This is a genomic window from Rossellomorea sp. y25, from assembly GCF_038049935.1.
Lineage (GTDB): Bacteria > Bacillota > Bacilli > Bacillales > Bacillaceae_B > Rossellomorea.
In genome coordinates this window covers 3561909-3677251 of record NZ_CP145886.1, presented here as the reverse complement: position 1 = coordinate 3677251, position 115343 = coordinate 3561909, and the positions used below count along the sequence as shown (strand labels likewise).

The following is a 115343-nucleotide window of genomic DNA, read 5'->3' as shown; positions in this document are numbered from 1 at the left end:
GAGAACAAGAACCACGGACACGGCTAAAATCGCATAAACCGAAACGAACAGAACGAACAGAACGGCTAAGTTTCCCGTCGTGGTAACCGAATCCTCTGTACTCAGGATGCGGTAAATCGTCCAAGGCTGACGGCCGGTACAAGCGAAAATCCATCCGAATTCGATAGCTAAGATCGATAGGGGGCCACCGGCTACAAACGACCACATCAACCACTTAGGGAACCGGTCTTTTTTCAATAATTTGTTCCATACGTAGGCAATGAGGGAAAGTAAAATGAGCAGGGAGCCGATTCCCACCATCGCGTTGAATAACGTATGAACGAAGAGAGGCGGCCAATATTCTTCAGGAAAGTCGTTTAAGCCGATGACCTCCGTATCGAAACTGTTTCCAGCAAGAAAACTAAGGGCCCAGGGGATCTCGATCCCCCATTTTACTTCCCTCTCTACAGGATCCGTGAAGCCTCCAATGGAAAGTGGTGCATGGGTTTGGGTTTCAAACAAGCCTTCAGCTGCAGCCAGTTTCTCAGGCTGATACTCATGAAGCATTTGAGCCGATTCATGTCCATTAATCGCTGTGAAGAAGGAGAAGACGCCCCCTACTAATAAACAAATCATGAGTGATTTTTGATGAAATTTATAAATCCTTGACCCAAATGAAGTTCGGAGCATCTTAAATGCAGAAACTGTAGCAATCGTGAACGATCCCACTACATAAGCAGATAAAGCAACATGCCCCGCCGTAACGAAAAAGCTTGGATTGAAGAAGGCTTTCCAAGGATCCACGTTGGTAATTTCTCCGTTCACCATTTCAAATCCGGCGGGTGTCCCTTCAAACGCATGCACATTCGTGATTAAAACAGCTGAAGCAAGTCCACCGATGGCGACCAGGACAAGACTCACGATTCTCATCCAGGGAGCGATCCGATTCGCCGCATATACATAAATAGACATAAATAACGCCTCAACAAAAAAGGCATAGATTTCGATTTGGAACGGCAGTGCCATCACCCGCCCGATAACCTCCATGAACCCGGGCCATAGGAGTGACAATTGAACACCTGCAATCGTCCCTGTCGGAATCCCTACCCCCAGCAGCACGGCGAAGGCCTTCGTCCAGCGTTTTGCCATCACGGAATAATCGAGATCGTTCGTCCGTTGATACATTATCTCTGCAACAAGAATCATTAACGGAATACCGACTCCAAGTGTGGCAAAAATGATATGAAAGGCCATTGTAGTACCAAACAAGGAACGAGCAATTACTAATTCATCCATTCTCATGTCTCCCTTACTAGTCTTTAACATTTCCTTATTGTCCACTTAATGGAAAATAATATTCATGATTTTTAGTAGGGGGAGAAAGTTTGATTGTTGATCTGGAATGCTGTTGGCGAATGTCGATTTTTTTAAGTTGATAATATAATAGGCAAAGTCGAAAATATATGGGGCAGAGTCGATAATACAGCAGTAAAATTAATCGTATATTGGCATAGAGCTTTACGGGAATCGAAAATATATATGCAAAATGAAGCAGAGGGTTTGATTTGAAAATAAAATTGAAAATTTGAAAAGAAATGGCTCGATTTTGAAAATAAAACTGGAAAATTGAAAATAAATCGACCGAATTTGAAAATAAAATTGATATCGGCCTACTCCCGGAGCTAAAAACCCGTCGATAATTGCTAATATACTTGCTAATTTAACGATTAATCTTGAAAAGTACCTTTTTATAAAGATTTTTAATCGCAAAAACTAAAAAAGAGCAGCTCGCCAGCTGCTCTTTCTCAAAATGTTCTATTGTAATGCCTGTTTTAAAGTCTCGATGTTCTTCTTCATGAGTGAAAAATAGTCTTCATCATTCTTTCTGTCTTCTTCCGTAAGTACAGAAAGGTTATGAAGGGTCAGGGCTTTTGCACCCAATTCGTTTTGTACGACTTCTGTGAGACGGGAAGAGACGTTTTGTTCAAAGAGGATGTATTGAACATTGTCTTCTTTTCCTTTTTCAATGATCTTCTTAAGTTCTTGCTGCGATGGCTCATCAGCCGTATTCAATCCGGCAATGGCTTCCTGGTGCAATCCGTATCGTTCTTCCCAATAGCTGTAAGCAGCATGAGAAACGTAGAAGGTTTTCTTTGGTGCATTTTCAGCCATGTCCTTAAATTCAGCGTCCAGCGCATCTAAATCTTTCGTTAAAGCATCGAGGTTTGCTTGAAAATCTTCCTTATGTTCCGGCATTTCTTCTGAAAGGGTATCTGCAATGGTTTTCGCCATTTCTTTAGAGTAGACCGGGTCTAACCATAGATGAGGATCAACGTCATGGTTGTGCTCATCCCCGTGATTGTCCCCGTGAGAGTCGCCATGTTCTTCGTGCTCTTCATGCTCTTCAGCACTTTCTTCACCATGATCTTCTTCATGTTTCAATTCAACATGTTCACTGGTCGGTACAACGACTACATCTTCGTTTTCCAGAATCGATTTCGATCTTTCAACGAATCCTTCAAGTCCCATTCCGATGTAGAAGAAAACATCTCCATCAGCCATTTTAATCATATCTTTTTGTGAAGGCTCAAACGTATGCTCATCGGCACCTGGAGGGTAAATGCTTTCCACATCCACATGTTCCCCACCGATTTTTTTCGTGAAATCCTCGAGTGGATACACAGTAGTGTAGACTTCCAATTTATCTTTCTTTCCAGCCTCTTCCTGCTCAGAAGTGGCTCCGCAAGCGGACAATACGAAAATCAATAATAAAAATAAACTCATACGAATATAGTTCAAGAGGAATCCTCCTTTAAATGAAATAATTTGATAACTGTAATGATTACGATTTAGCACAAAGGTTATTTTACTACCGTTATGGGGAATAAGCAAGATAAATGGATGAATTTTTATATTTTATCTTTTTAAAAAAAGAAAGACTACCTCCGGATAGGAGCTAGTCGGGATGATTCGGATTTTTAGATGGCCACTTTTCTGGCACGTGATCAATTCCACCAGGATGAAAGGGGTGGCATTTAAAAATCCGCTTTATTGTTAACCAGCCTCCGCGTATTGCACCGAACCGGCTCACTGCCTGCACGCCATAATGGGAACAGGTTGGATAGAACCGGCAAGTGGGAGGCTTGAGAGGAGAGATGACCCGCTGGTACACCTTGAATACAAGTAACAATAACCTTTTCATAACACGTCTCCTGATTGATTTTCTTTTACTATATCAGAACTGTGAAGAGGATAAAAATGTTTTTAACTGCTGTTCTTCCAATGTTCATCACAATCGGTTTTTCTTCCGTATATAAAAAATGTATCATTAAGAATTTCCAATTAGAAAATACAGGTATTTTTTTAATTCGGATTAAGTTGATGAAATAACTATGAATTTACGTTATACTTATAACTAGAAACTAAATGGGAGTGATTTTAATGCCTTCAGTAGAAAGCTTTGAATTAGATCATAATGCAGTGAAAGCACCTTTTGTGAGACATTGCGGTGTCCATAAGGTAGGAAGCGACGGACTTATCAACAAGTTTGATATTCGTTTCTGCCAGCCGAACAAACAAGCGATGAAGCCTGATTCCATTCATACACTAGAGCATTTATTAGCCTTCACCATCCGTAAATACGCAGAGCCATATGCTCATTTCGATATTATTGATATTTCCCCGATGGGATGCCAGACTGGCTACTATCTGGTTGTTAGCGGAGAGCCGAAAGTGGAAGAAATCATCGGCCTTTTGAATGATACGATGAAAGAAGCGGTCGAGATAGAAGAAATTCCGGCAGCCAATGAAAAACAATGCGGCCAGGCGAAGCTCCATGATTTAGAAGGAGCAAAGAAATTGATGCGTTTCTGGCTTAGCCAAAGCAATGAAGAGCTAAAGCAGGTTTTTGCATAAGAACATTAAAAAAATCCACCGTTCAAATTAGAACGGTGGATTTTCTTTTATTTGTCTTGCTTTTCATCTTCTTGCTTCATCTTCTCCAAGTGAGGATTATCTTCAAGTGGATCTACTGTATGTTTAACCGCTGTATATGCTTTGGAAGTCGTAAGGGCACTTACGAATATCACTAAAATACATATAGCAACAGCAATGATCAGGACAAGAGTTACTGACATTACGCAACCCCCTTTTTTTCACTATTTTACCATAGAAGAATGGGATGGTCGTGGATAAATATCAACATTTTTATGACGGAAATACTCAAGGTTTCAATTTCCCTATAGAAAAATTTGGTATGCTGATTAGTGCGAATGACTTTTTATTAGTATGTACAAGCTTTGATAGTCGAAACGAGGGGGATGTTACCAAGGATGTTTCGTCAATGATGGGTAAGCAGGTCGCTGAGCTTCAACGAACACTCAGTATGAATTTATTGAAAAGTCAGATGGCGACTCAAACGGCTCAAGCGACCGTAATGATGAAAGAAATGCAGGTCAGTCAGCCTGCACCGCATCCCGATCAAGGACATGTCCTTGATGTGAGGGGATGAAAAGGGAAGAAGCCTTGTTCCGGAAAAATTCGGATCAAGGCTTCTTCTTTCATTTGGAAAATGACTATACGATTGTCCAGCTCCGGCGGCTAGTCCCTCAAGGTCATTTCTGAAAAATCCCCAAAAGGCAAAGAACGCCTTCAGGGATTTCCCAGAAATGCTTGTCGGGCCTTAGCAAGCCGCCTCCGCTTTTCGATTAGTGAAGGCTCTTTTTCTCAAGTCTCACTCGTTCTTCGCTGTTGGACCATTTTTCTTTAAGTGTTTCGAATATGTATAAGCGGAAGAAGTATTGTAATTCTTCTGTTTCCATTTCTTGAATAAGTTCCAGGAGCTCGTTCCTGGAGGTATCTTCTAAGATTGTAAGGGCAATGAGGTCTAAGTCTTCGTCGGTACCTTTGATCCTTCCTCGGTACATTTCATAAATCTCTTCGATCAACTTCATGCGCTTCACCTCCCTTTCGTATCATTTTACCATGAACGTTTATGAATTTCTCTACATATTATGCTAGGACAACTCTTATTTGTCTTTACCCTTTATAAGACTAATTAACCACGAGATATAAATCGGTCTTTGCTCACTTTTGACATAAGCTGCTATAAAAGCCGGTGGAGTCCTGGCTTCACATTCACTTGTAACAAAGCCAACCATTAGGAAAAGGGGATGCTATATTTGGAAAAAAGTATGCTGTTCGTTGGATCGGGCCTGGGTGCAATGATTCTAAATTTATTTGGAGAATGGAATTCGCTGTTGACTATCTTGTTAATTGCCGTGATTCTGGATTATTTCACCGGGATGATTGCAAGTGGGATCGAAGGAGAGTTATCAAGCAAATCCGGTTTGAAAGGGATTGGCCGGAAAGTGCTGATTTTCGCTCTTGTCACGGTTGCCCACCTTATTGATACTATACTAACAAATCAACACTTTATTCGTAATGCGACGATTATTTTTTATTTATGTAATGAAATGATTTCAATCATTGAGAATGTAGGTAGAGCGGGAGTCCCCGTGCCGGAGTTTTTACGGAAAGCGGTAGAAGTGTTGAAGAAGAAATCGAAGTGAATAGAATTTCTTCAATTGAGGAAAATGAAGGATAAGTACAGTGAAGGAGTGGGAAGATGAACGAAGAACGACATGATTATTATATTGAAGTAGCCACTGGTGAAATTTCAAGAAGCTCGACAGATTCCGAATGGAACTTTAAGATATCTGCAACCGATGAAGAAATCACCCAGCTTCGGGAAGTGTTCGATTCCAATCACTCAGTCGATTGGCAGAATTTCTATCGGGCTCACGTACCCTATCTCCAGTATCATTTTGATCGCGAGAATGATGCGTATGATGAAAACTTGCATCTTGTGTATGAAATGATTCATAAATTGGGAGATGATGAAGCGAAGAAATTCATTGATAGTATAGGCATCCTGAATTCGCAACCTCATGAAAACCAGGAGTAATGACAAAAGTGTTGGTTCAGAAGTGAAATCTGTGGACCAATGCTTTTTATTTATGGTTAGATGAAAGAAAGTGTGTGCGGATGAGGTGAAGTCAGATGGAACAGTTTATCGATGAAAATGGGAAAAGAGTAGAAATATGCTTTGAAAAGGGAAGGTTTCAACAAGAATCATACCATGTGTTAGTTCTATGCCGTTTCAAAGAGAAATGGTTGTTAACACGGCATAAAAAAAGAGGTCTGGAGTTTCCAGGGGGAAAGCGGGAAAAAGGAGAAACCCTTGAAGAAGCTGCGATCCGTGAAACGTATGAAGAGACAGGGGGAGTGATCAACCGGCCTTTATTTATAGGGGAATATAAGGTATATGATCACTCACCATTTATCAAAACCATTTTCTTTGCTCAAGCTGAGGAGCTCATAAACAAAGGTGATTATCTGGAAACAGAAGGAGCCGTCCTTTGGAACGGTGATTTCTCCAATATCCATGACGATCCTTCCTTTAGTTTTATCATGAAAGATCAAGTGGTGGACTTGGCTCTCAAGAGAATAAGGGACCTCGACCTTATGATTTGATCAACTTCTTTTCGAGCTGTTCAACCAGCTTATACATAATGGTAGCGAATATGGCAATGACAAGCAGGGATAGAAGGACAAGGGTAAAGTTAAAGACTTGGAAACCATAGATGATCATATATCCAAGCCCCTTGGCGGACACAAGGAATTCTCCTACGATGACCCCGACCCATGATAAGCCCACGTTTACTTTCAGTGTCGAAATGATGGTCGGGAATGAGGCAGGGAGAATGACCTCTTTAAACATTTGCCCTCTTCTTGCTCCGAAAGTCTGCATGACCTTTAAATAATTTGGATCTACTTCCCTGAAGGAAGTATACACAACAATCGTGGTGATAATGACGGAAATGACGGTACCCATGGCGATGATGGATGTGAAGCCGGGTCCCAACCCTACAATTAAAATCGGACCGAGGGCTACTTTTGGCATGGCATTAAGGATGACAAGATAAGGGTCCAATACTTTAGAAAGAAATGGTGACCACCATAATAAAGCAGCTAAAAGGGTTCCAAGTAAGGTGCCGAGAATGAATCCGATGATGGTTTCACCGAGTGTGACAGACAGGTTGGCTAATAGGCTTCCGTCTCCGAGTTTTATGAGAAACAGCTTCCAAATTTTCGAGGGTGAGCTGAAAATGAGGGGATCTACCCAGCTGTTCCGGCTCGCGAGCTCCCAAAGAGAGAAGAACACAAGGAAAATAAGAGCTTGATAAAACCAAACCCATCGCTGTTCTTTCTTCAATGATTGAATGTATTCCAAGTGTTTTTGTTTAATCGATTCGTGATTCAAGTTTTTCAAGCTCCTTCCAGATGGTTTGGAAAAATCCCGGGAATTCTTCGTGATTTCTGACTTCAAAGGGCATTAACCCTGTTAACGATGACGGGACCTCGAATGTGGTGTGAATCCGTCCTGGCTTTGCTCCGAATAGAATGATGCGGTCACTCATGGAGATGGCTTCCCCGATATCATGAGTGACAAGAATGGCTGTTTTTCCAAAAGACTTTAATGTGGAAAACACCAGGTCCTCAAGCTTCAATTTGGTTTGATAATCGAGGGCAGAGAAAGGCTCATCCAAAAGGAGCAATTGAGGTTCTGTGATCAATGTGCGAATCAGCGCTACCCTTTGTCGCATTCCTCCAGACAGTTCCCTCGGATACGACGTTTCTACACCCTCTAACCCCATCTCAGTCAATAAATCACGTGCTTCCTTCCTCTTTTCTTCTGTCAGGGTCCCCATAATGGTCAGACCTAAAAATATATTTTCTTCGATGGTTTTCCATGGAAACAGATAATCCTGTTGGAGCATGTAGCCGAGTTTCTTTTTCATTTTTCGGATAGGTTGGTTGTATAATGAAATCGTTCCTTCGGTCGGTTGGATGAGTCCTGCAATAATGGAGAGTAAAGTGGTTTTGCCGCATCCACTCGGACCGATAAACGAGACAAACTCACCTTCTTTTACAGAAAGCGTAATGTCTGAGAGGGCATGGGTGGCCGTTTTGGGTGAAAAGTAGGTATGATGGATCGATTCTAACGATAGAAAGTTCACTGTATTTCAGCCTCCATTTTCTTTTTTCTATAAGTAAATGAAGGGCTGACATGTGAAGTCAGCCCCAGGATTGTTGCTACTTTGCTGCTTTTTCAGCGATCGAAGTATTCACTAACGTTTCATGATCAACGGACTGCGGAAGCTCTCCTGCTTCATCCATGATGTTTTGGAGATTGTTCCACTCTTCTTCGTCAAGGATTGGATCGGTCGCAAAGGACCCTTGTGATTTATAGCGATCGACAACTGTTTCAATCAGTGCAAGCTCTGTGTCTTCAAAATAGGGCTCAATCACCTTAGCAATGTCTGCTGCACTGTTTTCCTCCACCCATGCTTGAGCTTTGTATAGAGCTTTCGTGAATTTTTCCACCGTTTCTTTGTTGTCTTTCATATAGCTGTCTTTGGCCATGAACGTTGTATAGGGAACATGCCCTGATTCGGTTCCAAAGGAAGCCACGATATGCCCTTTTCCTTCCTGTTCAAAAATGGACGCCGTTGGTTCGAATAGCTGAACGTAGTCCCCTGTCCCCGAAGCAAAGGCGCTCGCAATATTAGCGAAATCAATGTTTTGGATCAGGTTTAAATCGTTCTGAGGATCGATGCCGTTCTGCTTCAGCACAAATTCCCCTACCATTTGCGGCATTCCGCCCTTACGCTGGCCAAGGAAGGTAGAATCTTTTAATTGATCCCAATCAAAGTTTTCCACTTTTTCACGGGAGACGAGAAACGTTCCGTCGGTTTGGGTTAATTGAGCAAAATTAATGACCGGATCATCCGAACCTTGTGCATGGACGTAGATGGAGGTTTCTGAACCGACCAGAGCGATATCGGCACCGCCCGATAGCAAGGTGGTCATCGTTTTATCTCCACCCCACGTAGTGGTCAATTCAATGTCCAGCCCTTCCTCTTTGAAGAATCCTTTTTCGATGGCTACATATTCAGGGGCATAGAAAATCGAGCGGGTAACCTCTGCTACACGAACCTTTTGTACGACTTCTTCTTTTTCTCCACATGCTGTCAAACAGGTTGTTAACATGACGATGAGCAACATGGCAAAGCTACTTCTAAGCCATTTTTTCATTCAATATTCCTCCTTTAAGCTTTGTGAAACCGGTGTAACGATAGAATGGGATGAGTGCATCTCTCTTTGCCTTGTTTATCCTTATATATAAGAAGGGTAGGATGGTCATGAAGGCTGCGTCTCGGCATCTCCTGTTGATGATGAGATTTGCTAAAATAGTCTATGTAGAGTATAAAAAATGTGTGAATACCCAATGCACGTTTTGAAAGGAAGAGAATATGAAAAACGGAACGATTGTGAAGAAAACATTGTTTCCTTCACCTAATCCACATGTGGAACTATATGAAATTACCTATCTATCCGGAGGTCTCCGGGTGAGAGGCTTATTGGCTGAACCTGTCGGAGGTGGAAAGTATGATGGGTTCCTCTATCTGAGAGGGGGGATCAAAGGCGTCGGAATGGTCCGGCCGGCGAGAATCGCTCAATTTGCTTCTCACGGATTCATTGTTTTTGCTCCTTATTACAGAGGAAACCTTGGCGGAGAGGGAAAAGAAGATTTTGCTGGAGATGATCGTGAAGACGCCATTTCCGGTGTTGAATTGCTCAAACACTATCACAGGGTGGTCCATAACCGGATTCATGTGTTTGGCTTTTCCCGTGGAGGAGTAATGGCGTTACTGACAGGCGTGGAGCGCAGGGACGTTACCTCTGTTGTTACATGGGGAGGCGTTTCGGATATGTTCTTAACATATGACGAACGGAAGGATCTCAGGAGAATGATGAAAAGAGTCATAGGGGGAAGTCCCAATAAATTTCCGGAAAGATATGAATGGCGTACGCCCCTATATGAGTTAGAAAACCTGGAAGCTCCCGTTTTGATCATTCATGGTGAAAAGGATCAGAACGTTTCAGTTGAGCATGCATATAGATTAGAAAAACGACTGAATGAGCTGAATAAATCTGTGTCATCCCAATACTTTAAAGAGTTTACGCATTACTTCCCTCCACGAAAGAACCAACAAATCGTCTCCATGCTATGCACCTGGATGAAAAATCAAAAGACAGTGGTGTATGATTAAATACAAAAAGGATTGAGGTCAAGCGAAATGGGCATGGGCTTAGAGTTAAACACGATGATCGTGACAAAAGGAAAAGAAGTGAGGAAAGAAGAGAATCTGTTCGTACTGCAAAAGGACGGATATCGCCTTTACCCTATGCATATTCCGATAGAGGTAAGAAAAACGAAACACAGTGACCCGAGTGGTTACGGCAGTATCGAAAAGATGGAGTGGATGGATGAGAAAACGACGATCCTGTATCGGTTGATTTCCTTGAATTCCACGAACTAAATAAAGGAGGGCTGTAAACATCTGCTTACAGCCCTCCTTTTTAGTTGATTTCCTCATATAAAATATAACGATTATCCTCTGTCTGGGCGATTAGATAATTGCTGTGATCTTTCACGCTATAGATGGGTGTCCCTTTTTTTAGTATATTTGCCGAGAAATCATTCTCGGGGTGATATTGACTATCAATCTTTTCTTTAATAGATCCAAGCTTTTCATCCAGAACCAACTTCTTCTCCACAGGGACCTTCACATATTCCTTCTTGTTCACCACCATCATATCCCCGTATCCACATAATTCATGGGATGCAGGTTTTTTGTCTCCGCATGCACTTAACAAAAATACGCATAATAGCAAAACAATCAATCGCTTCATGTTTTTCCTCCTTATCATTTCTTCACATACTCACAAGATATTCAAGCTTGTACGTCAACATGTTTGTTTTTTTATGCAAAACTTCATCATCTTTCATATGGATAAAGTGGTATAATGTTCCTTAAGTGAATAAACCCACGCAGAAATTAGGTGCTGATCTTTAGCATAAAGGGAATTCGGTGTGAATCCGAAGCTGTTTCCGCAACTGTAAGTGCTGACGAAATAAGAAGAAAACCACTATTTGATCATTCAGATGGGAAGGTTCTTAGAGTAGGCTGACGCACGAGCCAGGATACCTGCCTTTTTTCCATCGTATTATGCTCTTCGGAAGTTAAGGGTATGGTGCGGCTTTTTAGCATCTCTTTTTTCATATGGATGACAACTGCCGGCCAATATTCTTGGGTGGTTTTTTTGTGTTTATTTAAACCTCCCGGAAGATACGATAGGTGCTTCACAAACATCATTCAGAAAGGAGGAACTTACATATGGCAAAGGATTTCCGCTATTTATGTTATCCCTATATGCGTGAGTCTGTTTCAACCGTGGATTTTGAGATCCGGACCGATTCACTGTCGACTAAAATTGGACTCGCGTCATCAATGACGGAGCACTTACCGAAAGTTCAGGACGATTTACTATATTTAGCTGAGATGGCGTACCACCTCAATGGTTCGGTCCGGGGAATGACAGCCATCAAGGAAGACGACTTGAATAAATTGAGCCAAATGTACGATCGTTATGTGTCGGAAGTCGAGGAGCGTATCCAAACCTTTGTCCTTCCTCAAGGCTGTACAGCCGCATGTACGCTTCATACCTGTCGCAGTGAAGCAAAAAAGTCCGTCCGTGCCTTACATAAAGTCAGTACTGAGATGAAAGTGGAAAATATTCTATTTAAATACGCTCATTTACTGGCAAATGTCCTGTTTGTGATGGCCGTGTATGTGAATAAATGTGAAGGGATTGAAGAAATTCCTTTTGTGAGTAAATCGTATAAAGACAAAATATAGAGAAGCGGGGAAGATGAAATATGAAAAAGTCATGGTTAAATAGTTTACTATTATCATTCATCCTGGTTGTTTTCGTAGGGTGCAGCAATGGGGAAGAAGTAACATCCACAAAGGAAGTCAAGTCTGATAATGAGTCTTATTCTGTCATCGATGACAGGGGAGAAGAGATTAGCTTTGAGAAAGTGCCGGAAACCGTTATTTCCTTACAGCCGAGTAACACAGAGATTCTCTTTGCCATAGGAGCAGGAGATAAGGTAATCGGGGCAACTGAATACGACAACTATCCAGAGGAAGCGAAAGAGATTAAAAGAGTGTCGGATTCCATGACAGTCAATGCGGAAGAGGTCATTGCACTAAAGCCGGAAGTTGTCATTGCTTATACCACTGGAGATGATGCAGGAGTGAAGCAGCTTGAGGAAGCGGGATTAAACGTATTCGTCATTCAATCTGCCCAAACCTTTGAAGATGTTTATGGGGATATAGAACAAATTGCAACGGTAATGGGAGTAGAGAACAAGGGGAACGAATTGGTAGACGGCATCAAGCAACAGATTTCAGATGTGAAAGAAAAAGTAAGCACGCTAAAGGAAAAAGAACAAGTATATTTTGAAATCAGTCCCTCCCCTGATATTTATACAGCAGGAGCAGAAACGTTTCAGCAGGAAATACTTGAAACGGCAGGGGTCGAGAATATTTTTGTAGATCAAAAAGGCTGGGTGAAAGTAGGCGAAGAAGAAATCATTAAACGGAACCCTAATATGATTTTAACGACAGTGGGTTATGTCGAAGAGCCGACAGCCGAAATCAAGTCCCGGGAAAGCTGGAAAGATGTAAATGCAGTGCAAAATGGCCAAGTCTATTTCTTGGATTCAGACATTATGTCAAGACCAGGACCACGTATTGGAGAAGCCGTTGAGCTAACAGCAAAAACGGTGTATCCGGATTTATTTTCTGAATAAGATTGAATGGGAGATGGGGAAGACAATGATTTGCAAGAGGAATCATTGTCTTTTTCTGATAGATTGTTACTTTTTATAGGATTTGTAATGCAAACGTATGAGTATTGTCTTTTTAAATAACAACATATTTCATATTTTTGCGGGGAAATCCTTTTCATCACAAGTTCAACAATCTTCAACATTGTGATAAAGTTAACGTAACATCATCACGTTAGGAGAATTCAACATGAGCAAACTGGAAGTCATAGTCTTGAATGAGGAAGATGCCAAAGTTGCAGAAGCATCCGGAGCAGATCGACTTGAATTGGTGTCTGCCATACATGAGGGAGGATTAACTCCTGATTTTCATGTGATAGAAAAAGTATTAAGGACCGTTTCAATTCCTGTTCAGATTATGATCCGATTACATAGTAAATCTTTCTCGTATCAGTCTGATGAATTGCATACCATGGTGGAACAAGTTAGAACAATGGTTGAAATGGGAAGCCGTGGCATCGTCTTTGGCGCATTATCACATGAAGGTAAGCTTGATTCCCACGCTTTAATGGAGATCGTACAAAGTGCGAAGGGTCAATCGATTACTTTTCACCGCGCTATCGACCTGTCTGATGATCCAGTAGCCTTATGCAAAGGAATATTCCATTCAGGATTGAACGTTGATCGAATTCTCACATCAGGCGGAAAATCTGAAGTGAGTAAGGGACTGGAGGCGATTGGTAAAATGAGGGAAATAGAGCAAATGGGTGGTCCCACTATCATGCCGGGTTCGGGTTTAACTGTGGAAAATATAGGCGAAATACACAGCAAGCTAAAAGCAAGAGAATATCATGTAGGATCAGGTGTCCGTCATAATGGGAGCTATGACTTCGGGATAGACCCTGAAAAGGTAATGGAAATCAAACGTGTGATTATGTCCTAATTTGATTTTGTTACTATACTACTATTGGAAAAAAGAATGAATCATGGTAAAAATAGTATGTAATACAATAGAATACTATCAATATTTCTACTAGGGGAGTCCGATAAATTGCTTGGACTGAGAGGAGAACGCATAAGTTCTTTGACCCTTTGAACCTGATCTGGATGATACCAGCGTAGGGAAGTAGTGCGGAAGCGTTTATTTGTGTTTTGAGGCGCTTACTACTTTTTGACATTTCGGGTTCTGATTATTCAGGACCCTTTTTTGTGTCTTCATGTCCTTTTGTTGAACAATGGGATGCCTGACGCAGTAACTTCTAAGATCCAATCAAAAGGAGGAGAAGTTAAGTGGCGATCGAGTTAAAAACGCAATTTAAAAACAGTAAAAAAGTATATGTCGGAGGATCAAGACCAGACATAAATGTACCGATGAGAGAAATAGAACTGAGTAGGACGAATGTTTCCTTGGGCGTTGAAGAGAATGAACCGGTTCGTGTATACGATACAAGCGGACCTTATACAGATGAGCGTTACCAAGTCGATATTCATAAAGGGTTACCTTCCGTTCGCACAGAGTGGATCCTGGAACGTCAGGATGTCGCCGCTTACCCGGGACGTGAAATCGAACCGGAAGATAACGGCTATAAAGGAGACGATCCTTATGCACACGTAGAGGCGTTCACTACTATCAAACGTACCCCAATACGGGCAAAAATGGGTCGTAATGTGACTCAAATGCACTATGCAAAAAAAGGAATCATTACACCGGAAATGGAGTTCATCGCTATCCGGGAAAATGTTGATCCTTCATTTGTAAGAGAAGAAGTAGCAAAGGGCAGGGCCATCATTCCTGCCAATATCAATCATCCTGAATGTGAACCGATGATCATCGGTCGTCACTTTCATGTGAAAATAAACGCGAATATCGGAAACTCTTCTGTATCATCTTCCGTTGAAGAAGAAGTGGAGAAAATGACGTGGGCAACTCGTTGGGGTGCCGATACCATAATGGACTTATCAACAGGTAAAAACATTCATACAACAAGGGAGTGGATCATTCGAAACTCCCCTGTCCCTGTTGGTACGGTACCGATCTATCAAGCACTAGAAAAAGTAAACGGAATTGCTGAGAATCTTACATGGGGTGTGTACAGGGATACATTGATCGAACAGGCGGAGCAGGGTGTTGACTATTTCACCATTCATGCAGGTGTTTTATTGAGGTATATTCATCTGACGGCTGATCGTACAACAGGCATTGTTTCCCGTGGAGGTTCAATCATGGCACAATGGTGTCTTGCCCATCATAAAGAGAACTTTCTTTATTCCCATTTTGAAGATATATGTAAGATTTTAAAAGCCTATGATATCTCCGTTTCCTTAGGAGATGGTTTAAGACCCGGATCAATTGCTGATGCGAATGATGAAGCACAGTTTGCCGAGCTTGAAACATTAGGCGAGCTAACCAAAATTGCTTGGAAGCATGATGTACAAGTCATGATTGAAGGCCCTGGTCATGTACCGATGCATATGATTAAAGAGAATGTGGATAAGCAAATGGAAATCTGTCATGAAGCTCCTTTTTATACCTTGGGGCCATTAACGACAGATATTGCACCGGGGTATGATCACATTACTTCCGCCATAGGGGCTGCCATGATCGGTTGGTTTGGGACAGCCATGCTGTGCTATGTAACACCGAAAGAGCATCTGGGATTACCGAATAAAGATGATGTGAGAGAAGGTGTCATTGCTTATAAAATCGCAGCACATGCAGCGGATTTGGCGAAAGGCCATCCAGGGGCACAAGTCAGAGATAATGCCGTTTCTAAGGCTCGATTTGAATTTAGATGGAATGACCAATTTAATTTATCCCTGGACCCGGAGCGTGCAAGGGAGTATCATGATGAAACACTTCCTGCAGAAGGGGCAAAAACGGCCCATTTTTGTTCAATGTGTGGCCCGAAATTTTGTTCAATGAGAATATCACATGACATAAGGGGAATGAAGGAGACTAGCATGAATGATGCTCATAAGGAAATAGAAAAAGGATTGAAAGAAAAATCGAAGGAGTTTGTGGAAAATGGATCAAACATCTATCGATAAACCTTCTTGTCATGTACTGAAATTGAAGAATGAGATCGTAAAGCTCAATCAGAGAGTCATCCAACTCGAAAAAGAAGTGAAGAGCATTCAGGAAAACTGCAGACATGTCTTTTATGAAACGGATGTAACAAGATCTTGTATCAAATGTCATTATGTAGAAAGTACCTATTATTAGAAACGTGTAAGGTATTAATTAAATTTCTTTTGACAGCTTATATGTACCGTGCTACGATTATTACAAATTTCGGAATAGTAAATGAATATATTTGTAACTCTTATTGAGAGTGGTGGAGGGACTGGCCCTGTGAAACCCGGCAACCATTCAACCGATGTGTTGAAAAGGTGCTAATTCCTGCAAAGCACTTTGCTTTGGAAAATAAGAGAGGATTCTCATAAACATGAAGCCCTCTCTTTCGCAAGAGAGGGCTTTTCGTTTTTATGAAAGAAAAATTAAATAGACAAATGCAATAGGTGCTGAGTCATGCTCAGCTAAAAGGGAAGACCGGTGAAAATCCGGCACGGTCCCGCCACTGTAATGGGGAGCGACTTATCATTCAACCACTATTTCTGTTGAAATGGGAAGGGATAAGAAGCTGTGAACCTAAGTCAGGAGACCTGCCTGTTGTATGCGCTTATGCTCTACGTGGATATAGAGAGGGGTGAGGAATACGTGTTGAGAATACAAGATTGTCTCAACTCAAGTTAGTGATGCGTATGAATCTCTCTTTCATTTGAAAGGGAGATTTTTTTGTTGATGACAACCATATCAAGTATAAGGAGTGAGGATTGAATGAGTAAGGTGATCAGTTCAAATTTAGGATATCCAAGAATCGGTGAAAAGCGTGAATGGAAAAAGACGCTGGAACAATTTTGGGCAGGGAAGATTGAAAAGGATTCCTTCTTAGAACAAATGGAGGAAATACGAGTCAACCATTTGAAGAAGCAACTGGATCAGGGAATTGATTTGATTCCGGTTGGAGATTTCAGCTCATATGATCATGTGCTTGATACAGCCGTCATGTTCGGCTTGGTTCCTAAGAGGTTTCATTATGGTGGGGGTAAGGTCTCTCTTGAAACGTATTTTGAAATGGCCAGAGGATCAAAGGACGCGGTGGCACTGGAAATGACAAAATGGTTTAACACCAACTATCACTATCTCGTCCCTGAACTTGATGGGATCGTTCCCCGGTTGGTGGAAAATCGTCCCCTCCATTTTTTTAGGGAGGCAAAAGAAAAACTGGGTATAGAAGGAAAACCGGTTATCTTAGGTCCGTTCACATTTGTGAAATTGTCCAAAGGGTATGATAACGGGGACTATAAAACCATCGTTGATCAATTTGTCCCTCTTTATGCTGAAGTATTGCGTGATTTACAGGAAGAGGGTGTAGAGTGGGTACAAATGGATGAACCGATCTTGTGCACATCCATCGGGGATGAAGAGATGGATCAATTTAAAGAAGTCTATCAAACACTTAAAGAATCCTGCCCCGGGTTAAAGATCATCCTCCAAACCTATTATGATAGTTTGGAAAGGTACCAGCGGGTGTTAGCACTCCCAGTGGACGGCATAGGGATAGATTTTATGCATGATCGTGGTAAGAATTTGGCGGCGCTGAAAAGATTTGGTTTTCCTAAAGATAAATTCCTGGCTGCCGGCATTCTTGATGGCAGGAATATTTGGAGAAGTAATCTTGCTGATACCCATTCGCTTCTATCGTTCATTGCAGGGTATGTTCCGAGTGATCGCTTGATCATACAACCATCATGCAGTTTACTTCATGTACCTGTAACCTTGCAGAATGAAGAAGCAATTGATACACCTCTCATTGACGCTCTATCATTTGCTGATGAGAAATTACATGAAATCACAATTTTAACGAAGGGGATTCGTGAGGGAGTCGAGACAATAGAAGATGAGATTGCTCAAAGTGTAACGGCGATTAAGAATTTAAACGAATCACCCCTGCGCAATAATAGGGAGGTGCAGGAAGAGGTTGAGGAATTGCAACCCGATAATGTAGGGAGAAAGGATCCTTTCCATATTCGTAAACTGGAACAGGCGAAGTACTTTTCATTACCTTTTCTACCTACCACTACAATAGGAAGTTTTCCTCAAACCCAGGAAGTAAGAAGGCAAAGGTTGAAATGGAGGAAGGGAGAACTTTCTGATGGGGAGTATCAACAATATATTCATGCGGAAATAAAACGCTGGATTGAAATTCAGGAACAAATAGGTCTTGATGTGTTTGTACATGGGGAATTCGAGCGGACTGATATGGTTGAATTCTTTGGTGAGAAATTAGATGGTTTTCAATTTACGAAGTTTGGATGGGTACAATCATACGGTTCCAGATGTGTGAAGCCACCACTCATTTACGGTGATGTGAATTTTAAAGAACCGATGACGGTTAAAGAAACCGTATATGCCCAATCATTAACCGATAAACCGGTTAAAGGGATGTTAACGGGCCCGATCACGATTCTAAATTGGTCATTTATTCGGAATGATATATCACGATATGAAGTATCGAATCAAATCGCACTTTCTCTCCAAAAAGAGATAGAGGAATTAGAAGCCCATGGGATTCGCATGATACAAGTCGATGAGCCGGCACTTAGGGAAGGTCTGCCTTTAAAGAGTGAAAATTGGGAGGAATATCTAAAGGCTGCCGTTTATGCCTTCAGATTGGCCACTTCATCTGTACAGAAGCAAACCCAGGTCCACACACATATGTGCTATTCGGATTTTGAAGATATTATAGATGCCATCAGTGATCTGGATGCTGATGTCATCTCGATTGAAACATCAAGAAGTCATGGGGAGTTGATCCATGTTTTTGAAGATTATACGTATGACAAAGGGATTGGTCTCGGGGTATATGACATTCATAGTCCACGGGTGCCGAAACGTGAAGAATTAATCCGCAATATACATCGGGCTCTGGAAGTGCTGGATCCCCATTTATTCTGGGTCAACCCGGATTGTGGTTTGAAAACACGTGGGATCGATGAGACGGTCTTAGCTCTTAAAACCATGGTGGAAGCTGCGGAACAAGTGCGTGAAGAAGTGCTTCTTAAAAATGAAAGATAATAGACGGAGAACGAAGAGAAATATGATCGAGTGTAGCTGTACGCTCGTGTGATCCACCTTTACAAAACGCAGGGCGCAGGTGAAAGGAAGTGCGTCCTGCTCATAAGGAGAGAAAGAAAATGCCATACATAGCCATAGGAAGAATCATTCAAGTATTTAATGAACATCAGCCAAATCGCACTATCCTATATTTGGTGAGTGATAAGGGGATTGATGAGTTCCCAAAAGGGAGGGTTACATTAAAAACCGCTTTAGAATGGCAGGCTAAAGAAATGATATGTAATGTTTATGCTCCCAGTTAAAAAACGAGAGGGAAGAAAAATAAGCTTCCCAAAATCCTTTCAATTGTGTTAACTTAATGTTATACATAGTTTACATACACAAGGGGGATTTGAAAGTGAACGGAGAAAAACTAAGGATGATCATTCACTGTGCCATCTTTGCTGCGATTACGGGGATTTTCGCTCAAATCGAGATTCCACTGCCACTCGTACCAATCAGCGGACAAACATTGGCAGTAGGAATTACCGCGACGATTCTTGGAAGCCGATATGGAGCGTTTGCCATGGTTTGCTATGCAGCCCTGGGAGCAGTGGGTGTTCCTGTATTTGCGGGCTTCAGTGGAGGGGCACAGGTACTGGTCGGTCCTACGGGAGGCTATATTTTCGGCTTTATCGTAGCGGCTTTCTTTACAGGCTTCATTCTTGAAAAAACCAAATTCACCATTCCGATGGCGATGATTGCCAATACAGTCGGAATGATCATTACGTTGATCCTGGGTACCATTCAACTTAAATTTGTAGCCGATCTTAGCTGGAATCAGGCAATGGCAGCAGGTGTATATCCATTTATCGTAGTTGGACTTATCAAAGCATTCCTGGCCAGTTGGATTGGAATCACTGTAAGACAACGACTGGTTCAGGCGAGGTTAATCGGGAATCGGAAAGCAGCAGCATAATGAAAAAAGTTGACTCTTTGTTGGGAGTCAACTTTTTTTATGACTAAAATTTATACATAGACCAATATCCTATATCCTTGAATCCGATTCGCTTATAAATTTTCCCTGCTTCAGGATTATCATAGAATAAGCACAATTCTTTTCCTTCTTCTAATACGTCACGACAGAGCTTCGTCATGCATTCCGTAGCGTATCCTTTTTTCTTGTACTCCGGATGGGTACAAACTGCCACAATCATCGCTGACATACTGTTTTCGGCGGTTGTAGAGGCGGAAGAAACAAACTTTCCGTCTTCCTCTACGTAATAGCTTCTGGAAACACCGGCTTCCATGCTGTGTTTTCTTTTTTCTACAGAAAAATCACCACCACTAAATTCAGGGATGCTGTTCAATAGGTCCACAAGTTGAGGTAGATCATTGAGGGTAGCCTGTTTAACATGAGGCAGGGCATGTCGGTTCATTGATTCCGTGTTGTCACATTTCGCATAATACATATGTCTTATTGATTTAGTTTCTCTGGATAAAAAGGGTTCAACCTGCGTCACGATCCTTTTTAATCCGGAAACGATGCTGTAGTCTTCAGTCCCATTGATGATTCTGGCAAACCCTTCCGCATCAAATTCACCCATGGAAAAAGGGATGAAGTTTTCTCTGTACTTAAGGAGGATTCCCCTCAAATTCCCTTTCGCATCAAAGTCGCCCCAAATTTTCTGAAAATCCTGTTCATACCCAAAGGCTTCAATGTCCCCGATAATAAACAAATTTTCAGCCGGCTGCTGCTGAATGAGTTGCTGACAAATATCATGATCCTGTTCTGTAAGTTGTCTGATCATCTTGATTCCCCTCCGTGAATTTTAATCATTATCATACAAAATTAGAAATATTTAGTAAAGTATTATTTTTAGGAAAATTTAATGAGAGCAAGAATTTTATTGAGTAAATTCAGCGTGACTAACAGAAGTTACTAATGGTTGTATATTTTTATATGTGAAATACCATGTATGGTTTTAAATTTATGGAAATAGGGAATCTTAGCATCAATCACAGTTATTAGGAGGGAAACTCATGCTTTGGACCATTATTGGAATTCTTTTAGTCCTTTGGTTGCTCGGATTGATCTTTAAAATCGGAGGAGCCATCATCCATATCTTACTCGTTATTGCCATTGTAGTCTTTTTATTTAACAGAATCACCGGCCGTAAAAAAGGATTATAACCATAACAAAGGTCCGTCCCTCAAGAATGAGGGACGGACCTTTGTATAGTAGACTATTTAACGGATGGACCGCCTTTAAGTTCGATTTCAGATGGTACGTTTGAGAATTTCTTGAAGTTCTCGTTGAATTTGTGGGCTAGTTCTTTTGCTTTCACTTCATATGCTGCTTCATTGGACCATGTTCTTTTTGGTTGCAGCACTTCGTCAGGAACACCAGGAACGTGAACAGGGATGTTCAGACCGAAGATGTCGTCCGTTTCTGTTTCAACGTGAGTCAGTTCGCCTTCAAGAGCTGCTTGAACCATAGCACGAGTGTAAGATAACTTCATGCGGTTACCAACACCGTATTCTCCACCAGTCCACCCGGTGTTCACTAAGAATACCTGTGCATTGTGCTCATCGATTTTCTTCCCAAGCATCTCGGCATAACGAGTTGCAGGAAGTGGCAGGAATGGTGAGCCAAAGCATGTTGAGAACGTTGCTTGTGGTGAAGTGATCCCACGCTCCGTACCTGCAAGCTTCGATGTATATCCACTTAAGAAGTGGTACATTGCTTGTTCTTTCGTCAGTTTGCTGATTGGAGGTAATACCCCGAATGCATCTGCCGTTAAGAATACGATTGTATTTGGATGTCCTGCAACACTTGGTTCAACGATGTTTTCCATCGCTTGAAGAGGGTATGCAGCACGAGTGTTTTCAGTTAATGTGTTATCCTCATAATCCGGGATGCGGGAATTGTCATCAAGGACAACATTTTCAAGGACAGAACCGAAACGGATGGCATCGAAGATTTGTGGCTCTTTCTCACGTGTCAGACCGATACATTTAGCGTAGCAGCCGCCTTCGATATTGAAAACACCGTTTGGAGACCAACCGTGTTCATCATCGCCGATCAAACGGCGGTTAGGGTCTGCGGATAAAGTCGTTTTTCCAGTTCCGGATAAACCGAAGAACAATGCCACATCGCCTTCGCGTCCCACGTTTGAAGAGCAGTGCATGGAAAGGATATCGGATTCAGGAAGCACGTAGTTCATGACAGAGAAAATCGATTTCTTCATTTCACCTGCATACTCAGTACCACCAATCAGGACAATTCTTCTTTCGAATGATACAATGATAAATGTTTCAGAATGAGTTCCGTCAACTTCGGGATCCGCCTTGAAGTTCGGAGCAGAAACGATTGTGAATTCTGATTGGTGACCCTTTAGCTCTTCTTCTGTCGGGCGAATGAATAATTGATGAGCGAAAAGATTATGCCAAGCAAATTCGTTGATAACCTGAATCGGCAGTCTATGTTTTGGGTCTGCACCTGCGAACCCTTGGAATGAGAACACTTCTTCTTTTTCTTTTAAGTAATTGATCACTTTTGTATATAGTTTATCGAATGATTCTGAAGAGATGGGTTGATTGACAGAACCCCACTCAATCTTATCCTTCGTGGATGGTTCTTCAACAATAAATTTATCCTTAGGAGAGCGTCCTGTGTATTTACCAGTTTCTGCTCTGACTGCACCTGATGATGTTAAAACGCCTTCATTGCGTTGAAGGACTTTTTCAACTAGTTGGGAAACAGATAATTGTTCCTGAATATTTTGACCGTTAAGTAATTCTGTTAATTCATTAGACATGCTCACTGAATTCATTAGAACCCTTCCTTTATATAAATTTATTTAATGGCATCGCTTACTTCACAAAAATAGTATAACACAATCAAGCTATTAGTCTATACTATTTATTTAATTTTATAATGTGTCTTCATTTTGTCACATTTTTCGTCCAAATACAGCTTGTTTCTTCTTATATATATGAAGAAAAAATCTAAATGTTTAGCCTCATTACCCCATTAGGTTATTTTAATGAAGAAAAATAGGTTGAAGTCATAAAAAGAGGCTAAAAGATTGGTTAAACCTGTCACTCGAAAAAAAGTTGACACCTCTAGTCCTAAACGTTATCATTGTTCCTTGAACGGATACTCTTATCCTGAGCTGGTGGAGGGAGCAGACCCTATGAAACCCAGCAACCTGCTAAATAGTGAATGGATCTTATACTTTGAAACGATCCGATTAAGCGAAGGTGCTAAACTGAGGCAAGGTCTATGAACCTTGAACGATAAGAGAGAAAAGGCGCGGCTATGATCTGAAACCTTTCCTCTATTGCTTTAATCATGAGGAAGGGTTTTTTCTGTTTATAGAGGATCAAATGCACATAATTCATGATTTTTTTATAAAAAAACCATGTTTACTTCATACTACTTAGGGAATGAGTACCGTATCTGTTTAATGTTTTGTTAGATCAAAGTCTAACAAATAGCTTAAGGAGGAACCTTGATGTCAACTAAACGTCGTCTGTTTACATCTGAGTCCGTAACCGAAGGACATCCAGATAAAATTTGTGACCAAATTTCTGATTCAATTCTTGATGCAATTCTTACCAATGACCCTAATGCTCGTGTAGCATGTGAAACGTCTGTTACAACGGGTCTTGTACTTGTTGCAGGTGAAATTACAACTAGTACGTATGTCGATATTCCGAAAATCGTTCGCGAAACAATCCGTGAAATTGGCTACACTCGTGCGAAATACGGCTTTGACGCTGAAACATGTGCAGTATTGACATCCATCGATGAGCAATCTGCTGATATCGCTCAAGGGGTAGACCAGGCACTTGAAGCCCGTGAAGGACAAATGACGGATGAGGAGATCGATGCAATCGGAGCAGGTGACCAAGGGTTAATGTTTGGATTCGCTTGTAATGAAACGAAAGAGCTTATGCCTCTTCCTATTTCCCTTGCTCACAAAATTTCCCGTCGCTTAACGGAAGTTCGTAAAGAAGAAATTCTTCCTTACTTACGTCCTGATGGAAAAACGCAAGTAACAGTTGAATATGATGAAAACGACAAGCCGGTTCGAATCGACACGATCGTTATCTCTACTCAACATCACCCTGAAGTAACGCTTGAGCAAATCCAGCGTAACTTGAAGGAATATGTCATCGATCCGGTTGTACCGAAAGAACTGATCGATGAGCAAACAAAATATTTCATCAACCCGACAGGTCGTTTCGTTATCGGTGGACCACAAGGTGATGCAGGTTTAACAGGACGTAAAATCATCGTTGACACATACGGCGGATATGCTCGTCATGGTGGCGGTGCATTCTCTGGTAAGGATGCAACGAAAGTGGACCGTTCAGCGGCATATGCAGCACGTTTCGTAGCGAAGAACATTGTAGCAGCTGGTTTAGCTGAAAAATGTGAAGTTCAATTAGCGTATGCAATCGGTGTTGCTCAACCGGTATCTATTTCAATCGACACATTCGGAACGGGTAAAGTATCAGAAGACGTATTGATTGATGTTGTCCGCAACAACTTTGACCTTCGTCCTGCTGGCATCATCAAAATGCTGGACCTTCGTCGTCCGATCTACAAGCAAACAGCTGCTTACGGACACTTCGGCCGTAACGATATTGATCTTCCTTGGGAGCGTACAAACAAAGCTGAAGCATTAAAAGCAGAAGCGTTAGGCGAATAAGATAAGATCAAAGAGACCAACACTTTATGGGTGTTGGTCTCTTTTTGATGAGTGGCATTTCTAATTGATTCGGCGAAATTTATTAGTTTGTGTCACATGGCAGACATATCCCGATACTGGCAGATATATTTCTAAAACGGCAGATAAAACCTGTTCGAGGAAACAATCACACGTGTTACACCTGAAAATATTACATGAGTAATCTAATGAAGGATGGGGTATCCCAAGTATAAGAAGTTAAAATGGTTTGATGCTTTTATAATATTGTCCTTTTTCAGCGTATTCTCTGGAAATGCGCTTCATTTCGCTAATATCATGTTCGTTTAGCTCTCTCACTACTTTTGCTGGCCTGCCGAATGCCAGCGTATTAGGAGGAATGACTTTCCCTTGAGGAACAAGGCTTCCTGCTCCAATAAAAGCTCCTTCACCAATTTCAGCATTATCGAGAATAATGGATCCCATACCGATTAACGCTTTCTTTCGAATTTTGCAGCTATGTAGAATCACTCCATGGCCGACGGTTACTTCATCTTCAAGAATAAGAGGGTTATTTGGACTCTGATGGAGAATGGAATTATCCTGTATATTTACTTTATTACCGATTTTCGTTGGAGCGACATCCCCTCTGATGACGGTGTTAAACCAAATACTGGACTCTTCCCCGATCTCGACATCCCCGGAGATGGTCACATAATCGGCAATGTAAGCTGAGTGAGAGATGACTGGTTTTTTATCATGATACGGATAGAGCATTTTTTACTACCCCTTTCAATAATATTTACTATAATAAATGGTAGCAGAATTCAATCAATTAGAGAACTATAAAGGAGGGATTGCCATGTGGAAATGGGAAACAGATCAAGAAGCAAAGGCAGTCATCGTCATCATTCATGGAGCAATGGAACATCATGGCAGGTACGGTTGGCTCATTGAAATGTGGCGTGCAGCAGGCTATCATGTCATAATGGGGGATTTACCGGGGCAGGGTATGACCTCAAGAAGTAAAAGAGGACATATTGATTCCTTTGATGAATATATAGTGGAAGTGAAAGATTGGGTACAGGCAGCATATCAATTTGAATTACCAGTATTTATGATAGGTCATAGTATGGGGGGGCTTGTTGCGGTGCGTATGCTTCAGGAATCCCATGTGAACCTGGCAGGTGTGATCTTGTCCTCACCTTGTTTAGGCTTGGTCACGACCCCTTCAAAACCGATCGAGCTCTTGTCCCACGGTTTGAATAAGATCGCTCCCATGGTGAAGTTTCCATCCGGGTTAACGATCGATATGGCAACAAGAAATGCAGACGTACGTGAAATTGACAGCAACGATTCACTCTATATCACCAAGGTGTCCGTCCGCTGGTACAGGGAGCTCGCCCATGCGATCAAACTGGCTTTTATAAACCTGGAAAAAATGCCTGACGTTCCACTGCTCGTGTTGCAGGCTGGTGATGACAAAATCGTCGATAAAAAAGCAGTGAAAAAATGGTTCAACGAACTGTCTTTATCTGAAATGCATTACAAAGAATGGCCGAAGTGCTATCATGAAATCTATAATGAACCAGAACGAGAAGATATATTTGAGTACTCCAAAATTTTCATTGAAAGTCGTTTGAAAGCGCTAGGATACATTTTGTAAAAGAGGTGGTAAAGGTGTCCATTCCAAGTGATCCCTTTTCGTTAATGACAAGAGTATACCGAAATGTTTTTCCGATTGTTCATAAAGAGTTAGATGAGTGGAAGAGGCGTGCAGAAGCGATCCCCAATCAGGAATTGAGAAGCCAGGCCCTTGCCAGTATAGAGCATAAAACGTTTCACTGTGAAGGTGGATCGATTCTTTCCCTGCTGGCACTGGACAGAAAAGAAGAAACGATTCGATTCATCGTCGCCTATCAAACGATAAGCGATTATTTGGATAATCTGTGTGATCGAAGCGTTTCCCTGGACCCCGACGATTTTGCCCTCCTTCATCAATCCATGAAGGACGCCCTGACGGTGGGCGCTGTCCCTGTCAATTACTATTCTTTAAGGGCGGATCAGGATGACGGGGGGTATCTGAGGGATCTAGTGCTTACCTGTCAGTCCGTTCTTGAAGCATTACAACACTATGACAGCATCAAAAAGGATCTTGTACAACTTTGTGAATACTACTGCGACTTGCAGATACATAAACATGTAAAAAAAGAAGAACGGGTAGGAAGGCTGCAGAATTGGTTTGAAACTCACCGTTCGAACCTTCCGGAAATGAATTGGTACGAGTTTTCCGCCTGCTCCGGGTCCACACTCGGTATCTTCTGTTTAGTTTCATACGCATGCCGGAGCGATTTTCAGCCGTCGCACACAGAAAAAATCAAACGTGGATATTTTCCATACATTCAGGGCCTGCATATTCTTCTTGATTACTTCATCGACCAGGATGAGGACCAGGAGGGGGGAGACTTGAACTTCTGCTTCTATTACGAGGATGATGAGCATTTAAAGGAACGGCTGCTGCATTTCCTTCAAAAAGCAGACGAACACACCCATGAACTGCCCCATGCCCATTTTCACCGCCTGATCAACAAAGGACTCATCGGCGTTTACCTGTCAGACGACAAGGCAAACAAACAAGAAAAAGTACAATCCTTCTCCAAAGAATTCATCGGACAAGCCGGTTGGATCACCAGATTCTTCTACATCAACGGCAAAATCTACCGCAAATGGAGAAACCGTAAAAAAATATCCTGAATAAGAGGGACGGACCTTCGACACGAGTGTCGAAGGTCCGTCCCTTTTTTTGTCTATTTCATCCAACTTTAGTTTGGTGGAGAATGCTAATTTCGACCTTTAATACCATATTTATACATAAAGTAATTGTTGCTTTTTGGAGATTGTGACAATTTACTTACTGTATTGTCAGTTGAATATCATACTATTTATCTATAAAAATTTTATTTCGTAATACTAAATAACCAATGTATTCTGAAAATATTTACTTTTCAGAATAGTGGAGTATATTTTAAATTAGTGAGAAATTATTACATAAAAAGAGGGGGACTTTTTTTGAAGACACGCAAAGTATTGTCAATGGCCATGGCTGCCGCTATCAGTGTCGGGGCGTTCACGGTACCGGCATCAGCTGCAACCACAGTACCGGAAAATGTATTAGCCAAGCCGACGGTGAAACAGGAACATAAGCATGGAGGGCCTTTCGATTTAGGTATTGCGAATGACGAGCGCCTGATCGAAATGTTGAAAAAAGAAGGTAAAATCAAACAAAATGCGACACCTGCTGAGGCTGAAAAAGCACTGCAGAAGTTCTTGAAAGCGAAAGCGGATTCTGCTGAAAAAGAAGCAGGAGAATTACATGAAAAAGAAGCTTCTGAAAAAGTGAAGCTTCAAGAACAAATGAAAAACAATGATTTGATGAATGGAAAAGGAAATAAATTAGGACAAGCCAAGAAGAATTCACCAGAGTCTGTGAAAGAAGAAGCGTATGCCGGTGAAATGCGTACGGATAAGGTGTTGGTTCTTTTAGTTGATTATCCTGACAGAAAGCATAATGAAATGAAACCTGAAGAAACGGATATGTATTACGAAGGTGAAGATGCTTATTCCCGTGAGCACTATCAAGATATGTTGTTTGGTACAGGCGGTTGGACAGGTCCAGACGGGAAAAACTATGTGTCCATGAAGCAATACTATGAACAGCAGTCAGGTGGAAGCTATTCTGTTGAAGGGGAAGTTGCTGGTTGGTATACAGCAAAGCAACCGGCGGCTGCATACGGAGGAAACTATCCTACTGAAGATGATAGCGATGTCAATGCACGTGGCCTTGTAAAAGAAGCGTTGGCGGCAGCGGCAGCAGATCCAGATGTAAACATTGCCGATTATGACCAATGGGATCGTTATGACCTTGACGGAGATGGAAATTACCTTGAGCCAGACGGTCTGGTTGACCACTTAATGGTGATTCACTCAGGTGTAGGTGAAGAAGCTGGCGGAGGAGAATTAGGATCTGATGCCATCTGGTCTCATCGCTGGAATCTTGGCGGGGTTCATGCTCTTCCAGGAACTGAAGCAACTGTCCCTTATTGGGGCGGGAAAATGGCTGCTTATGACTACACGATCGAACCTGAAGATGGTGCTGTCGGAGTCATGGCCCATGAATTCGGTCATGATTTAGGTCTTCCTGATGAATATGATACTCAGTATACCGGCGCAGGTGAACCGGTCAGCTACTGGTCCATCATGTCAAGCGGAAGCTGGGCTGGAGATATCCCGGGAACGAAACCTACAGGATTTAGTCCTTATATGAAAGAAATGCTGCAGGCTTCTGCAGTAGTGGATAGTGCAGGTACTGAAGGAAACTGGTTGACTGGATCAGAAATTGATTTAGAGGACGTTTCTAGTAAAGGAATCGAAGCACTCCTTGACGAAGCCAACACCAAAGGAACAAACAACGATGTAGTGAAAGTGAACCTTCCACAAAAAGAAACGGTCATCAATGAACCGGCAAGCGGTGAGAATGAATACTTCTCTGGAAGTGCAGATGACTTACACAATAATTTAACTACTACTGTGGATTTAACAAATGCTACTTCTGCAAAGTTCAATTTCAAAGCTTGGTATGACATTGAAACTGACTGGGATTATGCTTATGTAACGGTGAACGGTGAGCCGGTGGCAAGTGATATTACGACGAATACTAATCCGCATGGTTCTAATCTGGGTAATGGAATTACAGGTTCTTCTAACGGATGGATTGATGCTTCATTTGACCTTTCAGCTTATGCTGGTCAAGAAGTTGAAGTTGCCATTGAGTATGTAACAGATGCTGCTGTTTCAAATCCAGGCTTCTACGCAGATGATCTTTCTGTAGTAGTGGATGGAAAAGAAGTATTGTTTGATGATGCTGAAGGAGAACCTCAATTCACTTTAGACGGCTTCGATAAGAATGATGGTATCAAACGATCTGAGCATTACTACCTACTGGAATGGCGCAGCCATAACGGTGTAGATGAAGGTCTTGCCAACATCCGCCGTGGTGCGAGCTTAATGCAATTCGACGATGGTTTAGTGGTATGGTATGTGGATAAGCAATTCAGTGAAAACTGGACTGGCGTTCATCCAGGAGATGGATTTGTCGGTGTTGTGGATGCAGACCAAAGCACGAACTTCTGGAGCGATGGAGCGGTGGCTTCTTCACGCTACCAAGTACACGACGCTGCATTCAGTTTGAACAAATCAGAAAAAATGTTCCTGGATTATAGCAACACTCTTGGAATCACTTTGAAAGATAACCAAACTGCCCAAAATCCATTATTCAACGACAGTGCGGATTACAGCAATAAAGGGTTGGTAGACGCCGGACGTAACGTACCGAACTACGGATTGAAATTCCGAGTTACAGGACAAAGTGCTGATGGTACAGTAGGAAAAGTGTTACTTTACAAATAATTTATTAAACATAAAGGGTGACTGTCTCCTCGGCAGTCACCCTTTAAGCATGTTAGTGGACATTTTTTACTATGGAATTGATAATAATACTCACATCAATAAAAGGAGATGTCCATTTTGAAGCTAAGTGTTTTAGATCAGTCACCCATTTCAGAAGGAATGAGCCCTCAAGAGGCTTTACATCATACAGTACAATTAGCACAGCATGTCGAGAAGTTGGGTTTTGAACGTTTTTGGGTATCAGAACATCATGATTCAACGGGTCTTGCCGGTTCATCACCGGAGGTCTTGATTGCTCACCTTGCACAGAATACATCAAGGATCCGTGTCGGTTCCGGAGGGGTCATGCTTCCTCATTACTCTTCATACAAAGTAGCGGAGAACTTCCGATTGCTTGAAGGGTTGAATCCGAATCGGATTGATTTGGGACTCGGAAGGGCACCTGGCGGAATGCCGATGGCAACGATGGCCCTGCACGACGGGAAGCCGAGGGACGTCAATCGTTATCCAGAACAAATCGATGATCTGCTTGGGTATTTAACCGATTCATTACCAGATACTCATCCGTACCAAGGCTTAACGGCAGCGCCGATGATCGAAACGATGCCGGAAGTATGGATGCTCGGTTCAAGCCCATCCAGTGCGATGCTGGCGGCACAAAAGGGATTACCTTATACCTTTGCCCAGTTTATAAACGGGGAGGGCGGCCCTCAATATACTCAGGCTTACAGGAATAACTTTGTTCCTTCCGAATACTTGAAGGAGCCCAAAAACATCGTGGCCGTGTTTGCCATCTGTGCTGAAACGGATGAAGAAGCAGAAAGAGTGGCATCCAGCATAGACTTAGCGATCTTAATGATTGAACAAGGCATGCGTTCAAACGGCACACCAAGTCCTGAAAAAGCGGCAGCTTATCAGTACACGCCATTTGAAGAAATGAGAGTCCGCGAAAATCGTAAACGGATGGTCGTGGGCAATCCTAAAAAAGTGAAGGAACAACTACATTCACTCAGTGAACAGTACGGAACAGATGAAATCATGCTCGTCAGCATCACTTACGACTTCCAGGACAAACTCAAATCATTCCAATTAATCGCAAACGAACTGTTATAAGAATAGGGACGGACCTCGAAAAGGTCCGTCCCTATTTTTTTATTGGCCAGCTTCAGGACTTAGAGGCTCGAGGTCATAAGGCTAACTCACCAAAAAGGCACAAATCAGCCTTTTCGGCAAGTTAGCCTTATGCTTGTCGCCTCTAGGGAAAGCCCTTCCGCTTTTCTGTTTATCTCTTCTCCAATGCCACAATAAATGGAGGATTGTTTAGTTGATTCATGAATTGATAGCGAAGGACATGGACGTAGTTTTGGTCCAATTTTTCCACGTAGCGAAGGATATAGTCCCTTTCTACCGCTCCTTCCGGGTGCCCGTGATAAATGACAAGGACGAGGATCCCTTCAGGAGCCATCATTTCCAGGATTTGATTCAAGGCGAGTATCGTTGTTTTCGGACGGGTGACAATTTCCTTGTCGCCGCCGGGTAAGTACCCCAGGTTGAAGATTGCGCCTGTCACTTTCCCGTGATGGACAGGAGGAATGACGTTCATCACTGTCTCGTGCCCTTGGTGAAAGAGTGTCACCCGGTGAGAAAGGTCATGGGTGATGAGCTGTTCTTTCGTGTTTTCTATAGCTTCCTCTTGTATATCAAAGCCGTATACCCGGCCGTTATCTCCGACTAACCGAGCCAGGAATAAGGTGTCATGTCCATTCCCGAGTGTTGCGTCTATAGTAATGTCTCCTGGTTTGACAGCCCGTTCCAGAAGCTCTCTCGCAAAAGGTAAGATTCGATCTAATTTCATGCTTTCACATCCACTTTGAAAAATTTTCCCTGCCAGCTGTCCCGGCGTTTAAGTTCATCATCAATCGCGTTCAGTACACTCCATTTATTCACGCTCCACATTGGTCCGATCATAAGGTCGATAGGTCCGTCCCCCGTAATGCGGTGAACGATCATCTCCGGTGGAAGGACTTCCAGCTGATCGCAAACCAATTTCACGTATTTGTCGAAATCCATGAAGTCGAGCAGTCCTTTTTCATATTGCTTGACCATGGGTGTTCCTTTCAGTAAGTGCAGGAGGTGAATTTTGATTCCCTGGACGTCAAGTTTTGCCACTTCACGTGCCGTTTCCATCATCATTTCTTCATCTTCTTGAGGCAGTCCGTTAATAATATGGGAACAGACCCGTATACCGTGCTTTCTTAATTTATTGACGCCTTCTACATAGCACTGAAAATCGTGAGCCCGATTGATCAAGCCGGCCGTTTTTTCATGAACGGTTTGCAGTCCCAGTTCTACCCATAAATAGGTTCTATCGTTTAATTCTGCTAAATATTCAACCACATCGTCAGGAAGACAGTCTGGACGGGTAGCGATGGAAATACCCACAACGCCCTCTTGTTCGAGAACTGATTCATACTTCTCTCTCAGCACATCAACAGGTGCGTGAGTGTTCGTGAATGCTTGGAAATACGCCATGTACTTTCCATTTTTCCACTTCTTGTGCATTCTTTCCTTAATATCCTTGAATTGTTTATCTAAAGAGTCGACTCTGCTTCCGGCAAAATCACCAGAGCCTGCAGCACTGCAAAACGTGCAGCCTCCACGGGCGACCGTGCCATCCCGGTTCGGGCAATCGAAACCGCCGTCCAGGGCAACCTTAAAGACCTTGTGTCCAAAATGGTTTCGTAAATGATAGTTCCACGTATGATATCGTTTGGAATCTGTGGCATATGGAAATGGGTTTGTCCCGATGACAAACACCTCCTACGTTTCAATGTGTGTAACAGTATGTATGACGCTCAAAAAGATTTTAACATGAACACGGGGTCAAATGTATCCTGCATAAAGAAATAGGCGAAGATTACCACTTCTGAAACGGCCAATCAGGTTCAAACTAAGATGGAGGAGAGTAAGGATGGGACCTTCCTCTTCTTTATTCCAAACGTCAAGGAGGTAGTCGAAATGGCAACAAGAAATTCGGTAGATGAATGCATTCAAAAGTGTGAAGATGCCATTCGTTACGCTCAAGAACAATATAAATCAGGATCACAGCAGGAGCATTATCACGATGTGGAATATACTCAAGCCATGCAGCAGCTTGAAGCAGCAGTGAATGATGTAGCTCATTTAGCCAACAGCGCGAACTCTCAACAGCGTGAACAATTGCATCGCATGAGACTTCAGCTTCAAAACATGCAAAATGAGATGATTTTGTTAGATCACGATCCAAATGTAGTAGGAGGTAAATTACATTGACAACACGTTCTGACAAAAAAAATCCTGAACAAAAGACCCGCAGTGATTTTCGTAATTTAGATACAGAATTCGGGGCTGAAAACAATCCTGTCAAAGCTGCGAAAAAGCGCTACGAAAAACAGGGACAGCCTGTCAAATCCGATCATCATAACGGAAAATGATTGTCCTAAGCTAGGTGCTCTTAATGGAGGCACCTAGTTTATATATTGTGTTAAAAAAAGGACATCTATTTTAAGAAATAATTCTTGCCCCCTTTCACAAAAAAGAGTAAAATCCTTTTGGGACTCGAAATAAAATGATGGAAAGGGGGCAGAATCATGCCCAAATCATTATGGTTGCTTGTCATTGGAATGATGGTGAATGTGACAGGTGCCTCTTTTTTATGGCCTCTTAATACCATTTATCTACATGAGAATTTAGGGGAATCACTATCTGTAGCGGGAATTGTGCTGATGATGAACGCGGGAGCGAGCGTCATTGGAAATCTGATCGGGGGAACACTTTTTGATAAGTTCGGCGGTTATCGCTCGATATTAGTAGGGATTTCCATTACTTTGACTGCTCTGGTTGGAATGAATATTTGGCATGGCTGGCCGCACTATGTGGTCTTCTTGACCATTGTTGGTTTTGGTTCGGGAATCGTCTTTCCTTCCATGTATGCCATGGCAGGTTCGGTATGGCCTGAAGGTGGAAGAAAAGCATTCAATTCAGTCTATGTGGCGCAAAATATCGGAGTTGCGGTTGGAGCTGCATTAGGTGGATTTGTCGCCTCATTTTCCTTTAACTATATATTCTTAGCGAATCTTAGTATGTATATCGTCTTTTTCTTCATTGCCTTATTTGGTTATCGAAGCATATCCGTGAGCGCTCATCAAACATCTGTATTGAATGAGTCTAAGGTGATTAGGGATAAATCGAAACTGAAGGCACTGCTCTTCATTTGTGTCGCCTATTTATTATGCTGGATGGGCTATGTACAATGGCAATCCACCATTGCGACGTACACTCAGGAAATCAATATCAGTTTGAAACAATATAGCTTACTGTGGACGATCAATGGAGCACTGATTGTGCTTGCACAACCGCTTTTGTCGAAAGCCATCAAGCGTTTTGAACATAATTTAAAGCTTCAAATTATGATCGGGACGATTATATTCATGGTTTCCTTCGCAGTGGCTTCGATTGCGGATCAATTTCAATGGTTTGCGATTGCGATGATCATTCTGACGATTGGTGAAATGCTCATATGGCCCGCCGTCCCTACGATAGCCAACTCACTTGCTCCAAAAGGGAGAGAAGGTTTCTATCAGGGAATCGTGAATAGTACAGCAACAGGAGGAAGAATGATCGGGCCGTTTATCGGAGGAGTATTAGTGGACCTATTCAGCATGCAGGTGCTGTTTATGACGTTGATCGCTTTCTTCATGGTCTCACTAGTCATTACGAGTCAATATGACCGACCATTGAAAAAGAAAAGCGCTGTGTCCGTATCGGTTCAACAATAAAGAAACCCCCAATGAGGAATCATTGGGGGTTTTCTTCATATAAAAAGGGCTCCCGTTTCCTACGGAAGCCCACTTGCAAAAAATTGAGGCGAGAGATCAGCAAACGCCACATCGTTTGTTGTCACAAGGACGTGATCCCCGACTTACACAATTCAGCTCATCGCTATAATAGAATAGCATAGGACTAATAAGAAAACAAGACTATTTTACAAAAATAATCTAACCACTTAGATTATTGGATGTTTCAAAAGTGTTTATAGTCGTTTCTAAGAAGCATTACTATAGAAAAATAGGAATGGGAAAAAATCGAATGAAAACGGTACGATAGGATGCAGAATGCTAACTTAATCCATTTTCTTGACCCAATATTTTGTGAGTGGACCTGTTTCTCCAAACACAGGGTCCATTGTGGGTCGCGGAACGTTCTTAATTTCGATTAATACACTGGGCCGTTCACGTAATGAACCTTTTTTCAAATTATAATCATCACCGTTCGGATAGGCACCTGCGACTTTGAAGTCGTGACTTGCCGATAATTTCTTATGTCCGGTCCCGGCTGGAAGGATGATCACATCACCTTTATGGACCTTCACTTCTTCGCCCATTTCACCGCCTAACTGAACTGTTGCCTCACCTTCCATGACCCCTAATACTTCATGTGCATTACTATGATAATGGTGGTAATCATAAATGCCATTTGTCCAACTATTGAGCCACTGATTTCTGTTGAAGAGTTCTTCGGCGTTATGAGAATAATCAAGTGCATTGCGGTAAATGAGTACTGGCAGGTCCGGGTTATTAGGGATGATTCCATCGTCTTCGAAATAAAATATTTTCAGTTCTGCGATTTTCATCCTCTCATTCCTCCATTCGTTGTTAAGAAGATTCCCTAATTCCGTATACCTTAAACCGATTCTTTACTGGTTATTGAAATGATTGGAAAACGGCTTCATTTTCGAAACGCCGGTGAGTGTATGTGCTACTATAAATATATATGTTCACTTGCAAAATAAAGGGAGGCAAGGAAATGAGCAGCTTGTTAAAAAAGGTATCCGTCGAAATGATCGAAATCATTCTTGAGAACGCTTTCGAATGGTTGGTCGTCGTTGATAACGAAGGTACGATCATCTACATAAATGATAATTACTGTCGCTTTCTCGAAGTCGAGCGGGATAAAGCGATTGGTTCACATGTAACTAACGTCATCGAAAACACACGTATGCATATTGTTGCGGACGGCGGTAAAGAGGAAGTGGCAGACCTTCAATATATAAAAGGAAACTATATGATCGCCAATCGTATTCCGATCCGGGTTGATGGTAAAGTGATAGGAGCATTTGGATCGGTGATCTTCCGGGACACGAGTGAATGGATGCAAATGAGTTCTCACGTGAAGAACATGATGTCTAAAATTCAAAGCTATATTCAAGATATCAATAGCGGTGTGAAATACACGCTGAATGACATCATTGGTGAATCACCTGGTATGAATGAGCTGAAAGACAAAGCTCAAATGATCGCTCCCAGTGATATCTCCGTCCTCATCAGGGGGGAAAGTGGAACGGGTAAGGAACTGTTCGCTCACAGTATTCACCAGCTTAGTGAAAGAAGCGGACAACCCTTTATTAAAGTGAACTGTGCAGCGATTCCAGAGCAGCTTCTGGAATCAGAGCTATTCGGTTACGAAGAGGGTGCTTTTACAGGTGCGAAAAAAGGTGGTAAGAAAGGAAAGTTTCAGCTGGCTCATAAGGGAACTCTGTTTCTGGATGAAATAGGGGACATGCCTCTCAACATGCAGGCGAAGCTTCTCAGGGTTTTACAGGAAGGGGAAGTCGAGGCAGTCGGTTCAAACCGTGTTCAACATGTAGATGTCCGTATTGTTGCCGCCACGAACCGTCCCCTTGAAATAATGATGGAAGAAAAGCGATTTCGAAGTGATCTATATTATCGTATTAACGTCGTGCCTTTTCAAATTCCTCCTCTCCGTGAACGGAAGGAAGATATCGAAACCCTGGCAGCCTTTTTTTTGGAAAAATCCACAAAATCGTCGGGGAAACGGGTTCAAGGCTTCGAAAGCGATGTGATGCAGATATTTCTTTCCTATAGCTGGCCGGGGAATCTCCGTGAGTTAGAGAATGTCATTAATGCATCCACCTATTTATCTAATGGAAGCAAGATTTCTCTTCAGTCACTACCTTCATATATGAAGGCAGGAAATTTATATGATGTAGGATCCAAAACATTAAGAGAAATCCTCGAAGAAACGGAGAAATCCGTGTTGACACAAAGCCTGCAAACCCATCAGCATGATAAACGAAAGGTTGCAGAGTCTTTAGGGATAAGCAAATCAAGCATGTATGAGAAATTAAATAAATATCAGCTTCTATGATAATGGTAAAGATAGTCCGGAAATGTGGAAAGAAGTCCATATTTCCGGACTCTTTTGATTTTAATGTAAATATGTACATTTCGTGTCTTGAATATTGAAATTGTCCAGAATTTCGGAATTTATAAAAAATGTAAGTATGAAAATGAATGAGTTACCAGTAATCTGAAAGTTGGCACAATTATTGCATGGATTATGTTTGAAAGTATTTTATGGAAGGGAGAGCAGAAGTCTGAATAAAAATGTAAACGATTTCATTTTGTGGTGATCATCTCTAGAGAACAAAGGGGGAAATATCATGTTAAGCATGATCGGTCTTATTGGAGGACTTATTTTATTAATCTTTTTAACGATGAGGGGCATGAACATATTGATTGTTGGTCCCATATCGGCATTGTTCGTCGCGGTGTTAAGCGGAATGCCGCTCTTTCCACAATTGGCGGCTGAAGGGGAAGCCAATCTGGTAACCAATTATATGTCTGGATTCACAAGCTTTGTCGCCGCTTGGTATCTAATGTTCTTATTGGGTGCTGTTTTCGGAAAAGTAATGGAAGATAGCGGTGCAGCGGATAGTGTTTCCCGTTTTGTTGTAGAGAAAATGGGAATGAAATACGCAGTACTCGCCATTGTTGCAGCCTGTGCCGTTTTAACATATGGAGGAGTCAGTCTCTTCGTTGTAGCATTCTCCGTTTATCCTATGGCTGTTAGTTTATTTAAACAAGCTGACCTGCCACGCCGTTTCATTCCTGCGGCATTAGCATTTGGATCGGTCACGTTCACGATGACATCTGCAGGTTCACCGGAGATCCAAAACTGGATTCCGATTGAATATCTTGGTACGACACCATATGCAGGCTGGGAGGTCAGCTTGATCGTTGCCGTGTTTATGGCTGTCTTTGGCTACTGGTGGTTAAAGCGTATGATCACCAAAGCAGTCAATAAAGGAGAGAAGTTCCATTCACGTGAAGAAGATCCGGTCATTGATGAAGGAAGACCCCTGCCTAACCCGTTCATGGGGTTGGTTCCATTATTAGTCGTCCTTATTCTGGCTTTCACTTTCCACGATTCTTTAAAACAATCAGCACTTATCATTGCCCTGTTAGGTGGTGTGATTTCTGCTTACGTGTTAAATCGCAAATATTTCAAAGGCTTCTGGGGTGCTGTTTCCGAGGGTACGGTTGGAGCATTGATCGCCATCGGTAACACAGCGGCTGTTGTTGGATTCGGAGGAGTGGCCAAAGCTGTTCCGGCCTTCAGTACCGCGGTAGAGGTCATGACGAATATTCCTGGATCTCCATTGATCGGTGGAGCAATCGCCGTCAGTGTAATAGCAGGGATGACTGGTTCGGCTTCCGGTGGTCAAGCGATCGCATTGCCGATCCTCGCACCTCACTATGTTGATATGGGTGTGAATCCTGAAGCCCTTCACCGGGTAGTGGCGATATCTTCAGGAGCACTGGATTCATTGCCGCACAATGGATATGTCGTAACGACGATCCGCTCAATCTGTAATGAATCACATGGAGAAGCGTATGGGGCGGTTGGTGCAGTTACGGTCATTGTCCCACTGATCGGTTTAGCTTTAGCGATTCTTTTATTCTCATTTGGCGTAGGGATCTAAGAAAGGAGTATCATCATGGTTGAAAATAAAGTTGTTTTCATAACAGGGGCAGCGCAAGGGATCGGTTTCGAAATCGGAAAAGAATTCGCTGCTAATGGAGCAAAGGTCGTACTGACGGATCTGCAGGAAGATGCCGTTCAAAAAGCCTCAGATACCCTTAAGAGAGAAGGATATGAAGTACTCGGATTACGCTGTGACGTGACATCGGAATCCGAATTAAAAGGGGCAATCGCTAAAACCGTGGATCACTACGGCAAGCTGGATGTATTAATCAATAATGCAGGCCTTCAACATGTATCCCATATTGAAGAGTTCCCGACTGAAAAATTCGAACTTCTCATAAAAGTCATGCTGACCGCACCATTTATCGCGATCAAGCATGCCCTGCCTCACATGAAGGAGCAGGGGGAGGGACGGATCATCAACATGGCGTCCATTAATGGATTAGTCGGTTTTTCCGGAAAAGCAGCCTATAATTCTGCCAAACACGGAGTCATCGGCCTGACGAAGGTAGCGGCTTTGGAAGCGGCACAACATGGAATCACCGTCAATGCGGTTTGTCCCGGATACGTGGACACTCCGCTGGTTCGCAATCAGCTGGGGGACCTTGCCAAAACGCGCAATATCCCCTTTGAAAGAGTGATAGAAGAAGTCATCTATCCTCTCGTACCGCAGAGAAGATTACTCGATGTCAAAGAAATTGCAGACTATACCATGTTCCTATGCAGTGATGCAGCAAAGGGAATTACCGGTCAGGCAGTCGTCTTGGACGGAGGGTATACGATCCAATAGCTTGGTGAAAGAGAAACGACCTTTTAGGAGGTCGTTTCTTTATTGGGTGAGGTTGATGTGACGGCGATTCTGGTGAGTTAGAATTGGAAAAAAACGTAAATCGGATGGATTTTTGATGAAAACGGCTGGATTATCTTCGATTTCGGCTGGATTCTTGGTCAAAACGGCCGGATTATCTTCGGTTTCGGCTGGATTCTTCGTCAAAACGGCTGGATTTTTCTTGATAGCGGCTGGATTCTTCATCAAATCGGTCGGATCTTTCAGAAGCTACTTGATTCTTCTCGGAAACGGCCTGATTTTCATCAAAGAGGACCAAATTTACTCGTGAGCGTCACCTGTAATCCCATATTATTTAATAAAATGGCAATAATCTCATCCATTATTCAACAATAGGCTTGCGCTTCTGTATATTTTTCACTAAAATAGTGAATACATATATTGTTTACCTATATCGAAACGTTGATCAGGAGTAGTAATGACGGTCTTCTGTCGTAGAGAGTTGACGGGTGGTGAAAGTCAACCAGAAGCATCATGAACTCGCCTGCTGAGTTGCAAGTGTGAACCATAGTAAGACTTGCCGTTTTCCGCGTTAAGGATGAATGAAGCTGAGTGCGCGTACACTAATGTGGGTGGTACCGCGGGAGAATGTTAATACAAACTCTCGTCCCAAATATTTATTTGGGATGAGGGTTTTTTTATTTTTTTCAAAAAGAAGGGAAGTACCCTTACGACCTTTCGAATGACAATTAAAGGAGGATCTCAATATGAGTTTTAATCATAGAAGTGTTGAGACAAAATGGCAGCAGTATTGGGAAGAAAACAAAACGTTCAAGGCGACTGAAGACGAAGGAAAATCCAATTTCTACGCGCTGGATATGTTCCCGTATCCATCAGGCGCCGGTCTTCACGTAGGACATCCGGAAGGGTTTACGGCGACAGACATCCTTTCCCGCATGAAGCGCATGCAAGGGTATAACGTCCTTCATCCGATGGGATGGGATGCATTCGGTTTACCGGCTGAGCAATATGCCCTTGATACAGGCAATGACCCGGCAGAATTCACTCAAAAAAATATCGATACGTTCCGTCGGCAAATCAAGTCACTTGGTTTCTCATATGACTGGGACCGTGAAGTCAATACGACAGATCCCGGCTACTACAAGTGGACGCAATGGATCTTCACGAAGCTTTATGAAAAAGGCTTGGCCTATGTGGATGAGGTTGCCGTCAACTGGTGTCCTGCACTTGGAACCGTGCTTGCCAATGAAGAGGTCATCGACGGGAAAAGTGAACGCGGTGGTCATCCAGTAGAACGCCGTCCGATGAAACAGTGGATGCTGAAGATCACGGCTTATGCCGATCGCCTTGTGGAAGACCTTGAAGAGGTTGATTGGCCGGAAAGCATCAAAGACATGCAGCGTAACTGGATCGGTCGCTCAGAAGGAGCAGAAGTGAACTTTACCATCGATGGTCATGACAAATCATTCGATGTCTTCACGACGCGTCCGGATACGATCTTCGGTGCGACATATGCGGTTCTGGCACCTGAGCATCCGTTTGTAGCAGAAATCACAACGGACGAACAACGCTCGAAAGTGAATGAGTATATCGACAAGATCAAGTCGAAAAGTGATCTTGAACGTACAGATTTGGCAAAAGAAAAAACAGGTGTCTTCACCGGGGCTTATGCCATCAATCCGGCGAACGGCGAGAAAATGCCGATCTGGATCGCTGATTATGTTCTCATGAGCTACGGTTCCGGTGCGATTATGGCGGTTCCTGCCCATGACGAACGGGATTATGAGTTTGCGAAAGAGTTCGATCTTCCAATCGTGGAAGTCGTCGCTGGAGGAAACATTGAGAAAGAAGCGTATACAGGTGACGGTGATCATGTGAATTCCGGTTTCCTTGATGGACTTGGGAAGGAAGAAGCGATTACCAAAGCGATTTCTTGGTTAGAAGAGAAAAATATCGGAACGAAGAAAGTGACATACCGCCTTCGGGACTGGTTGTTCAGCCGTCAGCGTTATTGGGGCGAGCCGATTCCTGTCATCCATTGGGAAGACGGTACGACAACGACGGTTCCGGAGAGTGAGCTTCCTCTTGTCCTACCGAAGACGACGGAAATCAAACCGTCCGGAACAGGTGAATCTCCACTTGCGAACATCAGTGAATGGGTGAACGTCGAGGATCCTGAAACAGGCAAAAAAGGCCGTCGTGAAACAAACACGATGCCACAATGGGCAGGCAGCTGCTGGTACTACATTCGTTATATCGATCCACATAACGAAGAAGCCCTTGCCGATGCGAAGAAAATGCAGGAGTGGCTTCCGGTCGATACCTATATCGGAGGAGCCGAGCATGCGGTCCTTCACTTGCTGTATGCACGTTTCTGGCATAAGTTCCTTTATGATATCGGTGTAGTACCAACGAAAGAGCCATTCCAGAAGCTATTCAACCAAGGAATGATCCTCGGGGAAAACAATGAAAAAATGAGTAAATCAAAAGGGAATGTCGTGAATCCGGATGAGGTGGTGGAATCTCACGGTGCCGATACCCTTCGTCTATATGAAATGTTCATGGGACCACTGGAAGCATCCATTGCCTGGAGCACAAACGGCCTTGACGGAGCCCGCCGCTTCCTGGACCGTGTATGGCGCCTGCTTGTCGAGGAGGATGGCTCACTATCCTCTAAAGTGACGGATGCACCAAACAGTGACCTTGATAAAACGTATAACCAAACCGTTAAGAAAGTGACAGAAGACTATGAGGGTCTTCGTTTCAACACAGGGATTTCCCAGCTGATGGTATTCATCAATGATGCCTACAAGGCGGACACTCTTCCGAAGGATTACGTAGAAGGATTCATCAAGCTTCTTTCTCCGATCGCTCCGCATATGACAGAAGAACTTTGGAGCAAGCTTGGTCACGAAGGAACGATTTCCTACGAAGCATGGCCGACATTCGATGAGTCGAAGCTAGTGGACAACGAAGTCGAAATCGTCCTTCAAGTGAACGGAAAAGTGAAAGCAAAAGTCATGATCCCCCGCGATATGAACAAAGAGGATCTTGAAAAAACAGCCATGGAAAACGATGAAATCAAAAGCCAAATCGAAGGCAAAACCATCCGCAAAGTCATTGCCGTACCTGGCAAACTAGTGAACATCGTAGCCAACTAATATTTATGAATATTTATGAGGGACGGACCTTGAACTGAATCTGATTGTTAGGAAATGCTATCAATCGGGGATTCTGTATTTCACCAAGGTCCGTCCCTCCTTTCTATTTAGAAGGACGGACTACTATATGGGCCGGGTTTTAAGCGCAAATCGCTTTATATCAGTATTCCGTTGAGGTCCGTCCCTCTTTTTAGTCCCCATGTTTCGATCTGATATTTTTGTTTGGGAGACGGGCTTTGGTATAATCATGGTGAATGAATGAAGAAAGGAAGATGACAATGGAAACGATTAAAACGATTACAACTGATGAGTTAGAAAAGAAGTTGAAAAATGGTGAAGATCTGCTTCTCGTGGATGTTCGTGAAGATGAAGAAGTGGCAGAGGGAATGATTCCTGGAGCGAAGCATATCAAAATGGGTGAAATTCCTGAGTCACTTGATCAATTTGATAAAGACAAAGAGTACATCTTTATCTGCCGTTCAGGGAACCGCAGTGGAAATGTCGCTCACTACATGCAGGAACAAGGCTATAAAGTGGTGAACATGGAAGGCGGCATGATGAACTGGGCTGGGGAGACAGCAGAGAAATAATGGTTTTTTATGTGAAGCACGTTCCCTGTTTTTAAGGGAACGTGCTTTTTTGAACAAATGCTTATTATATTAGGTTGTTTAATAGTTAACCTATTTTAATCATGTTTTTTACTCGTATCATATTCAGACAATGCAACAGCAATTTTATCTTCAATATCTCTTAGATTACTAGCCATAAAGTTATTTAATATAATGGAAAATACAAGATCCTTTCCATCTTTAGTAGTCACAAAGCCGGAAAGTGAGGTAGCTCCTGTAATTGTTCCTGTTTTGGCTTTTACATTGCCTTCAGCAAGGGTTCCCTTCATACGGTTTCTCAAGGTGCCTCCCTCCAGGCGATTGCTTGCACCTGCAATTGGAAGAGAGTTTAGATAAACTGGGTACCAGTCCTCTTTTTGAACAGTGTAAAGTAACAGTGACAACTCATTTGCCGGAATATTCGTTACATGGGATATACCAGAGCCATCTCGAATTCGCATGGTATCTGTATTTAATCCACGCATTGAAATGTAGTCTTCAAGCACTTCAAGTCCTTTTTCCCAACTACCATCATGATGAACTACCCGTCCCATTTCTTTCACCAACGTTTCAGCGATTGTATTGTTACTTAGCTTCATGAAGGGAACCATTAATTCAGAAAGTGGCATGGACTCTCTTGTAAACAGTACTTCAGCATCTGCTGGAGTTTTTCCGTATTCACCCTGATGTTGTTTGACATGGACTCCTGCTTGTACAAGTGATTTCTTGAACAAATCCAGTGCATAACCAGTAGGTTCCCAAAGCGTCACCCAAGATCGGGCAGTTGAACTATTTACCGGTATAGAACCTTCTACCACAATATTGTTGGACCCATGTTCTCGAGAAACGCTGATCGATCGTGTTCCGCTTTCGATGGTTTTCGTTTTGTTGATGATGGTCGGATAGTTTGTCTCAGGAGAAAGTTTAATGTCTGCTGGCTGCCCTGCTTGTGTAGGGGAAGTTTCAACGATGACGGTACCAGCATCATAATCCGAATCAGGTGAAGCTGTTAGCGCTGAGATTTGAGCACCGTAATAATACGATTCATCATTCCAGATCATATCTTCAGAAAGCCTGACCGAGTTATACCAACTGTCGTCTGCAATAATATTCCCCTGGATTGTTTCGATATGATTGGACTTTAAGAATGCCGCCATCTTGTCAAAATCCTCTTTTAAAAGCGTAGGGTCACCTTTTCCTTTTAGGTATAGGTTTCCTTTTAAGACATTGCCCACAATCTTTCCATCGGTTAGTACTTCTGTTTTAAATGTGTAATCAGGCCCAAGGGTATGAAGAGCAGCAGCTGCAGTAAGAAGCTTCATATTAGAGGCAGTTTTCAAACGTATATCTCCTAAGCGATCAAGAATAATTTCACCACTTTCAGCATCACGCACACTGACCGAACCAATAGCTCCATTTAAGCGTTCATCTGCTAGTATATCGTGAATTTGCTGCTCTAGATCTGCATTATCAATTGATGCGTTTACTTTTGTAGGAGTCTCAGTTGAGTGAAAGGGGGTCAAGATGAGGGTGAAAAGAAATAAAATTGCTAGTAAACGGTTCCTGGTTAATTGTAACTGGTTCATTTAAATCCCTCCTAAATGGCTAATGCACTAATATTAAATGAAAATTGAGAAAATTATAATATATTTGCAGTATTTATACAAAAAATGAATATATTGTCATATTATACGCTGCTAAAAAGGGATAGAATATGTAACCTTTCTCATAGTTGGACTCTTCTAAGTCACAATGAAGGAAGTTTGGGGCTTTTTTTGTTAATAGGGTAGAAATTTGATACTAATCAAGTCACTATTAAGTGTTTCAGTTGAGATTAAGCAATCTTTAGAATCCCTGAACCCGATTAATGGTGAAAGTAGGGTATTTTATCAGCGAAATACAAGATATATCAGCGGAATTTTCATTTTATCAGCGAAATCCGAGATATATCAGCGAAATCGACAATATAACAGCGAAATCAAAAAAACCCCCACAATTCGTAACCCCCCACTAAATCCAAAAGAAATAACCCTTCAATAGTTTGAATACCAACTATTCTGACAATACTAATACCAAAAACAATCCGGGAGGGGATTCCGTGATCCAGGTTAAGGTCTTCGACTACGAGCATGAAAAAGATTTAGAGAAAGATATGAACCAATTCCTCAGTAAAATGGATGATAAAAAGATCGTTGATATTAAATATCACGTAGCGGCGATGTCGGAGGAAGTAGAGGACCAGATCTATTGTTTTTCGGCCATGGTTGTATATAGAAAATAAAAAGGTTGATTGCTCAGAATATGAGAATCAACCTTCTTTTTTTACCATCATACCTTCGCTGCATTCAATCCGGCAAGCCGTCCAGTAACAAGGGCAGAAGTAATATTATAGCCGCCTGTATATCCGTGGATGTCGAGTACTTCACCGCAGAAGAAGAGGCCGTTCATCTTTTTCGAAGCCATCGTTTTCGGTTCGATTTCTTTGATGGAAACCCCTCCGCCCGTTACAAAGGCTTTATCAATGGATAATGTTCCGTTCACATTGAAGGTGAATTGTTTTAGAAGCTTTGTAAAATGACGGATTTTTTCTGAGGAGATGTGGTCTCCTTTTTCGTCGTGATCAATCTCTGCGCGATCCAGTAAGAATAACAGATATCTCTCAGGGACCAGTCCTTTGAATATATTTTTTGCGGCTTTTTTTCCTTCTTCCTTTACCTGCTTATGAAGGGATTGAAAGAGCTGCTCTTCATTTTGATCAGGCATGGAATCGATTTGCATAGAAACATGGGTCAGGTTCCATTTTTTCATGGCCTTTACCACATATTGACTGCAACGAAGAACAGCCGGTCCGGAAATTCCTAAATGGGTAAAAATCATATCCATTTTATGCGTGATGATTTTCTTTCCCTTAGGATTCAATACGCTCAAATCAACACTTCGCAATGAAAGTCCTTGCAGCTCTTTCTTCTTAATAAACGGTTCATCCGACGTTAGGGGAACCTCCGTCGGGAACAAGTCGGTAATCGTATGCCCGGCTTTTGTTGCCCACGGATACCCATCACCAGTTGATCCTGTATGAGGGACGGACTTACCTCCAACCGCTATGACGACAGCATTTGCGGCAAGCGTTTCCCCGTCTTTCAAGAGGATGCCGACCGTTTCCCCGTTTTCGTATAAAACTTCCTCCACACTTGTGCTGGTTCGGGTATCCACCTTTAATTCCTTCATGCGGGTCAATAAGGCTTCCACAACGTCCAGGGCCCTGTTTGATACCGGGAACATCCTGCCGTGATCTTCCTCTTTTAATTTAATCCCGAGTTTTTCGAAGAAAGAGATGATATCTTCATTATTGAACTCAGAAAATGCACTGTATAAAAAACGTCCATTTCCAGGAATATGCTTAATGATTTCTTCTATCGGAAGTCGATTGGTCACGTTGCAGCGACCACCACCTGAAATCGCGAGCTTTCTTCCAAGTTTCGTTCCTTTATCAACAAGAAGGACTTTCGCTCCGTTCTCACCGGCAGCGATACTGGCCATTAAACCGGACGGTCCTCCACCTATCACTATGACATCGTATTTCTTTACCATTTTTCCACCAACTTTTAGTTTTGCTTGTTCGTCGCTCAAAAGAGTTTCTCCTTATTTTAAATGGGATGGGTTTTAAATACAACATTCGAAAAAAATTGTCATTCGATTCGTACAGTAGTAAACTACTGATAGTGTGTAAATTTCAAGATGTATTTTATTTTGTTTGTTTAACGAGCAACAAGATATATAGAGAGGGATACTATGTCATCTAAATTAATAAGAGGAACGTTTATCTTAACGTTAGGGACCTTTATTTCGAAGTTTTTAGGTCTTTTTTATGTTATACCGTTTGATGATTTGTTAAAAGGTCATGAAGAGGGGGCATCCCTTTATCAATATGGGTATGTACCGTATACCATCTTTCTGACTGTAGCGACTGCAGGCGTGCCGCTGGCCGTATCAAAATTCGTTTCAAAATATAATGCCATAGGGGAATATGCCGTAGGGCGAAGGTTATTTAAATCAGGCCTGGTGTTGATGACGCTGACGGGGATTGTATCATTCCTCATTATGTATGCATTTGCACCGGTTTTTGCTGAAATGACGATTAAAAGTGATGAGCAGGTTATTTCCGTTGCACAGGTGACAACGGTCATACGCGCAGTAAGCTTTGCACTGATCATCATTCCGTTTATGAGCTTGATTCGGGGATTCTTCCAGGGGCACCAATCCATGGGCCCGACGGCGGTTTCCCAGGTGATAGAACAGATTGTCCGTATCGTGTTCTTACTCGGCGGGATATATGTTGTATTGAACATTCTGAATGGATCAGTGACGACCGCCATCGCCGTAGCCACATTTGCTGCATTTGTCGGGGGGCTGGCAAGTCTCGGGGCATTGATTTGGTATTGGTTTAAACGAAAGCCTCATTTAGATGAGCTATTAGAGGAAGATCGCGGTCAAGAAGAGATTTCATTACGATCGATGTACAAAGAAATCATCGCCTATTCGATTCCGTTTATTTTTGTGGGGCTCGCCAATCCATTGTTTCAACTGGTTGATCAGATTACATTTAATACAGCGATGGCGGATATAGGGAACGCAAAAATCTCCGACCATGCCTTCGCCGTATTAAACTTCTATACTCATAAGCTGGTTATCATCCCGGTGTCATTGGCAACCGCCTTTTCTATGACGCTGATCCCGTTAATTACGACCTCTTATACAAGCGGCGACCGGAAAACGATGCGTAGAAATATTGACCAAACCTTTCAAATTCTATTGTTTTTAACAGTGCCTGCTGCTTTGGGAATTGCACTTTTAGCTGAACCGACGTATACGATGTTCTATCATAGCGATGCGTTAGGAACTTCTATTTTGAGATCCTATGCACCTGTTGCGATTCTCTTTGCTTTATTTGCTGTTACGGCAGCCATTCTTCAAGGAATCGATGAGCAGAAATTTACGATTTTCAGCTTGCTGGTCGGCTTGCTTCTCAAGCTTGTCCTGAACATACCATTGATTCGCTTATTTGAAACTCAAGGTGCAGTCATTGCCACTGTGATAGGGTATGCGGTAGCGATTTTAATCAATTTATATATCATCAAGAAATATGCAAGATATCAATTCCGACTGATTTTGAGAAGAACAATGTTCATTGGAGCACTGAATGCCATAATGGCAGTGGTGGTATTGGTGCTATACGGTGTACTGGTCCAATTCCTTAATCCGGAATCCGGATTCCAATCGATTATTCTCGTTGCTGTCTGTGGCGGAGTGGGAGCACTCGTATACTTCTACTTAAGCTTAAGAAGTAAATTGGCAGATCGATTATTCGGAGATAAAGTGGCGAGAATTCGCAGCAAACTTCGCATAGGGTAAAGGGAAAAGGGATGATACATGCCGATCATCCCTTTTTTTATTGAGCTTAGCAGGTTAGAAATGGAGAGGGAGGGTTGATTTGCCCTCGTTTTTAAAGAGTCTTTTTCGAGATTTACGCGTCGTTTTCATGATTTATGCACCGTTAATCAATAATGTGAAATGCGAACGCTAATTATTGTAATATCCAAGCTGTCTTTCAAGTCGCTCTACTTTTCTTTCTAAGCGGTCGACTCTACGGTCCAGACGCTCATATTGTCTCTCCAGTCGGTCTAACCGGGCGTTGACGCCGCCACCATAACCTTGACCAGGAAAACCTGGATATCCTTGACCGCCACCTCCAGGGAGTGGAATAGGAATTAATAATCCGCCTGAACCCTGTTGTCGATATGGATACATATGCTTCACCTCAATTATTTTTTTCATATTTGCTTACCTTTAGTAGCCTATGTTAAGAATAGAAACATGAATGGGTAGGTGCCCATGGACTGGTCAAATCATTAATAAAATCAACATTGAAGACGAACTCAACAAAAACGGAGCGTGATTAATTTGAGAATAGATAAAATGCTTGCCAATATGGGTTACGGCAGCCGGAAAGAAGTAAAGAAATTATTAAAGGATGGCGGACTTCAGGTCAATGGAGAGGTCATTAAGGATGGAAAGGTACATATCAATACGGAGAAGGATACGGTGATGTTGTATGGAGAACAGGTTGAGTATCGTGAATACATCTACCTTCTCATGAATAAGCCACCTGGAGTCATCTCAGCAACTGAAGATGGACAGGATGAAACCGTCATTGATTTACTTCAATTGGAAGATCAGATATTCAATCCATTTCCTGTTGGAAGACTCGATAAGGATACAGAAGGATTCCTTCTCATTACGAATGACGGTCAATTATCTCACCAGCTCCTTTCTCCGAAGCGTCATGTACCGAAAACGTATTTTGCCGTGATTGACGGGGAAGTGACAGAAAAGGACGTGGAAGCCTTTAAAAGTGGAGTCACATTGGATGATGGCTATAAAACGAAGCCGGGGGATTTAACGATCTTAAAATCGGGTTTAACTTCAGATATTGAATTGACGATTACAGAAGGGAAATTCCATCAGGTGAAGAGGATGTTTGAAAGTGTCGGCAAGCGCGTGATCTATCTGAAGCGTTTAACGATGGGACCACTCGAGCTTGATCAAGACCTGGAGCTTGGGGAGTACCGTGAGCTGACAGAAGAGGAAGTAACCCTTCTTAAGGAATATAAGCCGGAATAAAAAACGGGGCAGCACCATTCGGTAAAGGTGCTGCCCCGTTTCTTTGTTTAAAAAGTCATTTTAGTCCGCTATTCTCGTCTTATGCTTGTCGCCTCTGGGCGAAGCCCTTCCGCTTTTCTATGTGTCCAGCTCCGGCGGCTAGTCCCTCGAGGTCATAAGTCAAGAACACCAAAAAGGCAAAGGGCGCCTTTCCGGTGTTCTCGACTTATGCTTGTCGGGCCTGAACGAGCCGCCTCCGCATTTCTATGTGTCCAACTCCGGCGGCTAGTCCCTCGAGGTCATAAGTCAAGAACACCAAAAAGGCAAAGGGCGCCTTTCCGGTGTTCTCGACTTATGCTTGTCGGGCCTGAACGAGCCGCCTCCGCATTTCTATGTGTCCAACTCCGGCGGCTAGTCCCTCGAGGTCATAAGTCAAGAACACCAAAAAGGCAAAGGGCGCCTTTCCGGTGTTCTCGACTTATGCTTGTCGGGCCTGAACGAGCCGCCTCCGCATTTCTATGTGTCCAACTCCGGCGGCTAGTCCCTCGAGGTCATAAGTCAAGAACACCAAAAAGGCAAAGGGCGCCTTTCCGGTGTTCTCAACTTATGCTTGTCGGGCCTGAACGAGCCGCCTCCGCATTTCTATGTGTCCAGCTCCGGCGGCTAGTCCCTCGAGGTCATAAGTCAAGAACACCAAAAAGGCAAAGGGCGCCTTTCCGGTGTTCTCGACTTATGCTTGTCGGGCCTGAACGAGCCGCCTCCGCATTTCTATGTGTCCAGCTCCGGCGGCTAGAGGCTCGAGGTCATAAGCTAAACCTGCCAAAAAGGCAAAAAGCGCCTTTCCGGCAGGTTCATCTTATGCTTGTCGCCTCTGAGCGAGCCGCCTCCGCATTTCTATTAAGAAGTCATCTTCACTTTCTTCTCCGTAGTTGTCCATTGACCGCGACTTGGGCTTTGCACCAAGTCATTGTAAGCTAACACGTTGAGATCTCTTTGTATGGTGCGAGGAGTAATGCCAAATTCGTCTACAAGATCTTGAGTTGTTACAGTACCTTTCTGTTTAATGTACATGTATACAGCTTTGATTCTAGTTAGCATACGATTGGTTGAAGGTTTCAAAGAACCACTCCCTCATCATTTTTCCAAAGGCAAAGACTACATGCGTCATTTGTGCACCTCACGTGCTACCATATGTACTATGCGCTTTAGACAACCCCTTTTCTACATATAAAGTTTACTCATAAGATGTCAGACAATTACATTGTAACCCTAATCCGACAAAATTTCTAGAATATTGTCCAAATTTACAAACAATTTACGTAGTAACTCATGGTTGTATTCCTAGAATATGAATAAAATGCTAAATATATGTATTTTTTATCTTATAAAGCTCTTTTTGTATAGATTATTTCTATCTCACAGAAGAAAGGAAGTTGTCGATTTGCGCTAGAGGATGAGTGTAGGAACAAAACGTGGACCGTTCCTTTCCGCTGGAGGCACAAGATTCCCCGGCCGAACGCTAGCTGCAAGCGAAGCGGTTCCCCTCACCATCCAGCACACATTGATTGACAGAGCCCTGCACTTCCAGGGGTGATTCAGCAAAATTCTCTCTGTTTGGATTTCCCCATGAAACAGTATAAAATGATAGGAGAAGTAAATACATATAGAGCAGGTGGAAACGAATGAGTATCAATTGGACAAATGAAGTGGAGAAGCGGAAGGACGATTTGCTTAAGGATCTGCAACATTTCCTGCAAATTAAAAGTGTGTTGGATGAAGAGAATGCGACAGAGGAAGCACCGCTGGGAAAAGGCGTGAAAGAAGCGCTGGACTATCTGTTAACCCTTGGTGAGAAAGACGGTTTCACCCCTAAGAATGTGGATCATCTTGCAGGGCATTTAGAATTTGGGGAAGGAAATGACCTTCTCGGCATCCTTTGTCATGTGGATGTTGTGCCGGAAGGGGATGGATGGAGTGTCGATCCTTATGGCGGTGAGATAAAAGACGGTAAGATTTTCGCCCGTGGAGCGATCGACGACAAAGGTCCTACAATGGCTGCTTACTATGCCATGAAAATCGTAAAAGATCTTGATCCCACCTTTAATAAGCGAATCCGCATGATCATTGGGACAGATGAGGAAAGTGACTGGAGATGTGTAGAGCACTATTTCAAAAAAGAAGAAATGCCTACAATGGGATTTGCTCCTGATGCCGATTTCCCGATCATTCATGCAGAAAAAGGGATTGCCGACTATGATTTAGTTCAAACAGAACCAGCGGATGCGTCCCAATCAGGCATCAAAGTCCTGTCCTTCGAGTCCGGCCGCCGCTACAACATGGTTCCTGACTATGCAAAGGCAGTCCTTCTAGTGGACGAGGACCATACAAAATGGGTTCAAAACTTTGAAATTTTCACAAAGGAAGAAAACATCAAAGGTAACTATTACATCGAAAACGGCGAGCTTGTTTTTGAAGTCGAAGGTGTTTCTTCACATGGAATGGAGCCTGACAACGGGAAGAATGCGGGTCTCTACTTAGCCGCATTCTTATCACAGCTGCCACTATCTTCTAAAGGAAAAGAATTCTTTGAGTTCACGACCAAGCATTTCTTTAAAGATTCAAGAGGGATTCAACTCGGTGTAAGCTACCGTGACGATATTACGGGAGATTTAACGATCAACGTAGGGAAACTGCGCTATTCAGATGCTGATGGTGGACGATTAGGATTAAACATGCGTTATCCGGTTACGTTTGAGATGGAAAAAGGAAAGGCAATCATCGAGAACATAGAAGGCTATTCAATTGAGAACTTCTCAGATAGTAAACCTCATCATGTGTCGAAAGACGATGAACTCGTTCAAACGCTGAAAAAGGTATATGAGGATCAAACCGGTGAGAGAGGCGAGTTATTAAGCATCGGTGGAGGGACTTACGCCAGAAGCTTAGAGGCAGGCGTAGCATTTGGAGCTTTATTCCCGGGCCGTGAAGATATTGCTCATCAGAAGGATGAATATATGTATATAGAGGATCTCCTGAAAGCAACGGCTATTTACGCACAGGCTATCTATGAATTAGCCTGTGAATCTTAAGAGAGACAAGGGGAGAGCAGAATGAACACAGTATTTGTAAATGGGGAAGTCATCGATCGTGCCGATGCGAAGATTGATATTGAGGATCGGGGTTATCAATTCGGGGATGGAATCTATGAAGTGATTCGCGTATACGGCGGAAACACGTTCACGATGAAGGAGCATATGGAGCGACTTTATCAAAGTGCTGAAAAGATGAAGCTGTCCATTCCGTATTCGGAAGAAGAACTGACGGCACATCTTCTGGAGCTTATCGATTCCAATCAAGTGAAAGACGGGATTGTTTATGTGCAAGTGACCCGCGGTGTATCTTCCCGTCAGCACCATTTTCCTTCAAAAGATGTAATGGGAAGCGTCGTTGCTTATACCAAAGATTTTCCTGTTCCTCTTCACCAGATGGAGCAAGGTGTAACAGCTAAGCTGGTCGAAGATATCAGGTGGCTGAGATGTGATATTAAGAGCTTGAATCTTCTCGGAAACCTCCTGGCAAAAGAAGAAGCTGCTTCCGAGGGGCATTTCGAAGCCATTTTGCATCGAGGGGATACTGTGACGGAAGGCTCCTCTTCTAATGCATTCATGGTGAAAGATGGAGTCATCTACACACATCCCGCTACAAACCTGATACTCAATGGTATTACTAGAAGAGTCATTGAAGATTTATGCAGAAGAAATAATATCTCTTTTCAAGAAGAGACGTTTCTTGTCCATGATCTTCTCGAAGCGGATGAAGTATTCATCGCAAGTACGACTTCAGAAGTCATGCCCGTCATTAAGATCGATCAACAGGTGGTCGGGAATGGGAAACCCGGTACTGTAACGAAAAAGCTGCAGGCACTCTTTAGTGAAAGAAAAAGGGAACAAAGCCCGGTAAAATAGTTGGAGGCTTTAAATGAGATTGATTTGTTCACAACCATTTATGAAGACCGAACGTAGAATAGAAGACAACCGGCAATTCACCGTAGAGACAGAGGAGCATCTTTATTTATACAGTGATCGAATCGAGACTCCTACGAAAAGCTTCACCATCAAGGACGTGATGGATGTGACAAGCAAACCATTGTCAGCTTTCTATACTTTTTTGTATCTGCACACGATTGAAGGAGTGTGGACGTTTGTTGTTAAGTCATCTCCTGAACATTTCATTACGCAGTATCATAAGGTTAAATGAACATAAGGAAGAGGCTGCGCCGTTATGGGCGCAGCCTCTTTTGGTTATCGTCCGGATCGAGAAGTAAGTCGAAGCGCTTTTGTATATTAAAATCTGAACAGGTCGCTTGATAGATATCTTTCTCCTGTATCGCAGGCAATGCACACGACTACATCTTCCGGTGATAATTTCTTCGCCACTTCAATGGCTGCATAACAAGCGGCTCCTGATGAAGGTCCTACCAGAATTCCTTCTTCACTTGCCATTCTACGGGCGATATCGTAGGCTTGCTCGTCTTCGATTTTATGAATTTCATCATACACTTCCGTATTTAAAATATCTGGAACAAACCCGGGACTCGTCCCGACTAATTTATGCTTCCCTGGCTTTCCTCCAGAAAGAACCGGGGATCCTGCCGGCTCCACCACATGAACGGCAAGATCCGGGTAGTGCTCTTTTAACACTTCACCTGTCCCTGTAATCGTGCCGCCCGTTCCGGCAGTCGCAACAAATGCAGATAAGGGCTTGCCGATTTCTTTCATGGCTTCGACAATCTCGAGAGCAGTCGTTTCCCTGTGGGCATTTGGGTTCGCATCGTTTTCAAACTGCATCGGCATGAAGCTGTTTGGAATTTGCTCTGTTAATTCTTTCGCTTTTTCAATAGCACCCGGCATTTTGTCATCTCCAGGTGTTAAGACTACTTCAGCTCCATATGCTTTTAACAGATTAATACGCTCTTGAGTCATCGTATCGGGCATCACCAGGATTGCGCGATATCCCCTTGCGGCTGCATTCATGGCAAGGCCGATGCCGGTGTTTCCACTCGTCGGCTCTATAATGGTCGATCCTGCCTTCAATAAGCCTTCCTTCTCTGCTTCAACGATCATTTGAAAGGCAGCACGGTCCTTCACACTTTTACTCGGATTATAGAATTCTAATTTAACATACACATCCGCCCCGTCAGCAGGATTGAGGCGATTCAATTTGACTAGTGGAGTGTCCCCGATCAATTCAGCAATATTTTGTACAACTTTCATGTTCAACTTCCTTTCAGAAAACGTTCTTCTTCTATCGTACTAATTCATATAAATCTTATCAAATAAATGCGCTTTGTATTTCATTTTTATTGCATTTCCTCCTATTCATTCTCTCTCATGACACATTTTGCTAAAATGGTAGTAATAAATGAAAGGACGAGTGATATGTTGAAAGCTCACTATTTCTTTGCACTTTCCCTGTCTCAGGAAACGAAACGCCATATTCATAAATGGACGCAGCCAATGAAGGATGAGGATTCCTTTCAGCGCTGGGTGCACCCGCAGGATTATCACATCACATTAGCCTTCTTAGGAAATGCGGATGAACTTCAACCCGTGATCCATAAAGTAGGGGCTCTGGAGTGTTCTGCCTTCCCTTTAACCCTGGATTACTTCGGGATCTTTGGCAAAAGTGATTCACCCAGAATACTTTGGATGGGTGTTCAGCCATCAGAAGCATTACAACGGGTTCGGGACCGTATGTATGATGCGTGTGAAGAAGCGGGCTTTCAATTAGATAAGAGACCTTTTTCTCCACATATCACAGTAGGGCGGAAGTGGAATAAAGACTTCCCTTTTACTCCCGAATGGTTAAATGCGTTTCAGCCGACTGATACCCACTCCTTCACAGCAGGAGAAATTGTGTTATATCAAACCCACTTAGATAGACTGCCAAAGTATGAAGCCATTTACACCAAATCATTACAGGCATATCGACCGTCATGAAAGGATAGATTCATATGGCACAACTGATTAAACTCCAAGATTACGTTTCCAGGTACGAAACGGATTTATATAAATATCCTTCCCAATTTGTCCGATTAAAAAAGCAGCAATGGGAAAAAATGAAACAACATTGGGAAAACGGCGCTCTTCCTCCCGTTCCACCCATCATGAAGGATGAAGTGCCAGAGGAGGAAGGGAACTCCATGAAGGAGAAGCTCTTTTCACTCTTTAAAAAGAAAGGAGCTCAAGAAGAGGAGCAGTCAAGTTCTATTCAACTGAATGATGACGAAATTGAAATCGAAATGGATTCACATCAAGATATCTCTACAGAGGAAGAATTAAAGGTTTCCTTCCTGGACCTTTTATTTGATTTTCAGTTGAGATGGGCAAGCTCCACGATTATGGAGAAATCCTATGTAGACAACAGCTATCATTATGACGAACGCTTGCGCTACCTGCTTCAGCGCTTTCCAGATAACATATTCGTGATGTACAACCCGGTACTAAGAATTAAACAAGCACCTGTAGAGCTCGAAACCATTTTGATCACTCCGACAGGAATATGGTGCCTAACCTTTCTTGAATTTGAGGAAGGAACCGCCTATATCGGATCTGGAGAACGATTTTGGCTGAAAAAATGGGGAGATGTCGAGACGAAGGTATTAAACCCTCTTATCGGTCTAAGGAGAATGGAGAGTATACTCCATCAGATCATTCAATATGAAGGAGTGGAGCTCCCTATTTATAAAGGTGTGATAAGCAGGAATGGATACATAGATTACCCACAGGCTCCAGTGGGCATCCAGTTTCTGGATAAACGGTATCACAACGAATGGTTCCAACAGCAGCGTTCAAGCTCTTCTCCAATCAAGAGTGTGCAGCTAAAAGCGGCACAAGCCATCATGGAGTATTCCGAAACCACTTCTTTCAGAAGGCTTCAGTGGGAAGAACAGACGGTTGGTTCAGATGAGAATCAACAATGAAAACGATTTTTATCGTGAACCCTTCTGCAAAGAACCATCATTCCTTAACTTCATGGAATCAATTTAGTCAAACAATCGACATTCCATATGAAATGTTTGTGACAGAGCACCCCGGGGACGTAAAGAGCATTGTCGCAAGTAAGGTCAACGAATCTCCTGACGAATTGCTCTTGGTCGTGGGAGTCGGTGGAGATGGCACCATGAACTCTGTGGTCAGTGGAACAATCGGTTTTGACAAGGTCGTTATAGGGTATATTCCATCAGGAAGCGGTAATGATTTTGCAAGAGGCTATAATTGGCCTAACAATCAAAAACAAGCATATACCTTAATAAAGCAGGGATTAAAAAAAGAGGATATCGTGCTTTTGGATTCTGGTCAATATTCCATGAGCAGCGGACCAAATGGGCATTTTGTGAATAATATAGGAATAGGCTTTGATGCGCAAATTGCCCGGATGGCAAATCGTTCTCCCTTTAAAAAGTGGTTGAACAAATGGTCCCTTGGGCAGTTGATCTATCCTATCCTTCTTTGTAAGGAAGCGTTTACGTTTAAACCTTTTTCTCTTTCGATAAGGGTCGATGGAAAAGAACAACGGTTCCACAAGGTATGGTTTGTGACGATTTCGAATCAGCCTTTTTTTGGCGGAGGGATGAAAATCGCCCCACAGGCCTGTCCTCAAGATGGCTACATCGATATGACTCTCGTCCACGGTTTATCCAGGTGGAAATTACTCTTGGTCTTTCTATCCGTCTTCTTCGGAAAACATACGGCTTTCAAAGAAGTCAGCACGCGTACGGGAAAGATGATTACGGTTCGATCGAGTCAGGATGTACCTGTTCACGCAGACGGAGATACTATTGAAGAACTGAAGAAGGCTGATGAATTGAAGGTGAATGTTCTTCCATTAAGTTGGAAAATGTTAAACAGAAGTGGGTGGCAGAAGTGTTAGTCATTAGCAGGCATTACGATGCGTTTTTAGATATGTTCAATACGATTACTATGATTCTTCCATACGATTATCATGAAGGTCATTCAAGTCACTTCACCCTGATAAAGGGAAGTGAAAAAATAGCTCTTCACATTGAAGAAAAGATTCCCCTCAATGATGCCATGAAATATGTCACGACAATCCAAGGCGAAAAGGTTATTTTAGGGAAAACGTATGAAGTGGTGGATGAGCATAACACAAAGACAGACCTACAGATCGGGGCGGTCATTAGAACCGAGGAATTTGATCAACGCTATTATTACGATGGGGATGACCTTGGTGTTACATACCAAGAAGGGTGCACCGTATTTAAAGTATGGGCTCCCACGTCAACAGAGGTAAGATTAAAGCTGAAATCCCCTGATGATGAAGAAATCCAGTATCCATTCGCGAGAGTCGAGAACGGCGTATGGGAATGTAAGGTGAATACCAATGTAGATGGGTATTATTATACGATTCTTACGTGCATCAATTTAGTATGGGATGAATCGATCGATCCATACGCTAAATCCGTTTCCTACGATAGTGAGTGGGGATGTGTTGTAAATCTGGGTAAAGGTGAGGCTCTTTCCTCCCTTCCACCATTATCATCTCCGACGGATGCAGTCATTTATGAGTTGAACATTCGCGATTTCTCAGCTCAAAAAGAAAGCGGCATGAAATATAGAGGAAAGTATCGTGCTTTTACAGAAAAAGGGACTTCCACTCCAAGTGGATTCAGCAGTGGAATTCAGTACCTGAAGGAGCTGGGGATCACCCATGTTGAACTGCTTCCTGTAAATGATTTCGATGGGGTGACCGATCACCCTGCCGATAAAAACTACAATTGGGGATATAATCCTTTGTTTTTTAACGCACCTGAAGGAAGCTACAGCTTAAAGCCTGAAGATCCATATGAACGAATCAATGAACTGAAAAGCGTGATTCGAAGCCTTCATGAAGAAAATATCAGGGTCATACTGGATGTGGTGTACAACCATGTTTTCATTCGGGAGGATTCGTCTTTTGAAAAGCTCGTACCCGGATATTTCTTCCGTCATGATGAAAATGGCTTACCGTCAAACGGGACCGGAGTGGGAAATGACTTTGCTTCCGAACGCCTGATGGCCAGGAAATTCATCGTTGATTCGATTCTTTATTGGATAGAAGAATACGGTGTCGACGGCTTCCGTTTTGATCTAATGGGAATTCTTGATATTAAGACAATGGCCACAATCCGTGAAGAAGTGGAGAAGGTTTTGCCAGGAGCCATTTTAATAGGAGAAGGTTGGGACCTGAATACGCCTCTGCCCCCCCATCAAAAAGCTAACCTGCGTAACGCCCATCAACTTCAAGGTATCGGTCAATTCAATGATTGGTTCCGGGACACGATTAAAGGAAGTACCTTTAACTTATATGACAAAGGATTTGCCCTCGGTCACGGTCATTTGGAACAAAAAGTGGAACTCGTCCTGACTGGAAGTGTCGGGATGAAAAATGGAGAAAGAGGACTCTTTAAAGAGCCGACTCAATCGGTCAACTATGTGGAATCCCATGATAACCACACCCTTTGGGATAAAATGAAGGCTTGTTTAAATGAAGAAGAAGGAACCCTTATGGATCGCCATAAATTGTCAACTACGATGGTGTTGTTATCACAAGGAATCCCTTTTCTTCATGCAGGACAGGAATTCTTCAGAACGAAAAACGGCATTGAGAATAGCTACAATTCTCCAGTGGAAATCAATCAATTAGACTGGGTCAGAAGAGAAGAATATGATGAGGTTGTCCAATATGTTAAAGCGCTGATTCAAATCCGTAAAAGTCACGGCGCCTTCCGTTTTCAGAAGAGCGGGTTGATCAGGGAGCATGTAGAAGTCTCCCATAGCATTGAAAATCTTGTCGTCGTTCACTATCGGAATGTACACCCGTATGGTCCGTGGAATGAGATCTTCATGGTCTTCCATTCAGATACGAAAAAATGTGACTATTCTCTTCCAGAAGGAAAAGATTGGATTTGTTTATCAGATGGTAATCGGGCAAATGTAAACGGTCTTTATGAGGTAGAGAAGCCGACCATAACCCTTGAACCCGTCTCTTCCTATGTATTTGTAAGGTAACAGTTCATTCCAGTGCTTGACGAAAACGCAAGATGACGATAAAATCTTAAACAGATGGCTATTGATTGTATTGCCCAATAGCTGTCTTTTTTATTTTATAAGACTTTTTTTGACAGTAAATAAATGAATTTAATAATATCGTAAAGAACATATAAACATGACAAAGGACCAATAGAAGGTGAATATATTGGAACACTTATTTGACCAAGATTGGGAAATAGTCCCCGCAGGCGGTGCAACTGGAGAAGCGTTCTTTGCTCAGTATCAGGAGCAAAGATTATTTCTGAAACGTAATTCCTCCCCTTTTGTAGCTGTATTATCAGCAGAAGGAATTGTGCCAAAGCTTGTTTGGACAAAACGAATGGAAAACGGGGATGTCATAACGGCACAACACTGGTTAAATGGGAGAGAATTAAAGCCTGAAGAGATGAAGGATGAAAGAGTGGCCAAGCTGCTCAATAAGATTCATTCCTCTAAGCCGCTTTCAACCATGCTTGAGCGGTTGGGAAAAGAGCCGTTTCAACCCGAGCATATGCTCACAGAAGTGGAGACAGGCTTAGAATTCGATCTTCTTTCATTACCTGTCATCAGAGAGGCACTCCTGTTTCTTCAAAAAGAGCTTGTGGATGTTCAACAAGAAGAATATGTAGTCTGCCACGGAGATGTTAATCATAACAACTGGCTGCTGTCTGATTACAACCAGTTGTATTTAATTGATTGGGACGGGGCCATGATTGCAGACCCGGCCTTTGATGTAGGTCTGTTATTATACTGGTATATCCCTGAGGAGCAATGGGAAGGCTGGTTAACTCAATACGGCGTTGAGTTAACCGATAACTTAAAGCTGCGAATGAAATGGTATGTGGTCGCACAAACGATTTTATCCATTCAGTGGCATAAAGGGAAAGCACGATTCCACGAGATGAATCATTGGATTGAATACTTGCATAAGGTGATCTGATTTATTAAGAGTAGCTATTCATATCCGTAACCCATTGGGACAAGTTTTCTTGATTGGTCGTGATATGGTTCGATAAGTCAGGTGAGGATATCCCGCTCTTACTGTACTGATAAATTTCTTGCAGGACAGGCTTTACGTTTTCATGAATATCAGCGTTAACCATTAATGACTTCACCAATCGTTCAACTTGCTCACATTCAGAAACCGAACCGCAGCAATCCGTGCTGTGATTGCTTAAAATATCTGATAATAACTGCATTTGATTCTGTGAATTTAAAGGCATAGAGTACACCCTTTCATTTTCGTCTCTCAAAGATTTAAAGAAAACACGTACTTTTTCAGCCCTTCAAAATGACCAGACCCGAAAAAGGAATTCACTATTAGTGTGTGAATTCCTTTTTCATTTATGCGCGCTTTTTGAGGGACGGACCTTAAGTGGGTATGTTAGCCAGAAGATCCGAAACGGGATTGGCTCTATTTTGGCTCTTGCACAGGACGGATAGTCGTGGTATGTTTTTTTCGATAATAAAAAAAGAGGTGTCTACATGCGTTTACGTAATAAACCGTGGGCTTCTGAGAAAATCAGTGACCATCCACAGTATGTTGTGGCAGAACCCCAGGAGATAAAAGGTCAATGGAATAAAGAGTTTGGTAATGACAATCCTATCCACATCGAGGTAGGAACAGGAAAAGGTCAATTTGTCACGGAGATGGCCAGAGCCAATCCGGACGTTAATTATATTGGAATCGAGTTATATGAAAGCGTCATTGTAACAGCTCTTGATCGTTTAATCGAAGCTGAGCTTCCTAACGTCAAGCTGTTAAATGTCGATGCAAAGAACCTGACTGAATACTTCGCATCGGAAGAAGTAAGTCGAGTATACTTGAACTTCTCTGATCCATGGCCGAAAAACAGACATGAAAAACGTCGACTGACTTATAAAGATTTTCTGAAGCTATATGAAGATGTGCTGATCAAAGGCGGAGAAATCCACTTTAAGACAGACAATCAAGGCTTATTCGAGTACTCATTAAAGAGCTTCTCCTGGTACGGCCTGCATCTGAATTTCTTGAGCCTCGACCTTCATAATAGTGAGTTTGAAGGCAATATCATGACTGAATACGAAGAAAAATTCTCAGCCAAAGGCCAAAGAATCTACCGGGTCGAAGCCCAATATCAAAATCAATAATTCACAGCTAAAGCAGCCCTGCAGATCTCGCAGGGCTGTTTTTTCATATTGGCTGCAGCGATCCGAGCATCCACCTATAAGTTGTCCGTAAATTCTGATAAAATAAAAGGGTATGAACAAAGGAGGAGTCAAAATGGAAACGTTGAAAGTTGGAGATCTAACGATACACTGGCTGAATGGCGGCGTCACTCACATGGATGGTGGAGCTATGTTCGGAGTGGTCCCAAAGCCTCTTTGGTCAAAAAAATATGCCGTGAATGACTTGAATCAGATCGAATTACGAACAGATCCGCTCTTTTTCAAATGGGAAGGGAAGAATGTATTAATTGAATCAGGTATTGGTAAAGGGAAGCTGAATGAGAAACAAAGACGTAACTATGGTGTGCATGAAGAGTCGGATATCGAGAGATCCCTCGAAGCACTGGGCTTGAAACCAGATGATATTGATGTGGTGTTGATGACCCACATGCATTTCGATCATGCTTGCGGTTTAACAAAATATGAGGGCGATACGCTTGTTCCTGTATTCCCGAATGCAACCATTTACACCTCCCAAGTGGAATGGGATGAAATGAGAAATCCGAATGTGCGCTCCCGCAATACATACTGGAAAGAAAATTGGGAGAGTATTCAATCCCAAGTGGAAACGTTCGAAGGAGAAAAGGAAGTACTTCCTGGAATCACAATGGTGCATACGGGAGGTCACAGTGACGGGCATTCGATTATCCTTTTAGAGCATAACGGGGAGAAGTTCATTCATATGGCAGATATCATGCCTACTCACGCGCACAAAAATCCACTGTGGGTACTGGCTTACGACGACTATCCAATGACGTCCATCGATGCCAAAGACAAGTGGATCAATCAAGCGATTGAAGGAGAATACTGGTTCCTATTCTATCATGATGCGGTTTATAGAGGGATCAAGTGGAATAGAGATGGAGAAATCGTTGATCACGTACTGAGGGAAAAATAATGATGTTTGAGAAAAGGATGGTCCCAAGGCATGTTGGGATCATCCTTTTAAATCATGCTGTTTTGCCATTTTTAAGATAAAGGATACACATCCACAACAGTGCCCGTATACGCATCTGCTAAAAATTCATATTGCTCCAGTTCACCGTCTTTTCTTCTGGATACGCCACCTTTATAAACTTTCGTTGTTACCGAGTGCTTCTGATAGTCTTCGGGCTTCATTCCGATCCAGGAGCCATCGATGTTCCCCTCTTTTTTGAATGAAAGTTTTACGTCCCTTAAAACTTTTTCGGCAGAAACCATGTTTGAATCATCCAGTTTTTCTTTAAGAAAATATCCGCCTACTGCCCCGATTCCGATTCCGATCATGAAAGATTTCCAGTTCATTTTTTATTCCCTCCACAGGCAATGAGTATTTGATGTTAAGGGATAGCATACTATCCACTATCTCCCTGGTGATTCTCGATAATTTTCCATCTATAGGTACATTCTATCAAAGAAATAATAAAAAAGAGAACTCCTTTTCATCTCAATTGGTGGTAAGACGTTCGAAAGTTCTGTAAAATAAGATTATACATAAAGTAGATTTTATATAAAAGGGGCATATGACATGAAACAAGATACGTTGGAACTTTTTAAAACATTGACTGAATTGCCGGGAGCACCCGGTAATGAGCATGCGGTCCGTAAATTTATGAAAGAACAATTGTCTCAATACTCAGATGACATTGTCCAGGATCGCCTGGGTGGGATATTTGGAGTGAAAAAAGGCAAAGATCAGGACCCTGTTGTCATGGTGGCGGGACATATGGATGAAGTAGGCTTTATGGTCACGTCCATTACGGATAATGGGATGATCCGTTTTCAAACCCTTGGCGGATGGTGGAGTCAGGTCCTGTTGGCTCAGCGTGTTCAGATCATTACGGATAACGGGCCTGTAACGGGTGTAATCGGAAGTATCCCCCCTCACTTGCTGGGAGAAGAACAACGAAGAAAGCCGATGGATATCAAGAATATGCTCATTGATATCGGTGCGGATGATCGGGATAATGCACTTGAAATCGGGATTAAACCAGGGCAGCAGATTGTACCGATTTGTCCGTTTACACCAATGGCGAATGAGAAAAAAATACTTGCAAAGGCCTGGGATAACCGTTATGGATGCGGATTGTCCATTGAACTGTTAAAAGAGCTGCAAGGTGTGACACTTCCCAACACCCTATACTCTGGAGCCACGGTTCAGGAGGAAGTCGGACTACGCGGTGCCCAGACAGCAGCTAATATGATTAATCCGGATATTTTCTTTGCCCTCGATGCAAGTCCGGCAAATGATATGTCAGGGGACAAAAATGAATTTGGCCAATTAGGGAAAGGTGCTCTTCTTCGCATTCTTGATCGTTCAATGGTTACCCACAGAGGCATCAGGGAATTCGTTCTTGATACAGCTGAATCAAATGACATTCCTTATCAATATTTTGTTTCTCAAGGCGGAACAGATGCCGGAAGAGTACATATGTCAAATGAAGGGGTCCCAAGTGCAGTTGTTGGTATCTGTTCAAGATATATCCACACACATGCATCCATGATACATGTAGATGATTATGCAGCTGCGAAAGAACTGATTGTCAAATTAGTGAAGCAATGTGATCGTTCTACAATCCAATCGATTAAATCGAATGCATAAGTAACTCTTCTAAAAAAATAGACCAAAAAGACTGTCTCGTTCAGGTACTTCTTGAGACAGTTTTTTTATAGAGAGAAAAAGAGTGCGCCAGCACGGCGTCTCTTATATAGAAATGAGGTATTTATTTGTTAAAAGTAGCAATTGGAACGACCAACCCTGCAAAGGTACAAGCCATTCAAAAGGCATTCAACGAACAATACGAGGACGTTCTTTTCGAGTGTCTCAAAACAGAGTCTCATGTAAGTGAGCAGCCTTTTTCTGATCAAGAGACGATCGAAGGTGCGCTAAATCGAGCGAAGAACGTATTACGGGCATCAGATAGTGAGATTGGTATTGGTCTTGAAGGGGGAGTGACGGAATCACTATATGGAATGTTTGTCTGTAACTGGGGTGCTCTTGTGGATCGCAGCGGGAACGAAATCATCGGGGGAGGTGCCAGGATTTCCTTACCTAAAGAAATCAGCAGCAAGTTAAAGGCTGGGAAAGAGCTGGGACCCCTGATGGACGAGTATACTCAAAAGTCTGGGGTTAGAAAAAAAGAAGGTGCTATCGGTGTGTTTACGAACGGGCTCATTACAAGAGAGGCCATGTTCCTGCACGTGGTTCAGCTGTTGATAGGCCAGTGGCAGTTCAGGAATAAGGTGTAGGGCAAATAATCCATCATACTTTTACCTATAAAAGGTACTTGGCCCATACCAAATCTACCAGCCCCTCATAGGATGGAGTATATCAGACTTTATTATATCTGATAAATTCTTTCTAAGGAGGTTAGAATTTATGGGATGCCATTATTGTAATGACCGAGTCGGAGGACGTCGCGATGATCATCGTGATGACAGAAGATGCTGTGACTGGGATAATTTTTTATTTGGTGACAGAAGAAGATGCAACCTATTTGGAGATGACGATGATCGTCGTAGAAGATGTCGCAGAAGAAGAGACGACGATGTTTTTGGAGCTGAAGATAACCGCAGAAGACGACGTAGAAGAAAATGTGGCTGTGACTTCTTTTAATAGTTGGAATGGGACTCCGTGTTGAAGCGGAGTTCCTTTTCTTTATCTCTACAAACTTTTTAACAAAGGCATAAGCCATACAAAAAACCCTCTGAAACCATTCAGAGGGTTAAATCAATTATTTTACACCTTTCATGTATGCCTGAATCTTAGGTGAAAGCAGGAATAGAGCAATACTCAATACGATTGCCATCCCTCCGATTGCACCAAAGTACATCGTTTCTGTTTCAGGTGTGTAGAAACGTACAAGCTGTGCATTCAACGCCTGTGCAGCAGCAGAAGCCAAGAACCAAAGACTCATTGTTTGAGCAGAGAATGCTTCTGGAGCAAGCTTCGTCGTGGCAGAAAGACCGACTGGTGATAAGCATAGCTCACCAAGTACAACGATGAGGTAACTAAGTACTAGCCATAATGGACTTACTAGTGAATCTTCTCCCCCGAAGTAGGCAGGTAATAGGATCACTAAGAATGATAAACCGGCAAACAATAGACCAAATGAGAATTTCTTTGGAATCGATGGTTGACGATCACCCAGTTTCACCCACATCCATGCAAATACTGGAGCTAATAGAATAATAAATAACGGGTTTAATGATTGGAACCAGGCTGGTGAAATGCTGATTCCCATGAATTCAAGGTCAGTTCTCTTATCAGCGTAAACTGCAAGGATGGTTGACCCTTGTTCTTGAATCGCCCAGAACATAACCGCTGCAATAAATAGCGGGATATAAGCTATTACCCTTGAACGTTCAGTTTCTGTTGTTTTCGGACTATAGTACATCACAATAAAGTAAATGGTTGGAACGACGATACCGAAGATACCTACTAAATTGATGAATACGTTTAATGTAAATAGGCCTGCTGGAATCGTAATACCTAAAATGATGGCAAGACCAACAACGACTAATCCTGCGATTAAACCATACTTTTTCTTTTCAGCTGGTGCAAGTGGATTTGGAACATACGTACCCGCAAGACCAAGGTTCTTTTTCTTTGTCGCCATAAAGACAACAAGACCTAAGAACATACCGATCGCTGCTACCGCGAATCCCCAATGGAATCCTTTTGTTTCCATAAGCTTACCGACAATCAGTGGAGCAATGAATGCACCAAGGTTGATACCCATATAGAAAATACTGAAAGCTGCATCGCGTCGAGTGTCACTTTCGCTATACATTTCACCGACAACAGTTGAAACGTTCGGTTTTAATAATCCTGTTCCGACAACGATCAATACCATCGAAACAAAGAACATGGCTAAACTTCCTGGAAATGATAGAGCAATATGACCAAACATGATGAATATTCCACCGTAGAAGACGGCTTTCGAAGTTCCGAATATTCTATCTGCCAGCCAGCCTCCGATTACTCCGGACATATATACAAGTGAACCATAGATCGACATGATTGCTAAGGCTGTGTTTTGCTCAAGGCCCAGACCGCCTTTTGAAACCTCATAGTACATGTAGAATACGAGGATGGCACGCATTCCGTAATAGGAAAAGCGCTCCCAAAATTCTGTGAAGAATAAAGTGAATAATCCCTTTGGATGTCCAAAGAAACCTTTTTGAGGGACACTATCCACAATTTTCTGTTTATTCATTGATGACATGTTACTACCTCCCTTATTCTTTTACTATAATATTTTAATATTTTCATAAAGTCAAAAAAAGTTTATAAATTGCTAATAATAACATAAAATGTCTTTAGATTGCCAATATTAAGTTATTTTTAAATAGTAAAAAAGTTCTGTTGTGTAGAAACTGTGACAGCATGAAAAAGGCTTGCCGTTCAATTTGAACGACAAGCCTTTTATTACTACTATTGATGTGATTATTCGGTTTCGAAAATATACGATAACGTGTTAATGGCTTGATCTATGTTTGTCACTGTAACACTTGCCTTATTGGAAAGCTCTTTTAACGGATGGTGTAGTTCTTCAGGACGAATAAGGATAAGGGGCTTTCCAAGTGTGATGGCGGTGCTCGCATCCATTGCAGTATTCCACTGTTTGTATTTTTCTCCAAACAAGGCAATCACTACATCGGCCTTTTTCATCAGTAGCTCTGTTCGAAGATTGTTAATGCTCGAAGCTGCCTCATCGCGGAGAATTTTATTTGGTTGTTCACCAAGGATTTCTTCTCCGATAGCATCGGAACGTTCGTGATTTTCCATCGGTCCGACGAAAGATAGAGGGAGATCAAGCTCTTTGGCTTTCCCTTTAAGATCGTTTCTCCAAGAACTATGTATTTCTCCTGCTAGATACACTGTAAATTCCATCGTTTTCACCCTCCTGTTTTTAGTCATTTTATCATAAATACCCTATGTGAGTTAAAAATAACCTGTTTTCCCATTAAAAAGGCAGGCTTTCTTGTTGGAAGGGTTGTCAGGTGGTACTTTGTGAGGGTATCATAAGCGTAGGTCCTAAGCATGAAAGGGAGGATAAGTATAGGATGAAAATCATACACTCAATCATTTTCTTTATCCTTGTGCTTATTTTAGCTGGATGCAACACGACAATCGATAAAGAAAAAGAAGAGACAGCCAAAGTGGTGGAGAACACACTAAGTTCAAATGAAGCAGCCAAAGAAGAGGCTGGAAACATTAACTTTTATCTTCCATTTGGAGCCAAAATAGAAAAAGAATCGCCTAATAATATCATTATTTCAAAAAGCTCTGATACTTTTATCCTTTTTACAAACCCTCAAGAACAAAAAGATAGTGAACTTCTATATAAAATGGCCATTAGTGACAATGAAAATCTCTTGAAACATGGGACTTTTAAAGAGGACAATCGCTTAGGATACTATGTCATTAAGAAACTGCCCGATACAGAAGAATACGAACTGATTGTTGGAGTGGGTGGAACAAAGATAACAACCCAAGCGGAGTTAGATGATTTAGCAGATCATGCAGAAGTGATGATGAAAATGGCAGCTTCAGTTAAACATAAATCCTAACGATACAGACCGATTTCCTGCTTAGGTGGGAATCGGTCTTTTTTTGCTCTTTTTTCAAAGATTGTTTTTTATGGCCGGGCTCTGTCAATCAATATGTGCTGGATGTTGAGGGGAACTGCTTCGCTTGCAGCTAGCGTTCGGCCGAGCCTCCTCAGCTTATCCGAACGGGTTCGCGGCACGACCGTACTTTCGCAGGAGTCTACGCAGTTCCCCTCACCATTTTTAAGAGATTTTCGTGACAGAGCTACAAGGTGTCAAAATTAATAACAATTCACTTTAAAAGAGTTGCTTGCTAAAGTTTTTGGTTTTTTTATTTCTTCTTAAGGAAACATTCTCCGATAGTTGGTTGGAGCGGAAGGATGCTCGACTCCTGCGGGAATAGCTGGACAGGTGAGACCCCGGAGGCTCACCGCCAGCCCCGCGGAAAGCGAGCATCCTGTAGCGGAAATCAACTACTACATTCTTCTTTAAGATAGTCAGAAATTTTGCGGAAAGAGTCTTTTTTATTCACGTGAATAGATACTCTTTAATTAAAGGAAAAATAGAAGGAAATTCATTGCCGGGTAAAGGTAAAATATATAGACAAAATAAACAAGTGTCTTTACACTAGTAAAAGTAGAAGGGTTAACACAGAGGAGAGGACTTAAGTGAGAGAATTCTTAAAGAGTAAAGGCATTACATTATCTGCAAAGGTTTATTTCATAGATGCGTTAAGCTATATGGCATTAGGGTTGTTCAGTTCGTTGATCATCGGATTAATCATTAAGACGATCGGGGAACAACTTCCAATTTCCCCTGGTTTAAGTGAATTTTTCATAGAGATGGGCGGTCTGGCAATCAGCTTGATGGGTCCCGCGATTGGGGTAGCGATTGCCTTTGGTCTCGGGGCTCCACCCCTAGTCCTATTTGCTGCGGTGGTAACGGGAGCAGCCGGCGCGAGCTTAGGTGGGCCGGCGGGAGCTTATGTAGCGGCTGTCATATCCACGGAAATCGGCAAGCTTGTCAGCAAAACAACGAAAGTGGATATCATTGTCACTCCATTCGTCACCATCCTTGGCGGATTCACAACAGCTTATTTTATCGGACCGGGAATCGCTGACTTTATGAGTATGTTTGGAAGCTGGATCAGCTGGGCGACAGAGCAAAGACCGATTATTATGGGTATTTTGGTTGCCGCCCTCATGGGTCTTGCATTGACGGCCCCAATCTCAAGCGCAGCCATCGCCCTTATGCTTGAGTTGAACGGGGTGGCTGCCGGCGCTGCTACGATTGGATGTGCTGCCCAAATGGTAGGCTTTGCTGTCATCAGCTATAGGGAGAATAAAGTGGGGGGATTGATTGCACAAGGAATAGGTACTTCGATGCTTCAAGTGCCTAATATTATCCGAAACCCCCGAATCCTTATTCCCCCGACCGTTGCGGGCATGATATTGGCACCCATCGGAACCACTATTTGGTTAATGGAAAACAATGCAGCTGGCGCTGGAATGGGAACAAGTGGTTTTGTTGGTCAAATCATGACTTTTAAAACGATGGGATTCAGCTGGGATGTAACCATGAAGGTCCTTCTGTTGCATATTGTTGGACCTGCATTCATAAGCCTGTTAATATCTGAATATATGCGTAAACTAGGTTGGATTAAACCTAATCAAATGACGATTGAAACAGGGGGAAAATAAAATGCGCAAGCTTGAATCAGTGGAAGAATTCCATCAGTTGAAAGAAAACGGCAAGCATGTATTTATGTTTTCTGCAGACTGGTGTCCCGATTGCCGGATCATCGAGCCAATCCTTCCGGAAATCGAGAGCCAATATTCAGAGTACACATTCCTATACGTAGATCGAGATCAATTTATTGATCTGTGCATTGAATTGGATATCTTCGGAATTCCAAGCTTTCTGGCATACGGAGACGGCCGTGAACTGGGGCGTTTCGTAAGCAAGGACCGGAAATCAAAAGAACAAATCGAGGACTTTATGAACTCATTAGCTTTGTAATAACAGCAAAAGGGATCACCTTATTTTGGGATCCCTTTTCTTTTTGCCTTAAATGAAACAGGTTCCTTTTGTATTCTAAAGATTTTGATGTAAAATGTTATAAGTGAATGAATCAAAGATGAAAGTATTGGATCGATACTTTCTATTATAAAAGTACCACCAAAGGAGGATCAGATTTGGACATAAAAAAGCTAAAAGGTATACTCCAGGAACGATTAGAGAAACCAAATCGTACGTTTACATATGATCGAGATAAGGATTCACTGAGAATTGAGAACACCGATACTAATAAAGGCATTACCGTAGCCCTGCCTCCTATCGTATCTAAATGGAAAGAAAACAATAAGTCGATTATCGATGAAGTGGTCTATTATGTTGAGGAAGCTTTAAATGTAATGGGAACTGGAGCAGATATTGGGAACAAAGAGAAAAAAGTGTTTCCAGTGATCCGTTCCACTTCTTTTGCAACCGAATCCAATGAAGGGGTTGCCCTCGTTACGGATGATCATACAGCTGAAACGCGTATCTATTATGCTGTTGACCTTGGGAAAACGTACCGCCTTTTAGATGAAAATATGCTAAAGGCTGAAGGATGGACTCACGAGCAAATGAAGGAAACCGCCTTATTCAATGTAAGAAGCTTGCCGACAGAAATGAAAAAGGATGAAGTAGCAGGAAACATCTTCTATTTTCTGAACAATAATGATGGATATGATGCAAGTCGAATATTGAATGACGCTTTCTTAAAACAAGTCAGCAATGATGTTCAAGGTGAAATGACCGTATCGGTACCTCATCAGGATGTGCTGGTCATCGGGGATATTCGCAATGAAACAGGTTATGATGTCCTGGCTCAACTAACGATGAGCTTCTTTACAACAGGAAATGTACCAATTACGGCACTTTCCTTTGTGTATGAAGAGGGAGAATTAGAGCCGATCTTCATTCTGGCAAAAAATCGCAAAAAGGAAAGGGAGAAGAAATAATGAACGTATTTTATAACTTAGAAGGTATTGGTGATACCCTGATCGTTACAATGCATCCAGGGTTTGAGGGAGAAGTTCAGCATGAAAGAAAAGAAGATGCAGCACGTTTGTTTGATGAGAAAACAGGGAAAACACTTGGGTATAACCTATTCCATGCATCAAAGTATATGGATTTAAGTGAAGTGGGACCTGTCGAAATGAATGAAGAGAAGCTCCAATTGATCAATGAAGCCATCAAGAAGAACGGTTTCGATGAAGTATTGGAAGCAGACTTTTCACCAAAATTCGTGGTAGGATTTGTGTCTGAAAAAGAAAAGCATCCAAACGCAGATAAATTGAACATTTGTACCGTGGATGTTGGGGATGAAACCCTGCAAATCGTGTGTGGCGCCCCTAATGTTGACAAAGGACAAAAAGTCGTTGTTGCGAAAGTTGGAGCTGTCATGCCAAGCGGAATGGTCATCAAAGATGCAGAGCTTCGCGGAGTGGCCTCATCAGGCATGATTTGTTCTGCCAAAGAACTGGCACTTCCAGATGCTCCCCAAGAAAAAGGGATCCTCGTTCTTGAAGATACTTACCAAGTAGGTCAGCCATTCACAGCTTAAAAATGTATACCTGGGTCCGGAGTATGGGCTCAGGTATTTTTGTTTTTATTAATGTTAGAGGTCGTACGATTGGGATGTATATAAACTTGTATATGGCAAGTTTATTTTAATTAGATTTTTTACCGAGTTCTGGGAAAATACATAGATCATTCATAAGTTGATTGGAGCGGAAGGTGCTCGACTCCTGCGGGAGAAGCGGGACAGTACGAAAAGCGGAGGGGCTTTGCCCAGGGGCGAAAGCATAAGACGAGTCTGCCGGAAAGGCGCTCTATGCCTTTTTGGCAGACTTGGCTTATGACCTCGAGCCCCTAAGCCCCGTAGCTGGACAGGTGAGACCCCGGAAGCGAAGCTGAGGAGGCTCACCGCCCGCCCCGCGGAAAGCGAGCACCTGGAGCGGAAATCAGCCACTACTCGCTCTGCAACATATTTCCGAAAATATCTTCCAAAACGTATTACATTCTCTTTACACCTATGTTTATTTCGACACAATCCCTTAACAATTCTCCTATTCTATCGAAATGACTCGAATTTTTCTCTTTAACTGATAAAATATAAATAAGTATGAAAGAAAGAGTGATGTTTGTGAGTTGGATTAAAAAAATGTTTGGCAAATTATCAGATAATGATGAACAATTTGAAGAGTATTATGATGAAAAAAATGATGAAGTTCAGCATATAGAACGTAAAAAAACTGAACGTAAAAATATAGTAGGGTCCAATCATTCAAGAGATGTAGAAGCAAGAATGACGTATCAATATCCTAAAGGGAATTTTCGCTTTCCCCTTATATCGGATGGGGAAAATATAGAACGTCCACGAACGAATAGAAACCGTAGAAGCCAAGAGAAGGAAGAGCCAGCCAAGGAACAAAAGAATAAGAGCCGGAACCATCCTTCTAAACATACAAAGTGGAAAGAAGAAAAACCATCGGTTACTGTCAAAACGAAGAAAACTCCTAAAGTAGAAAAAGGAAATAGCAGGCCATTTACGCCAACGGAAATTCCGTCACCTATTTATGGCTTCAGAGGAAGACCGGTGAAAAAAGAAGAGCAAGTTGAGTTCGAACTTAAGAAATTTTTACATAATGACGAAGAAAGCAAAGAAGTTGTGATTGATCATGAAGCTCTATCAGCGGCAGAGGATTCAATTCCGTTGGAAAAAGAATCACAAGAAATCGCTGAAGCTGAGACAGCTGTCGAGAAATCCGAAAAACCTTTTAACCATGAACCAGTCGAAGTGATGACGAATTTCCGGGAGGAACATCTTGAACAACATCAGACTGAAGATGTTCTAATGGTAGAAGATGAAGTTATCGATGAAACAACGCCGGTTGATGAACCGGATCAAAAAGTAGAGCTTACTGAAGAAGTTTCACAGAAATCAAATGAACGTATTTCACTTATTTCGGAACTAGAGCAAGCACCCGAAGAGCAACATTTAGAGCAGGAGCATAATGACTCTGTGCAAGATGAAGAGCCTATCCAACAGCCTGCCTATTCTGCAAGGGATGAACAAGTACAGGAACCTGCTAAAGCTGTCCACGAGATACCAGCTCAAGAACCCGTTGTACAAAATGAGCCTCCGAGCGAGGATAACCGAGTACGGGAAGAGTCGGAATCGACACCTCCTCCACAACCACCAAAGGGGGAAGAGCCTAGGCAGCGAAAGAGATCTCATCTTCCTTTTAACGTATTGATGCTGAAACAAGATAAGCGGCAGTTGGATACGCGCAAAGCTCGAAATGTGGCGAGCAAGGAAAGTGAGCACCAAACATTAACTCAGAGGGCTGGAGAAGAAGAGAAGAAGGAAGAGCCTGTAAAGGAAGTAAATCAAGAAAGGGCAGCTGAATCAATATCCATACAGCATGCAGAAGAGAAAACATCGCAAGCTGGCCCGGTTCAAGGAGAAGAAGCGGTAAAGAGTTATAGCGAATTAAGCTCATCTTCTAAAAGGACAAGAGACTACGTCTTTCCTGAAATGGATTATCTGATGCCTCCTGTATCAAAGGAAATGAGCGAAGAATGGCTTGATTCGCAAAGGATTTTACTGGACGAGACCCTTCATAATTTTAATGTGAGGGCCAAAGTAGTGAATGTCACACAAGGCCCGTCTGTCACTAGATTCGAGGTTCAACCGGAACCTGGCGTGAAGGTGAATAAAATTACCAATCTATCAGATGATATCAAGCTTAGCCTGGCTGCAAGGGATATACGAATGGAGGCCCCTATTCCAGGTAAGCATACGATTGGTATTGAAGTGCCTAACCGGGAGAGCCGGCCGGTCTGCATTAGTGAAGTCATCGCGAGTCCGGCCTTTCAAGAGCCCACTTCCCCATTGACCGCTGCTCTTGGTCTGGACATTTCCGGACAGCCGATTGTGACTGATTTAAGCAAAATGCCACACGGACTCATCGCCGGTGCTACCGGTTCAGGTAAAAGTGTATGTATCAACTCAATACTCGTGAGTCTTTTGTACAAAGCATCACCGGATGAATTGAAAATGCTCCTCATCGATCCGAAAATGGTAGAGCTTGCTCCCTATAACCGGATCCCACATCTTGTCAGTCCGGTTATAACAGATGTGAAGGCAGCTACTGCAGCTCTTAAATGGGCTGTTGAGGAAATGGAAAGAAGATACGAATTATTTGCTCATACAGGTGTACGGGATATTAAACGCTTTAATGAACTGGCTAAACGGAATAAACAATACAGCGATATGCTTCCATATCTAGTCATAGTCATTGATGAGTTAGCCGACTTGATGATGATGTCGCCGGCGGATGTTGAAGAAGCGATATGCCGAATCGCCCAAAAGGCACGTGCCTGCGGGATTCACCTGATCATTGCGACTCAACGGCCTTCAGTCGATGTTATTACAGGCTTGATTAAAGCCAATGTACCAACACGAGTGGCGTTTTCCGTTTCATCAAGCGTCGATTCAAGAACAATCATTGATGGGAGCGGTGCTGAAAGGCTATTGGGTAAAGGTGATATGCTCTTCCTGGAAAATGGTTCATCGAAGCCGGTCCGCTTACAGGGAACCTTCGTGTCCGATGACGAAATCGATGACATCATCAATCATGTAAGAGAGCAAAGAGAACCGGATTACCTCTTTCAACAGGATGAATTAATCAAGAAAGCACAAGTTACCGAGGAAGAAGATGAATTATTTTTAGAAGCATGTGAATTTGTCGTCGACCAGGGTGGGGCTTCTGCTTCGGCCTTGCAGCGCAGATTCAGAATCGGCTATAACCGGGCGGCGAGATTGATGGAAATGATGGAGAGTAATGGAATCATTTCAGAGTCCAGAGGCAGTAAACCAAGGGATGTCCTGATTTCCGAAAGTGAATTGGAGACTCTGGCATAGACTAGTAGAATCATTTAATACATGGTATTCTGTTTATATGTGTCCTTTTAGGATTCAGTAAACAGAATACCTATTTTTATGTAGGAAGAGCCATAAGGAGCTTTAATAATGAAAGAAATAGAATTGAAACTTCAAGGAAAACTCAACAGATTGACCAATCATACATTTAAGTTTGACGAAAGAATCAAGGATGGCTGGTTTTCAGCTGTTTATTTTTTGAAAACGAAGGAAATCGCCAAAAAGTATAAACCGGATGCCGTTGTCACCATGCAATTCTTTCAAAAGAATCATGCCGTTATTTGTGGAACGGATGAAGTCATTGCACTTCTACATAGTTTTGCCGATAACCCGCAAAATCTCGAGATCCACTCTTTAAAAGATGGGGATCAAATTTCACCATTTGAAACGGTACTGACCATCAAGGGACGCTACCAGGACTTTGGCTATTTGGAAGGGATCATAGATGGCATCCTGGCAAGAAGAACATCAGTGGCGACGAGTGTCTATAATGTAATGAAAGCTGCCTCTATTTCAGGTAAACAAAAACCTGTCATCTTCATGGGTGATCGAGATGATCACTTTACTCAGCAAGCCGGTGATGGATATGCAGCATTCATAGGTGGATCTACAGCTCAGGCTACCCATGCCATGAACGAATGGTGGGGGAAGAAAGGGATGGGAACCATGCCGCATGCCCTCATCCAATTATTCAATGGAGATATCGTAGAAGCCACTAAAGCTTACCAGGAAACATTTCCTGAAGACGAGCTGATCGCTCTGGTAGACTATAATAATGATGCCATTACAGACTCATTAAAGGTAGCGCGGGAGTTTGGCCCTGAATTAAAAGGGGTAAGGGTAGATACATCACGAATGATGATCGATAAATACTTCCTCCGTAATCAACACGTGCTCGGCACATTTGACCCGCGGGGAGTAAATATGCAACTCATTAATGCATTAAGACAGGCATTGGATGAAGAGGGGTTCCACCACGTCAAGATTGTGGTGTCAGGTGGATTTAACGAAGATCGTATTCGCCAGTTTGAGGAAAATCAGGTTCCGGTTGATATGTATGGAGTGGGAAGCAGTCTTCTGAAAATCCATGTCGGTTTTACAGGGGATAACGTCGTAATAGATGGTTCCCCTGAAGCCAAGGCAGGGAGAAAACTCCGTCCAAACCCCCGACTGGAAAAAGTAGAATTCGAATAGGTGAGAGGATGCAAGAAACAGACAGCCTTTTAAATCTAGAGCAATATAGAGTTAAAAAGCAGCGAATGGCCGAGGATCATATAAAAGACCTATACAGAAAAGCGCACGAGTACGCTTTGAAGGAAACGAACATTAGAGAAAAGGTACGGGCCAAGATGATGTTCTCTAAACGTTTTCTTTTACATGATGAGTCTCGGATGGATGAAGAAACCAAAAAGCTCTTTCAAGAATGGTTTTTGTTTGATTACAAAACCATCAAGGGGCAAACCCTGTTCTTTCAATTTCTTCAGTCCCATTCACTGCATGAATCAGTAAAACTGCTTGGTGCCATCATGCTGACAGCAGCGTGGGAGCCCGTCACCATTGGAAAAATCGATACACAGGATGAAGAAGCTACTTTTACATGTCTAAATATCATTCAGGATGAAGAAAGTTCTGTTAAAACAAACCTTGATTGTAAAGAAAAGGGAATTGTTGAGAATGGGATCTATTTCGTGAGGAAAGTCCCGTTGGTGACACATCAGTGGATCTTAGGTCCTGTTTTCCCCGTCAAATCAGAGGGGATTTTATCAGATATGAAAAATCATTATGGTCAAATGAATCAAAAAACTGGAGTATTATGGAGAACGTATTTAAAAGAAGAAGCACCAAACTTCATTCTACACAGTCTTTCGTAGCTTGTGCATGGTCAGGGATTTTAAAAAATGATATAATATTTCAAGTTGAAGAAAGTTCGCTTTTTTCTATACTCAATATCAAAAGCTTAAGACCGATAGCAAAATAATATTCATTTCATATAATGCTTTTAGATAGACGATTGTTGGAGGTTCTATTATGACTATATATCATTTCGTAGGAATTAAGGGGTCGGGTATGAGTGCTTTAGCCCAAATACTCCACGATATGGACTACGAGGTCCAAGGATCTGACGTAGATAAATATTTCTTTACTCAGAAGGCACTGGATGAATCAAATATAAAAATTCTTCCTTTCCAAAAAGAAAACATTGGAGGGGATATGCATGTGATCGCAGGAAATGCATTTCCTGACACGCATGAAGAAATTCAGGCAGCTGTCGAGCAAGGGTTACCCCTCACTAGATATCATAAATTTCTTGGAGAATTCATGCAGAAATTTACAAGTGTAGCGGTAACGGGTGCACACGGAAAAACGTCTACAACTGGTTTATTAGCACATGTCATCAGTGGTGCAAAGCCGACTTCATTTCTTATTGGGGATGGAACAGGCAAAGGTGAAGTGGATGCTCAGTACTTTGTATTTGAAGCGTGCGAATATCGCCGTCACTTCTTGTCTTATTTCCCTGACTATGCCATCATGACGAACATTGACTTTGATCATCCTGATTACTTTGCCAATGTAGATGACGTTTTCTCTGCCTTCCAGGAGATGGCGATGCAAGTGAAAAAGGGAATCATCGCATGTGGAGATGACGAACAGCTACAGAAAATCCAGGCTCAAGTGCCAGTCGTATTTTACGGCTTCGCTGAGGAAAATGACTTCCAGGCGAGAAACGTATCGCGGGACAGAAGCGGAACAACATTCGATGTGTTTGTGCGTAATGAATTTTATGCAACATTTAAAATTCCAACCTTCGGGGATCACAATATCATGAATGCTTTATCCGTCATTGCGATCTGTCATTATGAAGAGCTGGATACAGCCATCGTTCAAGAGAGATTAAGCACATTTAAAGGAGTTAAACGCCGCTTTTCTGAAAAAGAGGTGGGCACTCAAATCCTGATCGACGATTATGCTCATCACCCGACTGAAATCAAAGCAACCGTGGATTCTGCAAGACAGAAATATCCTGAAAAAGAAATCATTGCTGTCTTCCAGCCTCACACATTTACACGTACGCAAACCTTCCTTTCCGAGTTTGCAGAAACCCTGAGTCTAGCAGACAAAGTGTACTTATGTGAAATCTTCGGTTCCGCAAGGGAAAATCATGGGAAACTTTCGATCAACGATCTTGGAAGCAAGATTGAAGGATGCGAGATTATAGATGAACAAGATACGACTGCCTTACTCAAACATGAAAACGCAGTGCTGATTTTCATGGGAGCAGGAGACGTACAAAAGTTCCAACAAGCGTATGAAAAAACGCTGGAGGAACAGGTAGCAGAAAATTAATATGGAAAAACCGGTTCTTATGGGAGCCGGTTTTTTCTATTTTGTAAGGTTGAATTGATTATGATAGCTGGGTTCGACAGTTGAAAATGGTGGGGAATTTAACTGTTTAAAAAAGCGGTGTTTTTAACAGGCAAATAAAGGTTAAAATTTAACAGGTGAAAATTAGTTGAATTCAACAGGCAAAAAAAGGCTGAAATTCAACAGGCAAAAAATTAGTTGAATTTAACAGGCAAAAAAAGGCTGAAATTCAACAGGCAAAAAAAGGCTGAAATTCAACAGGCAAAAAATTAGTTGAATTTAACAGGCAAATATCCCAAGAATTTCAACAGGCAATCATTCTCAAGTGTTCAACATCCAATCAGTCGGCCCTCCAAAGATTCACACTACAATAAAAAGCCACCGTCATGATTCATGACGGTGGCTTTTCCGTTTACTTCAAATTCTCAGGATTCAGCACATCTAGTTCTTCAATGACAAATCGACCGTCTTTGCGAATTAATACATCATCGAAATAGATCTCGCCTCCACCATACTCAGGACGCTGAATCATCACCATATCCCAGTGAATGTTCGAGTGGTTTCCATTATACGCTTCTTCGTAGCATTCACCCGGTGTAAAGTGGAAGCTGCCATCAATCTTTTCGTCAAATAAGATGTCCTGCATCGGATGCTGGATGTATGGATTCACACCAATGGCGAATTCACCTACGTATCTTGCCCCTTCATCCGTATCAAAGATTTTGTTGATTCGCTCAGTGTCATTTGCAGTAGCTTCAACAATCTTACCTTCTTTGAATGTCAATTTTACATTTTCGAACGTAAATCCGTTATATGGAGATGGCGTATTGTAAGAAATCACGCCGTTCACCGAATTCTTCACAGGTGCACTGTACACTTCACCATCGGGAATGTTCAGGCGTCCCGCACATTTCACTGCAGGAATGTCCTTGATTGAGAATGTAAGGTCCGTCCCTTCTCCGACAAGGCGGACTTTATCCGTTTTGTTCATGAGTTCGACCAGGTTATCCATGGCACTGTCCATTTTGCTGTAGTCCAGGTTGCAGACATCGAAGTAGAAGTCTTCGAAGCCTTCTGTACTCATATTGGCGAGCTGTGCCATCGAAGCAGTCGGATAGCGGAGCACGACCCACTTTTTCTTAGGGACACGAATTTCTCTATGTACTTTTTTACCAATTGTATTTCCATGGATCTTCATCTTTTCGTCAGGTACATCCGATTGTTCACTGATATTATCACCTGAGCGCAAACCGATATACGCATCCATCTGTTCCATGACATTCGCTTCAAAGCTTGCAATCATGTTGTATTGTTCTTCTTGGGCACCCATCAATAATGCGCGGTCTACTGCGTGATCTTTAAGTGACACAAAAGGATATCCCCCGGCTGCATATGCTTCCTTAACGAGTGCTGTCACTAGTTCCCGTTGCAAGCCGAAGTTTTCGATCAATACTTTCTCTCCAGGCTGTAACTGCACGGAATATTGAATTAAATTTTTTGCCAGTTTTTCAATGCGTGGATCTTTCATGTTATCTTCCCCTTTGTATATAGTCCATTTTATTGTACCCTAAAACATGATTTAATGGATGCGATAAACAAAATGAGAAAAGCTAAAAGAAGAAATATTTTTTATTTTTTCATGCAGGAGAATTCATGAGAAAGGAAGAAATACTAGTATAATGTTTATTTGTTTATGATAAGGGTAAAGAATTTCTATACATGGAGGTGTGGCATATGGAAATAATTCTTTATCTAAGCGTGGCTGTAATAGCAGTTGCATTTTTTATTTTAGTTATGAGTGTAATGAAAACATTGAAGTCTCTAGGCTCAACTTTAGACAGTGTTTCAACTACATTGACCGGCCTTGAGAGTCAGCTTCAAGGAGTAACAAAAGAGTCCACAGAATTACTACATAAAACAAACCTATTAGCCGAGGATATCCAGAAGAAATCTGAGGATCTGAACACTGTTGTTTATGCAGTAAGAGATGTAGGGCACTCCATCCAGAACCTTAATAACTCGGTTAAGAAAGTAAGTACTTCCATTTCAACTGAACTTGAACGGAATCAAGGGAAGATTTCACAGGTTGTTCAGTGGGGAAATGCTTTCATTGAGTTAAAGGACAAATGGAAACAAAAACAGGAAAAACAGCCAACTCAACCTGATGAAGCTGTTCAAAACCAAACACCAAAAGAAGTTCGTTCTCAAGAAAAATTGATAAAAAGAGCAAGATCTTATAACAATTAGAGAGGGGAATTTTAAAATGACACAACAGTACAATCAAAACCAGAACCAGAACCAAACAAATGACAGCAACAACATTAATTCAAAGGACTTCATGATCGGAACACTGATCGGAGGAATCGTAGGAGCGGCTACAGCTCTACTACTGGCTCCTAAATCCGGTAAAGATCTTCGTCATGATATTAACGAACAGGCAGGCGTCCTGAAAGAAAAGACAGGTCAGTGGAAAGACACGGCTGTAGAAAAGAGCAATGAACTTGCAGCGGTTGCGAAAGAAAAATCTTCTGCCCTAACAAAATCAGTACAGGAGCAATCCAACAATGTGGTTGGCAAGCTGAAAACATACCGCTCTAATAATAACGAGCTTCAAGAAACAAATGATGAGCTGCAAGCTGTTGCTGTAGGTGAAACAACACCTGTTGAAGAAACAGAAGATGTGAATCAAAAGCTCGAAGAAACAAAAAAGGCGTTTGATGAAACTGAAAAAACATACAATCAATAATAATTGATTCCAGGGGCGGTGAAGTGATATGATTACTTCACCGTTTTTTTGTTGCAATTAAAAGCCAGGAGGCATCCGTTTGTCTCTTGTCTAATAAAGCACATGTATGAAAGGGAGTATGAATCTCATGCAAAAGATTGAAACCGTTCAAGAGTTTGAAAAGCTTTCTGAAACAAGTTCCCGCTTCTTTTTTATGAAGCACAGCTTAACATGTCCGATAAGCTCAAATGCTTTCAACGAATACCAAGCTTTCTTAAACAAGCATGAAGAAGAAGACGGCTACTATTTAGCCGTTCAGGAATCAAGGGAGCTATCCAGTCATATTGCTGAGAAGTACGGCATTAAGCATGAATCGCCGCAAGCCTTTCTTTTTATTGAAGGGAAACCAGGCTGGAATGCTTCACATTGGAATATTACTGAGAATGAATTAAATAAGTTGTAGGGGAAAGGACTCTGTTTTGACAGGGTCTTTTTTATTTTATGTGTACTTACTGATGATTTCGTTTGGGATTCCTAATAATTTTTGGTAATTCCCTCCCATGTGTTTATTTTCTATAATACAGGGAATTTACTCTATAAGAATAAAAAATTATCTAAAGTAAACTAGGAGGAACGATTCATGACACAGACTGTACCATATAAAACTCAAACAAGTAATACGACTACGAAGAACGGCACTTCCGGTGAGAAGAACGGTAAGTTATTAAAAGGCATGGTTGTGGGAGCTGTAGTAGGCGGCGCAGTGGCTATGCTTGATAAAACAACAAGAAAGAGAGTATCTTCGAGAACATCAAACGTGAAAGACTCTACGATGGGGATGGTGGCAAAGGTAAGAGAAAATCCATCGGGAATCATGAACGACTGGCAGGATCGCCTTAAAACGGCGTCTACTGTATTAAAGGAAGCGATCAACGATGCACAGAGCCTTTATGAAAAGGTGAATGATGATGTGATTGATCAAGTGAATCAAGTAAAAGAAGATTCTTCTGAAATTATAGCCACTACCAAAGAAGCAGCAGAAGAATTGAAGGATATTGGTGGGAAAGTGAAAGAAGCGGGAGAAGAAGTGACAGGCGACTCGACCTCTTCTGTAAACGGCACTCAGCCTTCAACAAGCTCTATTTCTACAGATAATAACAATATCCATCCAACTAACCGTACGAGCAGCTTACCTGGCCAAGTTGGATCGTAAACAAAAAAACTGGCGTAAATGCCAGTTTTTTTCTGTCTGATAGTCAGCGTGTCCCTTTAGGCCACACGATTTCGAGTTCATCCCCCTGTTGGATTTCCTCATAAAAGGTGGTTTCCTCCCCATTTTTCAAGAGTACGAAGCTCCCATTCGCATGAGAAGGCATATTGACTTCAACTGAATTAAACAAGTCTTGGAAAATAAATGAGCTCATTTGTTGTGCTTCTATTTCAATTGTATCACCGGATAATAATCGATCATCCATTTTAAGATTAATCCCATTGCGATAAACCCGGCTGCTCTCTTTCATAAGTTCTACTTTCTTGCCGTTAAAAGTAATCAGGATAGTGGACCCCGGGGTGAGCTGTTTCTTGATGAGAAGCTCCTTTACCGTTGGTGTGGAACCAGGTTTGAATGAAACGATATCATTCTGCTGAATCCTTGATGAAAGCTTCGCCTCAATACCGTTTATGAATAGCTTTCCGCTATAGGCAGGGAAGAACGTTTCTTTTCCATTGATGGAAATATGATAGGGCTTTGTGCATTCTACCCATTCTTCATACCCAAAATGCTTTAACACGTCGAAGAGTGATTCCGTTAATTCGATTCGAATAGAATCACGATCCTGAATGGTATCATCAAGGGATGCACGCTGATTGTTTCTGTATACGAGTGGAGTAACTACATAATTGTCATCGCCAATGACAATCTGTTTAGAAGAGGACGTGTCAATCAGATCACCGATGCTTACCCTGGGTTGAGTTCCGTCATTTCCTCTATGAACAGAAATAATATCGTTATTTTTAATGTTTTCATCAAGTGCACTAGGCAGACCATTTTTTTCAATGAGGGGCGGGTGACCGTGACCTCCTGGCAAAGATATATCTTGACCATTGACTGATACAAAGAATCCACTTCCCGGTATCCCGTGCCATTTACTCAACTTTAACCCAGCAGCCAAAATGCAGTCGCCGACCGTTAAGTCCTTTACTTCAAACAATCGGACAGGTTGATTGTTCACGTGAGCGGTGACGTATTGAACAGGGGCTTGTTTAGCAGCAATGGCAATTCCAATCGGGGTAACGAGGTCAGGTCCTTTCGTTACTTCATCCAATATGGTTATATTCTGAATCGCCTCTACGCCTCTTACAGCGACCCGATTATGAGGAAGCTGCAGGGATGCTGCCAATCGGTCGGGCAGTACAGGTGTTAGGCTGCCTCCTCCTACAAGCATGACAGCTTGTGGGGGCTTTCCATTGTTCAAACGGAGAATCTCCTTTGAAATCTCTTCTGCCAACCGATTCACAGCTGGTGTGATTTTCTCCACCACCTCATGTGCAGGATAACTCGTTTCAAAGCCAAGAATATCGGTAACAGTAATCAGATCTCTGGACTGAAGCTCCCTCTTTGCCTGTTCCGCAAGTGGAAAGTCCAACAATAATTCATGGCTGAGGGCTTCCGTTATTTCATCCCCGGCTGTCGGGACCATCCCATAGGCAATGACAGTCCCCATATTGGTGATCGCGATATCCGATGTTCCTGCTCCGATATCAACGAGGGCTACATTGAGTCGTCTCATGGATTCTGGAATAAGCACATTAATGGCAGCGATGGGCTCTAATGTCAAAGCGTCCATTTCAAGGCCGGCGCGATTGAGTGCCGCAATCAAGGATTCAACCACGACACGTGGGAGGAAAGTCGCGATAATCTCGACGGTGGCTTCATCCCCTTGCTGATCGATGAGGCTTCCGATTTCTTCACCATCCAAACGGTAAAATAGGACAGAATAACCAACACAGTAATAGTGGTAGCCCTTCGTATCATTTTCATTTTCTGCAGCTAATGCTTGAGCTTGCTGGACAGCACTTAACTCCAGATGGAGGATATCGTTTTTTTGAAGAAGGGGTTTTCCTTTAATATTTGATGTGCAAGATGCTATTTCCGTTTTCAGAGCTCTTCCGGCTGCTGCGACACACACTTTATAAAGGGGGCCATGTTTCTTTTCCAAACGCGCTTTAATGGAGTAAATGACCTCTGATACAGCAGGAACGTCATGAATCTGACCATCCAGCATGGCTCTCTTTTTATGCTCTTCTACTAAAATATCTGAAACTTGAAATATTCCGTCTATTTCTTCTAAAATAATCCCGACGACCGACCTGGTTCCGATATCTAATGCAAAAATTTTTTGCTTATTTTTCAATTAGTGTTCACCCACTTTAGCCTATTCTCATACAATACTAAAATACTTTAGTGCTTAAAAGCGTCTAATTAATAAAGAATTTTATCGTGACATTTTAGATATGTTCTATTATAATAAGTTTCAATATCAAAAATGTATCATACTTTCTTAAAACTATAACAGTTTTTACGTATGAACAGGATAAAAAAAGAAAGGGTGCTGTATTGTGAGTAATCAAGAGCTCGATCAATTACGAAAACAAGTCGACGAGATGAACCTAAAACTATTAGACACCATTAATGAACGTGCTAAACTAGTTCAGGAAATCGGGCGTGTCAAGGAGACTCAAGGAGTATACCGCTATGATCCTGTTCGCGAAAGAGGCATGCTAGATCTGATTAAAGAAAATAACAATGGTCCATTCGAACATTCTACCATTGAACATATTTTTAAAGAGATCTTTAAAGCCGGTTTAGAGTTGCAAAAAGACGATCACCGTAAAGCATTGCTTGTTTCCCGTAAAAAGAAACCGGATGATACGATTGTCAATATCAACGGAGATTCCATTGGTGATGGAAAGCCTCATTTCATTTTCGGTCCATGTGCCGTTGAATCTTACGAGCAAGTGGCTGAAGTGGCGAAGGCCGTTAAAGCAAAAGGACTTAAATTGCTTCGAGGCGGGGCATTCAAACCTAGAACTTCACCTTATGATTTCCAGGGCCTCGGGATTGAAGGCTTGAAAATTCTTAAAAAAGTGGCGGATGAATATGATTTAGCTGTCGTAAGTGAGATCGTTAATCCAGCCGATATCGAACCTGCGCTGGAATACATTGATGTGATTCAAATCGGTGCGAGAAATATGCAAAACTTTGAGCTGTTAAAAGCAGCCGGGGCAGTGAAAAAGCCCGTATTGCTTAAACGCGGTTTAGCTGCAACGATCGATGAGTTCATCAACGCTGCCGAATACATCATTTCACAAGGAAATGGAGACATCATCCTTTGTGAACGTGGAATTCGTACGTATGAAAAAGCAACAAGAAACACATTGGACATTTCGGCTGTCCCAATTCTTAAGCAAGAAACGCATCTACCGGTATTCGTGGATGTAACACATTCGACTGGACGTAGAGATCTATTGCTCCCAACGGCAAAAGCAGCACTTGCCATCGGTGCAGATGGAGTAATGGCCGAGGTTCATCCTGATCCTGCCGTTGCCCTATCCGATTCAGCTCAGCAAATGGATTTAGATCAATTTGATCATTTCTACCAGGAGCTATTAAAAGGCAGAACGATCGAAGTATAATGTATATAAGAGAAGGGTTGGATCCTATTCATGGGGTCCAACCCTTTGTTTTTGATTTTCGAAAGAAAAATACGAGTTTTTACGATCACTTTAGGCATTTTTTAAAGTAATGTCCTTTTGAAAGCCCAATTCTTTGTTTGGGAGTAGCGAAATACCTGAGTTTTTAATTGAAACATCGAATCTTCATTAGGGATATCGGCGAAAATTTCATTTTAACGGTGAAATTCTGATTTTAACGGCGAAATTTCGGTTTTAACGGCGATATTCCAAATATAACGGCGAAATCTAATTATTACAGCGGAATTCAGATTTTTAACAGCGGAATCCCAGATATATCAGCGAAATCTTCAATATATCAGCGAAATCCCAAATATATCAGCGAAATCCCAAATATAACAGCGAACCCCCAAATATATCAGCGAAATCCCCAACCAATAACCTGTCAAAATACCCTCTGAAGATTCGTCCTTTGCTTGTTTTCTCCACTAAACCTCCCCCGCTTCTGCAAGCTCAAGCTATTATGAACTTTTTATTAAGATAAGGCGGAGTCGTTGCAGGAATATAGAGACTATCGTATGATTATCTAGGTAATTGCAGATAAATAACCTATATACATTGAAAAAAACACTAACGTGAATATAAATATGTGCATTTTTTAACAAACTATTGTAATCGCTTTTTTCTTTAGGTTTATTTAGTGTAAAATAAGATAAATGAGTAGAAGAGTAAAGGAGAGTTAATGATGAACGTTACAATATATGACGTAGCAAGAGAAGCAAATGTTTCCATGGCAACCGTTTCACGTGTAGTCAACGGAAATCCTAATGTAAAACCGGCAACAAGAAAGAAAGTACTGGAGGTCATAGACCGCCTTGGATACCGTCCGAATGCTGTAGCAAGGGGACTGGCAAGTAAGAAAACAACAACGGTCGGAGTCATCATTCCGGATATCTCTAATATTTTCTATGCTGAATTGGCACGTGGGATTGAAGATATCGCAACGATGTACAAATACAATATCATCTTAAGTAACTCGGATCAAAATGCCGAGAAGGAACTTCATCTTCTTAACACGATGCTTGGAAAACAAGTAGATGGAATCCTGTTTCTTGGAGGTCACATTTCCGAAGAGCATGTTCAGGAATTCGAACGTTCTCCGGTACCAATCGTGTTAGCGGGGGCAGTGGAAGAAACAAACAAGGTTCCATCTGTTAATATCGATTACAAAGCGGCTTCTTATGATGCTGTTACGGAATTATTAGAAAAAGGGCATAAACGGATTGGATTTGTAAGTGGTCCTTTCCACGATACGATTAACATGAAGTTTAAGTTGGAAGGGTACCGAGAGGCCCTTGCCAAAGCCGGAGTGGAATATAGTGACGACCTGGTTGTTGAAGGTGAGTACACATATGATTCAGGACTTGAAGCATGGCAGAAGTTTTCTGAGCTTGCGGACAAGCCGACCGCTGTGTTCGTCGGAAATGATGAGACGGCCCTTGGAGTCGTTCACGGTGCCCAGGATCAAAACGTGTCCATCCCCGATGAAGTTGAAGTGATCAGCTTCGATAACACAAGACTGGCGCTTATGGTTAGACCACAGTTAACTTCCGTTGTTCAGCCTTTATATGATATCGGGGCTGTAGCGATGAGGTTATTAACGAAATATATGAACAAAGAAACGGTTGAAGAATCAACAGTTGTTCTTCCTCATCGACTTGAACATCGTAACTCAACAAAATAAGAAGTTTGTCGATATAAAAGATAAAGACAAACAGAACTTATTTTTGTAGGGAGAGTCAAAATGAAAAAGCTTGATGTTCTTACACCAATCGGGGTTGTAGTTGGGTTTCTATTCGTCGCTTTCGCCATCATTACGAACGCAGGTATTACAGGCTTCAGTTCCTTCATAGATCTGCCTTCCATGTTTGTTGTGATAGGCGGGTTGGTCGCTGCCATGTTGGTCAGCTTCTCTATCAAGGAATTGAAGCAAATGGGGAAAGTGATGAGAGAATCCTTTCGTGACGAGGAATACGATCTTCAAGGTCTCATTCGCACGTTTGTGACACTTTCAGAAAAAGCCAGACGTGAAGGCCTTCTCGCATTAGAAGCGGAAGTGGAAGAAGTGGAGGATCCTTTTATTCGAAAAGGTGTCCTCTTAGCAGTGGATGGCATTGAGCAGGACGTGATCGTAGATATAATGAATGCTGAAATCATCGCTTTAGAAGAGCGACATCGTAAAAATAAAAGTTTACTGGACAAGGCGGGGGAGTATGCACCTGCCTGGGGTATGATCGGGACCTTGATTGGTCTCGTACTGATGTTAAAGAATTTAAATGATCCAACGTCATTGGGCCCGAATATGGCCATTGCCTTATTAACGACTTTATATGGATCGATCCTTGCAAATCTTGTCTTTCTGCCCATGGCATCCAAATTAGCGATGAAAACAGAGAAAGAAGTGTTTATGAAGCAAATCGTGATTGAAGGTGTTGTTGGAGTACAATCTGGTCAAAATCCAAAACTATTAGAAGAGAAACTAAGAGTGTTCTTATCTAATGAGGAACTGGAGATGTACTCGAGCAGGAAACAAGAGGAGGCATCATTCGATGAAGCGTAGACGACAACAAGCGTCTCAGCCCACGGGTGCTCCAAAATGGATGGTGACCTTTTCTGACCTCATTACTCTTATTCTCGTATTCTTTATTTTATTGTTTTCTATGTCACAAATAGATATTGTGAAATTCAGGGCCATCGCTGATTCCTTTCAACAGCGTCAAATCCTCGAGTTTTACCCATCTGTCATTCCATTCGAGAACCCTTCTGCTGAACCTGAAATGGAAATGGAGAAAATGCAGCCTCAAAGCAGTGAACAAGCCGACAAAGAGTTAACTCAACTTTTAGCGGATATTCAGAGCTACTTAAATGAAAACAAATTAAGTGACGTTGTAGTTGCCACAAGAACCGAGAGAGGTGTCGTACTGGTTCTCCAGGAGCAAGCTCTATTTGCCTCAGGTGAAGCAACGGTCCTTGAGGACGCTTATCCGTTCTTAAATAAAGTGGGGGATCTTTTATCCAGAATCCCAAACTTCGTGAAGGTAGAAGGACATACAGATAATCGTCCAATCGGTACATATCGATTTCCATCAAACTGGGAACTCTCCTCTGCAAGGGCAAGCAGTGTAATTCGATACATCATTCAAACGGAGAACCTGGATCCGAAGCGCTTTATCGCCGTCGGATATGGGGACACACGGCCAATTGCCCCGAATGACACCAGGGAGAATCTCCAAAAAAACAGACGGGTCGAAGTGATCATTACAGACCCTGCTTACGAAGAACAATAAAAACCAAGGGCTTCTCAGTGGTGATGAGAGGTCCTTGGTTTTTTGTTGATTTGTTTAAAAAGCCGCCTCTTTTTTTCGATTAACTGCTAGGCTTTTGCCTCAGTTGCTGTCGGATGGAGTATAGGGCTTTTTCAACAGTTTGTTTATTTTTTTCCGTGATTTCCCCTTTTCGCGGAATCGGCTTGTATATGTCAGGTCTATCCCACCATTCAGATGGCAAGGTGACACCTGCCTTACTCTGCCAGCGTTTCGTCCACTTCCCAGGGAAGGAAGAGGCGAGGTCCATTCGACCGGTCATCTGCATCCAAATCATGCTCCATGCCCTTGGGACGACTCTCCAAATGTCATAGCCACCCCCACCAACGGCAATCCATTTACCATCGCAATACTCATGAGCAAGCTCATGGGCGATACGAGGGATTTCCCTGTATATATTCATAGTAGCTGAAAGGTGGGTGAGGGGATCATAGTAATGGGCATCTGCCCCGTTTTGAGTCAAAATGACGTCGGGCTTGAAGAATTCAATGACTTCACGGAAGGACGTTTCGTAGGCTTCGAGCCAAGATTCATCCTCTGTAAAGGCATCGAGGGGTATATTGAAGGAATACCCATATCCTTTACCGTGACCGCGCTCATTAATATTACCTGTCCCTGGGAAGAGGTAACGTCCCGTTTCATGGATGGACAGGGTACAAACGTCCGGATCATCGTAAAAGGACCACTGAACGCCATCTCCGTGATGAGCATCTGTATCGACGTACAGGACCCGCGCCCCATATTTTTCCTGCAAATAGCGAATCGCCACTGAACTGTCATTATAAATACAGAAGCCGGATGCTTTTCCTTTGAAGCCGTGATGCAGACCACCGCCGAGATGGAGGGCATGCTTCGCTTTTCCCGTCATGACATAATCAACGGCCGTCAACGTTCCGCCCACTAAATAAGCACTTGCTTCATGCATTCCTTTGAACATTGGGGTATCTTCTGTACCAATACCAAACCCTTCTGCCTGATCTTGAGAGAGTTGGCCGACACTCGCTCTTTTGACGGCGTTTACATAGTTGGGATCATGATTAAGAAATAGTTCTTCGTCGGTAGCCATTCGTGGGGGGACAATTTCATCTGATTGAAGAGCATTTACTTCTTTGAGTAAGTCCATCGTCAAGGTCAATCGGGTTTGATTGAAAGGATGCTCATCAGAGAACCGATACTCAAGGAGTTCATCTGAATAAATGAAGACAGCATCTTTGGTCATGATGAGATTCCTGGCATGTTTGGCCATAACACGTCATATCCTTCTTTCTTGAGATCATCGATCACATTCATCGGATTCATCGTTCTTACGCGGAACACAAGTATTTTAAAGTTTTCGTCCTTTTTATCCGGATACACGAGGACACTTTGAATATTAGAGTTATTTCTTCTGATGATACCGGCCACTTCATAGAGAATGCCAGCTTTATGTGGGACTTTCACTTCAATTTGAGAGCCGGGTTGGTGGGCTCCCGTCAGTTGAATGAGAGTGTACAGCAGGTCTGTTTCAGTTATGATTCCTACGAGCTTTTTTTCCTTCAGGATAGGCAGGCAGCTGATTCGGTGCTCATAAAAAAGAGCGGCAACCTCTTCTACGAAATCCAATGGATGACCTGTGATCACATCTTTCTTCATGATCAACTTAAGAGGATTCTGTAACTCACTAGTAGAGGAGTCATCATGAAAAATAGATGGGGTACCGTCTTTTACATCACGGTCACTCACGATTCCGATTACTTCCAGAGCATCATTCGTAATCGGGATATGCTTGATTTTCTTCTCCCGCATTAGTTTTATGGCTGTTTCAATTGTATCGTCTGCCTTTAATGTTTCGACTTTCGTTTTCATGATTTCTTCTACAATCACGTTCTCCACCCCTTTAGAAAACTTGTCAGAACTCCATTAATACATAAAACGATTCATAAATCTCAGCTGATCAAATCGTTGGATGGAATCTGAATCCACTCTTTTACCGATTCTCGCCATTAAACAATTGGCTGGATGGGAGCTGATTTCAGGGTCATCAGTTGCGTAATACTCCAAACCGCCAGCGTTCATCATCTTTTCCATCACCTTACGATATTCCCATACGTTCAAGCCGGTTCCTTTAAGGTCCCAATGCCAATAGTATTCAGTCGTAATGACAATAAAATCTTCCATATGATCATCCATCATGGAAACCCTTAACAGGTTTTTCCCGACGGAAGCCCCGCGGTATTTAGGGATGACCTCGATTGCTCCAAGCTCGATAAGATTCTCCATTTTCCCTTGAGACCAGCGTTCAAGAGGATCAGGATATAAATATGTAACATACCCAACGATCGTATGATTGTCTCTCGCAATCAGAATTCGTCCTTCTGGTAAACCGGCAATCTCAACAAGGGCTTTATGTTGCTGAGCAGGAGGTCTGAAAGCGACCAAGTCTTCGTGAAAATCAAGACGTGCCAATTCTTCAGCGGAAATCGGGCCTTCAATGATGAGATTTCCTTTTGTTGTCTTTAATTCTGTTGCATTATAGGTTTTTTTCAATTTCATCTGGACACCACCTAAAGATATTCCTCAAGTACATTATACATGAAATGAAAAAATGTATAGCGCTTTCACGAAATTTTCAGACGTCTGCAGAGGAAATATTATTCTGCAATACCTATATAGAGCAGGGGTTTGAACCGTTTTTGTCCTAAAAATACTAGGGAGAACTTTATGGCAGATTTTTTAAAAAATTGAGAAAATATTAAATTTATACTATAATAAGATTGTAATTTCTTACATAAGGGGGATGCGGTATATGAAAGTGGAAGCGTTACCAGTGACAAAGGGAAACTATAATCTTGAAAGCTATGAAAATACGTATGAATCATTTGATTGGAAAGATGTTGAAAAAGAATTTTCATGGGCGGAAACAGGACGTGTCAATCTGGCTCATGAAGCAATCGACCGACATGCAGTATCTTTCAGGAAAAATAAAGTCGCTCTTTATTACCGAGATGCAGAACGTGATGAAAAATATACGTACTCTGATATGAAGAAGATGTCGAACAAAGCAGGAAATGTATTGAAGCGTTTTGGGGATGTTGAAAAAGGTGACCGTGTCTTCATCTTCATGCCAAGATCACCGGAATTGTATTTCTCCGTATTGGGTGCGATCAAGCTGGGTGCCATCGTAGGTCCTCTGTTTGAAGCATTCATGGAGGGAGCCGTCCGTGATCGATTAGAGGATAGTGAAGCAAAGGTACTGATCACGACTCCTGAACTATTAAAGAGGGTTCCGGTAAGTGAACTTCCGAACTTAAAGCATGTGTTTCTAATTGGGGATGAGGTACAGGAGGACGATGTTCATGTTGACTTCCTATCAAAATTTGCTGAAGCGAGCGATAAACTGGCAGTAGAATGGGTAGACCGGAACGATGGGTTGATCCTTCACTATACATCAGGGTCCACTGGAAAACCAAAAGGGGTCCTTCATGTCCATAACGCTATGATCCAACATTATCAAACTTCCAAATGGGTGCTCGACCTTCAGGAAGAGGATGTGTATTGGTGCACAGCTGATCCGGGCTGGGTCACAGGGACTTCATATGGAATCTTCGGCCCGTGGCTGACAGGTGCCTCGAACGTTATTGTAGGGGGACGCTTCAAGCCTGAGAACTGGTATAAAACGATCGAAGACTATGGAGTGACGGTTTGGTACAGTGCTCCAACGGCTTTCAGGATGTTGATGGGTGCCGGGGATGAAGTCGTGAAACAATTCGACTTAAGCTCTCTTCGCCATATCCTGAGCGTAGGTGAACCACTGAATCCGGAAGTTGTGCGCTGGGGAATGAAAGTATTCAATCTCCGCATCCATGATACTTGGTGGATGACGGAAACAGGCGGTCAATTGATCTGTAACTATCCGAGCATGGAAATCAAGCCAGGTTCCATGGGGAAACCATTCCCGGGAGTGAAAGCAGCGATTGTGGATGATCAAGGAAACGAAGTGCCCCCATACCGCATGGGGAACTTAGCGATCAAAAAAGGCTGGCCGTCCATGATGAACCAGATCTGGAATAATCCACAGAAGTATGACTCATACTTCATGCCTGGTGACTGGTATGTTTCTGGAGATTCAGCTTATATGGATGAAGACGGATATTTCTGGTTCCAGGGCCGGATTGATGATGTCATCATGACGTCTGGAGAACGAGTAGGTCCATTTGAAGTAGAAAGCAAGCTTGTAGAACATCCGGCAGTCGCCGAAGCAGGTGTTATTGGAAAGCCTGATCCGGTTCGCGGCGAAATCATCAAAGCGTTCATCGCTCTTCGCGACGGATATGAAGTGACAGATGAGCTAAAAGAAGAGATTCGTCAATTTGTTAAAAAAGGATTAGCTGCCCATGCGGCTCCTAGAGAAATCGAATTCCGAGACAAACTTCCGAAGACACGAAGCGGAAAGATCATGCGCCGAGTATTGAAGGCATGGGAGTTAGACCTCCCTACCGGTGATTTAAGTACAATGGAAGATTAATAGGTGGAAGAACCCCCGCTCGTGGAGCGGGGGTTCTTTTGTGGGTGCTTTTTTGGTTTGGGCGAGGGAGGGAACAAAAAAACGAGCGAAAAGTAAATACTTTCGCTCGTTTTCAACTTGTATCTAGTTCTGCTCAGCAGGTGGATCAGGCTCAGTCGGTGGCTCGGTTGCGCCGCCACCGTCACCGACTCCATCGTCTCCACCGCCGCCATCACCGCCTCCATCATCAGATGGAGGTGGTGGCTCAGGCTTGTCTGGTTTAGGAGGGGGATCGGCTGGTTTATCACCAGGCGGTTTCGGATCCGTTGCCGGTTTTTCAGGCTTTGGCTCAGGCTCCGGTTTTCCGATTTGTACAGTATTGGAAGGTGCAGATTGTCTTCCGGCTACGTCTACGGAAACCACATAGAAATCACCATTTCCAACGGAAATTGAATAACTTCCGCCAGACTTGACACTGCCGACCTTGCCGCCAGATTTACTATATACACGGTATCCGACGACATCGCTGCTTGCGGATGACGTCCAAGTGATGGTATTTCCATTAGCACTTGCTTTTACCGTACCGGGAGCTGATCCGTCGTCAGAAATTTTATTTTCTGCAATCAGAACATTTTTGAATCGATTGTCACCTTCCGGAATGAGTTTGTTTGGATCTCCAGGTACAGAACCAAATACATTCTTCACAAAGTCAGGATTCAAAATCACTCCCGGCTGTGAAAATTCTTCCGGCGTATTAGGCAGAGCTAAATATTTCTTTCCGTTAACCATGACATAACGGCTCATTAGTAAGCTGTCATCGGTTTTGGTCGGTACATATTTAGCGTTGAATAAGTCACTTTTCACTAACCCGGCCTGACTGCATGCTTCTGATGGCAGCAATCCGGAAATGGAGCAGAAGGATCTCCTTACAATGCCTTCCGGTGCTGTAAACGAAGCATCGGGATCGATCAGCTCAGGAGCCAAGTCCCTCGTATCATTCAATAAGTATGACCATAAGCGGATATTACGTAATCCATAATGTCCATACTGTGCCCGGGATCCCGGTGTATTTAATGAAGAAGGTGTGTCATATCCGAACCAGGTTCCGAAAGTGATGCTCGGATTGGATGCGACAAACCAGTGATCCTTGTAATCCTGACTCGTTCCGGATTTCCCGGCCCAGTCTGAACCAAAGTTCAGGAATTTCTTCGCATAACGCCCCGTACCTAGTGAATGATCCAGGGTATCTCTCATCATATCGATGGTGAGGTAAGCAGTCTGCGGACTGAACACATCCACCGGTTCTACTTTATGCTCGTAAACCACATTGCCTTCTTGATCGACAATTTTATCAATCATATAGGCATCAATGAATTTTCCGCCGTTTGCAAAAGTGGTGTAGGCATTTACGTTTTCTTCGACTGTTACACCACTTGTCGTGGCTCCCAGTGCAAGTGACAGGTTATTATCATATCGGCTGTTAAGTGATGAGAAGCCCATTTTCAGAAGGAATTCTTTAAATGGATTTCGGTTATAGATATTGGCATAGGTTCTTACTGCAGGTAAGTTCAATGATTCTGCAAGTGCATGTCTTGCAGGGAAAAGTCCGCGTTCATTAAGCGAGTAGTTTTCAGGCGTCCACCCATTGATGTTTACACCAACGTCAGGAATAGGGGATCCAGGTGAAATGTATCCGTATTCCAGTGCCGGGGCATACGCAAGTAATGGCTTCATGGTGGACCCGTTCGATCTCAGTGCCTGAGTGGCATGATTGATTTGTTCCGTTTTAAAGTCACGGCCGCCGATGAAACTGATGATGCGTCCCGTCTTATTTTCAATCATGATCGCTCCGACCTGAACCGGTTCCTGTACTTCCACTTCTTCCCCTGTTTCAGGGTCCGTTGCCGTTACATATTTCGGAGGACCATACATTTCATAGGCATCTTTTGTTTTCTGCATTTGATCATAGATTTTTTTATTGATGGTTGAATGAATTTCATATCCGCTTTGACGGACATTACGATCCGCGAGCGTGCGGTATTTTTCTTCAAGCTCATCATTGTTTTCAAGGTCTTGTTTTGAATATCCGTCTTTCTCAGCCAGTACATCCGTCATAATATCCACTGCCCTGCTTTCCAGTTCAGCTGTCAGCCATGGATATTGTTCGCTCGGTGATGGTTTAGCCTTGATGAAATCTTTCGACAGGTCATAGGCAACAGCATCATTGTACTCTTTTTTCGTAATGTAACCTTCCCGGTGCATTCTGTAGAGTACAGTGTTTTTACGGCTCATTCCGGCTTCCAGATTCTCTTTCATTTCTCCGTTATTCGTGAATGGAGTGTAAGAGAAAGGAGCTTGTGGAAGTCCTGCAATGAAAGCAGATTGAGGCAAGGTTAAATCTTTGGCGTCCACTCCGAAGATCCCTTGAGCAGCCGATTGGACACCGGCGATATTCCGACCGGAAGAATTACGACCAAGAGTCGCTACATTCAGATACGCTTCCAGTATTTCGTCTTTCTCAAAAAATCTTTCTAAACGTAAAGCAAGAAGAATTTCCTTCGCTTTTCGTTCAAAGGATACTTCATTCGTCAGAATTTGGTTTTTGATCAGCTGTTGAGTGAGTGTACTTCCACCTGATTGGGTAGAGGAATTGGTGAATTCCTGAAGTACGGCACGCATGATTGCCTTGGGTACGACACCGTTATGATCTTTGAAGTATTCATCTTCCGTTGCAATGACAGCATTCCGCAGGTCTTCGGAGACATCTTTAAGCTTTACTTCTTCGCGCTCCAAGTCCGTCCGGAGTTTTCCCAGATAGACATTATCAGCGAAGTAAAGCTGCGACGTTTCTTCATAGTTGTAAATGTCCTTCTTCATTTGGTCATAAGGACGAATCGGTTCTTCCTTCACGAGAGAAGCGAAATAACCGGCTCCGACTCCTCCTGCAAATGCAAAGCCTAATACAAATAGAACGACAAGTATCAGGGATAGGTTCCAAAATACTCCGTATGTAATTCTAGCTCGTTTTTGAAATCCAGTATTTGAAAAGAACCTGATTGCAGGATCTAGTTTTTCAAGTAATTTGTTCCATTTTTCCTTCATATAATCATTCCCCCCAGAACATTCCCATTATAGCATATTTACGAGAGAGCTGTCGTAAAAAGTCAAATAAAAGGGTTGTTGGTCGGGCAGTATTTTTAGTAGGTTTATTGACTATTTATTTAGAATGTGGTAAAAACCTTATATAGCGAATGATTGATGATCTGGCTTCTTAGCTGGATGTATGAACTTAAAAAATGAATGTGTGATCGCAATGAGAGGAATAAGTAGTCTGCCTTCCCTGTTAAAAAGAGAGTCAGTGGTTGCTGTAAACTGACACAAATGGCAGATGAATTACATCCTGGAGCTTTTGCTGTGAACCTTTAGTAGCAGCAAACGGTTAAAGCCGTTATCTTTAATGAGTGAAGGATGTAATTCCTTAAATTGGGTGGTACCGCGCGACAGCGTCCCTGCATATTTGCAGGGACTTTTTTGTTGTCTTTTTTCGGGTATTGCCGTGCGTGTTTTACAAAAAAGGAGGAAAAAACATGGATTTGATAAAAGATTTGGAATGGCGTGGAATCACGTATCAGCAAACGGACGCTGAAGGGTTGAAGGACCTGTTGAATAAAGAAAGTATCTCCATTTACTGCGGGATTGATCCAACAGCAGACAGTATGCATATCGGGCATCTCCTGCCATTTTTAACACTGCGACGCTTTCAGAATCAAGGGCATCGTCCTCTCGTGTTAGTGGGGGGAGCAACTGGCCTGATCGGTGACCCGAGTGGGAAAAATGAGGAACGTAAATTGCAGACAATTGAAGCGATTCAGGGGAATGTAGCGAGCATTAAAGTGCAGCTCCAAAGCATTTTCGATTTCGAAGGGGAAAATGGTGCAGTGATGGTGAATAACTATGACTGGATCGGAGCAATGGATGTTGTTACATTCCTTCGTGATTTCGGTAAGCACGTGGGTGTGAATTACATGTTGGCGAAAGATACAATTGCATCACGCTTAGAATCAGGTATTTCGTTCACTGAGTTTACGTATACCATTCTGCAGGCGCTGGACTTTAATCATCTATACGACAACTACAATTGTAAGCTCCAAATCGGTGGAAGTGATCAGTGGGGAAATATCACGACTGGCCTTGAATTGATCAGACGTACCCATGAAGAAGAAACGAAGGCATTTGGTTTCACGATTCCACTCGTAACGAAAGCGGACGGAAGTAAATTTGGTAAAACCGAAAGTGGGGCGATTTGGTTAGATCCGAAGAAGACATCTCCTTACGAGTTCTACCAGTTCTGGATCAATGCGGCCGATGCAGATGTAGTGAAATACCTGAAATACTTTACATTCCTTTCCCATGAAGAAATCGATGCTCTGGCACAGTCTGTTGAAACGGAACCTCATCTTCGCAAGGCGCAAAAAGCGTTAGCAGAAGAAATGACTAAGCTCATTCACGGTGAGGAAGCACTTGACCAAGCAATCCGCATTACACAAGCTTTATTCAGTGGTGATATCCAGTCTTTATCAGCTTCTGAAATTCTGGAAGGATTCAAAGATGTTCCTTCTTTTGAACAATATAAAGGAGAAGAAGTCGGATTAATCGATCTGCTCGTCAATGCAAAAATCTCGCCTTCCAAGCGTCAGGCACGTGAGGATGTTGGGAACGGTGCGATTTACATCAACGGTGAGCGTATCACGGATCTTCAGCATGTGATGGGCGAAGGTGACAAAATCGAAGGACAATTTACCATCATTCGCCGCGGAAAGAAGAAATATTTTAGAATTCAGTACGTATAATACTAGTATTGAATCTGACAGTGCGGTATCCGTTCCTCTTTTTGGAGCGGGTACCGTGCTTTTTTGTGTTCGGAAGGGGGATTTGAAAATATATTGTATTAATTGAAAATAAAAGTGCAATTTTTTGAAAATATATCTTGAAAATTGAAAATAAACAGTCCATTTTTGAAAATATATCTCAAAATTTGAAAATAACTTCATAAGAAACGCTTCTCCTAATTCCATCACATACGTAAAACAGATGTGAACTCTTCGATTTTTACTAATAAATGTTCAAACAACTAAAGAAGTTAAAAAAAAACACTGCCCATAAAATGGACAGTGTTTTTCTCACAAAGATTAACGAGAGTAGAACTCAACGATAAGAGCTTCATTGATTTCAGCTGGTAATTCAGAACGCTCAGGAACGCGAGTGAATGTACCTTCTAATTTGTCAGCATCGAAAGTTAGGAATTCAGGAACAAAGCTGTTCACTTCCATCGCTTCTTTGATGATGTCAAGGTTACGTGATTTTTCACGAACTGAGATTGTTTGACCAGGAAGAACGCGGAATGAAGGGATGTCTACGCGAGATCCGTTCACTGTAACGTGACCGTGGTTAACAAGTTGACGTGCTTGACGGCGAGTACGAGCAAGACCTAAACGATAAACAACGTTATCCAGGCGGCACTCAAGTAGCGCCATGAAGTTTTCACCGTGTTTACCTTGTAATTTGCCAGCTTGGTCAAATAGGTTACGGAATTGACGCTCAGTTACTCCGTACATGTGACGAAGTTTTTGCTTCTCTTGAAGTTGTAAACCGTACTCAGAGATTTTTTTACGTTGGTTTGGACCATGTTGTCCAGGAGCGTAAGGACGCTTTTCTAATTCTTTACCCGTACCGCTTAGAGAGATTCCAAGACGACGAGATAATTTCCAGCTTGGGCCAGTATATCGAGCCATGAATGACTCCTCCTTTATTGTTTTTATTTTGTTGTAAAATAAAAACACCTGTGAATAAACAATTATGTGCATTTTGTTTTCATGTACCTTCGCCCTAGCAGCAGAGGGTTACAAGATACACCTCAAGGTTAGAGGAACAAAATACGATCATAAAGGACTTCACTGAAGCTGCATTATTTTACACAAAGAATATTATATGATGCGAGAGAATAGAAGTCAAGTAAGTATTTTGGATTCGTAGATTTATGCAAAGGTGATCGGCTTAAATAGTCCATAAGTCATTTCTTGTGCTATAATAAAACTTGGAAAATATGTTAAATAGGTGAGTGTCGTTGAAAGAATCAAAAAGAGAAAAAACCCTTCGATTTGTATTGATCGGCCTGTGTATATTGGTTGTTTTAGGAGGGTTTGTTTATTCTTCTAACTCGAGAGAACACGTGATGGTTCCTGAACAACCGATCCATGCGGAAGTATTATCTGCAGGAAACGGAGAGCGGAATCCCATCATTGCTGTAGCGAAGATGGCTCAAGACCAGCCTGTCCTTATTATGTATGAACTTGATAGAGGCAATCAGTATTATTTTAAGGTATTACATAGTGTGTCGTTAAAGAAAACCGTGAAAATGTTAGGGCTCACAAAAGATAAAAATGGGATCTGGGTCCAATTAGATAAGAAACAATGGGTGTTATTTTCGGAATCTTTAGAGGTTTTACAAGAGAAAAAGGATGCTCCTTCTTCAATGATTTCCAGTCAACACCCCTTTGAATATAATGAGCGTGACCAGTTGATAGACATTTCCTTTAATGAAGACAAAGACCCGATTCAATTGGATCTGTCAGATCGAAAAGCAGAACCTGTACAAGTCCATTCCTTAGCGGTGGATCAGTCATTATGGCTCGTTGTACTACAAGAAGATTTGGTACTGGCTCAGGGCCAGCGATGATAATAGTTTCACAAACCTTTTAGGTGTGGGTGAGAAAAATGTATGTAATTCATCATTCTTTACTTGAATATAAGTCAAAGCTTTTTGATTTAATATATGAAGAAATGTCAGCAGAGTCGGGGCATTCTGCTCAATTGCAAAAGTGGCTGACGATTATCAAAGACTGCCTTGATATTGATCGGGCATTTTTATATTTTTATAGCGAGTCTGCCTATTTCTTATATCACCCCGGTCACAATAGGGATGTTCCTCTCACTCTTGCTGAAACAAAGGAGGAATACATTCTTCCTCCTGTTATGGTCGAGGAAGAGGAACATTTCACCATTCGTTTTCACTTTACGAATAAAGATGGCAGTCCTTTAGCGATTCTTTTAGTAAAGAGGGAGGATCGGAAAGAAAAGGTGGATGAAGGCTGGCTCCATGCCTTTTGGGAAGCAAGCAATCAGTTTTTACAGCATACAGGTGGAATCCAGACCGTACTCGAAGATGAGAAACGGTACAGGGAATTATTTAAAGTAACAGAGATCTTTCACTCCACTAGGGATGTCCATACGCTTCTCGTACAGATCATTGAAACGCTGAAGCAAGTGTTCCCAATTGATGAATTTCACTTGTTATTGTCTAACGACCGGTATGAATTCGGGACTCTCCCCATTAAAAACTTTGACTTTGATCGTGCCAATGAGTCTGCCATGCAGGCATTTGTGAATGGGAATATTGAAGTCGGGGAACAGAATGTCCTATATGCACCTTTAAGAGGGAAGCAGGGAATCTATGGGGTACTTGAGGTGAAGTCAAAATCCAATGCAACCTTCACGGACCAGAAGATAGAGTTCATTCGTTTGCTTGCCTATACGACAGGGAGCGCTCTTGAAAATGCCAAGCTCTATGAACAATCTAAACGGCTCATTACCGATCTGCAGCTTATTAATGAAACCTCCCACCAATTAAACTTGAATTTGCGTTTGACGGATACGGTTATGTTTTTAAAGAAGCAGATTAAACGTTCCTTTCAAGCATCAGCGATTGGATTTGTACTCCATCAAGAAGGGGAGTATAGAATCCTGGAAGAAAGCTCTTCTGTTTTTTTTGAAGAAGAAGGGGAAAAGTACATCTCTTATGTAAAGGAGAGAATCGAGAAGGAACGGGATGCGATCTTTTTAGGAGATGTGAGCGATCGATTTGATATGGGGGCGGCCTTTCCATCCGTCATGGCCGTGCCCATGATTCAGAATGAAGCCCTGCTAGGGTTTTGCGTAGTGTTACATAAAGAACCATACATGTTTTCATTTGATATGTATAAGCTGCTTCAGTCCTTTATCCATCACTCGACCCTTGCGATAACCAATGCAACCCTTCGTGAAAAGCTTGAGCATATGGTCATTACCGATCATATGACCAAACTATTCGCACGAAATTTTCTCGATGAGGAAATGGAATCTTCCATGGGTAAGGATTCATTGGGAACCTTCCTGTTAATTGATATCGATGATTTCAAAGCCATTAATGATAATTACGGACATCAAATTGGTGATGAAGTCATAATCGGGGTGGCGAACCTGATTAAAGGAATCGTAAGTCATCATGGATTTGTTGCCAGATGGGGAGGAGAGGAATTAGCGGTCTATTTACCTTCTCTTGATGTTGAGGATGGATTGGTGATTGCTCAACGCATTGTCGAACAGATTCCTATAAAAACGGATCCTTCCGTAACCCTGTCCTGTGGATTATCCACTTGGAGAGGATGGGATGACCAGTGCCCCAAATCTGTGAAGGAATTAGTAAAAAAAGCAGATGATGCACTCTATCATGCAAAGAATAATGGTAAGAACCAGGTTGTGAAAGATTGTGATGGAATGATCATGGAATAATGTTCTTCAACAAGCCGGAGTCGATATGGCTCCTCCGGCTTATTCTTATTGGGGGACAACCGTTGATAGCCCTTTACCACTTTAGTGTAACCGCTTTCTTTTTTGTCGTGGTTATCATATTCTAGAATAGTAGTTACTTAGACTTAAAGGGAATACTGGGAGGAATACTATATGAAAGAAGAGAAGCGTTTTGAAACAAGGGTGATTCATGAGGGGTATGCATCATCCCGGCATTTTGATAGTTTAGCGCCACCTTTATATCAAACTTCTACTTATACCTTTGCAAATGCGAAACAAGGGGAAAATCGATTTGCTGGTGAAGAGGAAGGATATATATATTCAAGATTGGGAAATCCGACAGTATCGATTCTGGAAGACAGAATGGCATCGTTAGAGGGTGGCGGGGCTGCCCTTGCCTTTGGTTCCGGTATGGCAGCTGTATCCGCCGTGTTATTTTCCTTAACCAAATCAGGAGATCATGTCCTATGCTCTCAAGGGGTTTATGGCTGTACGTTCGGCCTGCTTCAGCTGCTTCAAGAGAAATTTTCCATTCAACATGACTTTTCTTCCATGAGTACAGAAGAGGAAATCCGTGAGAAAATCACGGAACAAACGAGCTGTATCTATGTTGAAACACCAATCAATCCGACTATGCAGTTAATCGATCTTGAGCTTGTCGTGAAGGTCGCACGGGAAAAAGGAATTCCAGTAGTGGTCGATAATACATTCTGTTCTCCTTATTTACAACGACCATTGGAACTGGGATGCGATATTGTCATTCATAGCGCGACGAAGTACATTGGCGGTCATGGAGATGTGGTCGCGGGGCTCGTTGTGGGATCACAGGAGAAGATGGCAGAAATTCGCATGACGACACAGAAGGACATTGGAGGAATCATTTCTCCTTTTGATGCATGGTTATTATTAAGAGGGTTAAAAACGTTGGCAGTGCGGATGGATCGTCACTGTGAAAGTGCTGAGAAGATTGCAGGTCTATTAGCCGAACATCCGGCAGTAGAAACCGTCATTTACCCTGGCCATTCCAATCATCCTCAACATGAGGTAATGAGGAAACAAATGAAGAAAGCCGGAGGAATGATTTCCTTTACAATAAAAGGTTCGAAAGAAGAGGCCCAGAAGCTTATGGATGATCTGGAGATGATCAAGATTGCCGTGAGTCTGGGGGATGCGGAAACATTGATCCAGCATCCGGCGACCATGACTCATGCAGTCGTACCAGAGGAGTCTAGAAAAAGCATGGGGATCAGTGACACGCTCCTAAGGCTTTCCGTAGGATTGGAAGCACCGGAGGATATATGGGATGATTTATCGCAGGCGTTGGATAAGGCATAAGGGAAAAAGGAAGGAACCGGGTTGGCTGGTTCCTTCCTTTTTAGTGATGTGTTGTAATAGTGATTAGTGTACAGCTGATATTCACAATTTGGCACAACAAATGGTGAAAGTGGCACAACAAATGCTGAAGGTGGCACAACAAATGCTGAAGGTGGCACAACACCCGCCGCCAAAAGCGGCACAACAACCGGTCAAAGTGGCACAACACCCGCCAAAAGGGGCACAACACCCGCCAAATTGGACAATATCCCGTACTCTTTCGTATATCAAGCCATGAACACCAGTCCAAATTGAATCATTCATCAAAAAAATGGATATGATAAAGCTCTTTTCCAATCTAAATAAAAAAAGGCCTTTCAGGTTATGAAAAACACCTGCAGGGTCCTATCATCATGTTCACGTATTAAAGGTGACGCATTAGTTCTTCCACAAAGATTTCCAGATACTTCTGATCCTCTTCATCAAATCTAGCTTTTTCCGGACTATCAATATCCAGGACTCCGATCAGTTTTCCTTCTTTCACAAGAGGGATGACAATCTCTGATTGAGAGGCTGCATCACAGGCGATATGTCCCGGGAATTGGTGGACATCATCGATCAGAAGCGTTTTTTGTTCACTTGCGGATGTACCGCAAACGCCTCTTCCTAATGGGATTCTCACGCATGCAGGCAGACCCTGGAATGGTCCTAATACCAATTGTTTGCTTTCTTCTTCATATAAATAAAAGCCTACCCAGTTAATACGGTCCATGAATTGATTTAAAAGGGCGGAAGCATTGCTTAAATTCGCTATTTGATTTGGTTCACCTTCTAATAAAGCTTTCAGTTGTTTCGTAACAAGACCAAAGCCCTGTTCCTTTGTACCTTGATATTTTTCTGCTTTAAACACCAACAACTCCCCCAATTCTACAAAATGTGCGTTATTTCATGTCCGTTTGTTCCCCGAAGCCTTCTATACAACAAATCCTGTCGAGAAATACTTAGAGGAAATCCACATGAAAACACGAATTCTTTGAGTAAACAAACTATAATAGAAACATCTATTGAACCATTTTTAGCATATTTCATCCTAACCTTCAATGATTAAGATTTTTTCATCATAAGATTTTTAATAGATTGAACCCTCGTCACTGTTTTTTTCATAAGCCTATCATATTTGAAAGAAGGGGAAATATGAAAAAACTAGATACCTCCATACCGACGAAAGAAGCTATTTTTCAAGCAGCCGTGTATTTGTTTTATGATCATGGTTTTGATGGGACCTCTGTCCGGGATATAGCAAAAAGAGCGAATGTAAACCCTGCTACCATCTCCTATTACTTTAAAGGGAAGCAGGGAGTATTAGAAGCATGCTTTACTCAATTCTTTGAACAGTATCTGCGCTTTCTTCAGGAAGAAGTGGAAGCATTGAACTATGTAAGTGCTGATTTATGCTTAAAGCGGGCAGTGTACAAAATCTTGAAATTCCAAAGTGAACATCATCAATTATCCAGGTTCATCTGGAGGGAAGTTTCGATTGATTCACAGGTTGTGCGTGAAATCATTTCTTCTTATCTAATGAAAGAAAGATATTATATGAAGCGATTGTTTGAACAAGGGATGAAAGATCATGCCCTGAAGAAGCAGCCTGTCAGCTTTTTAGTGATTCAGCTCAAGTCCATGCTGACGATGCCGTTTCTCAATAGCCAGCAATTAAGGGAAGTATGGCAAATGTTTCCTCAGGAATATTATTTTATCGATCAATACTACAAGAATATTGATCAATGGATTGATTTATTACTCGTTTCAGAAGCGAAGGAAGTCATGAAGAAAGAGCTGATTATCTAAGCATGCATAACCCAAAAAGAACTCTTCTCGTCAGGTAGAAGAGTTCTTTATCTTTTATAATTGCATCTCTGCCCTACCTTGTTCCATACCGGCAGCTGTATGGGCATCAGACCCGTAAACGGTTTTGATTCCCAAGGAAAGAGCTTGTTGAATGATTTCTGTTGGGGGATAGGGCTCACCACAGAAGGGCTTCACCAGGCCAGCCCCATTATAATCCAATTCCAAATTTCTCGATGCTATTTCTTTTAATATCAAAGAGGTTTTCTCTGAAAAAGCATGAGAGGCAGGATACAGCTGTTGAAATTTCTTTACGAGGGTCATATGACCGATCCGTTTAGGCTTATAGGGTCCTAAGTCAGCTCTGATAGAATTTAATACTGTATCATAATAGCGTTCGTAAATCGCATCGACGGATCCGTAATGCTCAATCATAGACTTGAATACATCAGGACTGAAGTCAAGACAATCCCATCTTCCCTTGTGCTGCAAAAAATGGACAGAAAGAATACTATCATCCAATCGAGGACCGTAAGCACTTAAAAATTCAGCTGTTTCTTTCTCAAATCCTGCAATGTAATCTACTTCTAATCCTGAACGAATCGTGATTTTATCTTTATATTTCTCCTTAAGGATATCCAGAGTTTGAAAGTATTCTAAAAGATGCGATGGATCCATTCCGCTATCCTTCTCGGGTGTTGTATCTTCAAAGCCCTGGGGAAGTGGAGCATGCTCCGTAAATGTTATAGTAGAATAGTTTAGGGTGAGCGCTCTTTCGATATACAATTCAAATGTATCGTCACTTCCATGGGGACAAAAAGGAGTATGGATATGCCCGTCCACTTTTATCATAAGTCTTCACGTCCTTGTATATTAGTATGAATAAGCACTGATAAATCAAATGATTGATTCCTTCAATTTCCCATGAACAACGAAAAGTAATATTAAAAATACATATAAAGAAGTCAATTTTTCCTTGAATTTGCTGAAAATGACTTTTATCACTGAAAAATTAGAAATTAATAGTCAAAAATTGTCGTTAACATGGTATCATTATAGCAATGAGAATTTATTAATGAAACATTCAAATTGATATAGATGTCTACTGAATAGTTGAACAGGGGGCTTAAGATGCAATACGTCATCGCTGGAATAATACTTATCTTAATCATATTCCTTATTGGTTTTATCTCTAGAAAAAAATATTACGCTGAAATTGATCGTTATGAAGCTTGGAAAATAGAAATTATGAACAAGCCGGTTTCAGATGAACTCTCCAAAGTGAAACAATTGAATATGACGGGGCAAACAGAGGAATTGTTTGACGGTTGGAGACAGGGATGGGATGAGATTGTTGCTGTGCAGCTTCCTGATGTTGAAGAACTACTATTCGATGCAGAAGAGTACACCGATAAATTTCGTTTTACTAAAACAAAAGCGACACTATCCCTGATCGACAAGGTTCTTACGGAAACGGAAGAGAAAATCGGGGAAATACTATCAGAATTAAATGAGTTAATTGGTAGTGAAGAGAAGAACCGTGAAGAAATTCAATCTCTTCAGGAAGAATATCGAAACAGTAAAAAACGGTTACTTGCGTATCGTCATACATATGGTCAAACAGCTAAGTACATAGAGAATATCTTAGATAGGCTCGCTGAACAAATGAATCAATTCAATGAATTGACAGAGCAGGGGAATTATCTGGATGCGAGAGAAATCGTGCTTAGCCTGGCACAGGAAATGAAAGATGTTTCCTACAAAATGGAGACGATTCCTAAGTTGATCACCGATTGTGAAAATCTTTTACCATCTCAGTTATCGGAGCTGGAAGCTGGATACGTAGAGATGAAAGATCAAGGATACATGCTTGATCATATTGAAGTCGGGAAAGAGGTTGCATCCCTGAAGGAAACCCTGCTCCACTTCAATAAAAATCTTGAAGAGCTTCAGGTAGAAGAGGTAGAAGAAGGAATTCAGGAAATTAAGGTGAAGGTCGAGACCCTTTACGATTTATTGGAAAAAGAAGTTCATGCCAAGCACTTTGTCCAACAGTATAAAGATCAAACGACTGAAGGATTGATCAGGGCGAAGGAAGATAATGAAGACATTCAATCTGAAGTAAGCTTAGTGAAACAAGGCTACCATCTTCATGATGCAGACCTTGGTACACCGAGCGAAATAGAAAAGAAAATCATTCAGCTTTCAAAGCGCCACGAATTGTTGATGAATAAAGAAGAATCGAATGTCACAGCATACTCCATTTTAAGTGATGAGTTAAAGGAAATCCGAAATGGCCTGGAAGAATTGAATCGGGAGCAAAGTGAGTTTTCCATCTACTTACAAAACTTACGTAAAGATGAATTGGCTACCCGTGAGAAAATCCAGGAGCTTAAGAAAAAAGTGTCTGAAGCAAGCAGAATGATTTCAAAGAGTAATGTTCCAGGATTGCCTGCAGATTATAAAGAGCTTCTCGATGAGGTCCATCGGAAGATTGAGCAAGTGAATGCCAGTTTAACTGAGAAACCTTTGAACATGAAGTTTGTACAAGAAACATTATTGGGTGCAGAAGACACTGTCGATCATTTCTATTCGAAGACAGGAGATTTAATCGAAAACGTCCTTCTATCGGAGAAAATCATTCAATACGGAAATCGCTATCGCAGTAAGTACAGTTCTGTCAGAGATGGTCTTCAGTCTGCTGAAGAAGCCTTTCGTGACTATGATTACCGAAAAGCATTAGAAGAAGCCGCAACAACGATTGAAAAAGTAGAGCCAGGTGCTCTTAAGAAAATTGAGAAAATGATGGATGTTCATGAAAAATAATAATCTGCTCGACTGACTCACATATAAAAAGGACTGATTTAGAAGATTCATTCTAAATCAGTCCTTTTTCATGTTTACCATCCAGCTCCGGGGCTAGTGGTGACAAGCCCCGGGAGCGGCTTTAACTGGCTTCAATCGTCCGCTTTGTTTGTCCAACAAGTGCGGCAATCACGAATCCAATTATTGCACCGATCATCGCTGGTACTAACCAGCCTATTCCTTGTGCATAGAAAGGAAGGAATTCAAGTGATTGACTAATGGCTGTCACGTCGACTCCAGCGGTTTTGATGCCATCAATTAAACTGATCAAACCTGTTGGAATCAAAGCTCCCACGTAGACGAGAGAATAGCCGTTAAATCCGTTGTGCATGAATGACAGTAAGATCAATACGATTGCCAATGGATAGATGAAGATGAGTACCGGTAATGATACCGCAATCAGCTGAGTCAACCCAATATTGGCAATAATCATACTAAATGCAGACATGATGATCACTAATTTCGGATAGGATACAGGGAGAATCTTCGCGAAATATTGTGAACATGCAGAAACAAGTCCAACTGACGTAGTGATACATGCAAACGTAATAGCGAGTCCCAAGATGATCGTTCCCGATGAGCCGAATAAATGACTCGCCGCTGCAGATAGGATGGCGCCGCCGTTTTCCTGTGTTCCGATGGAATCTGTACTAGTTGCGCCAATGTAACTTAAGGATAAATAAACAAGTGCTAATCCGATAGCAGCGATCACCCCTGCAATGATCGTAATACGTGTCAGGCTTGCTTTACTCGTCACACCACGGTCTTTAATCGAATTGATCACCACAATCCCAAACACTAAAGCAGCGATGGTATCCATTGTTAAATATCCTTCAATGAATCCCTTGAATAAGGGTCCATCCTGATAAGCTGGGTTCGGTGCCCCGAAATCCCCCATAGGTGTTACAATACTTTTCACTACCAGGATCGTAAGGATCACGATAAGGGAAGGGGTTAAAATCTTTCCTATTCTGTCTACGAGCTTAGAAGGATTCATAGCAAGCCATGCTGTCAATCCAAAAAAGATAATCGTATAAACGAGTAAAGGAATACCATATTTCGCAACATCTTCAGGTAAAAACGGGATTACTCCGATTTCATAAGCAACTGTTCCCGTTCTCGGTATCCCGAAAAATGGTCCGATGGCCAGGTACATCACGATTGTAAAAACCAGCCCGTATAATGGATGAACACGATTCGCAAGTGTTTGAAGGTCTCCTCCCGATTTGGCAATGGCGATAACGCCTAATAAAGGAAGCCCCACTCCAGTTATAAGAAAGCCGATAATACCTGTCCACACATGTTCTCCGGCTTGCTGCCCGAGAAATGGCGGGAAAATCATATTACCTGCTCCGAGGAAAAGAGCAAATAGCATTAATCCTATCGTGAAGATTTGGCTAAATGATAGCGCTTTCTCTTTCATATATACCCCTCCGTTTGTAATCGTTATCATAAGCAAAAAATATCTTATCATAAGATTGTAGAAAAATGTCGAAAAACTAAATAATCTTACAATTTAGTATATTTAAATAACTTCTGTGCTTATTTCCTTTATGATTCTCGCAAAAATTCTGTCATTTTTCAATGATTATTTTTGGAAATTGCAAAAAATTATAGAAAAAGCATGGAAAATTAGTATTACTACAATAATATCTTTCCCTGCATCATGAATATCATTTGGGTTCGGGATGATTTATGGTAAGATTAGTGATTGAATATGACTGCTGCGGGTTTCGCAGGTCACCACAGTAAAAGAGGGTGGAATCTTGATTTACTTAGATAATAGCGCTACAACCAAGCCATATAAGGAAGTACTGGATACATTTATTAAAGTGAACGAAAGTTACTATGCCAATCCTTCTTCCATCCATTCTTTTGGAGGGCAAATTGAGAAATTAATTCAGCAGTCCAGGGAACAAGTGGCTTCTTTATTAGATATAAAAAAGAAAGAAGTGTTTTTTACCTCTGGCGGCACAGAATCAAATAATCTGGCGATAAAAGGGACGGCTTTGCAATACGGTCACAGAGGGAAACATATCATTACGACAAAAATAGAGCATCCTTCCGTCCGGAGTGCCGTTAAGCAATTAGAAGAGCTGGGGTATTCTGCGACATATCTCGATGTTGATGACCAAGGCAGAATTCAACCTGAAAAAGTAAAAGAAGCGATTCAGGATGACACCATCCTTGTATCTGTCATGCAAGTGAACAACGAAATCGGAAGTGTCCAGCCTATCCGGGAAATAGGGAGGCTGCTAACGGACTATCCCAAGATCCTTTTTCACGTTGATGCTGTTCAAGCATGTGGGAAGGTCCCACTTATTCTCCACGAAAAGCTTATTGATTTATGCAGCATTTCCGCTCATAAAATTCATGGGATTAAAGGCACGGGAATGCTTTTCGTGAGGGAAGGACTTGAGCTTTCGCCGATCATATCGGGTGGGGAGCAGGAAGGTAATCTCAGAAGCGGTACGGAAAATACAGGTGGAATCGTCTCATTTGCAAAAGCATTAAGAATGCACCTGGCGGAAAGTAAACAGAAACTTCCTTTAATGGAAGAAAACAGACGGTATTTAAGAAGAGAATTGGAAAGCATGGAAGGTGTCTCTGTTCATACACCGGTGAGCGATCATGCCCCTCACATCCTTAACTTTTCTATAGAGGATTTCAAAGGTGAAGTGGTCGTTCATGCATTAGATCGACATGAGGTGTTTGTGTCGACAACAAGCGCCTGTTCATCAAAGCAAAGTAAGCCAAGTCAAACGCTTCTATCCATGGGTGTATCAGAGAATCTGGCGAATAGTTCCATTCGAATCAGCTTGTCTTTTCACAATACAATGGAAGAATGCCGACAATTCATACAGTTATTAAAGAAAGAAATAGCCCTATTACAAAAGACAATGAGGAGATCACGATGAATTATAATCGCATACTAGTAAGATACGGTGAAATTTCAACCAAAGGTAGAAACAGAAAGCAATTTACGGCTAAGTTACGGGAAAACATATTGGAAGCATTGAAGGATTTTCCGACGATCACGGTTTCGGCAAGCCGCGACCGACTGCATATTCAGTTAGGTGAAGAGAACGGGGAGGAGATTATTCCAAGATTGGAGAAAATCTTTGGGATTCAATCGTTTAGCCCGGTTGTAAAAGTAGCACAGGATATTGAAGAAATTATGAAAGCAGGATTAGCTCTCGTTCAGAAGAGCTTCGAACCTGGAAAAACGTTTAAGGTGTCTGCCCGCAGAGCGGATAAAAAGTTTTCAATGGATACAAATGAATTGAATTACGAAGTTGGTTCTTACATCCTCCGCAATATGGACGGTCTAAAGGTCGATGTGAAAAAACCCGATATCAACCTTAACGTAGAAGTAAGAAAGGAGGGTGTCTATCTTTCATCCGAAACCTATCAAGGCTCAACGGGGATGCCGGTCGGCGCAAGCGGGAAAGCGATGCTGATGCTTTCAGGAGGTATTGATAGTCCGGTTGCCGGTTATTTAACGATGAAAAGAGGCGTCGAAGTAGAGGCCGTTCATTTCCACAGCCCGCCATTTACGAGTGAACGTGCCAAGCAAAAAGTAATCGATCTTTCCAAGAAGCTGTCTGCATTCAGCGGGAAGGTAAAATTGCATATCGTTCCATTTACGAAAATACAGCAAACCATCCATGATCAGGTTCCTGAAAATTACACCATGACTTCAACGAGACGGATGATGCTCCGGATTGCAGATCAGATTCGCCATAAGAACGAAGGATTGGCACTTGTTACTGGGGAAAGCCTCGGTCAGGTAGCGAGTCAGACCTTGGAGAGCATGCAAGCCATCAATGATGTCACAAACACACCGGTGCTGCGACCTCTCATCGCCATGGACAAGTTGGAAATCATCGATATCGCTCAAAAAATCGATACACATGACATTTCAATTCTTCCTTACGAGGATTGCTGTACGATTTTCACTCCACCTGCACCAAAAACAAGACCTAAAAAAGAAAAAGTGGAGTATTATGAAAGCTTTGTTGATTTCGACACCCTGATTAAAGACGCAGTGGACGAAACAGAAACCATCACGATTGATGGATCAACAGGTTCAAATGTAGAAAAAACATTTGACGAACTACTCTAAAATTTAGGATTATTTACCAACTATTTTCATTGCATGAAGCCATGTGTTTTTACACAATCTATATTCAACAAGGAGGTGAAAACACATGGCAAACAGAAGTTCAAATCAATTAGTAGCTCCAGGAGCTCAACAAGCAATCGACCAAATGAAATACGAAATCGCTTCAGAATTCGGAGTTCAACTTGGTCCAGATGCAACAGCACGCGCTAACGGTTCTGTAGGTGGTGAAATCACTAAACGTTTAGTTCAAATGGCTGAACAACAAATCGGTGGCGGATACGCAAAATAATTAAATACAATGGCTACAAGGAGCGAGACTCTCTCGCTCCTTTTTATTTTTTTCTTTTTGGCTCTGTTAAAGTCTAATGTTGTTTTTTACTATGATGAAAGAGGATGGGATAAAAGTGTTTTAGTCTAAGTAAAACACGACAACAAACTTTACGAAAAGAGCCTTTTTCTTTGCAAGATGATGCTTTTTGATCGGATGTTGAAAATCATTCCCTGATTTATGGGTAGTTTGTCGAAAATCCTCACAATTTGACTATAAACGAAATATAAACAAATAATTTAAAAAATTTAAATTATTTTGTATAATAAAGAAGTAGTATCGACAAACAAGGGGGAGTCATAATGAAGAGGGAAGAACTCATTGCACCGGAAAAGTACAATTTAGTAGAAGAAGTAGAGAAGTTTGCAAGTGATCAGGAAAAGCTTGCGATCAAGTGGGAAAACGAAGAAGGAACAAAGGAAGAAATTACATACACACAATTATTGAAAAATGTAAATAAGATTGGAAACGTTTTCTCGGGGGAGAACCTTGAAAAGGGGGATGTCATCCTGGTCATGGTTCCACGCTTAATCGAAGCGTACGCCGTGTATCTTGCAGCCCTTAAGTTCGGACTCGTTGTGATACCAAGCTCGGAAATGCTTCGGACAAAAGATCTGGAATATCGTATCGATCACGGGGATGTGAAAGGGATTGTAGCGTATTCTCCATTTGTTGAGCAGTTTGAAAATGTAAGGGGAATGGAGAATCTCAAGAAGTTCGTCGTGGGAGAAAAGCAGGAAGGCTGGATTGCAATAGAAGAAGAAATGAAAGTAGCCTCTGAAGAGTTAGCATTCGCTGATACCAAAAGGGACGATATGGCATTCCTTTCATACACGTCAGGAACGACTGGAAATCCTAAAGGGGTTGTCCATACACACGGATGGGCATATGCTCACTTAAAGACAGCGGCCCGTGAATGGCTATGCATCGAAGAAGGAGATACGGTTTGGGCAACGGCAGGTCCGGGTTGGCAAAAATGGATTTGGAGTCCTTTCCTATCTGTGCTTGGGTCTGGAGCTACAGGACTCGTTTATCAAGGGAAATTCGATCCTAATAAATATCTCCAAATGCTTCAGGACAATCGGGTAAATGTTCTGTGCTGTACACCAACAGAGTATCGCTTGATGGCTAAAGTGGATAACCTCGGAACTTATAAACTGGATCAATTACATAGTGCGGTATCGGCAGGAGAGCCGTTAAACAGGGAAGTCATTGATGCCTTTAAGAGGCACTTTAATATAGAAGTACGTGATGGATATGGCCAAACAGAAAATACGCTCCTCGTCGGCATCATGAAAGGCATGGAGCTGAAACCGGGCTCAATGGGGAAACCGACTCCAGGCAACAGAGTCGAAATCATCAACGAGGAAGGGTATCCATGTGAAGTCGGAGAGGTTGGTGATATAGCGGTTCATGTAGAAACACCTGCACTCTTCAAGAATTATTATAAAGATCCAGAACGGACTGCGATGCAATTCAGAGGGGATTACTACATTACAGGTGATAAAGCGAAAAAGGATGAAGACGGCTACTTCTGGTTTGAGGGACGCGGTGACGATATTATCATCAGCTCCGGTTATACCATTGGACCTTTCGAAGTGGAAGATGCCCTGGTCAAGCACCCATCCGTTCAAGAATGTGCCGTTGTAGGAAGTCCAGATGAAGTAAGGGGCCTGATC

108 protein-coding genes, 5 riboswitches and 2 other annotated features (2 of these 115 cut by a window edge) are annotated in these 115343 nt (G+C 42.2%); of the genes, 74 read left to right on the top strand and 34 right to left on the bottom strand.

The features are described from left to right. The 3 genes from AAEM60_RS18515 to yidD form a co-directional block, all read right to left on the bottom strand. On the bottom strand, positions 1–1275 hold the 5' portion of the coding sequence (locus AAEM60_RS18515; protein WP_282138950.1) for a cytochrome ubiquinol oxidase subunit I. The gene continues 84 nt to the left of window position 1, outside the view; only the first 1275 of its 1359 coding nucleotides appear in the window; the start codon lies at positions 1273–1275; its stop codon lies beyond the left edge, outside the window. 519 nt (positions 1276–1794) lie between these two features. Next, positions 1795–2763, bottom strand: coding sequence for a metal ABC transporter substrate-binding protein (locus tag AAEM60_RS18510; RefSeq protein WP_341358019.1), 969 nt, complete (start codon positions 2761–2763; stop codon positions 1795–1797). Between the two features lie 172 nt (positions 2764–2935). Beyond that, positions 2936–3181 carry a membrane protein insertion efficiency factor YidD gene (gene yidD, locus AAEM60_RS18505; RefSeq protein WP_341356856.1) on the bottom strand — a complete coding sequence of 82 codons (246 nt, stop codon included), beginning with the start codon at positions 3179–3181 and terminating at the stop codon, positions 2936–2938. A gap of 239 nt (positions 3182–3420) precedes the next feature. On the opposite strand from yidD, the gene AAEM60_RS18500 reads away from it, so the two are divergent. Then, positions 3421–3894 carry an S-ribosylhomocysteine lyase gene (locus tag AAEM60_RS18500; RefSeq protein ID WP_299739495.1) on the top strand — a complete coding sequence of 158 codons (474 nt, stop codon included), beginning with the start codon at positions 3421–3423 and terminating at the stop codon, positions 3892–3894. A 47-nt stretch (positions 3895–3941) separates the two neighbouring features. Here AAEM60_RS18500 and ytzI read toward each other — a convergent pair whose 3' ends face one another. Beyond that, a complete protein-coding gene (ytzI, locus tag AAEM60_RS18495) occupies positions 3942–4115 on the bottom strand; it encodes a YtzI protein (protein WP_299739493.1) in 174 nt (57 codons plus the stop codon). A gap of 206 nt (positions 4116–4321) precedes the next feature. On the opposite strand from ytzI, the gene AAEM60_RS18490 reads away from it, so the two are divergent. Next, the gene (locus AAEM60_RS18490; protein WP_341356855.1) at positions 4322–4489 is read left to right on the top strand and encodes a hypothetical protein; all 168 of its coding nucleotides are present in this window, start codon (positions 4322–4324) and stop codon (positions 4487–4489) included. A 196-nt stretch (positions 4490–4685) separates the two neighbouring features. Here the strand turns inward: AAEM60_RS18490 and AAEM60_RS18485 are convergent, their stop codons facing one another. Next, a complete protein-coding gene (locus tag AAEM60_RS18485) occupies positions 4686–4931 on the bottom strand; it encodes a DUF6154 family protein (RefSeq protein ID WP_044340349.1) in 246 nt (81 codons plus the stop codon). 228 nt (positions 4932–5159) lie between these two features. Between AAEM60_RS18485 and AAEM60_RS18480 the strand changes: the two genes are divergently transcribed. The 3 genes from AAEM60_RS18480 to ytkD all read left to right on the top strand — a co-directional run bounded on the left by AAEM60_RS18480 (position 5160) and on the right by ytkD (position 6513). Further along, entirely contained in the window at positions 5160–5549 is a 390-nt protein-coding gene (locus AAEM60_RS18480) for a phage holin family protein (RefSeq protein WP_341356854.1), read from the top strand. Positions 5550–5605: 56 nt separating this feature from the next. After that, complete coding sequence (locus AAEM60_RS18475; protein ID WP_299739484.1) at positions 5606–5944, top strand: hydrolase; 339 nt, start codon at positions 5606–5608, stop codon at positions 5942–5944. A 95-nt stretch (positions 5945–6039) separates the two neighbouring features. Further along, positions 6040–6513: an RNA deprotection pyrophosphohydrolase gene (gene ytkD / locus AAEM60_RS18470; protein ID WP_341356853.1), complete on the top strand. Its 474-nt coding sequence runs from the start codon at positions 6040–6042 to the stop codon at positions 6511–6513. Here the strand turns inward: ytkD and AAEM60_RS18465 are convergent. The 3 genes from AAEM60_RS18465 to AAEM60_RS18455 form a co-directional block, all read right to left on the bottom strand. After that, positions 6503–7303, bottom strand: coding sequence for an ABC transporter permease (locus AAEM60_RS18465; RefSeq protein WP_341356852.1), 801 nt, complete (start codon positions 7301–7303; stop codon positions 6503–6505). The genes ytkD and AAEM60_RS18465 overlap by 11 nt on opposite strands. Beyond that, positions 7284–8060 carry an ABC transporter ATP-binding protein gene (locus AAEM60_RS18460; RefSeq protein WP_299739478.1) on the bottom strand — a complete coding sequence of 259 codons (777 nt, stop codon included), beginning with the start codon at positions 8058–8060 and terminating at the stop codon, positions 7284–7286. Before AAEM60_RS18460 ends, AAEM60_RS18465 begins: the two co-directional genes overlap by 20 nt. 76 nt (positions 8061–8136) lie before the next feature. After that, the gene (locus AAEM60_RS18455) at positions 8137–9138 is read right to left on the bottom strand and encodes an ABC transporter substrate-binding protein (RefSeq protein ID WP_341356851.1); all 1002 of its coding nucleotides are present in this window, start codon (positions 9136–9138) and stop codon (positions 8137–8139) included. A gap of 218 nt (positions 9139–9356) precedes the next feature. On the opposite strand from AAEM60_RS18455, the gene AAEM60_RS18450 reads away from it, so the two are divergent. Continuing rightward, complete coding sequence (locus AAEM60_RS18450) at positions 9357–10157, top strand: prolyl oligopeptidase family serine peptidase (protein WP_341356850.1); 801 nt, start codon at positions 9357–9359, stop codon at positions 10155–10157. Between the two features lie 27 nt (positions 10158–10184). After that, the gene (locus tag AAEM60_RS18445; RefSeq protein WP_299739472.1) at positions 10185–10427 is read left to right on the top strand and encodes a DUF2584 domain-containing protein; all 243 of its coding nucleotides are present in this window, start codon (positions 10185–10187) and stop codon (positions 10425–10427) included. A gap of 40 nt (positions 10428–10467) precedes the next feature. Here the strand turns inward: AAEM60_RS18445 and AAEM60_RS18440 are convergent, their stop codons facing one another. Next, positions 10468–10800: a hypothetical protein gene (locus tag AAEM60_RS18440; RefSeq protein ID WP_299739470.1), complete on the bottom strand. Its 333-nt coding sequence runs from the start codon at positions 10798–10800 to the stop codon at positions 10468–10470. Between the two features lie 131 nt (positions 10801–10931). Next, a riboswitch (cobalamin riboswitch) is annotated at positions 10932–11119 on the top strand. Between the two features lie 166 nt (positions 11120–11285). Between AAEM60_RS18440 and AAEM60_RS18435 the strand changes: the two genes are divergently transcribed. The 7 genes from AAEM60_RS18435 to AAEM60_RS18405 all read left to right on the top strand — a co-directional run bounded on the left by AAEM60_RS18435 (position 11286) and on the right by AAEM60_RS18405 (position 19839). Continuing rightward, the gene (locus AAEM60_RS18435; protein ID WP_299739468.1) at positions 11286–11807 is read left to right on the top strand and encodes a hypothetical protein; all 522 of its coding nucleotides are present in this window, start codon (positions 11286–11288) and stop codon (positions 11805–11807) included. Between the two features lie 20 nt (positions 11808–11827). Further along, complete coding sequence (locus AAEM60_RS18430; protein WP_341356849.1) at positions 11828–12766, top strand: ABC transporter substrate-binding protein; 939 nt, start codon at positions 11828–11830, stop codon at positions 12764–12766. 226 nt (positions 12767–12992) lie between these two features. Next, the gene (locus AAEM60_RS18425) at positions 12993–13685 is read left to right on the top strand and encodes a copper homeostasis protein CutC (protein WP_341356848.1); all 693 of its coding nucleotides are present in this window, start codon (positions 12993–12995) and stop codon (positions 13683–13685) included. Between the two features lie 82 nt (positions 13686–13767). Further along, positions 13768–13884: riboswitch (TPP riboswitch) on the top strand. Positions 13885–14032: 148 nt separating this feature from the next. Next, on the top strand, positions 14033–15790 hold the full coding sequence (gene thiC, locus AAEM60_RS18420; RefSeq protein WP_299739462.1) for a phosphomethylpyrimidine synthase ThiC: 1758 nt from the start codon (positions 14033–14035) through the stop codon (positions 15788–15790). After that, the gene (locus AAEM60_RS18415) at positions 15768–15965 is read left to right on the top strand and encodes a hypothetical protein (protein WP_299739460.1); all 198 of its coding nucleotides are present in this window, start codon (positions 15768–15770) and stop codon (positions 15963–15965) included. The genes thiC and AAEM60_RS18415 overlap by 23 nt, the downstream gene beginning before the upstream one ends. 97 nt (positions 15966–16062) lie before the next feature. After that, a riboswitch (SAM riboswitch) is annotated at positions 16063–16173 on the top strand. A 69-nt stretch (positions 16174–16242) separates the two neighbouring features. Then, positions 16243–16428, top strand: a riboswitch (cobalamin riboswitch). Between the two features lie 152 nt (positions 16429–16580). Further along, positions 16581–18881 carry a 5-methyltetrahydropteroyltriglutamate--homocysteine S-methyltransferase gene (gene metE, locus AAEM60_RS18410; protein ID WP_299739458.1) on the top strand — a complete coding sequence of 767 codons (2301 nt, stop codon included), beginning with the start codon at positions 16581–16583 and terminating at the stop codon, positions 18879–18881. 418 nt (positions 18882–19299) lie between these two features. After that, positions 19300–19839, top strand: a complete 540-nt coding sequence (locus AAEM60_RS18405; RefSeq protein ID WP_299739688.1) for a biotin transporter BioY — start codon at positions 19300–19302, stop codon at positions 19837–19839. A 43-nt stretch (positions 19840–19882) separates the two neighbouring features. On the opposite strand, the gene AAEM60_RS18400 is transcribed toward AAEM60_RS18405, so the two are convergent. After that, positions 19883–20671 (bottom strand): GNAT family N-acetyltransferase, encoded by a 789-nt coding sequence (locus AAEM60_RS18400; RefSeq protein WP_299739456.1) that lies wholly within the window; start codon positions 20669–20671, stop codon positions 19883–19885. 232 nt (positions 20672–20903) lie between these two features. Between AAEM60_RS18400 and AAEM60_RS18395 the strand changes: the two genes are divergently transcribed. Further along, positions 20904–21053 (top strand): lmo0937 family membrane protein, encoded by a 150-nt coding sequence (locus AAEM60_RS18395; RefSeq protein ID WP_156142529.1) that lies wholly within the window; start codon positions 20904–20906, stop codon positions 21051–21053. Positions 21054–21106: 53 nt separating this feature from the next. Here AAEM60_RS18395 and pckA read toward each other — a convergent pair whose 3' ends face one another. After that, complete coding sequence (pckA, locus tag AAEM60_RS18390; RefSeq protein WP_341356847.1) at positions 21107–22696, bottom strand: phosphoenolpyruvate carboxykinase (ATP); 1590 nt, start codon at positions 22694–22696, stop codon at positions 21107–21109. A gap of 329 nt (positions 22697–23025) precedes the next feature. Then, positions 23026–23169: riboswitch (SAM riboswitch) on the top strand. Between the two features lie 211 nt (positions 23170–23380). Between pckA and metK the strand changes: the two genes are divergently transcribed. Further along, positions 23381–24583 carry a methionine adenosyltransferase gene (gene metK / locus AAEM60_RS18385; protein ID WP_299739450.1) on the top strand — a complete coding sequence of 401 codons (1203 nt, stop codon included), beginning with the start codon at positions 23381–23383 and terminating at the stop codon, positions 24581–24583. A 237-nt stretch (positions 24584–24820) separates the two neighbouring features. Here metK and AAEM60_RS18380 read toward each other — a convergent pair whose 3' ends face one another. Continuing rightward, positions 24821–25336 (bottom strand): gamma carbonic anhydrase family protein, encoded by a 516-nt coding sequence (locus AAEM60_RS18380; protein ID WP_299739449.1) that lies wholly within the window; start codon positions 25334–25336, stop codon positions 24821–24823. An 85-nt stretch (positions 25337–25421) separates the two neighbouring features. On the opposite strand from AAEM60_RS18380, the gene AAEM60_RS18375 reads away from it, so the two are divergent. The 4 genes from AAEM60_RS18375 (at position 25422) to AAEM60_RS18360 (ending at position 31138) form a co-directional block, all read left to right on the top strand. Continuing rightward, a complete protein-coding gene (locus AAEM60_RS18375) occupies positions 25422–26225 on the top strand; it encodes an alpha/beta hydrolase (protein ID WP_299739447.1) in 804 nt (267 codons plus the stop codon). A 14-nt stretch (positions 26226–26239) separates the two neighbouring features. Next, positions 26240–27313, top strand: a complete 1074-nt coding sequence (locus AAEM60_RS18370) for a tetraprenyl-beta-curcumene synthase family protein (protein ID WP_341356846.1) — start codon at positions 26240–26242, stop codon at positions 27311–27313. Positions 27314–27658: 345 nt separating this feature from the next. Further along, on the top strand, positions 27659–30025 hold the full coding sequence (locus tag AAEM60_RS18365; protein WP_341358018.1) for an immune inhibitor A domain-containing protein: 2367 nt from the start codon (positions 27659–27661) through the stop codon (positions 30023–30025). Positions 30026–30133: 108 nt separating this feature from the next. Then, positions 30134–31138 carry an LLM class flavin-dependent oxidoreductase gene (locus AAEM60_RS18360; RefSeq protein ID WP_299739443.1) on the top strand — a complete coding sequence of 335 codons (1005 nt, stop codon included), beginning with the start codon at positions 30134–30136 and terminating at the stop codon, positions 31136–31138. Between the two features lie 169 nt (positions 31139–31307). Here AAEM60_RS18360 and AAEM60_RS18355 read toward each other — a convergent pair whose 3' ends face one another. Both AAEM60_RS18355 and AAEM60_RS18350 read right to left on the bottom strand, forming a co-directional pair. Next, positions 31308–31880, bottom strand: a complete 573-nt coding sequence (locus AAEM60_RS18355) for a class I SAM-dependent methyltransferase (protein ID WP_299739441.1) — start codon at positions 31878–31880, stop codon at positions 31308–31310. Continuing rightward, positions 31877–32842 (bottom strand): TIGR01212 family radical SAM protein, encoded by a 966-nt coding sequence (locus tag AAEM60_RS18350; protein ID WP_299739439.1) that lies wholly within the window; start codon positions 32840–32842, stop codon positions 31877–31879. Before AAEM60_RS18350 ends, AAEM60_RS18355 begins: the two co-directional genes overlap by 4 nt. Positions 32843–33043: 201 nt before the next feature. On the opposite strand from AAEM60_RS18350, the gene AAEM60_RS18345 reads away from it, so the two are divergent. The 3 genes from AAEM60_RS18345 (at position 33044) to AAEM60_RS18335 (ending at position 34842) form a co-directional block, all read left to right on the top strand. Then, positions 33044–33337: a YtzC family protein gene (locus tag AAEM60_RS18345; protein WP_299739437.1), complete on the top strand. Its 294-nt coding sequence runs from the start codon at positions 33044–33046 to the stop codon at positions 33335–33337. Further along, positions 33334–33498, top strand: a complete 165-nt coding sequence (locus AAEM60_RS18340; RefSeq protein WP_299739435.1) for a glycogen biosynthesis protein GlgD — start codon at positions 33334–33336, stop codon at positions 33496–33498. Before AAEM60_RS18345 ends, AAEM60_RS18340 begins: the two co-directional genes overlap by 4 nt. A gap of 156 nt (positions 33499–33654) precedes the next feature. Further along, positions 33655–34842: an MFS transporter gene (locus AAEM60_RS18335; protein ID WP_341356845.1), complete on the top strand. Its 1188-nt coding sequence runs from the start codon at positions 33655–33657 to the stop codon at positions 34840–34842. Between the two features lie 344 nt (positions 34843–35186). Here the strand turns inward: AAEM60_RS18335 and AAEM60_RS18330 are convergent, their stop codons facing one another. After that, positions 35187–35696, bottom strand: coding sequence for a cupin domain-containing protein (locus AAEM60_RS18330; RefSeq protein ID WP_299739431.1), 510 nt, complete (start codon positions 35694–35696; stop codon positions 35187–35189). A 173-nt stretch (positions 35697–35869) separates the two neighbouring features. On the opposite strand from AAEM60_RS18330, the gene AAEM60_RS18325 reads away from it, so the two are divergent. The 6 genes from AAEM60_RS18325 (at position 35870) to AAEM60_RS18300 (ending at position 43410) form a co-directional block, all read left to right on the top strand. Then, positions 35870–37231 carry a sigma 54-interacting transcriptional regulator gene (locus tag AAEM60_RS18325; RefSeq protein ID WP_299739429.1) on the top strand — a complete coding sequence of 454 codons (1362 nt, stop codon included), beginning with the start codon at positions 35870–35872 and terminating at the stop codon, positions 37229–37231. Between the two features lie 295 nt (positions 37232–37526). Continuing rightward, a complete protein-coding gene (locus AAEM60_RS18320) occupies positions 37527–38849 on the top strand; it encodes an SLC13 family permease (RefSeq protein ID WP_299739427.1) in 1323 nt (440 codons plus the stop codon). 15 nt (positions 38850–38864) lie between these two features. Then, the gene (locus AAEM60_RS18315) at positions 38865–39641 is read left to right on the top strand and encodes a 3-hydroxybutyrate dehydrogenase (protein ID WP_299739425.1); all 777 of its coding nucleotides are present in this window, start codon (positions 38865–38867) and stop codon (positions 39639–39641) included. A 115-nt stretch (positions 39642–39756) separates the two neighbouring features. Then, complete coding sequence (locus tag AAEM60_RS18310; RefSeq protein WP_341356844.1) at positions 39757–39969, top strand: hypothetical protein; 213 nt, start codon at positions 39757–39759, stop codon at positions 39967–39969. A 122-nt stretch (positions 39970–40091) separates the two neighbouring features. Continuing rightward, positions 40092–40313: a binding site (T-box leader), on the top strand. A 92-nt stretch (positions 40314–40405) separates the two neighbouring features. Next, entirely contained in the window at positions 40406–42820 is a 2415-nt protein-coding gene (leuS, locus tag AAEM60_RS18305; RefSeq protein WP_341356843.1) for a leucine--tRNA ligase, read from the top strand. A 278-nt stretch (positions 42821–43098) separates the two neighbouring features. Further along, the gene (locus AAEM60_RS18300; protein WP_299739419.1) at positions 43099–43410 is read left to right on the top strand and encodes a rhodanese-like domain-containing protein; all 312 of its coding nucleotides are present in this window, start codon (positions 43099–43101) and stop codon (positions 43408–43410) included. Positions 43411–43505: 95 nt separating this feature from the next. Here the strand turns inward: AAEM60_RS18300 and dacB are convergent, their stop codons facing one another. Further along, positions 43506–45014 (bottom strand): D-alanyl-D-alanine carboxypeptidase/D-alanyl-D-alanine-endopeptidase, encoded by a 1509-nt coding sequence (gene dacB / locus AAEM60_RS18295; RefSeq protein ID WP_299739417.1) that lies wholly within the window; start codon positions 45012–45014, stop codon positions 43506–43508. Positions 45015–45526: 512 nt separating this feature from the next. Here dacB and AAEM60_RS18290 point away from each other — a divergent pair. Next, complete coding sequence (locus tag AAEM60_RS18290) at positions 45527–45709, top strand: sporulation protein Cse60 (protein ID WP_044340313.1); 183 nt, start codon at positions 45527–45529, stop codon at positions 45707–45709. Between the two features lie 47 nt (positions 45710–45756). Here AAEM60_RS18290 and AAEM60_RS18285 read toward each other — a convergent pair whose 3' ends face one another. Then, on the bottom strand, positions 45757–47019 hold the full coding sequence (locus AAEM60_RS18285; protein WP_299739684.1) for an NAD(P)/FAD-dependent oxidoreductase: 1263 nt from the start codon (positions 47017–47019) through the stop codon (positions 45757–45759). A gap of 201 nt (positions 47020–47220) precedes the next feature. Between AAEM60_RS18285 and AAEM60_RS18280 the strand changes: the two genes are divergently transcribed. Continuing rightward, positions 47221–48840, top strand: a complete 1620-nt coding sequence (locus AAEM60_RS18280; RefSeq protein WP_299739412.1) for a polysaccharide biosynthesis protein — start codon at positions 47221–47223, stop codon at positions 48838–48840. Positions 48841–49008: 168 nt separating this feature from the next. On the opposite strand, the gene AAEM60_RS18275 is transcribed toward AAEM60_RS18280, so the two are convergent. Further along, positions 49009–49263 (bottom strand): hypothetical protein, encoded by a 255-nt coding sequence (locus tag AAEM60_RS18275; protein WP_299739410.1) that lies wholly within the window; start codon positions 49261–49263, stop codon positions 49009–49011. Positions 49264–49389: 126 nt separating this feature from the next. Here AAEM60_RS18275 and AAEM60_RS18270 point away from each other — a divergent pair, with 126 nt between their 5' ends. After that, complete coding sequence (locus tag AAEM60_RS18270; protein ID WP_299739408.1) at positions 49390–50109, top strand: pseudouridine synthase; 720 nt, start codon at positions 49390–49392, stop codon at positions 50107–50109. A gap of 876 nt (positions 50110–50985) precedes the next feature. Here the strand turns inward: AAEM60_RS18270 and AAEM60_RS18265 are convergent. Continuing rightward, entirely contained in the window at positions 50986–51207 is a 222-nt protein-coding gene (locus tag AAEM60_RS18265) for a DeoR family transcriptional regulator (RefSeq protein ID WP_044340309.1), read from the bottom strand. A 563-nt stretch (positions 51208–51770) separates the two neighbouring features. On the opposite strand from AAEM60_RS18265, the gene pepV reads away from it, so the two are divergent. Genes pepV through AAEM60_RS18250 form a run of 3 tightly spaced genes read left to right on the top strand, consistent with a single transcriptional unit; the run spans position 51771 to position 54345 of the window. Continuing rightward, positions 51771–53177 (top strand): dipeptidase PepV, encoded by a 1407-nt coding sequence (pepV, locus tag AAEM60_RS18260; protein ID WP_341356842.1) that lies wholly within the window; start codon positions 51771–51773, stop codon positions 53175–53177. A 21-nt stretch (positions 53178–53198) separates the two neighbouring features. Next, on the top strand, positions 53199–54053 hold the full coding sequence (gene dat, locus AAEM60_RS18255; RefSeq protein ID WP_299739401.1) for a D-amino-acid transaminase: 855 nt from the start codon (positions 53199–53201) through the stop codon (positions 54051–54053). A 13-nt stretch (positions 54054–54066) separates the two neighbouring features. Then, a complete protein-coding gene (locus AAEM60_RS18250) occupies positions 54067–54345 on the top strand; it encodes a hypothetical protein (protein ID WP_299739399.1) in 279 nt (92 codons plus the stop codon). A gap of 86 nt (positions 54346–54431) precedes the next feature. Here AAEM60_RS18250 and cysK read toward each other — a convergent pair whose 3' ends face one another. Continuing rightward, positions 54432–55361 (bottom strand): cysteine synthase A, encoded by a 930-nt coding sequence (cysK, locus tag AAEM60_RS18245; RefSeq protein ID WP_299739397.1) that lies wholly within the window; start codon positions 55359–55361, stop codon positions 54432–54434. A 165-nt stretch (positions 55362–55526) separates the two neighbouring features. Between cysK and thpR the strand changes: the two genes are divergently transcribed. From thpR to AAEM60_RS18220, 5 genes are all read left to right on the top strand, one after another. After that, entirely contained in the window at positions 55527–56087 is a 561-nt protein-coding gene (thpR, locus tag AAEM60_RS18240) for an RNA 2',3'-cyclic phosphodiesterase (protein ID WP_299739395.1), read from the top strand. Positions 56088–56101: 14 nt separating this feature from the next. Then, on the top strand, positions 56102–57070 hold the full coding sequence (locus AAEM60_RS18235) for a nuclease-related domain-containing protein (RefSeq protein WP_341356841.1): 969 nt from the start codon (positions 56102–56104) through the stop codon (positions 57068–57070). Next, a complete protein-coding gene (locus tag AAEM60_RS18230; RefSeq protein ID WP_341356840.1) occupies positions 57067–58020 on the top strand; it encodes a diacylglycerol kinase family protein in 954 nt (317 codons plus the stop codon). The genes AAEM60_RS18235 and AAEM60_RS18230 overlap by 4 nt, the downstream gene beginning before the upstream one ends. Then, positions 58014–60158, top strand: coding sequence for a type I pullulanase (gene pulA / locus AAEM60_RS18225; protein WP_299739389.1), 2145 nt, complete (start codon positions 58014–58016; stop codon positions 60156–60158). The genes AAEM60_RS18230 and pulA overlap by 7 nt, the downstream gene beginning before the upstream one ends. A 187-nt stretch (positions 60159–60345) precedes the next feature. Next, positions 60346–61119 carry a phosphotransferase family protein gene (locus AAEM60_RS18220; protein WP_299739387.1) on the top strand — a complete coding sequence of 258 codons (774 nt, stop codon included), beginning with the start codon at positions 60346–60348 and terminating at the stop codon, positions 61117–61119. Between the two features lie 4 nt (positions 61120–61123). Here AAEM60_RS18220 and AAEM60_RS18215 read toward each other — a convergent pair whose 3' ends face one another. Next, on the bottom strand, positions 61124–61402 hold the full coding sequence (locus AAEM60_RS18215; protein ID WP_299739385.1) for a YtzH-like family protein: 279 nt from the start codon (positions 61400–61402) through the stop codon (positions 61124–61126). A gap of 262 nt (positions 61403–61664) precedes the next feature. On the opposite strand from AAEM60_RS18215, the gene trmB reads away from it, so the two are divergent. After that, positions 61665–62309 carry a tRNA (guanosine(46)-N7)-methyltransferase TrmB gene (gene trmB / locus AAEM60_RS18210; RefSeq protein WP_299739383.1) on the top strand — a complete coding sequence of 215 codons (645 nt, stop codon included), beginning with the start codon at positions 61665–61667 and terminating at the stop codon, positions 62307–62309. Positions 62310–62442: 133 nt separating this feature from the next. After that, entirely contained in the window at positions 62443–63285 is an 843-nt protein-coding gene (locus AAEM60_RS18205) for an MBL fold metallo-hydrolase (RefSeq protein WP_299739381.1), read from the top strand. Between the two features lie 71 nt (positions 63286–63356). On the opposite strand, the gene AAEM60_RS18200 is transcribed toward AAEM60_RS18205, so the two are convergent. After that, the gene (locus tag AAEM60_RS18200) at positions 63357–63671 is read right to left on the bottom strand and encodes a PepSY domain-containing protein (RefSeq protein WP_299739379.1); all 315 of its coding nucleotides are present in this window, start codon (positions 63669–63671) and stop codon (positions 63357–63359) included. Positions 63672–63894: 223 nt separating this feature from the next. Here AAEM60_RS18200 and AAEM60_RS18195 point away from each other — a divergent pair, with 223 nt between their 5' ends. The 3 genes from AAEM60_RS18195 (at position 63895) to AAEM60_RS18185 (ending at position 66007) form a co-directional block, all read left to right on the top strand. Then, positions 63895–64968, top strand: a complete 1074-nt coding sequence (locus tag AAEM60_RS18195; protein ID WP_299739377.1) for a M42 family metallopeptidase — start codon at positions 63895–63897, stop codon at positions 64966–64968. A gap of 125 nt (positions 64969–65093) precedes the next feature. Beyond that, positions 65094–65615, top strand: coding sequence for a DUF84 family protein (locus AAEM60_RS18190; protein ID WP_299739375.1), 522 nt, complete (start codon positions 65094–65096; stop codon positions 65613–65615). A gap of 173 nt (positions 65616–65788) precedes the next feature. Continuing rightward, complete coding sequence (locus AAEM60_RS18185) at positions 65789–66007, top strand: hypothetical protein (RefSeq protein ID WP_341356839.1); 219 nt, start codon at positions 65789–65791, stop codon at positions 66005–66007. A gap of 93 nt (positions 66008–66100) precedes the next feature. Here the strand turns inward: AAEM60_RS18185 and AAEM60_RS18180 are convergent, their stop codons facing one another. Beyond that, positions 66101–67594 (bottom strand): peptide MFS transporter, encoded by a 1494-nt coding sequence (locus AAEM60_RS18180; RefSeq protein WP_299739371.1) that lies wholly within the window; start codon positions 67592–67594, stop codon positions 66101–66103. Between the two features lie 221 nt (positions 67595–67815). After that, positions 67816–68262, bottom strand: a complete 447-nt coding sequence (locus AAEM60_RS18175) for a YtoQ family protein (protein ID WP_299739369.1) — start codon at positions 68260–68262, stop codon at positions 67816–67818. Positions 68263–68435: 173 nt separating this feature from the next. Here AAEM60_RS18175 and AAEM60_RS18170 point away from each other — a divergent pair, with 173 nt between their 5' ends. The 9 genes from AAEM60_RS18170 to murC all read left to right on the top strand — a co-directional run bounded on the left by AAEM60_RS18170 (position 68436) and on the right by murC (position 79260). Further along, positions 68436–68942 (top strand): hypothetical protein, encoded by a 507-nt coding sequence (locus AAEM60_RS18170; RefSeq protein ID WP_299739367.1) that lies wholly within the window; start codon positions 68436–68438, stop codon positions 68940–68942. Between the two features lie 647 nt (positions 68943–69589). Then, positions 69590–70621: a PTS sugar transporter subunit IIC gene (locus AAEM60_RS18165; RefSeq protein ID WP_299739365.1), complete on the top strand. Its 1032-nt coding sequence runs from the start codon at positions 69590–69592 to the stop codon at positions 70619–70621. A 1-nt stretch (position 70622) separates the two neighbouring features. Further along, the gene (locus AAEM60_RS18160) at positions 70623–70940 is read left to right on the top strand and encodes a thioredoxin family protein (RefSeq protein WP_299739363.1); all 318 of its coding nucleotides are present in this window, start codon (positions 70623–70625) and stop codon (positions 70938–70940) included. A 176-nt stretch (positions 70941–71116) separates the two neighbouring features. Next, entirely contained in the window at positions 71117–71926 is an 810-nt protein-coding gene (locus AAEM60_RS18155) for a DUF1444 domain-containing protein (protein WP_341356838.1), read from the top strand. Next, entirely contained in the window at positions 71926–72531 is a 606-nt protein-coding gene (gene ytpR / locus AAEM60_RS18150) for a YtpR family tRNA-binding protein (RefSeq protein WP_299739359.1), read from the top strand. The genes AAEM60_RS18155 and ytpR overlap by 1 nt, the downstream gene beginning before the upstream one ends. A 582-nt stretch (positions 72532–73113) precedes the next feature. Beyond that, positions 73114–75897, top strand: a complete 2784-nt coding sequence (locus AAEM60_RS18145) for a DNA translocase FtsK (RefSeq protein ID WP_341356837.1) — start codon at positions 73114–73116, stop codon at positions 75895–75897. 108 nt (positions 75898–76005) lie between these two features. Further along, entirely contained in the window at positions 76006–77109 is a 1104-nt protein-coding gene (locus AAEM60_RS18140; protein WP_299739355.1) for a nicotinate phosphoribosyltransferase, read from the top strand. Positions 77110–77117: 8 nt separating this feature from the next. Further along, positions 77118–77786, top strand: a complete 669-nt coding sequence (locus AAEM60_RS18135) for a hypothetical protein (RefSeq protein ID WP_299739353.1) — start codon at positions 77118–77120, stop codon at positions 77784–77786. Between the two features lie 157 nt (positions 77787–77943). Beyond that, complete coding sequence (gene murC, locus AAEM60_RS18130) at positions 77944–79260, top strand: UDP-N-acetylmuramate--L-alanine ligase (RefSeq protein WP_299739351.1); 1317 nt, start codon at positions 77944–77946, stop codon at positions 79258–79260. 430 nt (positions 79261–79690) lie between these two features. Here the strand turns inward: murC and AAEM60_RS18125 are convergent, their stop codons facing one another. Next, positions 79691–80806: an aminopeptidase gene (locus AAEM60_RS18125; protein WP_299739349.1), complete on the bottom strand. Its 1116-nt coding sequence runs from the start codon at positions 80804–80806 to the stop codon at positions 79691–79693. Between the two features lie 206 nt (positions 80807–81012). Here AAEM60_RS18125 and AAEM60_RS18120 point away from each other — a divergent pair, with 206 nt between their 5' ends. The 4 genes from AAEM60_RS18120 to AAEM60_RS18105 all read left to right on the top strand — a co-directional run bounded on the left by AAEM60_RS18120 (position 81013) and on the right by AAEM60_RS18105 (position 83216). After that, positions 81013–81525, top strand: coding sequence for a DUF948 domain-containing protein (locus AAEM60_RS18120; protein ID WP_299739347.1), 513 nt, complete (start codon positions 81013–81015; stop codon positions 81523–81525). A gap of 16 nt (positions 81526–81541) precedes the next feature. Continuing rightward, positions 81542–82024, top strand: coding sequence for a YtxH domain-containing protein (locus AAEM60_RS18115; protein WP_299739346.1), 483 nt, complete (start codon positions 81542–81544; stop codon positions 82022–82024). A 127-nt stretch (positions 82025–82151) separates the two neighbouring features. After that, positions 82152–82466, top strand: a complete 315-nt coding sequence (ytxJ, locus tag AAEM60_RS18110) for a bacillithiol system redox-active protein YtxJ (protein ID WP_299739344.1) — start codon at positions 82152–82154, stop codon at positions 82464–82466. Positions 82467–82643: 177 nt separating this feature from the next. Continuing rightward, positions 82644–83216, top strand: coding sequence for a YtxH domain-containing protein (locus AAEM60_RS18105; RefSeq protein ID WP_299739342.1), 573 nt, complete (start codon positions 82644–82646; stop codon positions 83214–83216). Between the two features lie 43 nt (positions 83217–83259). Here AAEM60_RS18105 and AAEM60_RS18100 read toward each other — a convergent pair whose 3' ends face one another. Next, positions 83260–85416, bottom strand: coding sequence for a cell division FtsA domain-containing protein (locus AAEM60_RS18100; protein WP_299739340.1), 2157 nt, complete (start codon positions 85414–85416; stop codon positions 83260–83262). Positions 85417–85621: 205 nt separating this feature from the next. On the opposite strand from AAEM60_RS18100, the gene AAEM60_RS18095 reads away from it, so the two are divergent. The 4 genes from AAEM60_RS18095 (at position 85622) to motS (ending at position 90042) form a co-directional block, all read left to right on the top strand. Next, positions 85622–86698 (top strand): bifunctional 3-deoxy-7-phosphoheptulonate synthase/chorismate mutase, encoded by a 1077-nt coding sequence (locus AAEM60_RS18095; RefSeq protein ID WP_044339452.1) that lies wholly within the window; start codon positions 85622–85624, stop codon positions 86696–86698. 742 nt (positions 86699–87440) lie between these two features. Further along, positions 87441–88439, top strand: a complete 999-nt coding sequence (ccpA, locus tag AAEM60_RS18090) for a catabolite control protein A (protein ID WP_299739682.1) — start codon at positions 87441–87443, stop codon at positions 88437–88439. A 60-nt stretch (positions 88440–88499) separates the two neighbouring features. Further along, positions 88500–89315 (top strand): flagellar motor protein MotP, encoded by an 816-nt coding sequence (motP, locus tag AAEM60_RS18085; RefSeq protein ID WP_299739334.1) that lies wholly within the window; start codon positions 88500–88502, stop codon positions 89313–89315. After that, on the top strand, positions 89305–90042 hold the full coding sequence (gene motS / locus AAEM60_RS18080; RefSeq protein ID WP_299739332.1) for a flagellar motor protein MotS: 738 nt from the start codon (positions 89305–89307) through the stop codon (positions 90040–90042). Before motP ends, motS begins: the two co-directional genes overlap by 11 nt. Before the next feature lie 79 nt (positions 90043–90121). Here motS and AAEM60_RS18075 read toward each other — a convergent pair whose 3' ends face one another. From AAEM60_RS18075 to AAEM60_RS18065, 3 genes are read right to left on the bottom strand one after another with little or no spacing between them, the layout of a single operon-like run. Further along, positions 90122–91297 (bottom strand): acetoin utilization protein AcuC, encoded by a 1176-nt coding sequence (locus AAEM60_RS18075; protein ID WP_299739330.1) that lies wholly within the window; start codon positions 91295–91297, stop codon positions 90122–90124. Continuing rightward, on the bottom strand, positions 91294–91941 hold the full coding sequence (locus AAEM60_RS18070) for an acetoin utilization AcuB family protein (protein ID WP_299739328.1): 648 nt from the start codon (positions 91939–91941) through the stop codon (positions 91294–91296). Before AAEM60_RS18070 ends, AAEM60_RS18075 begins: the two co-directional genes overlap by 4 nt. 36 nt (positions 91942–91977) lie before the next feature. After that, positions 91978–92610: a GNAT family N-acetyltransferase gene (locus AAEM60_RS18065; RefSeq protein WP_299739326.1), complete on the bottom strand. Its 633-nt coding sequence runs from the start codon at positions 92608–92610 to the stop codon at positions 91978–91980. 253 nt (positions 92611–92863) lie between these two features. On the opposite strand from AAEM60_RS18065, the gene acsA reads away from it, so the two are divergent. After that, positions 92864–94582 carry an acetate--CoA ligase gene (gene acsA / locus AAEM60_RS18060; protein ID WP_299739324.1) on the top strand — a complete coding sequence of 573 codons (1719 nt, stop codon included), beginning with the start codon at positions 92864–92866 and terminating at the stop codon, positions 94580–94582. A gap of 123 nt (positions 94583–94705) precedes the next feature. On the opposite strand, the gene AAEM60_RS18055 is transcribed toward acsA, so the two are convergent. Beyond that, on the bottom strand, positions 94706–97663 hold the full coding sequence (locus tag AAEM60_RS18055) for a transglycosylase domain-containing protein (RefSeq protein ID WP_341356836.1): 2958 nt from the start codon (positions 97661–97663) through the stop codon (positions 94706–94708). 202 nt (positions 97664–97865) lie between these two features. Further along, positions 97866–98075, top strand: a binding site (T-box leader). 73 nt (positions 98076–98148) lie between these two features. Between AAEM60_RS18055 and tyrS the strand changes: the two genes are divergently transcribed. Next, complete coding sequence (gene tyrS / locus AAEM60_RS18050; RefSeq protein WP_341356835.1) at positions 98149–99411, top strand: tyrosine--tRNA ligase; 1263 nt, start codon at positions 98149–98151, stop codon at positions 99409–99411. Positions 99412–99750: 339 nt separating this feature from the next. Here the strand turns inward: tyrS and rpsD are convergent, their stop codons facing one another. Beyond that, a complete protein-coding gene (rpsD, locus tag AAEM60_RS18045) occupies positions 99751–100353 on the bottom strand; it encodes a 30S ribosomal protein S4 (protein WP_034765742.1) in 603 nt (200 codons plus the stop codon). Between the two features lie 332 nt (positions 100354–100685). Here rpsD and AAEM60_RS18040 point away from each other — a divergent pair, with 332 nt between their 5' ends. The 4 genes from AAEM60_RS18040 to AAEM60_RS18025 all read left to right on the top strand — a co-directional run bounded on the left by AAEM60_RS18040 (position 100686) and on the right by AAEM60_RS18025 (position 104798). Next, positions 100686–101297 (top strand): hypothetical protein, encoded by a 612-nt coding sequence (locus AAEM60_RS18040; protein ID WP_341356834.1) that lies wholly within the window; start codon positions 100686–100688, stop codon positions 101295–101297. A gap of 38 nt (positions 101298–101335) precedes the next feature. Continuing rightward, a complete protein-coding gene (locus AAEM60_RS18035) occupies positions 101336–103168 on the top strand; it encodes a sensor domain-containing diguanylate cyclase (protein WP_341356833.1) in 1833 nt (610 codons plus the stop codon). A gap of 171 nt (positions 103169–103339) precedes the next feature. After that, a complete protein-coding gene (megL, locus tag AAEM60_RS18030; protein ID WP_299739309.1) occupies positions 103340–104521 on the top strand; it encodes a methionine gamma-lyase in 1182 nt (393 codons plus the stop codon). Positions 104522–104609: 88 nt separating this feature from the next. After that, positions 104610–104798, top strand: coding sequence for a hypothetical protein (locus AAEM60_RS18025; protein WP_341356832.1), 189 nt, complete (start codon positions 104610–104612; stop codon positions 104796–104798). Positions 104799–104924: 126 nt separating this feature from the next. On the opposite strand, the gene AAEM60_RS18020 is transcribed toward AAEM60_RS18025, so the two are convergent. Continuing rightward, a complete protein-coding gene (locus tag AAEM60_RS18020) occupies positions 104925–105410 on the bottom strand; it encodes a GAF domain-containing protein (protein ID WP_299739305.1) in 486 nt (161 codons plus the stop codon). Positions 105411–105694: 284 nt separating this feature from the next. On the opposite strand from AAEM60_RS18020, the gene refZ reads away from it, so the two are divergent. Next, positions 105695–106348: a forespore capture DNA-binding protein RefZ gene (gene refZ, locus AAEM60_RS18015; protein ID WP_299739303.1), complete on the top strand. Its 654-nt coding sequence runs from the start codon at positions 105695–105697 to the stop codon at positions 106346–106348. 54 nt (positions 106349–106402) lie between these two features. Here refZ and hisJ read toward each other — a convergent pair whose 3' ends face one another. After that, positions 106403–107197, bottom strand: a complete 795-nt coding sequence (gene hisJ, locus AAEM60_RS18010) for a histidinol-phosphatase HisJ (protein ID WP_341356831.1) — start codon at positions 107195–107197, stop codon at positions 106403–106405. Between the two features lie 279 nt (positions 107198–107476). Here hisJ and ezrA point away from each other — a divergent pair, with 279 nt between their 5' ends. After that, the gene (gene ezrA / locus AAEM60_RS18005; RefSeq protein ID WP_341356830.1) at positions 107477–109171 is read left to right on the top strand and encodes a septation ring formation regulator EzrA; all 1695 of its coding nucleotides are present in this window, start codon (positions 107477–107479) and stop codon (positions 109169–109171) included. A 121-nt stretch (positions 109172–109292) separates the two neighbouring features. On the opposite strand, the gene brnQ is transcribed toward ezrA, so the two are convergent. Continuing rightward, a complete protein-coding gene (gene brnQ, locus AAEM60_RS18000; RefSeq protein ID WP_299739297.1) occupies positions 109293–110633 on the bottom strand; it encodes a branched-chain amino acid transport system II carrier protein in 1341 nt (446 codons plus the stop codon). A 343-nt stretch (positions 110634–110976) separates the two neighbouring features. Here brnQ and AAEM60_RS17995 point away from each other — a divergent pair, with 343 nt between their 5' ends. The 4 genes from AAEM60_RS17995 to AAEM60_RS17980 all read left to right on the top strand — a co-directional run. After that, positions 110977–112128 (top strand): cysteine desulfurase family protein, encoded by a 1152-nt coding sequence (locus AAEM60_RS17995; protein WP_299739295.1) that lies wholly within the window; start codon positions 110977–110979, stop codon positions 112126–112128. Next, positions 112125–113336: a tRNA uracil 4-sulfurtransferase ThiI gene (gene thiI / locus AAEM60_RS17990; protein WP_299739293.1), complete on the top strand. Its 1212-nt coding sequence runs from the start codon at positions 112125–112127 to the stop codon at positions 113334–113336. Before AAEM60_RS17995 ends, thiI begins: the two co-directional genes overlap by 4 nt. A gap of 85 nt (positions 113337–113421) precedes the next feature. Continuing rightward, positions 113422–113625: an alpha/beta-type small acid-soluble spore protein gene (locus AAEM60_RS17985; protein ID WP_044339433.1), complete on the top strand. Its 204-nt coding sequence runs from the start codon at positions 113422–113424 to the stop codon at positions 113623–113625. A gap of 341 nt (positions 113626–113966) precedes the next feature. Beyond that, positions 113967–115343, top strand: the 5' portion of a protein-coding gene (locus AAEM60_RS17980) for an AMP-binding protein (RefSeq protein ID WP_299739290.1). 207 nt of this gene lie beyond the right edge of the window; the window shows 1377 of its 1584 coding nt (coding positions 1–1377); its start codon is at positions 113967–113969; its stop codon lies beyond the right edge, outside the window.

What these genes read in the sequence shown, in the direction of transcription:
- brnQ (WP_299739297.1), bottom strand. Translation starts at nt 110,633, where the DNA reads ATGAAAGAGAAAGCGCTATCATTTAGCCAAATCTTCACGATAGGATTA.
- cysK (WP_299739397.1), bottom strand. Translation starts at nt 55,361, where the DNA reads ATGAAAGTTGTACAAAATATTGCTGAATTGATCGGGGACACTCCACTA.
- thiI (WP_299739293.1), top strand. Translation starts at nt 112,125, where the DNA reads ATGAATTATAATCGCATACTAGTAAGATACGGTGAAATTTCAACCAAA.
- AAEM60_RS18170 (WP_299739367.1), top strand. Translation starts at nt 68,436, where the DNA reads ATGAAAATCATACACTCAATCATTTTCTTTATCCTTGTGCTTATTTTA.
- AAEM60_RS18230 (WP_341356840.1), top strand. Translation starts at nt 57,067, where the DNA reads ATGAAAACGATTTTTATCGTGAACCCTTCTGCAAAGAACCATCATTCC.
- ytxJ (WP_299739344.1), top strand. Translation starts at nt 82,152, where the DNA reads ATGCAAAAGATTGAAACCGTTCAAGAGTTTGAAAAGCTTTCTGAAACA.
- AAEM60_RS18185 (WP_341356839.1), top strand. Translation starts at nt 65,789, where the DNA reads ATGATCATCGTGATGACAGAAGATGCTGTGACTGGGATAATTTTTTAT.
- leuS (WP_341356843.1), top strand. Translation starts at nt 40,406, where the DNA reads ATGAGTTTTAATCATAGAAGTGTTGAGACAAAATGGCAGCAGTATTGG.
- AAEM60_RS18365 (WP_341358018.1), top strand. Translation starts at nt 27,659, where the DNA reads ATGGCTGCCGCTATCAGTGTCGGGGCGTTCACGGTACCGGCATCAGCT.
- AAEM60_RS18475 (WP_299739484.1), top strand. Translation starts at nt 5,606, where the DNA reads ATGAACGAAGAACGACATGATTATTATATTGAAGTAGCCACTGGTGAA.
- AAEM60_RS18215 (WP_299739385.1), bottom strand. Translation starts at nt 61,402, where the DNA reads ATGCCTTTAAATTCACAGAATCAAATGCAGTTATTATCAGATATTTTA.
- dacB (WP_299739417.1), bottom strand. Translation starts at nt 45,014, where the DNA reads ATGAACCAGTTACAATTAACCAGGAACCGTTTACTAGCAATTTTATTT.
- metK (WP_299739450.1), top strand. Translation starts at nt 23,381, where the DNA reads ATGTCAACTAAACGTCGTCTGTTTACATCTGAGTCCGTAACCGAAGGA.
- ytkD (WP_341356853.1), top strand. Translation starts at nt 6,040, where the DNA reads ATGGAACAGTTTATCGATGAAAATGGGAAAAGAGTAGAAATATGCTTT.
- AAEM60_RS18125 (WP_299739349.1), bottom strand. Translation starts at nt 80,806, where the DNA reads ATGAAAGATCCACGCATTGAAAAACTGGCAAAAAATTTAATTCAATAT.
- AAEM60_RS18280 (WP_299739412.1), top strand. Translation starts at nt 47,221, where the DNA reads ATGTCATCTAAATTAATAAGAGGAACGTTTATCTTAACGTTAGGGACC.
- AAEM60_RS18440 (WP_299739470.1), bottom strand. Translation starts at nt 10,800, where the DNA reads ATGAAGCGATTGATTGTTTTGCTATTATGCGTATTTTTGTTAAGTGCA.
- acsA (WP_299739324.1), top strand. Translation starts at nt 92,864, where the DNA reads ATGAAAGTGGAAGCGTTACCAGTGACAAAGGGAAACTATAATCTTGAA.
- AAEM60_RS18055 (WP_341356836.1), bottom strand. Translation starts at nt 97,663, where the DNA reads ATGAAGGAAAAATGGAACAAATTACTTGAAAAACTAGATCCTGCAATC.
- AAEM60_RS18345 (WP_299739437.1), top strand. Translation starts at nt 33,044, where the DNA reads ATGGCAACAAGAAATTCGGTAGATGAATGCATTCAAAAGTGTGAAGAT.
- AAEM60_RS18330 (WP_299739431.1), bottom strand. Translation starts at nt 35,696, where the DNA reads ATGAAAATCGCAGAACTGAAAATATTTTATTTCGAAGACGATGGAATC.
- AAEM60_RS18275 (WP_299739410.1), bottom strand. Translation starts at nt 49,263, where the DNA reads ATGAAAAAAATAATTGAGGTGAAGCATATGTATCCATATCGACAACAG.
- ccpA (WP_299739682.1), top strand. Translation starts at nt 87,441, where the DNA reads ATGAACGTTACAATATATGACGTAGCAAGAGAAGCAAATGTTTCCATG.
- AAEM60_RS18300 (WP_299739419.1), top strand. Translation starts at nt 43,099, where the DNA reads ATGGAAACGATTAAAACGATTACAACTGATGAGTTAGAAAAGAAGTTG.
- pckA (WP_341356847.1), bottom strand. Translation starts at nt 22,696, where the DNA reads ATGAATTCAGTGAGCATGTCTAATGAATTAACAGAATTACTTAACGGT.
- AAEM60_RS18115 (WP_299739346.1), top strand. Translation starts at nt 81,542, where the DNA reads ATGACACAACAGTACAATCAAAACCAGAACCAGAACCAAACAAATGAC.
- AAEM60_RS18180 (WP_299739371.1), bottom strand. Translation starts at nt 67,594, where the DNA reads ATGTCATCAATGAATAAACAGAAAATTGTGGATAGTGTCCCTCAAAAA.
- ytpR (WP_299739359.1), top strand. Translation starts at nt 71,926, where the DNA reads ATGAACGTATTTTATAACTTAGAAGGTATTGGTGATACCCTGATCGTT.
- metE (WP_299739458.1), top strand. Translation starts at nt 16,581, where the DNA reads ATGAGTAAGGTGATCAGTTCAAATTTAGGATATCCAAGAATCGGTGAA.
- ezrA (WP_341356830.1), top strand. Translation starts at nt 107,477, where the DNA reads ATGCAATACGTCATCGCTGGAATAATACTTATCTTAATCATATTCCTT.
- AAEM60_RS18430 (WP_341356849.1), top strand. Translation starts at nt 11,828, where the DNA reads ATGAAAAAGTCATGGTTAAATAGTTTACTATTATCATTCATCCTGGTT.
- AAEM60_RS18105 (WP_299739342.1), top strand. Translation starts at nt 82,644, where the DNA reads ATGACACAGACTGTACCATATAAAACTCAAACAAGTAATACGACTACG.
- murC (WP_299739351.1), top strand. Translation starts at nt 77,944, where the DNA reads ATGACTATATATCATTTCGTAGGAATTAAGGGGTCGGGTATGAGTGCT.
- yidD (WP_341356856.1), bottom strand. Translation starts at nt 3,181, where the DNA reads ATGAAAAGGTTATTGTTACTTGTATTCAAGGTGTACCAGCGGGTCATC.
- AAEM60_RS18195 (WP_299739377.1), top strand. Translation starts at nt 63,895, where the DNA reads ATGAAACAAGATACGTTGGAACTTTTTAAAACATTGACTGAATTGCCG.
- AAEM60_RS18380 (WP_299739449.1), bottom strand. Translation starts at nt 25,336, where the DNA reads ATGCTCTATCCGTATCATGATAAAAAACCAGTCATCTCTCACTCAGCT.
- AAEM60_RS18160 (WP_299739363.1), top strand. Translation starts at nt 70,623, where the DNA reads ATGCGCAAGCTTGAATCAGTGGAAGAATTCCATCAGTTGAAAGAAAAC.
- dat (WP_299739401.1), top strand. Translation starts at nt 53,199, where the DNA reads ATGAACACAGTATTTGTAAATGGGGAAGTCATCGATCGTGCCGATGCG.
- trmB (WP_299739383.1), top strand. Translation starts at nt 61,665, where the DNA reads ATGCGTTTACGTAATAAACCGTGGGCTTCTGAGAAAATCAGTGACCAT.
- AAEM60_RS18425 (WP_341356848.1), top strand. Translation starts at nt 12,993, where the DNA reads ATGAGCAAACTGGAAGTCATAGTCTTGAATGAGGAAGATGCCAAAGTT.
- AAEM60_RS18490 (WP_341356855.1), top strand. Translation starts at nt 4,322, where the DNA reads ATGATGGGTAAGCAGGTCGCTGAGCTTCAACGAACACTCAGTATGAAT.
- AAEM60_RS17985 (WP_044339433.1), top strand. Translation starts at nt 113,422, where the DNA reads ATGGCAAACAGAAGTTCAAATCAATTAGTAGCTCCAGGAGCTCAACAA.
- AAEM60_RS18395 (WP_156142529.1), top strand. Translation starts at nt 20,904, where the DNA reads ATGCTTTGGACCATTATTGGAATTCTTTTAGTCCTTTGGTTGCTCGGA.
- AAEM60_RS18405 (WP_299739688.1), top strand. Translation starts at nt 19,300, where the DNA reads ATGATCATTCACTGTGCCATCTTTGCTGCGATTACGGGGATTTTCGCT.
- hisJ (WP_341356831.1), bottom strand. Translation starts at nt 107,197, where the DNA reads ATGATAAAAGTGGACGGGCATATCCATACTCCTTTTTGTCCCCATGGA.
- motS (WP_299739332.1), top strand. Translation starts at nt 89,305, where the DNA reads ATGAAGCGTAGACGACAACAAGCGTCTCAGCCCACGGGTGCTCCAAAA.
- tyrS (WP_341356835.1), top strand. Translation starts at nt 98,149, where the DNA reads ATGGATTTGATAAAAGATTTGGAATGGCGTGGAATCACGTATCAGCAA.
- rpsD (WP_034765742.1), bottom strand. Translation starts at nt 100,353, where the DNA reads ATGGCTCGATATACTGGCCCAAGCTGGAAATTATCTCGTCGTCTTGGA.
- thpR (WP_299739395.1), top strand. Translation starts at nt 55,527, where the DNA reads ATGTTGAAAGCTCACTATTTCTTTGCACTTTCCCTGTCTCAGGAAACG.
- AAEM60_RS18175 (WP_299739369.1), bottom strand. Translation starts at nt 68,262, where the DNA reads ATGGAATTTACAGTGTATCTAGCAGGAGAAATACATAGTTCTTGGAGA.
- AAEM60_RS18250 (WP_299739399.1), top strand. Translation starts at nt 54,067, where the DNA reads ATGAGATTGATTTGTTCACAACCATTTATGAAGACCGAACGTAGAATA.
- megL (WP_299739309.1), top strand. Translation starts at nt 103,340, where the DNA reads ATGAAAGAAGAGAAGCGTTTTGAAACAAGGGTGATTCATGAGGGGTAT.
- AAEM60_RS18065 (WP_299739326.1), bottom strand. Translation starts at nt 92,610, where the DNA reads ATGAAATTGAAAAAAACCTATAATGCAACAGAATTAAAGACAACAAAA.
- AAEM60_RS18310 (WP_341356844.1), top strand. Translation starts at nt 39,757, where the DNA reads ATGAAAACGGCTGGATTATCTTCGATTTCGGCTGGATTCTTGGTCAAA.
- AAEM60_RS18135 (WP_299739353.1), top strand. Translation starts at nt 77,118, where the DNA reads ATGCAAGAAACAGACAGCCTTTTAAATCTAGAGCAATATAGAGTTAAA.
- AAEM60_RS18200 (WP_299739379.1), bottom strand. Translation starts at nt 63,671, where the DNA reads ATGAACTGGAAATCTTTCATGATCGGAATCGGAATCGGGGCAGTAGGC.
- AAEM60_RS18400 (WP_299739456.1), bottom strand. Translation starts at nt 20,671, where the DNA reads ATGATCAGACAACTTACAGAACAGGATCATGATATTTGTCAGCAACTC.
- AAEM60_RS18075 (WP_299739330.1), bottom strand. Translation starts at nt 91,297, where the DNA reads ATGACCAAAGATGCTGTCTTCATTTATTCAGATGAACTCCTTGAGTAT.
- AAEM60_RS18415 (WP_299739460.1), top strand. Translation starts at nt 15,768, where the DNA reads ATGGATCAAACATCTATCGATAAACCTTCTTGTCATGTACTGAAATTG.
- AAEM60_RS18435 (WP_299739468.1), top strand. Translation starts at nt 11,286, where the DNA reads ATGGCAAAGGATTTCCGCTATTTATGTTATCCCTATATGCGTGAGTCT.
- AAEM60_RS18285 (WP_299739684.1), bottom strand. Translation starts at nt 47,019, where the DNA reads ATGGTAAAGAAATACGATGTCATAGTGATAGGTGGAGGACCGTCCGGT.
- AAEM60_RS18205 (WP_299739381.1), top strand. Translation starts at nt 62,443, where the DNA reads ATGGAAACGTTGAAAGTTGGAGATCTAACGATACACTGGCTGAATGGC.
- AAEM60_RS18035 (WP_341356833.1), top strand. Translation starts at nt 101,336, where the DNA reads ATGTATGTAATTCATCATTCTTTACTTGAATATAAGTCAAAGCTTTTT.
- AAEM60_RS18375 (WP_299739447.1), top strand. Translation starts at nt 25,422, where the DNA reads ATGTGGAAATGGGAAACAGATCAAGAAGCAAAGGCAGTCATCGTCATC.
- AAEM60_RS18485 (WP_044340349.1), bottom strand. Translation starts at nt 4,931, where the DNA reads ATGAAGTTGATCGAAGAGATTTATGAAATGTACCGAGGAAGGATCAAA.
- AAEM60_RS18450 (WP_341356850.1), top strand. Translation starts at nt 9,357, where the DNA reads ATGAAAAACGGAACGATTGTGAAGAAAACATTGTTTCCTTCACCTAAT.
- pepV (WP_341356842.1), top strand. Translation starts at nt 51,771, where the DNA reads ATGAGTATCAATTGGACAAATGAAGTGGAGAAGCGGAAGGACGATTTG.
- AAEM60_RS18320 (WP_299739427.1), top strand. Translation starts at nt 37,527, where the DNA reads ATGTTAAGCATGATCGGTCTTATTGGAGGACTTATTTTATTAATCTTT.
- AAEM60_RS18510 (WP_341358019.1), bottom strand. Translation starts at nt 2,763, where the DNA reads ATGAGTTTATTTTTATTATTGATTTTCGTATTGTCCGCTTGCGGAGCC.
- AAEM60_RS18355 (WP_299739441.1), bottom strand. Translation starts at nt 31,880, where the DNA reads ATGAAATTAGATCGAATCTTACCTTTTGCGAGAGAGCTTCTGGAACGG.
- AAEM60_RS18140 (WP_299739355.1), top strand. Translation starts at nt 76,006, where the DNA reads ATGAAAGAAATAGAATTGAAACTTCAAGGAAAACTCAACAGATTGACC.
- AAEM60_RS18235 (WP_341356841.1), top strand. Translation starts at nt 56,102, where the DNA reads ATGGCACAACTGATTAAACTCCAAGATTACGTTTCCAGGTACGAAACG.
- AAEM60_RS18500 (WP_299739495.1), top strand. Translation starts at nt 3,421, where the DNA reads ATGCCTTCAGTAGAAAGCTTTGAATTAGATCATAATGCAGTGAAAGCA.
- AAEM60_RS18360 (WP_299739443.1), top strand. Translation starts at nt 30,134, where the DNA reads ATGTCCATTTTGAAGCTAAGTGTTTTAGATCAGTCACCCATTTCAGAA.
- AAEM60_RS18445 (WP_299739472.1), top strand. Translation starts at nt 10,185, where the DNA reads ATGGGCATGGGCTTAGAGTTAAACACGATGATCGTGACAAAAGGAAAA.
- ytzI (WP_299739493.1), bottom strand. Translation starts at nt 4,115, where the DNA reads ATGTCAGTAACTCTTGTCCTGATCATTGCTGTTGCTATATGTATTTTA.
- AAEM60_RS18325 (WP_299739429.1), top strand. Translation starts at nt 35,870, where the DNA reads ATGAGCAGCTTGTTAAAAAAGGTATCCGTCGAAATGATCGAAATCATT.
- AAEM60_RS18315 (WP_299739425.1), top strand. Translation starts at nt 38,865, where the DNA reads ATGGTTGAAAATAAAGTTGTTTTCATAACAGGGGCAGCGCAAGGGATC.
- AAEM60_RS18455 (WP_341356851.1), bottom strand. Translation starts at nt 9,138, where the DNA reads ATGAAAAAATGGCTTAGAAGTAGCTTTGCCATGTTGCTCATCGTCATG.
- motP (WP_299739334.1), top strand. Translation starts at nt 88,500, where the DNA reads ATGAAAAAGCTTGATGTTCTTACACCAATCGGGGTTGTAGTTGGGTTT.
- AAEM60_RS18120 (WP_299739347.1), top strand. Translation starts at nt 81,013, where the DNA reads ATGGAAATAATTCTTTATCTAAGCGTGGCTGTAATAGCAGTTGCATTT.
- refZ (WP_299739303.1), top strand. Translation starts at nt 105,695, where the DNA reads ATGAAAAAACTAGATACCTCCATACCGACGAAAGAAGCTATTTTTCAA.
- AAEM60_RS18335 (WP_341356845.1), top strand. Translation starts at nt 33,655, where the DNA reads ATGCCCAAATCATTATGGTTGCTTGTCATTGGAATGATGGTGAATGTG.